The 115,343-nt window shown below is 39.9% G+C and carries 98 protein-coding genes, 1 pseudogene and 1 riboswitch (1 of these 100 running past the window's edge); of the genes and pseudogenes, 36 read left to right on the top strand and 63 right to left on the bottom strand.

Going from position 1 to position 115,343, the window contains the following annotated elements:
* From metX to AACZ73_RS18850, 13 genes are all read right to left on the bottom strand, one after another.
* On the bottom strand, positions 1-516 hold the beginning of the coding sequence (gene metX / locus AACZ73_RS18910) for a homoserine O-acetyltransferase (protein ID WP_339880300.1). The gene continues 528 nt to the left of window position 1, outside the view; the window shows 516 of its 1,044 coding nt (coding positions 1-516); its start codon is at positions 514-516; its stop codon lies beyond the left edge, outside the window.
* 8 nt (positions 517-524) lie between these two features.
* A complete protein-coding gene (locus tag AACZ73_RS18905) occupies positions 525-1,829 on the bottom strand; it encodes an O-acetylhomoserine aminocarboxypropyltransferase/cysteine synthase (protein WP_339880298.1) in 1,305 nt (434 codons plus the stop codon).
* Between the two features lie 164 nt (positions 1,830-1,993).
* A riboswitch (SAM riboswitch) is annotated at positions 1,994-2,102 on the bottom strand.
* 92 nt (positions 2,103-2,194) lie between these two features.
* A complete protein-coding gene (locus tag AACZ73_RS18900; protein ID WP_339880297.1) occupies positions 2,195-2,842 on the bottom strand; it encodes a carbonic anhydrase in 648 nt (215 codons plus the stop codon).
* Positions 2,839-4,380 carry a SulP family inorganic anion transporter gene (locus tag AACZ73_RS18895; protein ID WP_339880295.1) on the bottom strand — a complete coding sequence of 514 codons (1,542 nt, stop codon included), beginning with the start codon at positions 4,378-4,380 and terminating at the stop codon, positions 2,839-2,841. The genes AACZ73_RS18900 and AACZ73_RS18895 overlap by 4 nt, the downstream gene beginning before the upstream one ends.
* Positions 4,381-4,489: 109 nt before the next feature.
* Positions 4,490-5,824, bottom strand: a complete 1,335-nt coding sequence (argH, locus tag AACZ73_RS18890; protein ID WP_339880293.1) for an argininosuccinate lyase — start codon at positions 5,822-5,824, stop codon at positions 4,490-4,492.
* Positions 5,825-5,826: 2 nt separating this feature from the next.
* Positions 5,827-6,897: a M20 family metallo-hydrolase gene (locus AACZ73_RS18885; protein WP_339880291.1), complete on the bottom strand. Its 1,071-nt coding sequence runs from the start codon at positions 6,895-6,897 to the stop codon at positions 5,827-5,829.
* Between the two features lie 21 nt (positions 6,898-6,918).
* Entirely contained in the window at positions 6,919-7,719 is an 801-nt protein-coding gene (argB, locus tag AACZ73_RS18880; protein WP_339864629.1) for an acetylglutamate kinase, read from the bottom strand.
* A 13-nt stretch (positions 7,720-7,732) separates the two neighbouring features.
* On the bottom strand, positions 7,733-8,704 hold the full coding sequence (locus AACZ73_RS18875) for an acetylornithine carbamoyltransferase (RefSeq protein ID WP_339880289.1): 972 nt from the start codon (positions 8,702-8,704) through the stop codon (positions 7,733-7,735).
* A 3-nt stretch (positions 8,705-8,707) separates the two neighbouring features.
* Positions 8,708-9,853: an aminotransferase class III-fold pyridoxal phosphate-dependent enzyme gene (locus AACZ73_RS18870; protein WP_339880287.1), complete on the bottom strand. Its 1,146-nt coding sequence runs from the start codon at positions 9,851-9,853 to the stop codon at positions 8,708-8,710.
* A 155-nt stretch (positions 9,854-10,008) separates the two neighbouring features.
* Positions 10,009-10,977 carry an N-acetyl-gamma-glutamyl-phosphate reductase gene (argC, locus tag AACZ73_RS18865; protein ID WP_339880285.1) on the bottom strand — a complete coding sequence of 323 codons (969 nt, stop codon included), beginning with the start codon at positions 10,975-10,977 and terminating at the stop codon, positions 10,009-10,011.
* A complete protein-coding gene (locus AACZ73_RS18860; protein ID WP_339880284.1) occupies positions 10,970-12,163 on the bottom strand; it encodes an argininosuccinate synthase domain-containing protein in 1,194 nt (397 codons plus the stop codon). Before AACZ73_RS18860 ends, argC begins: the two co-directional genes overlap by 8 nt.
* A gap of 46 nt (positions 12,164-12,209) precedes the next feature.
* Positions 12,210-12,893 carry a GNAT family N-acetyltransferase gene (locus AACZ73_RS18855; protein WP_339880283.1) on the bottom strand — a complete coding sequence of 228 codons (684 nt, stop codon included), beginning with the start codon at positions 12,891-12,893 and terminating at the stop codon, positions 12,210-12,212.
* A 418-nt stretch (positions 12,894-13,311) separates the two neighbouring features.
* Complete coding sequence (locus AACZ73_RS18850; RefSeq protein ID WP_339880281.1) at positions 13,312-14,571, bottom strand: aminotransferase class V-fold PLP-dependent enzyme; 1,260 nt, start codon at positions 14,569-14,571, stop codon at positions 13,312-13,314.
* Between the two features lie 245 nt (positions 14,572-14,816).
* Between AACZ73_RS18850 and AACZ73_RS18845 the strand changes: the two genes are divergently transcribed.
* A complete protein-coding gene (locus tag AACZ73_RS18845) occupies positions 14,817-15,524 on the top strand; it encodes a DsbA family oxidoreductase (protein ID WP_339880279.1) in 708 nt (235 codons plus the stop codon).
* Positions 15,525-15,597: 73 nt separating this feature from the next.
* On the opposite strand, the gene AACZ73_RS18840 is transcribed toward AACZ73_RS18845, so the two are convergent.
* Positions 15,598-16,512: an SMP-30/gluconolactonase/LRE family protein gene (locus AACZ73_RS18840; RefSeq protein ID WP_339880277.1), complete on the bottom strand. Its 915-nt coding sequence runs from the start codon at positions 16,510-16,512 to the stop codon at positions 15,598-15,600.
* A gap of 8 nt (positions 16,513-16,520) precedes the next feature.
* Complete coding sequence (locus AACZ73_RS18835) at positions 16,521-17,399, bottom strand: hypothetical protein (protein WP_339880275.1); 879 nt, start codon at positions 17,397-17,399, stop codon at positions 16,521-16,523.
* Positions 17,400-17,500: 101 nt separating this feature from the next.
* Between AACZ73_RS18835 and AACZ73_RS18830 the strand changes: the two genes are divergently transcribed.
* The 3 genes from AACZ73_RS18830 to AACZ73_RS18820 all read left to right on the top strand — a co-directional run bounded on the left by AACZ73_RS18830 (position 17,501) and on the right by AACZ73_RS18820 (position 19,316).
* Positions 17,501-18,421, top strand: coding sequence for an oxygenase MpaB family protein (locus tag AACZ73_RS18830; protein ID WP_339880273.1), 921 nt, complete (start codon positions 17,501-17,503; stop codon positions 18,419-18,421).
* A 180-nt stretch (positions 18,422-18,601) separates the two neighbouring features.
* A complete protein-coding gene (locus AACZ73_RS18825) occupies positions 18,602-18,943 on the top strand; it encodes a DUF2752 domain-containing protein (RefSeq protein WP_339880271.1) in 342 nt (113 codons plus the stop codon).
* Positions 18,936-19,316 (top strand): TM2 domain-containing protein, encoded by a 381-nt coding sequence (locus AACZ73_RS18820; RefSeq protein ID WP_339880270.1) that lies wholly within the window; start codon positions 18,936-18,938, stop codon positions 19,314-19,316. The genes AACZ73_RS18825 and AACZ73_RS18820 overlap by 8 nt, the downstream gene beginning before the upstream one ends.
* Positions 19,317-19,435: 119 nt before the next feature.
* On the opposite strand, the gene AACZ73_RS18815 is transcribed toward AACZ73_RS18820, so the two are convergent.
* From AACZ73_RS18815 to AACZ73_RS18805, 3 genes are all read right to left on the bottom strand, one after another.
* Complete coding sequence (locus AACZ73_RS18815) at positions 19,436-20,875, bottom strand: alpha-L-fucosidase (RefSeq protein WP_339880269.1); 1,440 nt, start codon at positions 20,873-20,875, stop codon at positions 19,436-19,438.
* A 165-nt stretch (positions 20,876-21,040) separates the two neighbouring features.
* Complete coding sequence (locus AACZ73_RS18810; RefSeq protein ID WP_339880268.1) at positions 21,041-21,433, bottom strand: VanZ family protein; 393 nt, start codon at positions 21,431-21,433, stop codon at positions 21,041-21,043.
* A 201-nt stretch (positions 21,434-21,634) separates the two neighbouring features.
* Positions 21,635-22,165, bottom strand: coding sequence for a hypothetical protein (locus AACZ73_RS18805; RefSeq protein ID WP_339880267.1), 531 nt, complete (start codon positions 22,163-22,165; stop codon positions 21,635-21,637).
* A 230-nt stretch (positions 22,166-22,395) separates the two neighbouring features.
* Between AACZ73_RS18805 and AACZ73_RS18800 the strand changes: the two genes are divergently transcribed.
* The 3 genes from AACZ73_RS18800 to AACZ73_RS18790 all read left to right on the top strand — a co-directional run bounded on the left by AACZ73_RS18800 (position 22,396) and on the right by AACZ73_RS18790 (position 24,531).
* A complete protein-coding gene (locus AACZ73_RS18800) occupies positions 22,396-22,923 on the top strand; it encodes a HEAT repeat domain-containing protein (protein ID WP_339880266.1) in 528 nt (175 codons plus the stop codon).
* A gap of 51 nt (positions 22,924-22,974) precedes the next feature.
* On the top strand, positions 22,975-23,607 hold the full coding sequence (locus tag AACZ73_RS18795) for a hypothetical protein (protein ID WP_339880265.1): 633 nt from the start codon (positions 22,975-22,977) through the stop codon (positions 23,605-23,607).
* Positions 23,608-23,898: 291 nt separating this feature from the next.
* On the top strand, positions 23,899-24,531 hold the full coding sequence (locus AACZ73_RS18790) for a hypothetical protein (RefSeq protein ID WP_339880264.1): 633 nt from the start codon (positions 23,899-23,901) through the stop codon (positions 24,529-24,531).
* A 182-nt stretch (positions 24,532-24,713) separates the two neighbouring features.
* On the opposite strand, the gene hrpB is transcribed toward AACZ73_RS18790, so the two are convergent.
* Positions 24,714-27,200 carry an ATP-dependent helicase HrpB gene (gene hrpB, locus AACZ73_RS18785; RefSeq protein ID WP_339880263.1) on the bottom strand — a complete coding sequence of 829 codons (2,487 nt, stop codon included), beginning with the start codon at positions 27,198-27,200 and terminating at the stop codon, positions 24,714-24,716.
* A 249-nt stretch (positions 27,201-27,449) separates the two neighbouring features.
* On the opposite strand from hrpB, the gene araD1 reads away from it, so the two are divergent.
* Positions 27,450-28,463, top strand: coding sequence for an AraD1 family protein (araD1, locus tag AACZ73_RS18780; RefSeq protein WP_339880262.1), 1,014 nt, complete (start codon positions 27,450-27,452; stop codon positions 28,461-28,463).
* Between the two features lie 161 nt (positions 28,464-28,624).
* Here the strand turns inward: araD1 and AACZ73_RS18775 are convergent, their stop codons facing one another.
* The 4 genes from AACZ73_RS18775 to AACZ73_RS18760 all read right to left on the bottom strand — a co-directional run bounded on the left by AACZ73_RS18775 (position 28,625) and on the right by AACZ73_RS18760 (position 33,016).
* Positions 28,625-29,341, bottom strand: a complete 717-nt coding sequence (locus AACZ73_RS18775) for a spheroidene monooxygenase (protein ID WP_339880261.1) — start codon at positions 29,339-29,341, stop codon at positions 28,625-28,627.
* Between the two features lie 316 nt (positions 29,342-29,657).
* Positions 29,658-30,167: a DUF2911 domain-containing protein gene (locus AACZ73_RS18770; RefSeq protein ID WP_339880260.1), complete on the bottom strand. Its 510-nt coding sequence runs from the start codon at positions 30,165-30,167 to the stop codon at positions 29,658-29,660.
* 249 nt (positions 30,168-30,416) lie between these two features.
* Positions 30,417-31,565, bottom strand: coding sequence for a Gfo/Idh/MocA family oxidoreductase (locus AACZ73_RS18765; protein ID WP_339880259.1), 1,149 nt, complete (start codon positions 31,563-31,565; stop codon positions 30,417-30,419).
* 332 nt (positions 31,566-31,897) lie between these two features.
* Positions 31,898-33,016, bottom strand: a complete 1,119-nt coding sequence (locus AACZ73_RS18760; RefSeq protein WP_339880258.1) for an MBL fold metallo-hydrolase — start codon at positions 33,014-33,016, stop codon at positions 31,898-31,900.
* 334 nt (positions 33,017-33,350) lie between these two features.
* Here AACZ73_RS18760 and AACZ73_RS18755 point away from each other — a divergent pair, with 334 nt between their 5' ends.
* Together AACZ73_RS18755 and AACZ73_RS18750 are read left to right on the top strand one after the other, a co-directional pair.
* Complete coding sequence (locus tag AACZ73_RS18755; RefSeq protein ID WP_339880257.1) at positions 33,351-33,809, top strand: (2Fe-2S)-binding protein; 459 nt, start codon at positions 33,351-33,353, stop codon at positions 33,807-33,809.
* Between the two features lie 2 nt (positions 33,810-33,811).
* Positions 33,812-35,977 (top strand): molybdopterin cofactor-binding domain-containing protein, encoded by a 2,166-nt coding sequence (locus tag AACZ73_RS18750; protein WP_339880256.1) that lies wholly within the window; start codon positions 33,812-33,814, stop codon positions 35,975-35,977.
* Positions 35,978-36,085: 108 nt separating this feature from the next.
* Here AACZ73_RS18750 and AACZ73_RS18745 read toward each other — a convergent pair whose 3' ends face one another.
* Positions 36,086-36,430: a hypothetical protein gene (locus AACZ73_RS18745; protein ID WP_339880255.1), complete on the bottom strand. Its 345-nt coding sequence runs from the start codon at positions 36,428-36,430 to the stop codon at positions 36,086-36,088.
* A 251-nt stretch (positions 36,431-36,681) separates the two neighbouring features.
* Between AACZ73_RS18745 and AACZ73_RS18740 the strand changes: the two genes are divergently transcribed.
* Positions 36,682-37,818: a cysteine desulfurase family protein gene (locus tag AACZ73_RS18740; protein ID WP_339880253.1), complete on the top strand. Its 1,137-nt coding sequence runs from the start codon at positions 36,682-36,684 to the stop codon at positions 37,816-37,818.
* Between the two features lie 69 nt (positions 37,819-37,887).
* On the opposite strand, the gene AACZ73_RS18735 is transcribed toward AACZ73_RS18740, so the two are convergent.
* Complete coding sequence (locus AACZ73_RS18735; RefSeq protein WP_339880251.1) at positions 37,888-38,469, bottom strand: nucleotidyltransferase family protein; 582 nt, start codon at positions 38,467-38,469, stop codon at positions 37,888-37,890.
* 6 nt (positions 38,470-38,475) lie between these two features.
* Complete coding sequence (locus AACZ73_RS18730) at positions 38,476-39,582, bottom strand: XdhC/CoxI family protein (protein ID WP_339880249.1); 1,107 nt, start codon at positions 39,580-39,582, stop codon at positions 38,476-38,478.
* A 345-nt stretch (positions 39,583-39,927) separates the two neighbouring features.
* On the opposite strand from AACZ73_RS18730, the gene AACZ73_RS18725 reads away from it, so the two are divergent.
* From AACZ73_RS18725 to AACZ73_RS18715, 3 genes are all read left to right on the top strand, one after another.
* Positions 39,928-40,404 carry a hypothetical protein gene (locus AACZ73_RS18725; protein WP_339880247.1) on the top strand — a complete coding sequence of 159 codons (477 nt, stop codon included), beginning with the start codon at positions 39,928-39,930 and terminating at the stop codon, positions 40,402-40,404.
* 132 nt (positions 40,405-40,536) lie between these two features.
* Positions 40,537-40,692, top strand: a complete 156-nt coding sequence (locus tag AACZ73_RS18720; RefSeq protein ID WP_339880246.1) for a hypothetical protein — start codon at positions 40,537-40,539, stop codon at positions 40,690-40,692.
* Positions 40,693-40,720: 28 nt separating this feature from the next.
* Positions 40,721-42,253 carry an acetylxylan esterase gene (locus AACZ73_RS18715; RefSeq protein WP_339880244.1) on the top strand — a complete coding sequence of 511 codons (1,533 nt, stop codon included), beginning with the start codon at positions 40,721-40,723 and terminating at the stop codon, positions 42,251-42,253.
* An 11-nt stretch (positions 42,254-42,264) separates the two neighbouring features.
* Here AACZ73_RS18715 and AACZ73_RS18710 read toward each other — a convergent pair whose 3' ends face one another.
* Positions 42,265-43,374 carry an Ig-like domain-containing protein gene (locus AACZ73_RS18710; RefSeq protein ID WP_339880243.1) on the bottom strand — a complete coding sequence of 370 codons (1,110 nt, stop codon included), beginning with the start codon at positions 43,372-43,374 and terminating at the stop codon, positions 42,265-42,267.
* Complete coding sequence (locus AACZ73_RS18705) at positions 43,374-44,495, bottom strand: hypothetical protein (RefSeq protein WP_339880241.1); 1,122 nt, start codon at positions 44,493-44,495, stop codon at positions 43,374-43,376. Before AACZ73_RS18705 ends, AACZ73_RS18710 begins: the two co-directional genes overlap by 1 nt.
* 283 nt (positions 44,496-44,778) lie before the next feature.
* Here AACZ73_RS18705 and AACZ73_RS18700 point away from each other — a divergent pair, with 283 nt between their 5' ends.
* Positions 44,779-45,939: a hypothetical protein gene (locus AACZ73_RS18700; RefSeq protein WP_339880240.1), complete on the top strand. Its 1,161-nt coding sequence runs from the start codon at positions 44,779-44,781 to the stop codon at positions 45,937-45,939.
* Positions 45,939-47,138 (top strand): ChbG/HpnK family deacetylase, encoded by a 1,200-nt coding sequence (locus AACZ73_RS18695; protein WP_339880239.1) that lies wholly within the window; start codon positions 45,939-45,941, stop codon positions 47,136-47,138. The genes AACZ73_RS18700 and AACZ73_RS18695 overlap by 1 nt, the downstream gene beginning before the upstream one ends.
* Positions 47,139-47,228: 90 nt before the next feature.
* Here the strand turns inward: AACZ73_RS18695 and AACZ73_RS18690 are convergent, their stop codons facing one another.
* Complete coding sequence (locus AACZ73_RS18690) at positions 47,229-48,140, bottom strand: oxidoreductase (RefSeq protein WP_339880238.1); 912 nt, start codon at positions 48,138-48,140, stop codon at positions 47,229-47,231.
* A 161-nt stretch (positions 48,141-48,301) separates the two neighbouring features.
* Between AACZ73_RS18690 and AACZ73_RS18685 the strand changes: the two genes are divergently transcribed.
* On the top strand, positions 48,302-50,326 hold the full coding sequence (locus AACZ73_RS18685) for a M13 family metallopeptidase (RefSeq protein WP_339880236.1): 2,025 nt from the start codon (positions 48,302-48,304) through the stop codon (positions 50,324-50,326).
* Between the two features lie 103 nt (positions 50,327-50,429).
* Here AACZ73_RS18685 and AACZ73_RS18680 read toward each other — a convergent pair whose 3' ends face one another.
* On the bottom strand, positions 50,430-51,872 hold the full coding sequence (locus AACZ73_RS18680; protein WP_339880234.1) for a M20 family peptidase: 1,443 nt from the start codon (positions 51,870-51,872) through the stop codon (positions 50,430-50,432).
* Positions 51,873-52,164: 292 nt separating this feature from the next.
* Here AACZ73_RS18680 and AACZ73_RS18675 point away from each other — a divergent pair, with 292 nt between their 5' ends.
* The 4 genes from AACZ73_RS18675 to AACZ73_RS18660 all read left to right on the top strand — a co-directional run bounded on the left by AACZ73_RS18675 (position 52,165) and on the right by AACZ73_RS18660 (position 57,952).
* Complete coding sequence (locus AACZ73_RS18675; protein WP_339880232.1) at positions 52,165-52,425, top strand: hypothetical protein; 261 nt, start codon at positions 52,165-52,167, stop codon at positions 52,423-52,425.
* Between the two features lie 105 nt (positions 52,426-52,530).
* The gene (locus AACZ73_RS18670) at positions 52,531-55,374 is read left to right on the top strand and encodes a pitrilysin family protein (protein ID WP_339880231.1); all 2,844 of its coding nucleotides are present in this window, start codon (positions 52,531-52,533) and stop codon (positions 55,372-55,374) included.
* A 284-nt stretch (positions 55,375-55,658) separates the two neighbouring features.
* Positions 55,659-56,099 carry a hypothetical protein gene (locus AACZ73_RS18665; RefSeq protein WP_339880230.1) on the top strand — a complete coding sequence of 147 codons (441 nt, stop codon included), beginning with the start codon at positions 55,659-55,661 and terminating at the stop codon, positions 56,097-56,099.
* A gap of 26 nt (positions 56,100-56,125) precedes the next feature.
* Entirely contained in the window at positions 56,126-57,952 is a 1,827-nt protein-coding gene (locus tag AACZ73_RS18660) for an adenylate/guanylate cyclase domain-containing protein (protein ID WP_339880228.1), read from the top strand.
* A gap of 117 nt (positions 57,953-58,069) precedes the next feature.
* On the opposite strand, the gene AACZ73_RS18655 is transcribed toward AACZ73_RS18660, so the two are convergent.
* The gene (locus AACZ73_RS18655) at positions 58,070-60,112 is read right to left on the bottom strand and encodes a glutamine--tRNA ligase/YqeY domain fusion protein (protein ID WP_339880226.1); all 2,043 of its coding nucleotides are present in this window, start codon (positions 60,110-60,112) and stop codon (positions 58,070-58,072) included.
* A 203-nt stretch (positions 60,113-60,315) separates the two neighbouring features.
* Between AACZ73_RS18655 and AACZ73_RS18650 the strand changes: the two genes are divergently transcribed.
* Positions 60,316-61,830 carry a GH3 auxin-responsive promoter family protein gene (locus AACZ73_RS18650; RefSeq protein WP_339880224.1) on the top strand — a complete coding sequence of 505 codons (1,515 nt, stop codon included), beginning with the start codon at positions 60,316-60,318 and terminating at the stop codon, positions 61,828-61,830.
* On the opposite strand, the gene AACZ73_RS18645 is transcribed toward AACZ73_RS18650, so the two are convergent.
* Positions 61,820-62,485: a hypothetical protein gene (locus AACZ73_RS18645; RefSeq protein WP_339880222.1), complete on the bottom strand. Its 666-nt coding sequence runs from the start codon at positions 62,483-62,485 to the stop codon at positions 61,820-61,822. The two genes, AACZ73_RS18650 and AACZ73_RS18645, sit on opposite strands and share 11 nt — an antisense overlap.
* Before the next feature lie 386 nt (positions 62,486-62,871).
* Here AACZ73_RS18645 and tssD point away from each other — a divergent pair, with 386 nt between their 5' ends.
* Complete coding sequence (gene tssD, locus AACZ73_RS18640) at positions 62,872-63,348, top strand: type VI secretion system tube protein TssD (RefSeq protein ID WP_339880220.1); 477 nt, start codon at positions 62,872-62,874, stop codon at positions 63,346-63,348.
* Between the two features lie 178 nt (positions 63,349-63,526).
* Here the strand turns inward: tssD and AACZ73_RS18635 are convergent, their stop codons facing one another.
* Positions 63,527-65,101 carry a CHRD domain-containing protein gene (locus tag AACZ73_RS18635; RefSeq protein ID WP_339880218.1) on the bottom strand — a complete coding sequence of 525 codons (1,575 nt, stop codon included), beginning with the start codon at positions 65,099-65,101 and terminating at the stop codon, positions 63,527-63,529.
* Between the two features lie 352 nt (positions 65,102-65,453).
* Between AACZ73_RS18635 and AACZ73_RS18630 the strand changes: the two genes are divergently transcribed.
* Positions 65,454-66,761 (top strand): serine hydrolase, encoded by a 1,308-nt coding sequence (locus tag AACZ73_RS18630; RefSeq protein ID WP_339880216.1) that lies wholly within the window; start codon positions 65,454-65,456, stop codon positions 66,759-66,761.
* Between the two features lie 116 nt (positions 66,762-66,877).
* Here AACZ73_RS18630 and AACZ73_RS18625 read toward each other — a convergent pair whose 3' ends face one another.
* On the bottom strand, positions 66,878-67,633 hold the full coding sequence (locus tag AACZ73_RS18625; RefSeq protein ID WP_339880214.1) for a sulfite exporter TauE/SafE family protein: 756 nt from the start codon (positions 67,631-67,633) through the stop codon (positions 66,878-66,880).
* Positions 67,634-67,961: 328 nt separating this feature from the next.
* Between AACZ73_RS18625 and AACZ73_RS18620 the strand changes: the two genes are divergently transcribed.
* The 3 genes from AACZ73_RS18620 (at position 67,962) to AACZ73_RS18610 (ending at position 71,908) form a co-directional block, all read left to right on the top strand.
* Entirely contained in the window at positions 67,962-69,428 is a 1,467-nt protein-coding gene (locus AACZ73_RS18620; protein WP_339880212.1) for a DASS family sodium-coupled anion symporter, read from the top strand.
* A 391-nt stretch (positions 69,429-69,819) separates the two neighbouring features.
* Complete coding sequence (locus AACZ73_RS18615; RefSeq protein ID WP_339880210.1) at positions 69,820-71,223, top strand: histidine kinase; 1,404 nt, start codon at positions 69,820-69,822, stop codon at positions 71,221-71,223.
* Position 71,224: 1 nt separating this feature from the next.
* Positions 71,225-71,908 (top strand): LytTR family DNA-binding domain-containing protein, encoded by a 684-nt coding sequence (locus AACZ73_RS18610; RefSeq protein WP_339880208.1) that lies wholly within the window; start codon positions 71,225-71,227, stop codon positions 71,906-71,908.
* 96 nt (positions 71,909-72,004) lie between these two features.
* Here the strand turns inward: AACZ73_RS18610 and AACZ73_RS18605 are convergent, their stop codons facing one another.
* A complete protein-coding gene (locus AACZ73_RS18605; RefSeq protein ID WP_339880206.1) occupies positions 72,005-72,877 on the bottom strand; it encodes an AraC family transcriptional regulator in 873 nt (290 codons plus the stop codon).
* Between the two features lie 142 nt (positions 72,878-73,019).
* Between AACZ73_RS18605 and AACZ73_RS18600 the strand changes: the two genes are divergently transcribed.
* The 4 genes from AACZ73_RS18600 to AACZ73_RS18585 all read left to right on the top strand — a co-directional run bounded on the left by AACZ73_RS18600 (position 73,020) and on the right by AACZ73_RS18585 (position 79,216).
* Positions 73,020-76,535, top strand: coding sequence for a PVC-type heme-binding CxxCH protein (locus AACZ73_RS18600; protein WP_339880204.1), 3,516 nt, complete (start codon positions 73,020-73,022; stop codon positions 76,533-76,535).
* 3 nt (positions 76,536-76,538) lie between these two features.
* Positions 76,539-77,399, top strand: coding sequence for a sugar phosphate isomerase/epimerase family protein (locus tag AACZ73_RS18595; RefSeq protein ID WP_339880202.1), 861 nt, complete (start codon positions 76,539-76,541; stop codon positions 77,397-77,399).
* A gap of 171 nt (positions 77,400-77,570) precedes the next feature.
* Positions 77,571-78,689 carry a Gfo/Idh/MocA family oxidoreductase gene (locus tag AACZ73_RS18590; RefSeq protein ID WP_339880200.1) on the top strand — a complete coding sequence of 373 codons (1,119 nt, stop codon included), beginning with the start codon at positions 77,571-77,573 and terminating at the stop codon, positions 78,687-78,689.
* 59 nt (positions 78,690-78,748) lie between these two features.
* Positions 78,749-79,216, top strand: coding sequence for a c-type cytochrome (locus AACZ73_RS18585; RefSeq protein ID WP_339880198.1), 468 nt, complete (start codon positions 78,749-78,751; stop codon positions 79,214-79,216).
* A gap of 182 nt (positions 79,217-79,398) precedes the next feature.
* Here AACZ73_RS18585 and AACZ73_RS18580 read toward each other — a convergent pair whose 3' ends face one another.
* Entirely contained in the window at positions 79,399-79,773 is a 375-nt protein-coding gene (locus AACZ73_RS18580) for a hypothetical protein (protein WP_339880196.1), read from the bottom strand.
* Positions 79,774-80,104: 331 nt separating this feature from the next.
* Between AACZ73_RS18580 and AACZ73_RS18575 the strand changes: the two genes are divergently transcribed.
* From AACZ73_RS18575 to AACZ73_RS18565, 3 genes are all read left to right on the top strand, one after another.
* The gene (locus AACZ73_RS18575) at positions 80,105-80,818 is read left to right on the top strand and encodes an SGNH/GDSL hydrolase family protein (RefSeq protein WP_339880194.1); all 714 of its coding nucleotides are present in this window, start codon (positions 80,105-80,107) and stop codon (positions 80,816-80,818) included.
* A 152-nt stretch (positions 80,819-80,970) separates the two neighbouring features.
* Entirely contained in the window at positions 80,971-81,228 is a 258-nt protein-coding gene (locus AACZ73_RS18570) for a hypothetical protein (protein ID WP_339880192.1), read from the top strand.
* A gap of 291 nt (positions 81,229-81,519) precedes the next feature.
* Entirely contained in the window at positions 81,520-82,812 is a 1,293-nt protein-coding gene (locus AACZ73_RS18565; protein ID WP_339880190.1) for a site-specific integrase, read from the top strand.
* A gap of 109 nt (positions 82,813-82,921) precedes the next feature.
* On the opposite strand, the gene AACZ73_RS18560 is transcribed toward AACZ73_RS18565, so the two are convergent.
* The 12 genes and pseudogenes from AACZ73_RS18560 to AACZ73_RS18505 all read right to left on the bottom strand — a co-directional run bounded on the left by AACZ73_RS18560 (position 82,922) and on the right by AACZ73_RS18505 (position 100,042).
* The gene (locus AACZ73_RS18560; RefSeq protein ID WP_339880188.1) at positions 82,922-83,263 is read right to left on the bottom strand and encodes a helix-turn-helix domain-containing protein; all 342 of its coding nucleotides are present in this window, start codon (positions 83,261-83,263) and stop codon (positions 82,922-82,924) included.
* 148 nt (positions 83,264-83,411) lie between these two features.
* Positions 83,412-83,647, bottom strand: a pseudogene (locus AACZ73_RS18555) (JAB domain-containing protein).
* Positions 83,648-83,733: 86 nt separating this feature from the next.
* A complete protein-coding gene (locus tag AACZ73_RS18550) occupies positions 83,734-85,401 on the bottom strand; it encodes a ribulokinase (RefSeq protein WP_339880186.1) in 1,668 nt (555 codons plus the stop codon).
* 1 nt (position 85,402) lies between these two features.
* Positions 85,403-86,899, bottom strand: coding sequence for a sodium:solute symporter (locus AACZ73_RS18545; protein ID WP_339880184.1), 1,497 nt, complete (start codon positions 86,897-86,899; stop codon positions 85,403-85,405).
* A gap of 75 nt (positions 86,900-86,974) precedes the next feature.
* Positions 86,975-87,904 carry a dihydrodipicolinate synthase family protein gene (locus tag AACZ73_RS18540; RefSeq protein ID WP_339880182.1) on the bottom strand — a complete coding sequence of 310 codons (930 nt, stop codon included), beginning with the start codon at positions 87,902-87,904 and terminating at the stop codon, positions 86,975-86,977.
* Positions 87,905-87,907: 3 nt separating this feature from the next.
* Entirely contained in the window at positions 87,908-89,266 is a 1,359-nt protein-coding gene (locus AACZ73_RS18535; RefSeq protein WP_339880180.1) for a DUF3748 domain-containing protein, read from the bottom strand.
* Positions 89,267-89,386: 120 nt separating this feature from the next.
* Complete coding sequence (locus AACZ73_RS18530; protein WP_339880178.1) at positions 89,387-91,351, bottom strand: VCBS repeat-containing protein; 1,965 nt, start codon at positions 91,349-91,351, stop codon at positions 89,387-89,389.
* A 52-nt stretch (positions 91,352-91,403) separates the two neighbouring features.
* The gene (locus tag AACZ73_RS18525; protein WP_339880176.1) at positions 91,404-92,567 is read right to left on the bottom strand and encodes a sialidase family protein; all 1,164 of its coding nucleotides are present in this window, start codon (positions 92,565-92,567) and stop codon (positions 91,404-91,406) included.
* A 12-nt stretch (positions 92,568-92,579) separates the two neighbouring features.
* Entirely contained in the window at positions 92,580-93,719 is a 1,140-nt protein-coding gene (locus AACZ73_RS18520) for a sialidase family protein (RefSeq protein WP_339880175.1), read from the bottom strand.
* Between the two features lie 24 nt (positions 93,720-93,743).
* Positions 93,744-95,372 carry a RagB/SusD family nutrient uptake outer membrane protein gene (locus tag AACZ73_RS18515; protein WP_339880174.1) on the bottom strand — a complete coding sequence of 543 codons (1,629 nt, stop codon included), beginning with the start codon at positions 95,370-95,372 and terminating at the stop codon, positions 93,744-93,746.
* Positions 95,373-95,404: 32 nt separating this feature from the next.
* A complete protein-coding gene (locus AACZ73_RS18510; protein ID WP_339880173.1) occupies positions 95,405-98,407 on the bottom strand; it encodes a TonB-dependent receptor in 3,003 nt (1,000 codons plus the stop codon).
* 27 nt (positions 98,408-98,434) lie between these two features.
* The gene (locus tag AACZ73_RS18505; RefSeq protein WP_339880172.1) at positions 98,435-100,042 is read right to left on the bottom strand and encodes a fucose isomerase; all 1,608 of its coding nucleotides are present in this window, start codon (positions 100,040-100,042) and stop codon (positions 98,435-98,437) included.
* A 224-nt stretch (positions 100,043-100,266) separates the two neighbouring features.
* Between AACZ73_RS18505 and AACZ73_RS18500 the strand changes: the two genes are divergently transcribed.
* Positions 100,267-101,136, top strand: a complete 870-nt coding sequence (locus tag AACZ73_RS18500; protein WP_339880171.1) for an AraC family transcriptional regulator — start codon at positions 100,267-100,269, stop codon at positions 101,134-101,136.
* Between the two features lie 137 nt (positions 101,137-101,273).
* On the opposite strand, the gene AACZ73_RS18495 is transcribed toward AACZ73_RS18500, so the two are convergent.
* The 15 genes from AACZ73_RS18495 to AACZ73_RS18425 form a co-directional block, all read right to left on the bottom strand.
* A complete protein-coding gene (locus AACZ73_RS18495; protein WP_339880170.1) occupies positions 101,274-101,744 on the bottom strand; it encodes a JAB domain-containing protein in 471 nt (156 codons plus the stop codon).
* A 297-nt stretch (positions 101,745-102,041) separates the two neighbouring features.
* Positions 102,042-102,770 carry a hypothetical protein gene (locus tag AACZ73_RS18490; protein WP_339880168.1) on the bottom strand — a complete coding sequence of 243 codons (729 nt, stop codon included), beginning with the start codon at positions 102,768-102,770 and terminating at the stop codon, positions 102,042-102,044.
* 7 nt (positions 102,771-102,777) lie between these two features.
* Positions 102,778-103,614, bottom strand: coding sequence for a DUF4138 domain-containing protein (locus tag AACZ73_RS18485; RefSeq protein WP_339880167.1), 837 nt, complete (start codon positions 103,612-103,614; stop codon positions 102,778-102,780).
* Positions 103,615-103,639: 25 nt separating this feature from the next.
* The gene (gene traM / locus AACZ73_RS18480; RefSeq protein ID WP_339880165.1) at positions 103,640-104,872 is read right to left on the bottom strand and encodes a conjugative transposon protein TraM; all 1,233 of its coding nucleotides are present in this window, start codon (positions 104,870-104,872) and stop codon (positions 103,640-103,642) included.
* A gap of 78 nt (positions 104,873-104,950) precedes the next feature.
* A complete protein-coding gene (locus AACZ73_RS18475; protein WP_339880164.1) occupies positions 104,951-105,226 on the bottom strand; it encodes a hypothetical protein in 276 nt (91 codons plus the stop codon).
* A gap of 11 nt (positions 105,227-105,237) precedes the next feature.
* The gene (traK, locus tag AACZ73_RS18470) at positions 105,238-105,855 is read right to left on the bottom strand and encodes a conjugative transposon protein TraK (protein ID WP_339880162.1); all 618 of its coding nucleotides are present in this window, start codon (positions 105,853-105,855) and stop codon (positions 105,238-105,240) included.
* A 6-nt stretch (positions 105,856-105,861) separates the two neighbouring features.
* The gene (traJ, locus tag AACZ73_RS18465) at positions 105,862-106,845 is read right to left on the bottom strand and encodes a conjugative transposon protein TraJ (RefSeq protein ID WP_339880161.1); all 984 of its coding nucleotides are present in this window, start codon (positions 106,843-106,845) and stop codon (positions 105,862-105,864) included.
* 138 nt (positions 106,846-106,983) lie between these two features.
* Entirely contained in the window at positions 106,984-107,634 is a 651-nt protein-coding gene (locus tag AACZ73_RS18460) for a TerB family tellurite resistance protein (protein WP_339880159.1), read from the bottom strand.
* A complete protein-coding gene (locus tag AACZ73_RS18455; protein WP_339880157.1) occupies positions 107,621-108,286 on the bottom strand; it encodes a hypothetical protein in 666 nt (221 codons plus the stop codon). Before AACZ73_RS18455 ends, AACZ73_RS18460 begins: the two co-directional genes overlap by 14 nt.
* Positions 108,276-108,971, bottom strand: a complete 696-nt coding sequence (locus AACZ73_RS18450; RefSeq protein WP_339880155.1) for a conjugal transfer protein TraI — start codon at positions 108,969-108,971, stop codon at positions 108,276-108,278. The genes AACZ73_RS18455 and AACZ73_RS18450 overlap by 11 nt, the downstream gene beginning before the upstream one ends.
* Entirely contained in the window at positions 108,968-111,409 is a 2,442-nt protein-coding gene (locus AACZ73_RS18445; RefSeq protein WP_339880154.1) for a TraG family conjugative transposon ATPase, read from the bottom strand. The genes AACZ73_RS18450 and AACZ73_RS18445 overlap by 4 nt, the downstream gene beginning before the upstream one ends.
* The gene (locus AACZ73_RS18440; protein WP_339880152.1) at positions 111,399-111,728 is read right to left on the bottom strand and encodes a DUF4133 domain-containing protein; all 330 of its coding nucleotides are present in this window, start codon (positions 111,726-111,728) and stop codon (positions 111,399-111,401) included. Before AACZ73_RS18440 ends, AACZ73_RS18445 begins: the two co-directional genes overlap by 11 nt.
* A 66-nt stretch (positions 111,729-111,794) precedes the next feature.
* Positions 111,795-112,097 (bottom strand): DUF4134 domain-containing protein, encoded by a 303-nt coding sequence (locus AACZ73_RS18435; protein WP_339880151.1) that lies wholly within the window; start codon positions 112,095-112,097, stop codon positions 111,795-111,797.
* Between the two features lie 28 nt (positions 112,098-112,125).
* A complete protein-coding gene (locus AACZ73_RS18430) occupies positions 112,126-112,593 on the bottom strand; it encodes a hypothetical protein (protein WP_339880149.1) in 468 nt (155 codons plus the stop codon).
* Between the two features lie 83 nt (positions 112,594-112,676).
* Positions 112,677-113,510 (bottom strand): RteC domain-containing protein, encoded by an 834-nt coding sequence (locus AACZ73_RS18425; RefSeq protein ID WP_339880147.1) that lies wholly within the window; start codon positions 113,508-113,510, stop codon positions 112,677-112,679.
* Between the two features lie 408 nt (positions 113,511-113,918).
* Here AACZ73_RS18425 and AACZ73_RS18420 point away from each other — a divergent pair, with 408 nt between their 5' ends.
* Entirely contained in the window at positions 113,919-114,635 is a 717-nt protein-coding gene (locus tag AACZ73_RS18420; protein WP_339880146.1) for a LytTR family DNA-binding domain-containing protein, read from the top strand.
* The last annotated feature ends 708 nt before the right edge of the window (positions 114,636-115,343 follow it).

Raw genomic sequence — 115,343 nt, 5'->3', positions numbered from 1 at the left:
AGTGGATGCAAGGATAACCGCATTTTTAAGTTGTGCTCCAAGGATATAAGCCCATTCCAAGCCAACTTGCCCGCCCAGTGATCCTCCTATCAAACTATGAATGGAATCTATCTCCAAATGAATCCTCAAAAGTTCCAATCCATGAGCAAGGTCTCTGGATGTCATTTGAGGAAAATCGTAATAATAAGGTTCTCCGGTTTTAGGATTTTCACTAAACGGCTGAGTGGAGCCATAGCAAGATCCTAGCAGGTTAGCACAGACAATAAAATGGTTGGTAGGATCGAAGAATTTATCTTCTCCGATCAAACCATTCCACCATTCTGACACATTTGAATCTCCAGTAAGCGCATGAATTACCCAGACTACATTGGATTTGTCTGGATTGAGTTGACCGTAGGTGGTATAGGCGATATCAAATTGGGATAGAATTTCTCCTGATTCCAACGGTAGAGGTTTTTTAGAGTGGAATATTTCCTGGGTCATGGTAATCGAAGCGTACTGACTTTTAAGATTCATTTGTTGAATTAGATTTTATCGAAAGCTTGTTGCAAATCGGCTTTGATATCCTCAATGTGCTCAAGACCACATGAGATTCTTAGCTGAGTTGGTGTGACACCTGCAGCAATTTGTTCCTCCTCAGAAAGTTGCTGATGGGTGGTAGCCGAAGGTTGAATGATCAGTGTTTTAGCATCTCCTACATTTGCAAGGTGAGAGATCAATTCGAGGTTGTTTATTAAATTGGAGGCTTGTTCTTTTTCTCCTTTGAGTTCGAAGCTTAATACACCTCCAAAGCCATTTGTTAAATATTTCTTTGCAAGAGAATGGTAAGGGGAGGATGGAAGTCCTGGATAATTTACTTTTTGAACTAACGGATGGCTTTCAAGCCATTGTGCAAGAGCTAAGGCATTATCCACAGTTTTTTGAACTCTGAGTGATAGGGTTTCAATTCCTTGAAGTAATAAGAAAGAGTTAAATGGACTGATAGCTGGTCCAAAATCTCTTAATCCTTCCACTCTTGCTCTAATTGCAAATGCGATATTGGGAAGTCCAAGAGGATTGTTTTCACCAAATACTTCCCAGAAGTTAAGCCCATGGTATCCTTCTGAAGGCTCAGAAAACTGCTTATACTTCCCATTTCCCCAATTATAATTTCCTCCATCTACTATGATTCCGCCAATAGATGTACCATGACCGCCTATCCACTTGGTAGCTGAGGAAGTTACAATATTGGCTCCGTGAGCAAGGGGCTTGAATAAATAACCGCCTGCGCCAAAAGTATTATCCACTACTAAAGGAAGATCATGCTTTTTGGCAAGCGCCGCTAAAGCTTCAAAATCGGGAATATTGAATTCGGGATTTCCGATTGTCTCTAGGTAAATGGCTTTGGTTTTTGCATCAATCAATTCTTCAAAAGCCTCAGCATCATTACCTTTTGCAAATCGTGCCTCAATACCTATTCTTTTGAATGCAACTTTAAATTGATTATAAGTTCCGCCATATAGAAAAGTAGTGGACACGAAATTATCCCCCGCTTCCATGATGTTGTTTAAAGCCAGAAATTGCGCTGCCTGTCCAGAACTGGTTGCAACAGCTGCCACGCCTCCTTCTAAAGCTGCTATTCTTTTTTCAAAAACATCTGTAGTAGGATTCATGATCCTTGTATAGATGTTACCAAATTCTTTTAGACCAAATAGGTTTGCTCCATGCTCAGCCGAATTGAAAACATATGAGGTGGTTTGATAGATAGGAACAGCGCGAGAGTTGGTTGCTGGATCTGGTTCTTGACCAGCATGAACTTGTAAAGTGTCGAAGTGAAGATTTTTTGACATGATATTATGGATTTATGGTTAGAAAAATAGTGAACACTTAAAAGCCTAAAACGAATCTCTCCATTATAGACTGGCTACAATCAACACGGAAATAAAGCGTGATGCTTTACCAAAATTTCGGTTGAGAATGAAAGGGAAAAGGATCCTGCGTGCATTTTCATTTGAACTTATAGTTCCAAAAGAGAATATCTCTATTGGCAGGAATTGGCACCTTGGACTTTCCAGGTTGCCAGAGGGTCTATGAGCCTGTCTCTCGCCTCTTCTATATAAATCCGAGCACTTAAAAAGTGAAAGGATGTGCAAATAAAGGGTCAGCGAATAAGAAATCAAAATTATTTCCCTTTCGCTGACCGAAAAACTTGAAATTATTTATCCAACTCTTCAGAGTCAAATCTGAAAATAGGGTTAATACTATCTAAATCAGGTTCGATGTTTACTAGTTCTTTTACTAAGCCATCTTTTAGACCATATGCCCATCCATGAATTGTTGGTGCATTTCTGGACTTCCATGCTTTTTGAATGGTAGAAGTTTTGATCAGATCCTGACATTGTTCTATCACATTCAATTCCACAAGTCTGTTAACTTTATCTTCATGAACTTCGATAGCGTCGATTTCCTCCTTATACACATTATAAACTTCCTTGATATTGAGTAGCCATTTATTGATTATTCCATAGCTTTTATTTCCCAAAGCTGCATCAATACCACCACATCCATAATGACCACACACAATAATATGCTCAACTTTTAGCACTACTACAGCATATTCCAACACACTAAGAAGATTGACGTCTGTATGGACAACCATGTTAGCGATGTTACGATGAACGAAAATTTCACCAGGGTCTGTACCTGTAATTTGATTGGCAGGAACTCTACTGTCGGAGCATCCAATCCAAAGAAATTTTGGTGACTGCTGCTTCTCTAATCTTCCAAAGAAATCTGCATCTGCTTGTTTTTGATCAGCTGACCATGCTTTGTTCTGAATCAATAGTTTTTCGTAAGGGCTCATACTTTTTCGTGAATGTTATAATTAAAACCTTCTATTGTTATACTTATCTTTTTATCTGTACTGGAAGCTATAAAATCGTTTAAAACTTCCTGGATGTCGTGGTCAATAAACTGTGCTTTCTGCGCATTGATAATCAAATCAGAATTATCAGGAATTCTCTCCAGATACTTCATTAGCAATGCCTTATTCAAAAAAGAAACATCCTTTTGAAGTTGTAGCAGGTAATTTCCATTCATCTCTGTCAGGGTAACAGCGCGGATGAAATTTGTCTTCACTACGAAAAATAATCCGAATACCATTCCAATGCCTATTCCAACCAAAAGATCTGTAAAAAGAATTGCTACTACTGTTACGATAAACGGAATAAATTGATCCCATCCATTTTTGTAGATATTTAAAAAGATAGCAGGCTTGGCTAGTTTATATCCAACGACAAATAACACTGCGGCCAGACAACTCAAAGGAATCAAATTAAGAGTAGTGGGAATAGTCAGAACCAATATCAATAACAATACTCCATGTAGGATGGCTGATAGTTTCGTTTTTGCTCCGGTGGCAATATTCGCAGAACTCCTTACAATAACAGCTGTGATGGGTAAGCCGCCAATTAGTCCTGAAACAGTATTTCCAACTCCTTGAGCAAATAATTCCTTGCTGGGAGGAGAAGTGCGTTTCATAGGATCTAACTTATCAGCTGCGTCAATGCTTAGGAGAGTTTCAAGGCTGCCTATGATGGCAATAGTCATCGCTACTATCCAAAATGTACTCTCACCAATCATGGAAAAATCCGGGAAGGTCAATAAATTGCTGATTTCACCAATATTTTCCAGCACCGGAATACTTACCAAATGCTCTCCATCAAGTTGCCATTCCGGCTTCCAAATTCCATAGGCGGAATTGATGACTATCCCCGAAATTACTGCCCACAATGCTCCAGGAACGACCCCAAAGATCTTATGATGTTTGAGTTTTGGTCTTTCGAAAGCAATTAAAATTCCCAAGGCGATTAGGACTATCGGAATAGCGCCGAAGCTATAGAATTTAAATGCATACCAAATCTCAGAGAATGTATTATGATTGTCAGTCTGTAAAAACGCCTCATCTCCCATTAAATCTACATCATAGCCAAGTGCATGAGGAATCTGCTTTAATATCAAAATCAAACCAATCGCAGTTAGCATTCCTTTAATTACAGAATGAGGGAAGTAATAGCCAATCACTCCAGCTTTTGCGATACCTAATACAACCTGAATCAAGCCAGCAACCACAAGTGTCCCAAGAAATAGGGGTAAGGTTCCCATACTATTGATAGAATCGAGCACGATCACAGTCAATCCCGCAGCAGGACCACTGACACTTACATTTGAACCAGAAAGACTTCCAATCACTATTCCGCCAACGATCCCAGCAATTAGTCCGGACATAGGAGGAGCTCCACTTGCAACAGCAATCCCAAGACAAAGAGGTAAAGCCACTAAAAAAACTACCAAACTGGCTTTCAAATCATACTTGAGATTACTTCCAAAAAGGTTGTTCATTTAGTGGGTCGGTTCGTTAAGAAAACGAGAATTTTATTCTCCTATTTCTATAAAAATAAATTATTGTATTGGTTCTTTCTACTAAAACATATAAAACATGCTAAATCACTTATCTTAAAAGATCTGCTATGGCTTGCTGGACGATCTTATAATTAAATTGTTCAATTGCTGTTTGCATTTTTTTCTCTATTTCCGGAAGATTCAAATTTCCGATGCTCCCTTCATGCGAGTGATTCAGCTTAGTTTGGTCTGGAGCAAAATTATCAGACTCTATATCCATTCCCACTTGCTTGTAGGCATCTCTAAATGGGGTTCCTTTCAATACCAAGTCATTTACTACCTCTACAGAAAATAAGTGCTTGTAGAAAGGATCTGCAAGAATGTTGTTTTTTACTTCAATAGACTTTAGCATAAAAGTGGTCATGCTCAGACAGGATTTTAGACTTTCCAAAGCAGGGAAAATCTCTTCCTTAAGTAATTGCAAATCTCTGTGATACCCAGTCGTTGTGTTCGTCAAAATCATAGAAACTGCATTCGGAACTGACTGAATTTGATTTGTCTTTGCTCTGATCAACTCAAATACATCCGGATTTTTCTTGTGTGGCATGATACTACTTCCTGTAGTCAAATCATCCGGGAATTTTATGAAGGCAAAATGCTGATTCATGAAAATACACATGTCAGAGGCCATTCTATTGAGCGTTCCTGCCATTCCTGCCATGGCGAAAGACAAGGTACGTTCAGTTTTTCCTCTACTGTTTTGAGCATTTAGTACGTTGTGATGAAGATCAGCAAAACCTAGTAGTTCTGTAGTCATTGTTCTATTCAATGGAAAACTGGAACCATATCCTGCAGCAGAACCCAGCGGGTTTTTATTAGCCAAGTCAAAGGCTGCTTTCATCAAACCCAAATCTTCTGATAATCCCTCGGCAAAAGAACTAAACCAAAGTCCGAAAGAGGAAGGCATTGCAAGTTGCGTATGAGTATAGCCTGGCATCAGATCGCCTTTATGCTTCTCCGCTAGCTTTATCAATAAATCAAATAGCTCAATACTTTCTTGCACTATTCCTTGAATAGCTGCCCGGTAATAGAGTTTTAGATCTACAAGAACCTGATCATTTCGGCTTCTTCCACTATGAAGTTTCTTACCTACATCACCAAATCGCTCAGTAAGTAAAAATTCCACCTGAGAATGCACATCTTCTACGCCTGGTGCTATTTCAAATTGACCTTTTTCTATTTCGAAGTAAATGTCTTTCAGTCCACGCTGCAGAATTTCATTTTCCTCAGCTGTCAAAAGACCAATCGTGGATAGCATCTCGGCATGAGCCATAGATCCAAGAACATCAAAAGGTGCCAAAAGTATATCAAATTCAGGATCGCGGCCAATAGTGAAGGATTCCACTTCCTTTTTGCTTCCTGTTTCTTTTTGCCAAAGTTTCATTTCTAATTAGTTTGAGTAAGCATAGCGGCGTAGGTATCAAGGATCTTGATATAGCCTTCTATGCCTTCTTGAATTTCGTTCAAATAAATATATTCATCTGCAGAATGTGACCTAGCTGAATCGCCAGGGCCGATTTTGACAGACGGATAGGGGATTAAGGCCTGATCCGAAAGAGTAGGACTTCCGTAGGTTTTGAGGCCAAGTTGTTCGCCAACTTTTAGAATCAAATGACCTTCCGGTACATGGGAAGATTGAAGTCTAAGTGAGCGCGGAGTAAGTTGAGCATTGAGAGATTTTTTTAATTCGTCTAATGCTCCTTCCAATGAATAAGCATCTGTGACTCGAACATCCAATACAAATTCGCAAAGATCAGGTACTACATTATGCTGCTGCCCAGAATGAATCACTGTGGCAGATACTTTTGTCTTACCCAGAAACTGGGAAACCTTTTCAAATTCAAAATCTTTAATCTTTTGCAAATCATCCAATGCCAAATAAATAGCATTTACCCCTTCTTCTCTAGCGGCATGCCCTGCTTTCCCATAGACTTTTGCATCAATCACCATTAGGCCTTTTTCGGCAACTGCCATATCCATCAATGTCGGTTCTCCTACGATTGCCAACTCACAAGGAGGAAGTTGATCAATCACTGAAGCGATTCCATTTTTTCCTGAAATCTCCTCTTCAGCGGAAGCAATCATGATTAGGTTAAATGGAATTTCTTGGCCATAGAAATGCGAAAAAGCTGCCATTAAGCTTACTAACGGTCCTCCAGCATCATTACTTCCTAATCCGAATAACTTTCCATCTTCGGTAATTGCCAGAAAGGGGTCCTTAGTATAGCCTGCGTTTGGTTTTACGGTGTCGTGATGGGAATTCAGCCAAATAGTAGGCTTATTCTTATCAAACGGGTTGGCAAAAGCCCAGATGTTATTTCCTGATTTGTGAACTTCAATATCCCTTGCTGTGAAAAATTCTTCAATAACTTCTGCAGTGGAGCTTTCTTCCTTTGAGTAGGAAGGAATCTCTATTAGCTGAGTAAGAAGCTGAACTGCATTGTCATATAATTCCATCCTTACTTTCTAATTATTGTATTAATAGAGGTCATAGCGGCTTCGCTCTATAGTAGTTCCAGAGAGCTTACCTTTTGCTGCCAAATGAAGGTTTTCAGCTTTACCGATCCAAACGTGATTCACGCCTTTCTCTAAAGCTTCAAATGCATTATCCAATTTTGGGATCATACCTGAATGAATCACATTTTCCTTGCGTAGTTCCTCGTAAATATCTTCATTGATCAGCGGAATGATAGAGTTTTCATTCTTTTCGTCAATCAAAACTCCGCTCTTATTGAAGCAGAAATAAAGGTTTACTTGATGCTCTTTGGCCAGGCTCGTTGCTAGGGCTGAGGCAATGCTATCAGCATTTGTATTGAGCAATTGACCTTTTGCATTGTGTGTAATGGCATTAACTACAGGAAGTAAATCACCTGAAAGTAAATGATCAATTAGCTTGGTATTAACTTCCTGAATATCACCTACAAATCCATAATCAATTCCTTTGACAGGACGCTTGATGGATCTGATAATATTTCCATCTGCTCCGCACATTCCAATCGCATTTACTTTTAATGCCTGGAGTTTAGCGACAATGTTTTTGTTGATCAAACCAGCGTAAACCATCGTTACTACATCGAGCGTTTCCTGATCCGTAATTCTTCTTCCGTCTACCATTTCTGGCATTACACCGAGGGATTCGCCAAACCGGGAAGCCATTACTCCGCCTCCATGAACCAATATTTTGTGTCCAGGAAACTTGGCAAAAAGGGCTAAAAATTCATCTAGTTTTTCAGGAAAGTCGATGACATTACCTCCGATTTTAATGATACTTATTTTCATTGGGCGTAAGTCTTTAATTATTTCCTAGCAGATGGCTAATTGCCGCCTGAGCTGCGAAAATTCTATTTTTTGCTTGCTCTTGAACCAAAGATCGTGGTCCATCCAAAATTTCATCTGACAGTTCAAGATTTCTTCTAACAGGAAGGCAATGCATTACTTTAGCATTTTTAGCATTTTCAAAGTGATTTTCGGTAAGCATCCATGAGGAATCAGTAGATAATATCTTGCCGTAATCATTAAAAGATGACCAATTTTTAACATACACAAAATCAGCGTCTTCTAAAGCTTTACTTTGATTATATTCTATAGTTGCGCCTTTAGTGAACTCCTCGTCCAACTCATATCCTGCAGGATGGGTAATTGTCAAATCATGGTCCATGCCGAGCGTCCATTCTGCAAAGGAATTAGCTACTGCGTGTGGAATTGCTTTGATATGTGGACCCCAAGTCAAAACAACCTTTGGTTTGTTTTTTCCTGACCAATTTTCTCTGATCGTAATCTGATCAGCAAGACTTTGAAGTGGGTGACGGGTGGCTGATTCAAGACTGACTACAGGAACTCCAGAATACTTCACAAACTGAGAAAAGGTGAAATCACTCATGTCTTCCTCTTTATTTGTCAAAGAAGGGAAAGCACGAATGGCTAAAATATCAAAATAAGAGCCTAATACTGCTGCTGCATCCTTTATATGCTCCACAGTTCCGCGATTCATTATTGCACCTTCCTGCATCTCCAGCGCCCAACCTTCCTTGTCCATATTCAGCACAATAGGCTCCATACCCAAATTCATAGCTGCTAACTGTGTGGAAACACGTGTTCTCAGAGATGGATTTAAGAAAATACATCCAATGCGTTTTCCTTCACCTTTCGCCTTATCAAGTGTCGGGTTTGCCTTGTATGCTAAAGCTTGCTCAATTAATTGGTTTCCTAACTCGAGGGATTCAAATTTTGTAAAGTGCTGTAGTGGCTGGATATTATTGGCCATTAGTTAACTGGTAGGGGATTGACTTAAGATTTCTTTTAATGCGGATATAAACGAATTTAATTGATTCCACTCGATATTTAAAGGAGGCAGGAGTCTTATCGTATTCTTTCCTGCGGCACTTCCTGTGAACATGTGGTATTTCTTCACTAATTCTGATCGTACTGGTCCAGCTTCACGGTCAAGATCGATACCGATCATCAAGCCTGTACCTCGAATAGCAGTGATTCCAGCAATTCCTTTCAATTCTTCTAAAAGCTTCTCGCCAAGTTCAGAAGCATTTTCCAATAGGTTTTCCTTTTCAATAACTTCCACAACTGCCAATCCAGCTGCACATGCCAGGTGATTGCCTCCAAAAGTGGTTCCAAGAAGTCCGTATGAAGCTTTGAAAGCTGGAGAAATCAAGATCCCACCGATAGGAAAGCCATTTCCCATACCTTTTGCCATGCTGATGATATCGGGACCAATTCCATCTACCAATTGATGTGCAAAGAATTTTCCTGTACGACCAAATCCTGATTGGACTTCGTCCAAAATCAATTTTGCCTCATATTTCTTGGCAAGTGAAGCTAATCCCTGAAGGAATTCTGCACTTGGAACTTGAATTCCATTTACACCTTGTATGCCTTCAATAATAATTCCTGCTATTTCATTTGATTTCAAAGCCTCTTCTACAGCCTCTAAATCTTCCCAAGGAAGGATATGAAAATCTTCGCGTGCATTGCAAGGAGCAACGATTTTTGGATTGTCTGTCAGAGCGACAGCACCAGATGTTCTCCCGTGAAAACTTCCGGAAAAAGCTATAAAGCCAGATTTCCCTGTAGCAAAAGATGCAAGCTTGATTGCATTCTCATTTGCTTCAGCGCCGGAATTACAAAGGAAAAGTTCATAGTCGGGATAACCTGAAAGCTCACCCAATTTTTCAGCATATTGCTTTTGAATTGGAATCTGAACTGAATTTGAGTAAAAGGCGATTTGATCTAACTGATCTTTTATACGCCGCACATAGTGTGGATGCGTGTGGCCAATGGAAATCACAGCGTGACCTCCATAGAGATCTATATATTCTTGTCCGTTTTCGTCCCAAAGTTTTGCTCCATCAGCCTTTGCTATGGTCACCGGGATCAGGGGATAAACATCGAATAATTTCATGAGGATTTACGAATTACGACTTTCGAAGTACGAGGTAAATACTGTACCTCATAGATCTATTTCAAAATTGAAGAATAATGAATGAGAAATGTTAAATACTGAATTTCGAAGTAGCACTTACCAAATCTTAAATCTTGTGTCTAGCTTTAAATATCTTAAAACGCTACACTTTTCAGATTCAAGCCCATCCTCTCCTCGAGTCCAAATGCCAAGTTGTAATTCTGAACTGCCTGCCCTGAAGCTCCTTTGAGCAAGTTGTCAATAGCAGAATAGATCACCAATTGACCTGCTTCTTTCTGCACGTAGACAATCGCTTTATTTGTGTTCACGGCTTGCTTCATGTCAATGTCGATGTCAGAAACATGGGTAAATGCCGCATCCTTATAGAACTCTTTGTAAGCTGCTACAGCTTCTTCCTGAGTTCCTTCGAATGGGAAATAAGCCGTAATCCAAATGCCTCTAGGAAAGTTTCCACGATATGGAACAAATAGAACCTCAGAAGAAAAGCTTGTATTTAGTTGCTTGAAAGTCTGGTTTATTTCCTTTAGATGCTGATGCGTAAAAAGCTTATAGACAGACATATTTGAAGATCTATAGCTGAAATGGGATGTCTCAGCAAGTTTCTTCCCAGCACCAGTGCTTCCAGTGATTCCAGAGATCTGAATTGTGCTTTTCACCCAGCCTTTTGCAATAGCAGGAAGCAACGCCAACTGAATTCCAGTGGCAAAGCAACCTGGATTAGCGATCTTCTTAGCGTTCTTGATTTTTGCAGCATTTACTTCTGGAAGTCCATAAGTAAAGCCATTTGACTCATCACGGAAATCGGTAGATAAATCAATCAAAACTGTCTCAAGGGAAAAGGTGTTTTTCTCCAAGAATCCTTTGGTCTCACCATGAGGTAATCCTAGGAATACAGCGTCAATTCCTGCAGTTTGAACTTCGTCCGTAAAGACCAAATCACAGTCTCCAATGAGATCAGGATGAACCTCAGCTACTTTTTTGCCCTTTTGGCTATTGCTATGTACGTAGACCAGTTCGCAGGCAGGATGATGTACAAGAAGACGAAGTAATTCGCCTCCCGTATATCCTGCCGCGCCTATAATCGCTGTTTTTATTTTAGTCATTGCCTGAGTTTACCTTATGGAAAATAGACGTCTGATTACCCAATATGCGTGTGAAGCCTTTTACATCTTCAGCTGTATAACCTTTGTTCATTTCGCCATAACTACCAAACTTGTTGGACATCAAATCATGGTCAGAAGTGATTCCAAGTAATGTGAATCTGTATGGCTGAAGTAAAACTTTCACCTCGCCAGATACATAAGTCTGAGTGCTTTCCATGAATTCTTCCATGTTTCTCATCACAGGATCAAGGTAATGTCCTTCATGCAGGTGATTACCGTAGAATTCAGCCAATTGATTTTTCCAGAAAAGCTGCCACTTCGTAAGTGTATGTTTCTCGAGCAATTGATGACCTTTGATGATGATCAATGGTGCTGCTGCTTCAAATCCTACGCGGCCTTTGATACCGATGATCGTATCACCAACGTGAATGTCACGTCCGATTCCATAAGGAGCTGCCATGGCCTGAAGAGCTTGGATAGCATCTACTGGATTATCAAAGCTGGTGTTATCTATTCCTTTTAACTCACCTGCCTCAAAAGTCAATTTCACTTCCTTCGGTTGAGTTTCAGTAACCTGAGTTGGCCAGGCATTTTCCGGTAAGTAATCAGAAGATGTCAACGTTTCCTTTCCACCAACTGATGTTCCCCAGATACCTTTATTAATAGAATAAGCAGCTTTTTCGAAGTTCATCGACACGCCATGCTTTTTCAAATAGTCAATTTCTTCAGCACGACTCAATTTCAAGTCACGGATAGGAGTGATGATCTCAATGTCTGGAACGATCGTTTGGAATATCATATCAAAACGAACTTGATCATTCCCTGCACCAGTAGACCCGTGTGCCACAGCCTTTGCACCGATTGATTTCGCATATTCAGCTAGAGATTTTGCCTGAAGAATACGCTCAGCGGATACAGAAAGGGGATAGGTCTGATTTTTCAGTACGTTACCGAAAACCAAATACTTGATCACCTCATTGTAATAAGTATCCATCACGTGAAGTGTCTTGAAAGAAGCTACTCCCAAACCGTTTGCCCTTTCTTCAATATCTTTCAATTCTTCTTCCGAAAATCCGCCAGTGTTTACCAAAACTGCATGCACTTCATATCCTAATTCTTTGGAAAGATGTAGGGCACAAAATGTGGTATCCAGGCCTCCACTATATGCTAAAACTATTTTTTTCATGTGATTAAGGTTTTGCTTCCTATAAGTTAAGTAAGGAAGAATTGATTTATAAAAAGATGCTTGAAATAGTGTCCTTAGACTTATTCAATTTAAGCATCACATATTTCTTTAATCTTACCCAGCGATCAAACAACTTAAGTTCCTTATTGAAATCGTCTCTTAGTGCTAATTCCTGAGTGTGATTTCTCTTTGAATTAGGGTCATATAGCATCGCTGTGCAAAGACAGTTTTGTCTGTTTTTGCTCATTAAGATTTCGTAATTGACGCAACTTTGACAGCCTTTCCAGAACTCATTGTCATCTGTAAGATCTGAGTAGGAAACTGGGATATAGCCGAGCTCCGAGTTTATTTTCATCACTGCAGCTCCCGTAGTTAATCCAAAAATCTTAGAATCAGGATATTTTTTACGGCTGAGTTTAAACACTTCATTTTTGATCTTGCGGGCAAGACCATATTTTCTGTATTCTGGAGAAACGATCAAACCTGAGTTTGCAACGTATTTGCCATGACCCCAAGCCTCAATGTAGCAGAATCCTGCCCATTTACTATCTGAGGTTAATGCGATCACAGCCTTACCTTCATCCATTTTGGTTTCCACATAAGCTGGGCTACGCTTGGCTATACCAGTACCACGGGCCTTTGCAGAGTTTTCCATCTCATCAGTAATCTGAGTGGAATAAACCTTGTGAGTAGGATTGGCTACAATAATCTGAAATGAAATGTTATCCATTAGGGATTGCATGTGTTAATTCCGATTGAATCGGAAAATTGGTAAATAAATCAAAGTGTAAAAGGGCGGGCACGTACTCCACGTAGGAATACAAAAATTCAACATAGGGTTAAACCCTATAGAAAAATCTACACGTCCTTAACGGAGTGGAAAAAGCAATAGCATAACCTTTCACCACTACTTTAGTAGCTGGTGTGAAAGAAGGAGCTATGTGATTTACTTGTGTCATGCGTAATAGGGACGCAAAATTCATTCCTTAGCAAGGAAAATGCAAGAGTTTTAATGAAAAATTTGAAGGAATAGTTGAATTTTTATGGAAATCGAAAAGTCGTGTGCGCTATCTTCCTAAAATAGGACTTTGCAAAATATTATTTGGTGACTGATTGAAGATATAATAATTAAAAATGGCTTAAAATTTTTAAGCATTACCGGACATTTCTTTCAAAGCAGCAACAAATTTATTCATTTCAGCCTCTGATGTATAAACATTTGGGGAAATCCTACAGCCGTTTACACCTCCAGACCCATTTATCGCTACTGTAAAAATTTTGTACTTATCCATAAGTGTCTTGGCCATGTCTGCCGGGGTCATTGCATCCAAACCCACATTTGCTATAGCACAGGAGCGATGCGGATCTTTTGGGGTATTCACATTTATTCCTGGGAGATCTCTTACTTTATCAGACCAGTAGCGCTGAATGTATCTCAGTCGATCTTCCTTTTTCCTGCTTCCCATTTTATTGTGAAAGTTGAGCGCATCGATCACAGATAAATCTGTAGAGACTGGGTGTGTTCCCGTGTGATTAAGATTTAGAAGTGTCTTTTGATCCAGTTCATAAGGAGCTAGAAGCGGTCGGATTTGTGTACTCTTGCCTTTTTTAACATAGAGCATACCGCACCCAAGAGGAACGCTAAGCCATTTGTGAAGGCTAGAACCGTAATAGTCACAATCCAACTCAGAGATATTGAAATCAAAATGACCAACTGCATGAGCTCCATCAAGCATGATTTCAGCCCCGTAACTGTGGGCTATATCAGCAATTTTCCTAACTGGCAAAATATGTCCTGTGATATTTACAATGTGCGGCACCATTAACAACCTCGTATTCTGAGTCATCGCTTTTTCGTAAGCAGCTATTATTTCTTCATCGTTTTCAGGATGCATCGGAATATCTATCTTCTTGACCTTAATTCCATAGCGTCTTTCCGCTAGCTCAAACATATTAAGCAAGCTTTCATAATCCTGATTTGATACGATGGCTTCATCACCCGCTTGCCAAGGATAGCCTGAGATAATTAAATCAATAGACTCAGTTGTATTCCTAGTCAGTACGACTTCTTCCGGAGAGGCTCCAACAAGATCCGCAACCATTGCAGCGCTTTTGGCTTTATTATCCCATTGCACCGTCCTCATATAATTGGAAGCTTGATAATTCACCTCTCGTAGATGCTTGATATAATTTTCTAGAGTGTCTTCGGGCAAAAAGCAGTAATAACCATTTTCAAGATTGATGTAATCAGGTTTGAGCTTATAAGCAGCACGGATTTGATCCCAGAAGTCAGCAGCATTGGGGTCGATTTCTGCAATTGATTTTGCCTGTGCTTTTACTGGAGAAAAAAAAGAACCAGGTCCAATACCTAAAAAGGCTAAAGACTTTAAGAATTTACGTTTGTTCATAGCTGTAGAGGAATTGAAGTTGGATTGGTCAAAGTATATAGCTTATGATCCAAACAATTAATAATATGATCGCAACCCAAGTAATCCAAGGGGATCTCTGAGGGAACTCGAACTTACATATTGGGCAAATCTTTGCTTTGGAATCGATCTCCATAGCGCAGGACGGGCATTCTTTGGTTTTCAAATCGGATGAACTCTTTTGGCTTAATTTCTATTTCATCATAAGTTAATTAAAGAATTTAGCTATGAAAATAGAAATATGGTCAGATGTGGCATGTCCATTTTGTTACATCGGAAAAAGAAAAATAGAAAAGGCAATTGAAAAATTTCCTCAGAAAGATAAAATAGAAATTGAATGGAAAAGTTTTTTGTTAAATCCAGATCAGGTCACCCAACCAAACAAGAGTTCGCAGGAATATCTGTCTGAAGTAAAGGGATGGTCACTGGAACAAACAAAGGAAATCACTGCCAATGTTGCCAATATGGCTGCGCAGGAAGGCTTGGAATTTCATCTGGACAAAACAGTAGTAGCAAACACCAAGAAAGCTCACAGACTTTTGCATCTGGCTAAAACCGTAGGAAAAGGGGATGAGATGAAGGAAAGCTTGCTCAAAGCTTATTTTACTGATTCGATCAATATAGATGATAATACCGCTTTACTAAGCTTAGCAAAAGAATTTGGCTTGGAAGATAATGCTGTCATAGAAGTACTGAATTCAGATAAGTTCGAAAATGAGGTAGATAAGGATATTTATGAATCGCGTCAGCTTGGAGTAAGGGGAGTACCATTCTTTGTATTGGATAGAAAGTTTGGAATCTCGGGTGCACAGCCTGACGAGGTTTTTGACCAGACTTTGGAAAAAGCTTGGAATGAATTTGCAAAGACAAATCCAGTTCTTGAAATGTCGGAAGGCGATGGGGAAGCTTGTGATGTGGATGACAAGAATTGTTAATAATTATATTGACTACTAACAAAAAACGGCTGTATCTCTACAGCCGTTTTTTGTTTTGCAGGAAGACATAATGTTACCAAACCCCTCTATTTTTCATTTTCAAAGTATACACAGCGTCCATAGCGGTAATAAATAAGGTATTTCTCTCCAATGAACCAAAAACAACATTTGCAGTCCAGCCGGCAGGAACTGGAATATGTGCAATTTGTTCTCCTTTGCGATCAAAGACTGTAACTCCGTCACCAGTGAGATATACATTTCCTCGCTCATCTATTGTCATTCCATCTGAACCCATTTCACAAAAAAGCTCCTTGTTGATCAAGTAACCATCATCACGTACCTCATATTTGTAGGTCTTTTTTGCTCCAATATCTGAAACATACAGATATTTACTGTCCGGTGTTCCTACGATTCCATTTGGCTTCACTAAGTCATCTGCAACTTTAAAAAGCTCAGTTTTGTCAGCAGAAAGGAAATATACATCCTGACCGTCCTGCTCAGATTCCTCGCTTCTTCCTTCCCAGTAAGGACGCGGGTATAGCGGGTCGGTGAAATATATTCCACCTTTAGGGCGAACCCATAGATCATTTGGCCCATTTAATTTTTTGCCTTTGAAAGCTGTAATCCATACTTCATGATTGCCTTCGGTATCAAATGCCCAAAGTTCATTTTTATTATCTGCACAAGCTATTAAGGTTCCGTCCAAGGTAAAGTACATTCCGTTTGATCTTCCTGCATCTTCTTTGAATACGCTGACTTCGTTGGATAAAGCATTCCATTTATGTATCCTGTTGTTGGGTTGATCAGTAAAGAATACATCTCCAAAACGATTTACAGCCGGACCTTCAGTAAACTCAAATCCGTCTTGGACTTTTACCAATTCAGCATTTTTTGCTACAATGCCTTTTTTGTCTTCTATTTCTTGAGAGAATCCCTGCACTCCAATAAGTAGCGCAGTCATAAATAAGGTTGATTTAATAGGGTTCATAGTGTGTTTTATTTTCTATTCATTGTGACCACGAGCACATCAAGATCCTCGCTGTAGGCCATTCGGGTAATATTTTCATGTGTGGTGGAATTTACCACTCCAAGTGATTTCCATTCCGGAGATTTGTATTTTCTGATAAATATCTCATTCTCTTTAGCCATCAACAGGTAATTTTTATCCAACCAAATAAAGTCCTGAGAACCCGATATTCCTTCAAAATATGCATCTCGATTACCATTTTCTATATCATAACTTTTAATGACTCCAGCCTGACCTTCTGTAGGCTCAGAAAGATAAGTGATTTCTGAAGTCTTAGGGCGTTTTTTAACGGATCTCGAGATCGCAGTATCAATTTCTATCAGATCGTTTCTGCCTCTCGCATATATCAATTTATTAGGGTTCCCTAACACAAACATAGCAGCTTTATTATCATACCAATCGTAATATCCAACTGGTTCAATGTCATCATAAAGCAATTCTGCAGGCTCAAAACTGGTAGGATATAGCCAGATCCTTTGTTTCTTATCAGTTTCCATGACCACTGCTGCGATATACATTCCACAATCAGTGATACTTGGTGAAAACTCACTCCGGTCGGACGTTTTGGAAAGGTTGGTGAATTTATCCGATTCGAAATTATAGACGATGATATCGTGGTTTCCATTCTCATCCGCAGCTGAGAATACTAACTGATATTCGTTTATAAAACTTGGTTGATTATCATATTCAGGACGATCTGTGAGAGTATGTGCAGTTTCAGTCAATAATTTAAGACTACTTCCTTTTCCGCTGGTATTGATCACCCAAAGGTCAGTTCCGCTTTGGGCGAAACCTGAAAGGCAGGAAATTAAAAAATAAATTAAGGTGAAGTATAAATTCTTTTTCATCTGATTATCAAAATTTATCAACCAAAGTACAAAATCAAGGTTAAAATGATGTGAGCAAATTAAAACTATACAAGAACATTGAATTTGATCAGCTGCGGCTTATGCAAGATCCACTTGCAGATCAGCTGGTTATGGAATTGGTGAAAAAACCAGAATTGATTACAGAAATAAATAGCTGGACTGAGATTCCTCCAAAATTCGAAAATATTTATCCTCAAGAATTTCATGATTTCTTTAATTTTTATCACCTCCAGCAAGATATCCCTGAGGAAATTTTGGTAAAAGGCCAACGACTTTTTAGTGACAAAGGCGATCTATATCTAGCTATGCTCGGCTTTTACTCTCTTCCTTATGCTTACGCATTTGGAGATGGGGCAGAAGTGCTAGTAAGATCCAAGCGTATCCTAAGTGATATAGGTCGCAGGTTAGGAGAAACAGGCAGCTTCATATTGGATATTTTCGAACCGGGCGCATTTCTCACAAAAAAGAAAGCCTTCCTTACTTGTGCCAAAGTACGTTTGATACATGCTTTCAGCCGTTACTTTATTTTACATTATGCCGTGGATTGGGATACAGCATTTGGTAAACCCATAAATCAGGAAGATCTGATAGGAACAAATCTTTCATTTAGCCTAATCGTCATCCGAGGCTGGAAGAAAATGGGATTTAAGGTAAGTGCTGACGAAATATCGCTAATTATGGCATATTGGAAATGGGTTGGAAGATTAATGGGTATTCAGGAAAAGTACTGGCCAGATGACCCAAAGGAGGCATATGCGCTAGAAAAACTTATTCGTAAGCGGCATTTAAAAGCATCGGATGCAGGTCAGCAATTGATTAATGCGTTGATCAGCTACTATAAAATAAGCATTCCAGATGCTTTAATTGGCTCACAAATAAAGCCAATCCTGAATTTTTTTCTGGGGCATGAAGCATCAAAATCTTTGAATATTCAGACTTCAATCCCAGTCAATGGAGATTTGCTTGGGTTAGTTTTCAAATTTTCAGGTTGGAAGAATTAGGAAGTAACAAAGGATATAGCCAGATTGAAAGACAGTTTAGGTTAAATCAATTAGCAATTTTTGGGGAGCCCTTAGCCATCAAATTACCTGAATTGAACCGTTCATAAACGAACACTTTTATGTACGTTTGCATTCACCTCAGTTGATCATAACTCTTAAAATAGGCAAATAGGGCCTGTTATGATCAATGGCACCTTTTTCGTAACTAAGTACAACATGAAGGTAATCACCCAATGGATGTCAAACTTGCCGCTTGAGCTGATCTTTTGGATCGGAAGTATAGTTGCAGTTCTTCTCCTGGATCCTCATGCAAGCAGTCACTTAAGTCTCTGCCCATTGAGTCAGCTGGGATTTGAGTGGTGTCCAGGATGTGGGTTAGGGAGGTCTATGAATCTACTTGCGAGAGGAGAGTTACAAGCTTCCTGGAATATGCATCCGCTTGCTTTATTGGCGTATGTGGTGATAATCTCTCGAATCAGGCAACTAATTAAAAACTTAAAAACAACACACAATTATGGCTAATGTATTAAGACATCTTCCTGAATTGGAAGGAATGGAACTGGGCTACATCCAGGGTTTGATGAAAAACATGGACGAGGATCAAGCTTCTCTTTTCGCACAGGTTTATCGTGCAAGAAGAAAAGATGCCCAAATGATTTTGATTTTAACTCTTCTTGGTTTCTTTGGATTTGCAGGGCTACACAGATTTATTCTAGGACAAATTGGCCTGGGAATTCTTTATATTTTGACCATTGGATTGTGCTTTATAGGTACCATCGTTGATTTGGTCAACTACAAAAGTCTAGCTTATGAATACAACATTAAAGTTGCTCATGAGACTATGAATATGCTAAATGCGAGTTACCCTGGTGATGTTACCAACACCACTATATAATTGCAAATTTGAATAATGCAAAAGCCGGAATTACTTCCGGCTTTTTTGTTATAACCTGAGCTTTCAAGAATCTCAGAAGTTTCATTCTCAACCTTGACAAACCACAGAAAAATCCTTACCTAAATTCCTTTGTAAGAGATCACTATTGCAGGAGTTGATGAAAGCTTCTCTTGTAATTTCTTGGGAATACTAATTACAGTTTTTCCATTCTCTGATTTCCATTTTAAGGGTTGCTTTTCACCCAAAATAAAAAGGTCACTACCTTTTTTTGGTGGGTTTACAGTCCATGTGATTGTCTCTTTGAGCTTTTCATCTTCCTTAAGAGGTATCAGCGCAAACATTTCATCATTCTTTCCCTTTGTGAAAAAGACTTCTCCATCCTGAAAAGATTCTGTTGCTCTTGTATAGTAAATACCTGCTCCATTAACCTCTAGCCATTTCCCAATTTCTTCCAATCTGGAAACCTGCTCAGGTAAGAATACACCATCTGCTGTCGGTCCGACTCCCAATAATAAATTTCCACCTTTTGCTACGATTTCAATCAGCAGATGGATGACTTTTTGGGAAGGCTTGAATTTATCATTTGGCACGTATCCCCAAGCTCCACCCAGTGTGATGCAACTTTCCCATGGATCTGCTGACATTGTCGCTGGAATTCCTTGCTCAGGAGTTCTATAATTCTCAAAGGGACCATGAACTGTGCGATCTACTATCAATATGCCTTCCTGATTTTTTCTTACCATCTCAGCCACTTTCGGCATATTTATCTGCTGGTCAAATTCCGGTATAGGTGCTCCCCAGCTTATTACCTCATCATTTATTGTTGATTTTGGCCTTACCCAGCCACCGTCAAGCCATAGGATATCTATATCACCATAGTTACTTGTGATTTCATTGAGTTGATTATGCGTGAAATCTACATACTGGTTCCACCTCCAAGGATGTTTGCGAATATCGTAATTTACATTGCGGTCGGGAGTAGCGCGGTAGCTCCACCAGTAATACTGTGAATGCCAATCGGGTTTGGAATAATAAGCTCCTATCATCATCTTTTTTTCACGAAATGCCTCGAAGACATGCTTCGCTACATCTGCCTTAGGATTGTCTTTGAAAGCTCCGTCTGTAATTTTATAGTCTGTGAACCGCGTGTCAAACATATTAAAACCATCGTGGTGCTTTGTGGTAAATACCACATATTTCATCCCAGCTTTGGCAGCAGCGTCAGCCCACTGTTTTGGATCAAATGCAGTGGGGTTGAATTTGTCTTTCAAGCCCCAATACCATTCCTTATATTCCTCGTAGGACTGGGTAGTATCTTTTCTATTTATCCAGTCTTCGTTAACAATGCTCCAAGACTCAACAATTCCAGGAACGGCATAAATTCCCCAGTGAATTAATATTCCGAATTTATGATCTCTCCATTTTTCAAGTTTTTCTACAACTTTAGGATCAGAAGGGTATTCATATTCACTTGAAGTGGCATGTAGTGTATTCTGCGCGTTGACTTGGATAGTGATCGCAGATAAACTCACTAGTAGCCAATAGTATTTTTTAGGCATGACAAAGAATAAGGATAAAATAAATGCTTTTTATTTTTTTGGAATAAAGGTAAATGCAAGAGCGAAGGCTTACAAGATGGAAAAATATAAAATTCTTAGGTGGTGCAGCTTTGTAGATACAAGGCTTTGGTTTATCTCAATTTGAATACAAAAGACAGATGAGAATTATGCCCCTAATTTTATCAGTAACTTATCAAACTTCTTTGAGTTGTTTTTGTAGATGTACAAACCTACAATTACCCCTAAAGTATCAGCGATTCCATCGTATAAATCCATATCTCTTTCCGGTACAAATTGCTGCATCACCTCTGTCATTAAGCCGAAAAAAATTCCCCACACGATTATTTCAATAAGTTTTTCATGTTGCTGGTATTTGAAGCAGATGTTGATTGAAAGTAAGAAAAAGAGTCCAAAATGAACAACTTTATCAGCAAATCTGACGGATGATTCACCCACTTCTCCAGGCATCATAGTAGCCACTAATATTAAAATTATGCTAGCAATAAGCCATCGGTTTCTCCTAACATAATTGTCCTCCAAATTCTGTTTTTTATTCATACCGTTTCAGATTATAATAATTTTCTTAGAGATGATTTTGGGAGTGTACTCACGCAATTTCCTTTAGATGTGTGCATTGAAACCAATCTATATTGAGGTGAATTAAAATTTATTCTCTTAAAATACCATTTAAGCCCAGTGTAAATCCTTCTAACTTTTCAGATAGAACTTCATTATTTAAAGATCGAGTTTAATAGAAATTTACCAATCATCCTTATCGTCAGCTTCTGATATAGGGTTATTTGTCAAATTCTCTTCAAATAGCTTTTCCCCAGCTTCAGAAAGAGTCAGATGAATTGCGTTCAATTTTTTATGGATGTCCTTTAAGGTTTCAAAATCAGGTTGCTGAACATGAAAAGGCACACTGAAAAGATTATCTGCATTTTTCGAAAATGGGGTAGGTGTCTCACTTCCGAAGAAATACGGCCAGAGAGTTTTACTGCAACTGATTCCCCACATATCAATCGCAAAGTTCTCTGCATATTGTTGAAGTCGTTGGTTTATCTCATTAAAAAACTGATCAGATTCACCCAGTCTCAATCTTGATCCAGCCCGGGATTTCCCTTTAGTCTTAAGGTATTTGATCTGACTTTTTCCCTGCTTTTGACGAACCATATATGCTCTGAAAACCTTATGATCCATCATTTCGCCATTATGAAAATAACCTGTGACAGCTATTCCTGCCCGGATCATCACCAATGCCAAATGGAAATCATCTTTTATGCTCAGCATTCCAAGCTCATTTGGAAGAGAATTCCAAGGTAATGAGACCCGTGCAAGCCAGGAATCCGAATTGGAAATGACCCATTGATGTCTATTGACTTCAAAATTACTCTGTAAACCATTCCTTTCTGACAGGTTCAGAATAGACAAGTACTTTTCATGACTAATTAACTTTGAGTTACCAGAAATCATTGAGCGCAGGCTTTTCAATTATATTTGTGCAAATAAACCGAATAATCATGGAAGAGGAAATCCAAGGCTTGATCAACCGTATGAGTGATCCTAATGAAAAGGAAGCTTTTTATTTTGCAGAGAAATTGGGAAAAAAGATAGATGAAAATGCAAAGGATGCGGTAATCGAACTGGTGAAAGGTGATAACTGGGAAGTTGCCTATTTGGCTTGCCGAGCTCTCTCGCAATCATCATTTAACGAAGAATCTCTTGATGCAATTTTTGAGGCAATCAATGATAAGAAAAATAGGGCTCATCAGGGTGCGTTTGTACAAATCCTGGAGGAATTTGATCTAAGTCTGCGTTTCGTGGATATTTTTAGAGTTTTTCTTTTTGGCAATTTTAAATCTCAAACTCTTGCCAAGATGTATCTGGACGAAGTGGAATTTGATATGACTCCACGAACATTGAGAAAAGCAGAGAAACACTGGAATCACTATCTCCACAACCCTGAAGACGCCGGAAGTTTGGAATTAAAGAAACTTGAAGTTGAACCTATCCTAGAGGAAATTAGACTATTGCTTTCTGAAGACTAAATTTATTTGCAAGATTTTTGTGTTTTTACACTATAAAAAATGAATGTTGCAATGAAAAAAATGGATGTTGTTGATCTTCACGCGGAATTTTTTGATACATACGGATTTGTATTAAACCAATCTCAATTGTTTTTTGAAAGGGAATTCCTACATGGTAAGCAAGTTATCTTTGTACATTATGTAGAACTCGAAGGGGAAAGCTATATAGAGTACCATCTTGGTATAAGAATCAATGCGATAGAAGAATTGATCCAAAAGTATCTTCCGGCACCCGATACATATGCAAAACATTCGATGACACTTGTCCAATCCCCCAGCAATCTGGGGAGTTTGTCCACAGATAGAGTCAAAGTATCTGGAAGAAATGATTTATCTGAACAAATTATTTCAGTGCAAGATTTCTTTTTAACAATTGGATTTAATTGGCTAAATCAAATGATAGATCCCATCATTCTAGAGCAAGAATTCTTAAATCATAAGGAAAATCCATTTGAAGCATATAATTTGGTTGAGTCAGCGTTTCGCTCGACAGCATTAAGCAAACTCTATAATCCCACAGATTATCCAGTACTTCGTCAAGCATTTTTGGAGAAAATAAATTCTGAAGAAATGACACCATTTTCCATAGCTTCATTTTTACAATTCTTAAATTATTTGGATAATCTCAAATCAGTAGCTGCTTAACTAGTTCTTCGTTATAAAATTCAATAAGATTATTCACACAATTAATATGTGGCTAATGTATTATCGAATTCATGATTGACGACATGTTTAATTCTCCATTATATAAGTTATTTATCAATCCAGCTTTCATATTGAAAGATCGATTTTATAGTTAATAGAGGTTTATAGTTTAAATATTGTGACTAATTTTAGTTTAAAAAGACAGATTTGATATACATCAAAATCTTCGAAAAAGATTTTTAAAGTGCGTCATTATTGTACTTCTGCTTACTACTAAAGAGTAGAATTTACATGAACATAAAGAAAGAAATAATTAAGTATTCCAAGTTTTTTGAAGAGCATGGATTTAAGCTAAATACCTCCCTATTACGTTTTGAAAAGGTTTTTCCTCATGGAAAACAGGTTATTTATGCAAATATTACAGATGGAGATAATGGAAAATCAATAGAATATCACCTAGGAATTCGAATAAATACTGTGGAAGAATTGATCATTAAACAAGTCCCAATGGTCAGTTTTAACCCTGAACAATCAATCACTTTTAGTCAATCGTTAAACAAATTGAGGGATTCTTCCACAAAAAAAATCAAGTCTTTATTAAAAATGAATGATCCTACAAACATTCATTCAAAAAAAGATTTTTTTTTAAATGAGGGTTTCAAATGGCTTGACCAAATGATAAATCCCTCCAGACTACAGCAAGAAATCTCCAAGCTAAAAGAGGATTCTTTTGAATCTCATAATTTAGTAGAGAAGGCATTTAAGGTTACCGCATTGAGCAAACTATATAATCCAAATTATTATCCCATACTACGTCAGTCATTTCTTGAGAAAATTAATTGTAATGAAATGACCCCATTTACTATTGCTTCATTTCTTCAATTCCTGAATTATTTGGATAACCTAAAATCAGAAGCCGCTTAGAATGAAGATTTAAACTTAAACAACAACCTTATCTATTTACCTCGTAGGATTAATTTTTTTCTACTATAAAAACTATAAAAAGCATTTATTAGAGAGAGCTAGATTATAGAAAAGTCACTTATTAATCTCATGTCTAGTATAAAAGTGTAAAACCTCTCACGAACTAAGAGCATAATTTTAATTTAAAATTTACGTTTCACTCCTCTTACTGCCTCTGCAGAAATTGGATCCTCGGGCCATTCGTGTTTTGGATAGCGACGTTTCAATTCTTTTTTTACTTCGAAATATCCGTTTTGCCAAAAGCTTTTCAAATCCTGGGTGAGTTGCACTGGTTTGTAGCCGGGAGAGAGTAACTCAATCAGCACACTGACTTTGCCGTTGTTAACTTTGGGAGTTTCTAGCAAGCCAAACAGTTCCTGAAGTCTTACAGCCAATAAAGGAATATCATCCTTCCTGTATTCCAATTTAATTTTGCTCCCAGAAGGAACTTCTATACTGTTAGGAGCAAGTCTTTCCAATTCCTTTTGCTGCTCAAAATCAAGAGAATGCAAAAGAATCTGACTTAGGTTTAATTTTTTAAAATCATCATTTTTTTGAATTCCCTGTAGATAAGGCGCTATCCAAGTTTCCGGTTTTTCGCAAAGTTCAGCCACAGACCAATTTGGCCAAGATTGCTCAGGGTACCAACTTTGCAAATTTTGAATTCTAAAAATCAATTGCTCTACATCTTCGTTGAAATCAAGCAAATATTCCCCATCCTCACGAATTGCATCTAATAGTGCTTCTGTCACGTCTGAATCAGAATACTTTCCCAAAGGCCGTGTGCCAAGGATAATCGATCCAATCCGAATCTCAGAATGCGCCTGCAAGCCACCTTTTTTTCTATCCCATTTCAAAATTTCCTTTGTCTTCAGCATTGGAGCCAAATCCTTAGGATTAATAGGAGCAGCCATCCAGATTTTTCCCATGCCTTCACGTGCATCTACATGCGCTACGGCAAGCCATGATTCATGGGCAAGATCATCCTTATGCCCAATCTGGGCTATCTTCCCATTGGCTAACTGGAACTGCGCATTATTTCCAGGACGCGCTGCAGCAATACGTTCTGGATAAGCATAGGCGAGTAGTAGACCCGTTTGCCATGGATCAACAGGACTATTATCTGGCTGTATGGAAAACATTCGACGGTAAGAAGCCGCCATCTTTTCAATCTTTTTTATTCGGGGAATGCTCACATCATGTTTTCTATACCGGCGAAGGGCTTCAATTCTCAGATTTAAATCAACTCCTGCATCAGGACCTAGTGGATCTCTTTCATCCAAAATCGCAGCAATATCTGTAGCCAAACCCAGCTGATCAATCTCATCTGCATTGATCAGCATGTGGGCGATTCGCGGGTGAGTAGGTAGCTTGTGAATTTCCTTTCCATGTGGGGTAAGTTCTCCGTCTACGATTGCTTCTATGGATTCTAAGGTTTTTTCTGCCAAAGACAAAGTGCCAGCTGGAGGCGGAGTAAGCCACGTCATGGATCGAATATCTTGTTTTCCCCAAGCTTTCATATCCAGCACAAGTCCAGTCAAGTCAGCTTCCATCAATTCGGGCGTTCGGTATTTGTTGAGCTGATTCTGAATGGCTTTTGTCCAAAGTCTATAGCTATGACCTGCGGTCAAACGACCTGCTCGGCCAGACCGCTGATCTGCGGAGTCCTGGCTGATTCTATGTAAAACTAATCTCGATAAGCCGGACCTTGCATCAAATCTGGACGATTTGGTAAAGCCTGAGTCAACCACCACTTTCACTCCTTCTATGGTCAGGGAAGTCTCCGCAATGTCTGTGGAAAGCACAATCTTTCGTTTGCCGGAAGGATTAGGCATTATCGCTCTATTTTGATCTGCTGGTGAAAGCTGTCCATAAAGCGGCAAGATTAAATCCTCAGGCAGTGCTTTTCTCAGAATTTCCTGGGCCTTTCGGATTTCCCCTTGTCCAGGTAGAAAAACCAAAAAATTACCTTCGTGAACCTTTGTAAGCGGAATAATCTGCCTAGCTGTATCTTCACCAATGGCATATTCGTCCAACTCATTCATGTAATTCACTTCTACAGGATACTGTCGGCCTTTGCTTTCTATCACCGTAGACTTGAGCATTTCTGAAAGTACCTTTGCGTCAATCGTTGCAGACATCAGCAAAATCCTTAGGTCGGGCCGCAGCACCTGCTGCACCTCGCGGATCAGGGCCAGCGCAACTTCAGAATGAAGATTCCGCTCGTGAAACTCATCAAAGATGACTAATCCCACATCTTCCAGTGCATTGTCAGAATGAAGCATTCGGGTCAATATTCCCTCTGTAATCACTTCCAGCCTGGTCTTGGCAGAAATAGCAGATTCAAATCTAATTCTATAGCCTATCAAGTCGCCCAACTTAGTATCCGTCATGGATGCCATACGCTGAGCAATCGTCTTCGTTGCCAATCGCCTGGGCTCCAGCATTATAATCTTTTTGCCGGCAAGCCAAGGTTCATCCAGCAAAGTCAAGGGAAGGAGGGTACTCTTTCCTGCTCCAGGAGGAGCTTGAATGATCAGAGAATTTGACTTGGAAAGCTGGGATTTGACTTGCGAAATAATATCCGATACAGGGAGGTCGAAGGAAGAAGGATTAAAATTTTCGAGCATGAGGTGCAAAAATAGGGGATTCTTGATAGAAGATTAATTCTATCGAATCATTTCGATCAGTATGGAGGAGAAATCTAATTTAAATACTGAAAGATTATTAAGATCTAACTACGAATTAACTAATTCGGATCCAGGGGAATTCCTTTCATCTAAAAAAAGATTTAACCTTTGCTCTGTTGACTTTCTGCAAGTTTATAGGAAATTTAATAGCCACTATTACTAATACTTCAAACATAGAATTACCCTCTCATGATAAATACGATAAGACTTGTTCAGCTTTTTCACCCGACCTATGGCCGTAGTATTGCTCAAGTTCAGGAACCTGATTTAGTATTTTTGAAAGGATTTGGCTCTATCTACGAACTAGCCTTAGCTGCTTTGGTCTCAGGTAATAAATTATCTAGGTTAATTTCTGAAGCAGCCACAGACGAAAAATTAGTTTACGATTCGGTGTATGAAGGAAACAGTGAATGGAAATTGTTACCATCTTTTGACCATCCAGAAAGCCCATTTCACTGCATGGTATCCGGCACAGGTCTTACTCACCACAACAGTGCACTAAATAGACAGATTATGCATGGTGACCAAGAAGAAAAACCGACAGATAGTTTGAAAATGTATGAAATGGGAGTCAATGGAGGAAACCCTTCATTAGGTGAGATTGGTGTTCAGCCGGAGTGGTTTTATAAGGGGAATGGGGGAGTATTGAAAGCTCATGGAGAAATACTGACAGTACCTTATTTTGGTGAGGATGGCGGAGAAGAGCCAGAAATAGCGGGTGCTTATATTATTGACCGAGAAGGAAAGCCTTGGAGAATTGGATTTACTACAGGAAATGAATTTTCCGATCATGTCATGGAAAAAATAAATTACCTCTATCTGGCTCCGTCCAAAATCAGAACGTGTTCCATTGGCCCTGAACTGGTAATTGACGCTGATTTTGATAGCTACTCAGGAGAAGTACAAATCTCTCGGAATGGTTTACCGATTTGGAAATCTGAGATCAATACTGGCCAAAAGAATATGTGTCACAATCTGGCAAATCTGGAATTTCATCATTTCAAATATGATTCTCACCGTATTCCTCTTCAGGCCCATGTGCATTTTTTCGGAGCAGATGCATTTAGCTTTGGCAATAAAATTATCCTAGAAGATGGCGATAAAATGTCTGTGGAATGGAAAGGCATGGGGAGAGCCTTATTCAATTATTTAAAAGTAGCAAAAGGCAAACCTTATGAATTCCCCGAAGTTGGAGAATTATAAGAGAGTCCTTAATCTCAAAAGTTAGTTAGATATTGCTTATCAATATTACTGTAAGGCTTGAAAGCTTTCAGCATTAATTATTTTATTCATACCTAATCACACGGACAGGTTGTGAAACAAAACAAGAATTGGGGGAATGCATCAATTTTGGTTTTATAGCACTATAATTTTTTGTCCAAGTGCATGTGGAGATTTCTCCAAGTTCCCTCAGTTCTATAGGGGATAAAATTTGCAAATAATTCTTCTGCATACCATCCCAATTCCCGCGTCTTCTTGATCACGTCCATATGAAGTGGACTTTCATAAGCATATTTATGCATGGCTTCATAAGTTTCCCATATACTGAAAGTAGCCTGCATGAACCATGGATATTCTCCAATTCCAATAGAATAGATTGATCCATTTACCTCATCCACTTTTTTTCCCAAAGAGGGTACTTTCCTCCAGAATTTTGGAAGAAACTTCAATTTAATTCTTGCTCTGGTGATCACTGCTACAGGTCCCGATGGAGTTAAGTTTTGGGTTTCGTAAGGATTTGCGCCGGACCAACGACCATGAGCTCTAATGGCGTTCATATAGACCGTGTAAAATTCGATTGTTCTATTTTTAAATTCTGAAAAGACAGAAGATTTTTCAAAAAAGGCATCTGCAAATTCTTCCGATTCCCACACACAATGAAGCGCATAAACGTTGACATTCAGCATTTTGGAAAAACCATTCTTACCACCGCTACCCATTAATCTTACGAAGTTAAGTCCGGGAACTTTAGCTAGTTTTTTCGGGCTTTTTTGCATCTGTGCAAAAATCCAAAAGGTATTTAATCCTTGAAATCTCAATAAAGTCACCGTACTTACTTGAGATACTATTTGATTTCTCATCATTTATGGGTTACTTATACCTATTTTAAAAAGAATGAAAACTATTTTTCGCTTAACGATTAACATAAAAAGACATGCCGAAAAAGTAATATGCTTTTATCTTAAAGCAACCAGATGCCGGAGTAATTACGAATACTCTACTTTCATATCATAGGTCAAATTCATTTTTGCCTATAATTGTTTTAAAAAATAATGAAATGCTCTTCATATATATAGTTATTGCCATTAAACTAGAAGGGAAAATATTACACTATACAAACTAAAAAGCCACAAGGATTAATTCCCTATGGCTTTTAAATTGTTCTTTTCTAAAGTGTTAATTACTTAAGGTAGCTGATGCTTTTCCGTATTCCCATCTGATCTCAAAGCTTGAAGGCTTCACTTCATATACAAGACGCTCTTCCATGGTAGAATTTTCTCCTGAGGGAACATCTACTCTTAAGAAATCTTCCTTGGAATCATAATCAAAAGCTCCCCATTGCTTAGCAACTTTGTTGAAAATGAAGGTGGATTGACCTGATTCACTAGGAATTATAAAAAATCCATAAGTTCCGGCAGGCAGTTTTTTGCCCTGTACCATAATATCTTTCGTCGTAGTGAAAGTCGTGGCTTCGTTTGCACCGGCTCTCCATACTTCATTAAAAGGAACCAGGTCCCCCCAAATCGTACGACCCTTTACTGCAGGGCTACTATAATTGATAGTGATTTTGGCATCACCTACCATTCCTTCAGCAGTCTTGGCAGGACTGGCTTTTTCTTGAGCAAATGCGGCAAGTCCGATAAAGGCCATTACTGCAGTGGCTAGTAAACTTTTTTTGAAATTCATTGTCTTCGGTTTTTATTGTTACATAGGAAAAATAAAGAAATTAATTAATTCCTCTAGTCACCAAACTGACATTTCTGCCAAAAGGTTACTGTATTTGAAGAATAGGTGAAGTGGATGCCGGGTGATGGATATTTTATTAAATCACTTTGGAAATTTGAAACATTATCTACGGAAGATAACTCTTACTCCCAACTACTTAACTCGATAGCTTAGGATAAACGCAACATCCAGCACCCGGCACCTAACTATTTAAATCTTCACCCAAGCTTCTTTCTCGTTACTTTCTACGATCGCATCACCGATGATCAACTCTCTCAAGCCGTCCGCGAATGTTGGGTAAGCAGGAGATTCAGGCTGCTTTCCTTCTCTTACAGCAGCATAAACTTCCTTGAAAAGTTGCTTGGAAGTATCTGGGAAACCTTCCTGGTGACCTCCTGGGAAACTTACCAAAGAGCGAGCACCTTCATCTATCAATCCAGGATCTTTCATCAAAATAGAGTTCGCAGTCTCTCTTTTACCAATCCAAAGTTCGTTTGGCTTTTCAGCATTGAATTCGAAACTTGACTTAGAACCAGAAATTTCAATATTCAAACGGTTTTTGCGTCCAGCATTAATCTGACTTACCGTGATAGAACCTGTATTGCCATTGTCAAAGCGAAGAAGAATGGTAGCATAATCTTCCGAAGTCACATCATATTCTTGATAATCCGAAGGATCCAACTCTTTTCCTGAGAATGATTCTACCGCTTTTAGAGGTTTCAAACGCTTTGGATGCACGGTGGAGAAATCAGCCATTACTGCAGTGATTTTCAAACCTGTCACATATTCTGTCATGTCAAGTAGGTGAGAGCCAATATCAGCTACCGCTCTTGAACCACCGGATTGCTTTGGATCTAGTCTCCAGCTGTAGTCAGTCTTGAAGAAAAGCCAATCCTGTAGGTAAGATCCCATTACAGAATAGACTTCTCCCAATTCACCTTTCTCACGCATCACTTTCATCTGGCGAACCATAGGATAGTAGCGAAGATTGAAATGAACAGCATTGATCAATCCTTTTTCTTTTGCAAAGTCAACAAGTTCTTGTGCCTCTTCAACAGTCATTGAAAGTGGTTTCTCGCAGACAACATGCTTTCCAGCTTCCATACATGCTTTGGACTGTGGAAAATGAAGGAAATTAGGAGTACATATATGTACTACATCAATGCTGTCGTCCTTCAGCATATTTTCAAAAGTGTAAGCATTTGGAATACCAAGCTCTGAAGCTTTGGCGTCCGCCACTTCCTGATTTACTTCTACAAGGCCAATCACCTCGATGTTTGGAATTCTTCTAAGGGCTTCTAAATGTGCCGGACCTATAAATCCGGTACCCACGATAGCTGCTTTGATAGTCTGAGCCATAGGTCTTTTAGGTTGTTTATAATTTGTTCAAAATGATTATTGGTAGTATTTATTCACAAAATCTCCACTGAGCACTGATCTAGACCGACAAAAATGCTGGTACAGGTAGCCACAGATAGGCTTAGCCTTATGCCAATGTTTTGAATATCTCAGTTGGGATTTCTCAATACTAAAGGAAAAGTGAATATCCGTTGATTTTCAAACCTCAAATTAGGAAAAATGCCTTAAAACATTTCCATTCCCAAAAGTTGATTTTAGCAGAACCTGCCGCTAAAAAACAATTAGTAATGTCTTAATTACAGAAAATTATAGCTCTAATGTTTGGAAATCATCTAGTTAGACAGAGAAGATGATTGGATCCACCATTGACGTGTGGTGATAAGATTTTTATCCAATTCAATAAATTCTCCAATTTCCGGGACGTAGATCGGCTGATTTATTTCCTTTGCCTTAGCCAAAACCCGTTCAACAGGATCTGTCCAGGAATGCATGGCAAGTGTAAAAGCAGCCCAATGTATAGGCATAAAAATTTTTGCTTTGACGTCCTGCGCCGCTTGGGCGGTCTCTTCAGGCACCATATGAATATCTGTCCAGCGCTCATTATACTGGCCGCATTCCATCATGGCAAAATTGAATGGCCCATATTTCTCACCTATCTGCTTAAAGTGTGGGCCATAACCACTGTCTCCACTAAAGAATATATTGTCAGATTGCCCTTGAATCACCCAAGATCCCCAGAGGGTGGAGAAACGGTTATTTAAGCCACGACCTGAAAAATGTCTTGCCGGAGTGAGAGCCAAGAGCAACCCATCTGCTTGAATTTCATCCCACCATCCTAGTTCATGAATTTTCGAAGAATCAACTCCCCAATCCTCGAAATGGGCTCCCATTCCCAAAGGCATGTAGAAAGACCTGGTTTTATCCTTCAGTTTTAAAATGGACCCATAATCCAAGTGGTCGTAGTGATCATGAGACATAATAATCATGTCAATCTGTGGCAGTTTCTCAACTTCAATAGGAAGCTCTTTACTATATCTCTTTTTCCCCAATAGCGGATTAGGAGCTGGGACTTCACCAAACATAGGATCGATTAGAATAGTCTTTCCATCAATTTGAAGTAGAAATGATGAGTGTCCAAACCAAACAAGCCGCGTAGGATGATTCTTGTCCACCAATTCAAGAGAATCCCTATGTTCAATTGGTAATTCGAAATCAGGTCTTCGTGAAGGGTCGTTTTTAAAAAATTCCGGAAGCATTTTGATAGCTTCAGTAAAGTCCATATCCATATTCGTGGGCATGAGGTTACTGAATTTTCCATCCTCGAAATAGTCCAATTTCTCATACTGGAGAACCTTTTCCCTCGATGGATTAGCTCCGAATTGTGGACTAAGATTGACAAAAAGAAAAACTAGAATGGCAAATAATACTATGATAGAAATGATTGTAATCATCAGATATTTTAATGTATTAAGGAAAAACTTAAGCATAGGAAGCTTTAAATCGGGTAACTATTGGATATAACTGAAAAGTCTTTGAAAAGATGCAATATCAGGACTATTTTCTATTTGATTATTCCTTGACTCATTGCAAAGTTTTTTTTGTTGATGCAAATCTAACCTCAAAAGTCTCGAAAGGGGTTAAAGGAGTGATTTATCGCCAAATTATAATACCACTATTCGCCATAGGAGTAGATAACATTTGGAAAATGATTCAAATTTTGATAGTCGGTTTCTATACTATTCTGATTTTCTTTAACTTAATCACGCAAAACTTAATTAACAACCCATGGCAGTTATAAACATTAAAATCAACGGAAAGGCTCATTCGGTTGATGTAGAAGAAGATACCCCACTTCTCTGGGTTCTTCGTGATCATCTTGGATTAGTAGGTACAAAATATTCCTGCGGCATAGCACAATGCGGCGCATGTACAGTCCATAGAAATGGAGAAGCAATGTTTTCCTGTGTCACACCAGCAGCAAGTTTGACAGAAGATGAAATCACTACAATAGAAGGACTGTCTAAAGATGGTGATCATCCAGTTCAAAAGGCCTGGGCAGAAGTCGACGTAGCCCAATGTGGTTATTGCCAAGCTGGTCAGATAATGAATGCTTCCGCTTTTCTCAAAAAGAACCCAACTCCATCAATGGATGAAATAGATGAAGCTATGAACAGAAACATCTGTAGATGTGGTACTTATCATAAAATCAGGGAAGCCGTTGCAATGGCTGCTAAATCCGAATAATCATGGCTACACTAACAAAAACTAACAGAAGAGACTTTCTGAAAATAGCCGGAACTACGGCAGGAGGCTTGTTTATTGGCTTCAACTGGATGAGCTGTGATTCGCCAAAGATGGAAGTGCTCAGCAATGAAGAAGTACTGGCAAATGCCAAGAATTTCAATGCATTTTTAAGTATAGCACCCTCTGGAGATATTGTGATTTATTCCCCTAATCCTGAATTAGGACAGAATATTAAAACATCATTTCCGATGGTCGTTGCAGAAGAACTGGATGCTGATTGGAGCAAAGTTCGAGTTCTTCAGGCTAATCTTGACACAGAGAAATTTGAAAGACAGTTGACTGGTGGATCTGGCGCCATGCCTCACTCTTGGGAGCGGCTTCGCAAAGCCGGAGCAACAGCTAAATATCTACTGGTCGCAGCTGCTGCAAAGAAATGGGAAGTTTCTGCCGATGAGTTGAATACATCTCAAGGAATAATTTACCACAAAGCCAGTGGTAAGAAAATTGGTTATGAGGAAGTGGCAAATGATGCAGCTTTGTTGACAGCTCCTGAAGAAATAACCTTAAAGGACAAGAAGGATTTTAAAATTATTGGAACTCCAGTTAAAAACGTTGAGAATAATTCGATTTTCACTGGTGAGCCACTTTTTGGATTGGACTTCTATAGAGAAGGTATGCTTCATGCGATGATTCAGCGGGCGCCATTTGGAATGAAAATCAAATCAATAGATGATTCTGCTACAAGAAAAGTCGCTGGGGTAAAAGATGTCGTCACCTTTGAAAATTCTGTAGCAGTAGTAGGGACTTCCACTTGGCCTCTGATAAAAGCTAAAAAGCTGCTAAAAGTCGAATACGAACTAGATGGAAAAGTGGAGAGCTCTGCTGATCACAATCAGATTTTCAAGGACTTATTGGCTAATGGCAAACCAGAAATTAAGCGGGAAGATGGCAATGTCAATGCGGCTTTCAAAAACGCCGCCCAAGTAGTAACAGCAGAATACCAATGTCCGTTTCTTTCACATTCCCCAATGGAACCTATGAATTTCTTTGCTCATGTCAAGGAAGGTTCAGTAGAATTAATTGGTCCAACACAGACTCCGGAAAGGGCAAGAAGTACAGCAGCAGAGGTTACTGGAGTTGCCCCTGAAAATATATCAGTGGAAATTACAAGATTGGGAGGAGGTTTCGGAAGAAGGCTTAGTGCTGATTATGTGGCTGAGGCAGTTCACGTTTCCAAAATGATGAATGCTCCAGTAAAACTGACCTGGAGTAGGGAAGATGATCTAACCGGAGGTGCTTATCGACCTGCAGTCAGATACAAATTTGAAGCAGCCCTTGATGCGGATGGCAATATGACTGGTTATAAACTTCGAGGCGTAGGTATGAATGCTGGAAACAGTACAAGGGAAAATAATTTTCCAGCTGGCGCCGTTGACAATCTACTTATTGAAAATGTAAACTACGAGTCTTCGATTACTACCAACGCTTGGCGTGCTCCCATTACTAATTTTCTTGCGTATGCAGAACAATCCTTTTTGGATGAGGTAGCTTTTGCCGCCAAAAAAGATCCAATTGACTTTAGATTGGAATTATTTGAAAAAGCCAAATCAAATCCCGTAGGAGGAGAGCTTCAGTATGATGTGGATAGAATGATTGGAGTAACGAAAATGGCTGCTGAAAAGTCGAATTGGAATAAGAATCCAAATGTAAAACAAGGATTTTCCGTCTATTTCTCTCATAGGACTTACGTAGCACAAGTTGCTGATATTGAGATGGAAAACGGCACACCATCTCTTAAAAAGATTCATGTAATTACTGACTGCGGAATGGTCGTAAACCCAACTGGTGCAAACCACCAAGTCCGTGGTGGAGTAGTGGACGGAATGGGTCACGCCATGTATGGAAATCTAACTTTCGAGGGAGGACTTCCTACACAAACCAACTTCGATAAATATCGTCTGATCCGGATGAAGGAAGTGCCAGCCGTAGATACATATTATGTGGATAGCGGTTTTGACCCAACTGGGCTAGGTGAGCCATGCTTGCCACCGACTGGAGGTGCAATAGCAAATGCAATTTTCAGTGCTACAGATAGAAGGTTAAGAAGCCAGCCTTTCATTGAGCAAAATGAATTTTCTGATCTGAATTTAGGTATAAAACGAGCGTGATTTAGACGTTAGATTTTTATAAATAAGAATCAAGGAAACAGATTCGAGAACCAAAAAAGCACTTCCACCTATTTATGGAAGTGCTTTTTCTGTAATTAATACTAACGTTTAAATTTCATCCATTTCTCTTTCCGGCCAATAAGGACCTTTGAGTGTAAGTTCTGATCCTTCAATGAGAAATGTTATCTTCATTTGATCTCGCTTTTGCTCATTAATAGCAAGACAAGCATTAAAATGAATAAGATCAAACTCAAGGGTAAATTCGCCAGAACTTTGATCCTTAAAATGAATCTCGGAACCTAAATTAACTTTCTCTGCTAGAGCACCTTCTTTCTTAAAATAGTAGGAGAGGAAGATCCCCAATTCCTTTTGTTTTTCAGCTAAAAGCACTTTTAGCTCATCTATAGTAGGTTTGTTGGAGTGGGGAAGGCTGAATGTCCAAGTTTCTTGCATGGTTGAATTTAAAGTAATCTTTTCAGACTTCTTTATAGATGGATTTGAAAGATTCGATAAAGCCCGGTCAGTCCTGTTGAACTCGAAATCCAATTGCATGAAGCTAAATATGTTATGATTTAAGTTCGCGGAAACTTATCTGATTAAACTAATATTTAATTATTCAAATTTAAACTTTCTATGTTTTTGGAAACTATCACTCATTTCAAATAAGTAATTCCTCTACATAGAATTTTTCTTATTTTGCATCTATGAATTACCCAATTTACCTCGATTACAACGCCACTTCGCCTTGCGCCAAAGAAGTAATTGAAGCAATGATTCCCTGGTTTGGAGAGCACTTTGGTAATGCCGCCAGCAATTCACACGCCTTCGGATGGATAGCTGAAAATGCGGTGGAGATTGCAAGAGAGCAAATTGCAAATTTGATAGGAGCACAATCCAAAGAAATCATTTTTACTTCGGGAGCTACTGAAGCAATCAACTTAGGGATAAAAGGAACTTTTGATTTGTATCAGGAAGAAAAACAACACTACATCACTTGCCAGACCGAGCATAAAGCTGTTTTGGATCTCATGAAATTTCTTGAGGAAAGTGGTGCAGAGGTGACCTATTTACCTGTTGATAATGAGGGACATATCAGTATTGAAGAGCTAAAATCGAGCATTCTTCCATATACCAAAATGATTTGCCTGATGTGGGCAAATAATGAGACTGGAATTATCCATCCTATAGAAGAAATTACAGCGATAGCAGAAGAGAATAATATCATCTTTTTCTGTGATGCCGTACAGGCAGCGGGAAAAATCCCTGTCTCTGTCTCTGGAATTCATTTAATGGCCGTCTCAGCTCATAAATTCTATGGCCCAAAAGGAATAGCAGCGCTGTACATTCGTCATAATCATACTCTTCCCAAACCTCTCGCTCAAATTCATGGCGGTGGTCACGAAAAAGGTTTCCGCAGTGGGACACTGAATGTGCCGGCAATAGTAGGTTTTGGAAAAGCTGCCGAAATGAGGATCGAAGAAATGGAAAGCGAATCAAAGCGATTGGGAGAGCTTCGCGATTTACTGGAAACCAATATTTTAAAATTGCCCGGCACTTTTTTGAATGGAAGTCAGAATCGCCTTTCCCATGTCACTAATATTTCTTTTGCAGGAGTGGAAGGAGAAGATCTGGTACCAAAGGTTTGTCAGAAAGTGGCTGTAAGTTCCGGATCTGCTTGCACGAGCATTTCCCCAAAGCCTTCCCATGTACTCCAAGCAATGGGCTTGGACTCGGACCTTGGAAGAGCTTCAATCCGTTTTAGCTTAGGAAGGAATACTGAAGAACAAGATGTATTAGATGCTGTGGCCTGGGTGGAGACAGTTGTGGAGGAGTTGAGGTAAAAAAATGTTGAGCGGGAACTTAAACTATTTCCGAATAATCTTCGAATTTTAAACTTACAACGGAGAACCTCAAAGGTTCAAGTCTCTCAGATCCTCCTCAGTATCTATATCTACTTTACCCTTCGGGAAAGCGACAGTCGCTAGGTCATCCTCATGGGCTAAGACAATATTTTTTGCACCTTCATCGCCAGTGAGCGCCATCAATTCTTTGAAATAAGCACTGCCAAAAAGTATAGGTACACCTACAGTCTTTGAATACGAGCAGGCGATAATTCCCTTTGATTCTTTCTTCTGAGTAGCAATCAACTTATTAAGAATCTTCGCATCAACGAAGGGCTGATCACACAGCATAATAATCACCTGATCAGGTTTATCGATTTTGAGCATGTATTCCAATCCAACTTTTATACTGGAAGACATGCCTTTTTGGTAGTGTGGATTAGGAATATTTGGTATGCTAGCTCCAAGAAAAGTCTTCTTGATTTCGTCACGGTTAGCACCCAATACCAAAACTCGCTTATCCACGTTGGCATCATTTGCAGAATCTATAGCAAGTTGAAGCAGAGTCTTTTCTTTGTATTTTGCTATTTGTTTTGGGTATCCAAGTCTACTTGATTCTCCTGCTGCAAGTATGATTATTCCTGTCTTCATTTCTTTTTAATGTATGGGGCCTGTTTTATTTCGGAGAAAGGTACCTTGTTTTTTTGCCAATACCGCTTTCACCTCTGCCAAAATGGACAATGCAATCTCTTCCGATCCTTCAGCGCCTATATCCAAACCCATTGGGGAATAGATAGTAGATTGATTGACAGCTATTCCCTTCTTAGCCAATCTCTCCATTAATTTTTCCGACTTTTTCTTGGGTCCCAATATACCCAAGTAAGGCAAATCCAGCTTTAGTAAACCTTCCAAAGCCAAAGCCTCATATTCAAAATTGTGGGTCATCATAAGAGCCGCAGTGTTTCTATCGGTTTCCAATTGATTCACTACTTCATTACCTGCACCAGTGATAATTTTTATAGCTGTTGGAAATCGTTGAGCAGTAGCAAGATTCTTCCTGCCATCGATCAGTATTAATTCTAAGCCTAAAATATTGGCCATTTTTGCCAAAGGTATCGTGTCATTTCCAGCTCCAAAAAGCAAAATTCTGATCACAGGTTTTATTGATTCTATAAATACCTGTGCATCATCAAATTCTTCGTATTTTTTGATGATGTGCTGGTTTGGATCAGCTTTAATTAATTCGCCCTGAATCTGTTTCCAAAATGATTCTTCAATCTTTTCTTTATCTCCAAACACTTTGTTTTCCTTTACCAGAACCCTTGTTCCAATCTGCTCCTGTTTAGAATATTTTACGGAAAATACCGTAATCAATTGGCAAAAAATCCTTTCACTTAAAGCGATTTTAAGCAGTTCAATTGGATTTATAGTTTTTTGATAATCAATTGGTTCTATCAATACATGAATAATTCCATTGCAGCCTAATCCTACGCCGAATTTCTGATCGTCTTCGTCGGTAGTATCGTAAGTGACCAGCATTGATTTTTGCTGGAAAATCACCGTTTGGGCTTTGCGTAGCGCATCACCTTCCAGGCATCCTCCTGATATAGCACCAGTCAATTCTCCATCTTCGGAAACCAACATTCTAGCCCCCGGCCTTCGGTAAGCTGATCCGTCTACCTGAACGACTGTTGCCAAAGCAGTTCTTTTGTCGGACTCTTTGAATTGCTCATAAGCCTTAATAATGGCTTGAAATTCCTTCATAAATGAAAATCTGAAAGCTTTAAATTAAGCTACTGAATTTTCAATATCAATAGAATAAATATGAACGGGAGCAAAGGTTTGATAATTGTAAGAAATTAGTTGGGAAAACACCTATTCAAAGTATTCTCCCTAGGTATTTCTCTTTCGGGATTTACTTTTCACCAATCTAGAATTGACCTTTCGTTTTATTAGAAGATGTAAGTGGACTAATCAATAACTGGTGAATGAAGCAGAAAATGTATCAATAGGATATTTTTAGAATATACTATCTTTCTGCTGAGCTTCTAACGTGAGCTTTGTGCAATAAGCTTTTAATCCAAAACATTCTTTTAATCTCATTTATTAATGAAAATCCCAAGTCTAACCCAACTCAAAAAAGAACTCAGCTATCTCAATGAGAAGGAACTGATCGCACTGGTGGCAGATCTTAGCAAATTCAGTAGGGACAACAAGTCTTATTTATTTTTTAAGCTTAACGAAAAAGATCAACCACAACTCTATGTTGAAATGGTTCAGGAAGAGCTGGAAATTGGTTTTCAAACTGCGAGAGGTGACCATTCCTACTATGCGAAAAAGTCAGCTCAAAAGCTTCGCAGAAAAATGAATAAATTACTTAAACTGAGTAAAGTAAAAACAGATCAAATAGAAGTTTTGCTGTTTTTCTGTGAGAAACTCAAGGAGTATGGTTTTTTACGGCATAGAAATCAGGTGTTGGATAATATCTATCAAATGCAGTTAGCAAAAGCTGTTAAACTGATCTCAGGCTTGCACGAGGATTTGCAATTTGACTATGAAGGCAGAGTTGAAGAGTTGACCATTTGATAGATTTTCTCTCGATGAATTTAAAATTGTTTCTTTCGAAAAAGATTTTATCAAATATGATTATCCGCAATGACGCCAGTCACCTTAGATTCTTTGCTTATCAGGTTGGAAGACCGATGACCGAAGACCGAAGTGGCCTTTCTATTTCACGGAGTAGGAGGCGAGCACAATCTCAATGTTTCTCTTGAGGCGCACCAGCAATTACTGGATTACTTAGCTGAAAATAAAGATATTATCTGGATAACAACGATGGTTGATCCAGCCCAGCATGTGAAAACCCAACAATAATAAAACTCTCGATTAACCCAAACCTATGATGAAGAAGACGCTTTTAATTTCGTTAATGCTGGGAATTGGAAGCATTGCGATTGCCCAAACTTCCAAAATAGACACTAGTAAATATCCAAAACCAGTCACTTTCACAAACGAGCAGGACCATGCAAATATGCAGGAGCAACTGGGAATCAAAGTTCTTAGACCTGGCCCAAGTGGAAATGAATCTGCTCCAAATGCTGCAAATTATGATGAATCCAAAGCTAATCCCTGTCCAGAACTGCCAGACATCCTAACAACTAATGCTGGGCAAAAGATCACTTCGGAAGAAATGTGGTGGACAACCAGAAGACCGGAATTAGTTGAAGCTTTGGAGCGTGAGGTATATGGTAAGTTGCCAGATAATATTCCGGATGTAAATTGGGAAGTGAAGATCACTGATCGGGAATTCGTTGCCAGAACTCCCGTGATAGCAAAGCAAATCATTGGTCACGTGGACAATAGTGAATATCCTTTAATCACTGTGGATATTAACATGATCCTAGTAGTTCCTGCAAATGCTAAAGGACCTGTCCCTGTTTTAATGATGTTTGGTCGACCTTCTTTTCCGGCACCAGCCCAACCAAATGGAGAAGATATGGAGACCTTGAATAATTCTTTTAAAGAGATGATGATCAAAAATGACACCTCCTTAAAAGCTCTTTTTGATAAATACCCGGCTTATACTCCTGTAACCCGACTTCCTGCCCCGAATTTCTTTGCCCCGCCAACGAATGGAGATTCCCCTTCCACAGAACAACTTTTGGATGCAGGCTGGGGATATGTAACCATTGATCCAAGCAGTATTCAGGCTGATAATCATGCTGGAATCACTAGAGGAATAATCGGCTTGGTGAACAAGGGGCAACCCCGGTCTCCTCAAGATTGGGGAGCACTTCGGGCATGGGCTTGGGGCGCTGCCAGAGCTTTGGATTTCTTGGAAACCGATTCCTTGGTAGATGCAAAAAAAGTGGGTATCGAAGGTGTTTCCAGATACGGTAAAGCAGCTTTAGTAACTATGGCTTTTGAACCTCGATTTGCCACGGCGCTGATCGGATCTTCCGGAAAAGGAGGAACTACTTTACACAGACGTGTATTTGGCGAAGCAGTGGAAAGCCTCACAGGTGGTGAAAACTATTGGATGGCAGGTAACTACATGAAGTATGGTGCTGAGGAATCTGAATTTGGTAGAATGGATGGCTGTGACCTCAGTGTAGACTCCCACGATATGTTGGCGCTTTGTGCACCACGACCTGTTTTTGTGAGTTATGGAATTCCAGAAAAAGGCGATGCAAAATGGCTGGACCAGAAAGGAAGTTATATGGCGGTGATTGCTGCCGGAGTGGCTTATAAACTTTTGGGAGCAAAAGATCTCGGCGTGTCTAATGACTACATGAAAGAAGAAATGCCTCCCTACAACACGGATATGCTGGAAGGAGATTTGGCTTGGAGACAGCATGATGGCGGGCATACAGACGGACCGAATATGCAACACTTTATTTCTTGGGCTAATCGAGTTCTGGAATTTGAAAAGTAAGCTAAATGCTTTTAATCTATGGAGAATGTAATGTAGCTGTAAACTTCAGGTTCAGTTCGGGATGAACTTGAATTGGAGATAATATCAGTTTCGAATAATCGATTGATATTATTTCCTGCTAAATCTTCCAGCCTATTTTCTATTTGTAGTTGGTAAATCCCTTTTTCCCAGGCTAATTCGGAAGAAAACTTTATGCTTTTTTCAAAGTCACCAACCTGCCATTTTCCGGAAACCTCCTTTCCCAGACTATCCTTGATTTCAAATACCTCACCTAACAAACTATAATCGAGCTCTTCTGAAAAATCTATATAAAGAAAATCTTTTGTCTGTGCTTCTGGTGTGGTGACAGACCAATTTTCGGGTCTGGGGGAAATACTGTCTCTATTGATTACGTAAAAGCTTTTGATGACTGAACTAGATAGATTGATTCCATTTTGATCCTTCCAATTATCTGAAATAATAAGGCTGTATTGCTCAAATTGATCAAGTGGGGCGCCCATTTCCAAGTTGGGAATCAAGTCACGTTTGATTCTTCCTGGGTCAAGCCACACAGTTAGCATCGTTTGATCTTCGTTCCAAAGCTCGGGTTGAAGATCCAGAAACACTGAAGAAATTGTGTCATTTTCTCCTTTCACCAAAGTAAAATGCTCAATAGATTTTCCAGAGCGCATGGGCTTGGAGAATTTCAAAAACAGCTTCAATAAGTTTTCTGGTACGGTATCCTGCGTTGGGTAGATTTTAAGTAGGGAAGGAGCTTCTTCTTTGGAATAAGGAATGATAACCTCACCAATTTTTTGCTCACTTTCAAAAATTTCATATCTCAAACCTTGCGTTAACGGAATTAAAGGTTTAAAAATCAAATAATCATGCTCAGTAATAAACTCTCCAAGAATTGCCGTTAAATCATCCTCACCAGTTAAGCTAACGATTATGTGACTTTCATAGTCACCACTTTCATTTAGCAAATCCAGAGGTATAGAGATTCCAATGGCACGATCATTTTCCCAAATGACTGAGATCTCTTCATTCGTTTTTTTACTGCAGGAGAAAATCAGAATTAAAAAGCAAAAAATAGGACCATACGATATGTACAGCCCTTTTCTATAAGCGAATGAATTCATTATCTAGGCAAATAAGCTGCTTCTTTAGTTGACCATAGATCTAAAGAACCATTGGATTTTCTCTGAAGCATTACCATTTTTCCATCTTCCATTTTATCCAACTGCTGAACATTGGTCAGGGGCATGGAAACGAAATCTACTCCTTCGGTAGCATAACTTTCTGTCACTGGTTCGGTTAGCGACCCTTCAAAATTTTCGATATCCTGATAGTCTACCAAAAAAACCGGGCGATTGGAGTTAGACATTACCAAGTATGATTTACCATCCTTTTCCATACTAACCAGATCCAATGGTTGATTTCCGCTGCCCATTTCTGCAATTGTTCTTCCTTTTATATGTTTTCCTGACTTCAATTCATCCAGCGGAAAAAGCACAAGCGGAGTACACGTATAGCTGGCGATTAGATACTCTTGACCGTTAATTTCCGCTGTAGTAAAAGTTTTAATCGGAGATGTGGTTTCGTATCTACCATGTGCAGCATGGAATATTTCTAATGATGCTTGATCTTGAGTTTTTGTAAAAGGGAAAGGAATACTTCTAAATGTTGAACTGAATTCCTGATTGGAAAGGCCGCTTACAAACAACTTTCCATCTGAATATCCCAAATCTGAAATTGAAGATATCCGCAATGAACGACCTCTGTTATCCTTAGCATCTTCAGCTGGAGAATTGTTCAATAAAACAGTTGAATACCCAACATCCTTCAAAGAAACAGGAGATATTTTATCTCCCACAATCGATAATAGTACAGGTGAACCATCTGCAGCTTCGACGGAAAGATAAACTTTCTTGGAAACAGGATTGACAGCAAGATCCAAAATTGAAATATTCTCGGTAGTAGTACCCAACATGGAAGCTAGTTTGATATCTATTCCTTCTATGTTTATTTCAGCGGCTTCGGATGTTGATTCATTGTCTTTTGTATTTACTGCGAAAACTGAAGCGCTTTTCGAATCACCAATAAATAAAATTCCCTCTGGGCCAAACGCAAGAGAAGTTATAGACTTAATCTCTGGAGTTCCCACTTTGAGATTGTAGAGTTGCTCATCATTTCTAAAAGTCCAGGCGGCAACGATTACCATCAAAAGACTTATACTAACTAGTAAAATGGACTTTTTCATTATATGTACAGGTTTATGGATTTATCTTATTGTAAGTAAGGAATTTATAAAATTTAAAACAGGATTCAAAACGTACTTTTTTGAATGGTATTGATTTAAATTATTAATGACTCAACCTTTTTTCTCAAAAGAGTTAATTCTAAAACAATAACTAATTAACCTTCTATTTTCAATGTAATAATGTTGAAAAACAATTAGTTATATGGTATTTGTTTTGGAAAGAATTAAATTGAAAATGCTTTGTTTATAATACTTTTTCCTAAAATTTTTAATACAACCTTCTATGACAGGCTTAGCAGTTTTAGACGTTTTTATCAGTCTAGTTTTCCTTTATCTTCTGTATAGTCTTTTTGCTATGACTATCATTGAGACGATTACTTCATATTTCGGTTCCAGATCCAAAAACCTGATTACTGGAATTGATAGACTTTTGGCAGACGACCAGCAGTCGAATTATTTGAATCACACTATCCTCAATCTTTTTTGGGTAAAAACCATCAATCCTCTTACAAAGGCCTTTTATAGACACCCTTCCATCAAATATCTCGGCAGTAAGGGCATCAATTCAAAACCTTCCTACATCGCTAAAGATAGGTTTGGAAGCACGCTAATTGATTTATTGAGAAAGGGAGCTTACCTGGATGATATTCATAATATATCCGCGACACTTGGGATAATTCCAGAATATGATTCCAGCAAACTGGCTTCTGAAATACGAAATTTAGAATTGGAATTGAATGAACTCACCCAAGCTACAGAATCAGAAAATGAAGAGGTGGAGAGATTGACCGAAAAGCTGGATTTTTTAAAGCAGGAACTTTTTCAAAGAACCAATAAGGAACATCCTTGGGAGATTCAGGGGCTTTCTATAGGTACTGAGACAAAATATCAACTAAAAAACCTATGGCAACAGGCTGCAAATGACAAGGAGAAATTCAAAACTCTTATCGAAAACTGGTATGATGATCAGATGGATAGAATTGCAGGTTGGTATAAGAGAAAACTGACATTCCTGACATTTATCATTGGGTTTATTATAGCTGGACTTTTTAATGTTGATTCAATTGGTTTGACTACAGAACTGGTGAAAAATGAAGAAATGAGAAATATGCTAGTGGAAGGAGGCAAAACCTTTATGTCGGATAATGTTGACGGACTTACAAATACTTCTTTTAGTGTGCAGAAGGCTTATATAGATTCATTGAATTCAGAAATGGATCAGTATAACTACGTATTGGGAGTAAGCAAAGAAGCCAAATTTACTCCTTGGACTTTGCTAGGTTGGTTGATTACTGCCTTCGCTATTTCCCTTGGAGCTCCATTCTGGTTTGATCTGCTAAACAAAATGATGCAGGTACGCAATACGGTTAGGATTCCAATTTCCTCCGGAAAATCAACAGATCCATCAGGTCAAGTAGAAACCAATACTAAAGCTGTTGGGTGATGGAAACTTTCAAGGGAATAGTAAGTCTGTATGTCAACGTGAGGATGGATAGCCCATCTGTAAATGCTCCAAAATCAAAAGTGCTTTTGCCTGGCTCGGAAGTGGAAATATCTCATGCAATAGTTGGAGAAGAATACTTAGATTCCAATATCTGGTATGTACTGACCAACCATTGTTTTGTTTGGAGTAAGGCGATTTATACTACTTCAGAAGTACCGGTGATCGATAAAAAAATCTTGGTGACTGCAGATGATATTGGCATCGTGGATGAGATAGATTACGGAGCTCAAATAGCACTTAGAGAAGGTTGGATAAATTCAATAGCTGTGCTTGTCAATCGTCCGGATGATAAAGAAGAGGAATATTTAAAGAATTTTTGTCAAAAGCTAAAGGATTACCCAAACCCACATGCTGAGAATTCTCTGTACAAAACCACACACATCGGCCTTCATTTCACCATTACTTCCGGCCAACCTCTATCGGATTGGTCTAGAGTTTGGCTTCTGGTAGACTCGCAACATAACTTTCTGGATTTCAGAAAATTTGATAGAAATTTTGAAAAGCCAGACTACGTAGAACAAGTTAAGATGGAATTTTTGGCGCAATATGAAAAGTTTAAGCGGGTGTTTGGAAGGGAACCTGACCACTTGACTTCGCATCATGATGTGCTGACCTTCAATCATCCGCTGTTTAGTTTTATGCAGAATTGGTCTCGGGAAAAGGGAATACCACTCCGCAACCATCGTTTTTTACCAAGCTCGAAGAGATTCTGGTACGATACTATTGCGCTCATGAATGTAGATCTTCCTTCCATTAAGAAAATGAATAGTTGGGAGAGTAGCTTTGGTCCTTTTACTTCAGAAGGAGCAGAACATACGATAGTGGATCATTATGGGCCTATACCACCGTTTGGAATTACATGCTATGAAGAGATCGTTTCCAAAAAACAAAAATCTCTGAATGAATGGCTGAAAGATTTTTTAATAAGCAAAGACTCAAGAAGGGAGATCGTTATTCACCTCATAAAATCAGGCTTTAGAAGCCAAAGGGATTTTGTACAAGCCTATAAACCTCTGAAAGAAACTTACCCAGGAATTGAAATCAAATACTTTGATGGGAGAGTAGCCGAGTATCTTTCATTACAAAAAAAGACATTTTGGAATTCTGATCCATGGCTGAGCTTGCAAAATAGATGCTAAAAACGACTTCTAAATTTAGGAAGAAAGTAATGTTTACTATCAGCAGGTCTAAAAACATCGAATTCTTTAACAGTCTGGAAATATTTGAAATTAAATATCAAACTTCTTTCCAGTCAAATCTTCGGAGACAGACCAAAGTCTAGCAGCGACACTAAGATCATGGGACCTACTGCTGGAATTTACTAGGATTGGATCTCCTTTAAATTCCTTAAATCCTGACGGTCCGAAGTATTCTCCACCTTTGACAGCAGGGTCCAAAGCTGCACGTAAAATTGGAAGGGCTCCAGCTTTAGCTCCTTGACCCATTATCGAAGTAAGAGGTGAAAATAATGCTCTGCCAATAGCTGGTAAGAATGTGCCAAGATTCGTGCTCGAGAAACCAGGATGAGCTGAAACGGCTTTGGCATCAATTCCTGCTGATTCAATACGTCGTTGAAGTTCGTAGGCGAACATCAGACAGGCAAGTTTACTTTGTGCGTAGAAATCCAATTTGGAATACCCTTTTGATCCATCCAGGTTTTTGAAATCAATTTTTCCGTTTAGATGGGCTAGACTACTGAGCGTTACAATCCTAGCATTAGGTGTATTCTTGATAATAGGAAAAAGCAGATTGGTTAAGTGAAAATGAGCTAGATAGTTTACACCAAACTGGCTTTCAAAACCATCTTTAGTCTTCGTCAATGGAGGCATCATAATGCCTGCGTTTTCTATTAATAGATCCAATCGGTCGTATTTCCTGGAAAATTCTTGCACAAAGGATTCTACAGATTTAAGGCTATTTAAATCGACTGTTAGGACTTCAACATGAGCATTAGGAACCTGCTGCAAAATTTGATTCATAGCATCATTGGCTTTTTGCAGATTCCTGGAAGCCAAGATCACCTTAGCACCCTTTTTTGCTAAAGCGAGGGATGTTTCATAACCTATACCTGAATTTGCCCCAGTGATTATAGCTACTTTATTTTTTTGAGAAGGGGAGGATTCCATTGAAAACTTTTTCATAATAGTACTTACGTTAAAAATCAAAGAACTACCCAATAAAAAATATGATAAAGCAGTTGCACAGATTACTTAATTGGCCGATAAAGTTATTGACTGCTTACATAAATGGTATTTGAGAAAATTGAAATTTGATCTACCTTTTTACAAAATATCCACCACCTATGAAAAACCTAATTTTTGCTTTTTTAGTCCTTTTGATCTCGTGTAGCCAACAAAAGGAAGCTGAAAAGGAAGTACCTAAAAGAAATTTTGTAGAAGTGTCCCAGATTGACACCTCTATAAAGCCAGGCGACAATTTCTTCATGTATGTAAATGGAATCTGGTACGACACGGCCAAGATCGCAGATGATCAGTCTGGAGTAGGATCGTATTCGTTTTTGAATATTCCTCAAAAAATGCTCTTGCAGGATATTCTCGAAGAAGTCTCTGGAGAACAACACACTGCAGGATCCATCGAACAGAAAGTAGGAGATTTCTATGCTTCTGGTATGGACACTTCAGCCATTAATGCACGTGGCTATGATCCTATAAAACCTATTTTGGCTCAGATCGAGGAGATCAATGATCTAGCTGGCTTAATGAGTTTTGTCACTGAAGGGTTGAAAACTGATAATCAATCCATAGTCAGCTTGGGAATCTCCCCTGATCCTGAAAATAGCAGTATCAATATCGCGCATTACAGTCAAACTGGATTAGGATTGCCTGACAGGGATTATTACTTCAAAACTGATTCTTCGACCTTAGCAATTCAGCAGGCATATTTGGATTATTTAACCACACTTTTTGAGTTGACAGGTACTGAATCTGCCGCTGCCAAAAGTAATGCTGCAAAAGTATATGCTATGGAGAAAAAGATGGCTGAATCTCACAAGACCCGCATTGAACGTAGAGTGGTGAAGGAAAATTACCATAAAATGGCGGTAGCAGAATTAGATAGCAAAGAGCCAAATATTGGGTGGTCAGCTTCACTTACCCAACTCGGAATAAATACAGATTCTGTGGATATTCGCCAACCGGCTTACTATGAAACGCTGGACAAAATGCTAAAATCTGTTTCTCTTTCAGATTGGAAGACATATGTGAAAGCGCATACTTTAACTTCATTCGCAGAGGCATTGAGTAAGCCTTTCGAAGATGCTTCTTTCGCCTATGAGAAAGTGATTTCAGGTCAATCCACCCAATTAACACGACAGCAGCAAATGGCCCAGAAAGTGGACCGTCAGCTAGGTTTTGCTTTGGGACAATTGTATGTGAAGCGCTACTTTAATGAGGATGCGAAAAAACGTGTTCTCGATTTGGTGAATAACCTTCAGAAAGCATTTGAGAGCAGAATAAACAAACTCGACTGGATGAGTGACAGTACCAAGGCTCAAGCCAAGGAAAAACTATATGCCATCACTAAGAAAATAGGCTATCCAGATGAATGGAGAGAATACAATGTGACTATTGATCGTGGCAATTACTTCGAAAATGTTCTCGCCCTGAGAAAAGATCAAAACCAGTATCAGCTGGACAAGTTCGGTAAAGAACCTAATAAGCAGGAGTGGGGGACTACACCATCCACAGTGACGGCTTATTATAATCCTTCTTTGAATGAAATTGTTTTCCCTGCTGGAATATTACAATACCCTTACTTCGATTTGTATGCAGATGATGCCATTAATTATGGTGGAATCGGAATGGTGATTGGTCATGAATTGACCCATGCATTTGATGATCAGGGAGCTCAATATGACAAAGATGGTAACGTGAAAAATTGGTGGACATCCGAAGATTACGAGAAGTTCAAAGGGAAAACCCAGCAACTGATTGATCGCTATGATAGCTTCACTGTGTTGGATTCAGTTCATGTAAAAGGTGCTATGACAATCGGTGAAAACAGCGCTGACAACGGAGCTTTATACATAGCTTATGAGGCATTCAAACTAACCGAGCAAGGTCAGGACACCACCAAAATTGATGGTTTCACCCCAGATCAACGCTTCTGCTTGTCAATTGCCAGAATTTGGAGAGTGAAAACCCGCGATGAGTTTATGCGAGCGTATGTGAACACAAATTCGCATTCCCCTGCTGTTTGGAGGGTGAATGGACCTTTAATGAATTTTGATCCTTTTTATACAGCCTTCAATATTCAGCCTGGGGATGTAAATTATAAATCAGAGGAGGAAAGAATAAGAATCTGGTAAAAAAGAGTAGGGAGACTAAAGTGTGGCCATGATCAGTCTTACTATCCATGGAAGTAGCACAAATCGTAAGTATCTACCTTCAGTCTTCCTACTAACCAATATATCACCGCTCATTGAAATTTTTCATCAACTGATAGGTGAAATGGATGATCTCCAAGTAGTTGTGTTTTGATATTTTTTCATCTATTCCATGAAAGCGGGTCATGCCTTCTGGAGAAATCCGAATAGGATAATAACGATAAACATCATCTGAAATACCATAAAAATACCTTCCATCTGTACCTCCGCCAATTAAACCGGGTACTACAACTGATTCTGGAAATACCGATCGCACGGTAGATTCCAATAATTTATAGGAATCAGAATCTATGCTTGATGAAGGCGAAGGATTTGTAAGAAACCCGACTTGCTCTACACGGATTTTGTCACTAATGGTACTTTCTATATGAGCCTGAACGCTCTCAATACTCTCTCCCGGCAATATTCTAAAGTTGATAGTCGCTTCAGCTACGGTAGGGATTACATTGTTCTTTACACCACCACCTATTATGGTGGGAGCCGTGGTGGTATGTGAGTTAAGAGCCTTCAGAATAGGTCCTTTCAAAAGCCATAAATTGGCAAATGCAATTTTTTGGGCGAACGGCATCTCAGGGCCTAAGTATTCAATCTGATATCTGACAGCGTCTACCAGTCTGTAGGGAAGCTGGTTATTTTCCAAGTCAACTATCGCCTGAGCCAGCATTCCTATAGTGTTTTCACGGAGAGGCGCTGAACTATGCCCACCTTTTGTTTCTACAATTAATCTAAATGAGGCAAATCCCTTCTCAGCAACATTGATCATAGAAATGGGCTTATCAATTCCTGGTACCATTCCCTCTGCAATCATTCCTCCTTCATCCAGCGTAAAGGCTGCACGTACCCCTTGTTTCTCAAGGTAATCTGCTATGGCTCCTGCGCCATTTTTACCACCGACTTCCTCATCATGTCCAAAAGCAAAATAGATGGTCTGGTTGGGAACAAAACCTTCTCTCAACAGCATTTCAGCACTTTCAAGTAAAGCCATCAAAGAACTTTTGTCATCCAAAGTACCCCTGCCAATAATATGATCCTCCGTGATTTTTCCCTCAAATGGACCTGCTTCCCACATTGCAAGGGTTGGCTTATCAACTGGCACCACATCTTGGTGAGACATTAAAATAATGGGCTTCGCAGCAGGATCAGAACCCTTCCAACTGTAAAGGAGACTATAATCATTTATTTTAGTGAGAGTCATATTCTCATGGACCAAAGGAAAAGTTTGAGCTAAGAACTTATGAAATCCATTGAAAACTGCTGAATCAGGAATCGCATCCTCATTAAAAGAAATAGTTTGATGCTGAATGGCTTCGGAAAGGTGAAGAAAAACATCGTCACCAATCTCTATAGGATCAAGTGCAACAGGTTTCACTTGCTTAGAACTCATCCGAAGTGTGTTGAATAAAACGATTGCTGCCAGTATTAGTAATAAAGCGAGCAATGCCAAAAAGAGAGCACGAATCTTTTTCATAGAATGGTGAGGTAAATAGGTTTAGAAGATGGTTTAGTGAATATAAAGAAGCAGGAGGAAATACAGTTAACATAACCCTATTCTAAATAAAAATGTAATGAAAAATTGGTTGGGGCTGTAACCTAAGATCAGTAATTAAAAATTTTAAGGCAAAAAATGGATTTTCAAGTATAATATTTACTCAATAATTTGAAAGTTACTTTATACATGTCAGGTTTTTGACTTTTATTTAAATTCTGCATTCAATTCAAAAAGTATAATATTTGATAACAAAAATTAATAAAGCAGCTCTATGTTTGAAGGACCTGATTATCCCGGCTCTATCACCGAAGAAGTTTTTGAAACCTGGCTAGTAGAAGGCCGGGAAAGTGTAATCAGTTATCACTTTTTACTGATCGTATGGAATGTATATGATGAGAAATACAATCCAGTTTACGTGGAAAGCCGTGAAGAAATAGACAACTATGAGCTCTACCCAAATGCAAAAGGCTCGGAAGCACTCATAGCTGTTTATGATTTATATTCTGAAAGCAGAGTGAGTTTGGGTGTGTGATTGACAAGTCGATAGGCAGCAGGAGCCATTCATGCCGCCCAACCAATAATCTGTTGATTCCTATAAATATTTCTATTATTTAGAAGGTAGAAAACCTATACCCAAATGTTAAAAAAAATCACCCCCTTTATTATACTGTTTTTTCTTACAGCAGCATGTAGTAAAAACAAAGAGAATGCCCCACAGGAATTTAATGTAGACTTCGAAAAATTTAAACTTGACAACGGTCTTGAAGTGATTTTTCATATTGATCGTTCGGATCCTGTCGTGGCAGTGTCGCTCACTGCTCATGTAGGTTCCGCCCGTGAAAAAGAAGGTAGAACTGGCTTTGCACATCTATTCGAACATTTATTATTTCTCGAATCAGAAAACCTAGGAAAAGGTGGCTTGGATAAAATGACAGCCAGAATCGGGGGTTCAGGTGCCAACGGTTCCACCAATAGGGACCGAACTAATTACCTACAAACTGTTCCCAATGATGCGCTGGAAAAAATGATTTGGGCAGAAGCTGACAAACTTGGGTGGTTTATTAATACGGTCACAGACCCTGTTTTAGCAAAGGAAAAGCAGGTGGTAAAAAATGAAAAGCGTCAGGGGGTAGATAATCAGCCTTATGGTCATACTTCTTACGTCATAGATAAGAACCTTTATCCTGAGGACCATCCTTACAATTGGCAGGTAATAGGTTCTCTGGAGGATCTGCAAAATGCCACACTTGCCGACGTTAAAGAGTTTTTCAGACGGTGGTATGTTCCAAACAATGTGACACTTACTATCGCGGGTGATTTTGACGCTGAGCAAGCCAAAGAATGGGTCAAGAAGTATTTTGACGAAATAGCATCTGGTGATCCTATAGAGCCACTCACACCCAGACCTGGTAAAGTAGATGCTATCAAGAAGTTATACCATGAAGATAACTTTGCTCGATTGCCTGAACTCACTATGACTTGGCCGGCTGTAGAACAATATCATCCAGATTCATATGCCCTTGATGTTCTCACAGATTACCTTTCCAATGGTAAGCAAGCTCCATTGAATGTTGTATTGATTGATGATAAAAAGCTTACTTCCAATATCCGGATGTATAACAGAACTTCAGAATTAGCAGGTCAGGTTCAGCTATCCGTTCGGGCTAATGAGGATAAGGATTTGGACGAAGTTGCAACAGCAATAGAGGAAGCTTTTGCAAAATTTGCACAGGAAGGAATCTCCGACCAAGATCTTGCACGCATCAAAGCAGGTCAGGAAACACGCTTTTACAACACGCTTTCAAGTGTATTGGGAAAAGGAGTTCAACTGACACAGTATAATATTTTTGCCCATGATCCAGGCTTTATCAATCAAGATATCCAAAATGTCCTGGCCGTAAGCCCTGAAGATGTAATGCGGGTTTTCAACCAATACATATATGGGAAAAATTACATCGCAACCAGCTTTGTACCAAAGGGCAATCTGATGGCTGCGCTAGAGGGATCTGAAAAAGCCGAGGTCGTGGAAGAGCAGATTGTGCAGGGAGCAGAGGAGACTTTTGATGCCTCGATTCAGGCAAGCTATGAAAAAGCTCCTTCTAGCTTTGACCGGTCGGTGGAGCCACCCTATGGGGAATCTCCTGAAGTGACTATCCCTGCAGTTTGGAAGGATTCCCTTCCTAATGGATTACAAGTATATGGAATAGAGAATCATGAAGTGCCTATCGTGCAATTCAACATGGTAATTGATGGTGGACAACTGCTGGATGACCCAAGGAAGGTAGGAGTAGCAAATCTTATGGCGCAACTCATGACCAAAGGCACCAAAAACAAAACCACTGCCGAATTGGAGGATGCTATCGAGCAATTAGGAGCTTCTATAAATGTATATGCTACCACTGAAAGTACCATTATAGCTGTCAATACCTTAAGCAGAAATTATGAAAAGGTAATGGCGCTGGTCAAAGAAATTATTCTGGAACCACGATGGGACTCAGTAGAGTTTGATTTAGCCAAACAATCTACCATCAGTCGTATTAGGCAGATGGAAGGAAGTCCAAATATGGTGGCTCAAAACGAATTCAATAAGTTGCTCTATGGAGAGGGAAATATCCGTTCTCAGAATATCATGGGCAGTATTGAATCAGTGGAAGCGATTACCCTTGATGAACTGAAAACATACTACGACAGGTATATCTCCCCATCCATCACCCGAATGCATGTGGTAGGTGATCTGGGAAAAGTAAATATTATCGGATCCTTGCAGAATTTAATTACAGAATGGAAAAGTAAAGATGTAAGCATTCCTGTGTTTGATGCACCTTCAAGACCAGAAACTGCAAAAGTTTACTTTTATGATATACCAGACTCGAAGCAATCTATGTTACAATTTGGCTATCCGGCGCTCGCTTCTTCAAACCCTGATTACTATTCTGCTGTGGTGATGAACTATATCTTAGGCGGCGGAGGTTTTGCATCACGTCTTACTCAGGAACTAAGAGAGGGGAAAGGGTACACGTATGGAATCCGATCTTCTTTCGAAGGCGGCAAAGTCGCTGGCCCGTTTAGTATAAGTAGCGGAGTAAGAAGTAATGTCACCTACGAATCAGCTCAGCTGGTGAAGGATATACTTTCTGATTACGCCTCCACATATTCTCCTCAGGATCTAGAAACTACACAAAGCTTCATGATAAAAAGTAACGCACGAGCTTTTGAGACAGCTGGGGCAAAACTGAATATGCTGCAGAATATAAGTGAATTTGGATGGGAACCGGATTATGTGAAAGACAGGGAGAAAATTGTAAATGAGATGACTCTGGAGCGGATAAAGGAATTATCCAGCAATTATCTGAATCCTAATAACATGATTTGGCTGGTAGTCGGCGATGCCAAAACCCAAATGGCAGGCCTCGAAAAGTTAGGATTTGGAAAACCTGTACTGATCAATCAGGAAAAGGTCTCTATGGATGTTACTAAATAGCCCAGTATAGTGCTAACCAAAATCTCTCGGTTGACCTGTCAATCGAGCGATTTTTTATTTCTGAAATGTGATAAGAACATAAAGTAGGAACAGTTTGAGGAAATCTAATAGTAAATTAAAACTCTAACATTTCTAATATAAGCAGCTGATTTATTGGATTTTGCTGAGGATATTTTTAATTTGATATACCTCTTCTGATTTTTTGAATAGGCATTTTATCTCACAATTGAGAAAAACCAAGCTTCTCGATTCTTCTTAGATTTTTAACTTTAATTCAGAAAGCCATGTCAAAAATGAAAGACACTATCATCACATTGTATGTCGACACTCAGGAAATAATCAAATGCAGCTCTAAAAAAAAGAACAGAGAAAAAATTCTAAAGTATATTTTGCTTTGTGACAACCATTATGATCATCCAAGCAAAGTTGAGTTTACCAGTAATATTCATCCAAATTCAAAAATAGCGTGGGTCGGTGCGGCAAAGCATATTGAACAAAGTCCAGAAGATTTTGTGATCATCAAAAAGATAAAGCCGACAAAAAATAATTCCATCCTGAAATTTTACGATTCTAAACTCAGCTCCGGAACAACGCACATTGATGGACATGTTGGGAAAGTTAAAAAGGGATCTACTCCGGAGGAAAGCTATTCTATAAAATTCTTAGTTAATGCCAGTGGGGAGGAGAAGGTCTTTCAAATCGACCCCAAACTTAGAGTCATCTAGATTATTTCACCTATATAATTTTTGATTTGAAGATTTGGCTAACCTTATGTGCACTAATCTTTGGACTGAACTTTAGCTATGCTCAATCCAACGATGACGCAGCAAAGCATCAACGTTTTCTTGATAGCTTGAAAAATGCCTATTATCAGACCAAAGAAAGAAATTTAGATCTCCTGGTTTCTGTGCTTCAGGAAGATCCAAATCCTGACAGTATGCTCAAGTATGGAAAGATTCTTCTTGAGAGATCTTTAGAGGACTCAGCCAGCCTATTTACTTTTCAAGCGTTTTTGCATCTAGGAAACGGTCATGTCTTCAAAGGAGAACTTTCTCAAGGTTTGGAGAAATACTTTGAAGGGATGAAATACGCCGAAAAGGCAAATTACGAGGATGGTAGGGGAAAACTTTTTATCGCGATAGCCAATACATACTCTCAAAGCGAGAATAATCAAAACGCGGCTGTGTATTACGGTAGAAGTATAGAGATTTTAAGAAATGGAAATGACTCTCTGGCTTTAGCAAGCAGCATTTTTAATGCGGGAGACGAATACCTAAAGCTCGCGAAACTCGATTCGGCACTGATTTACACAAAGGAAGCACAGCTCATTTTCGATAAGGTGAATTATCCCATAGGTGAAGCATATTGCTTTGGAAATCTAGGAATGATCTATGCCAAAAATGGCAATAATGCGGTGGCTGAAGAAAATATCAATCAGGCAATTGAGATTCTGGAAAAGTATAATGATTACTATCCGATCTCATTTTATCTGGAATTCATGTCTTCTATTTACCTGGAAAATTCCGACTTGATCCGGGCGATGAATTATGCAGAAAGAAGTCTTGAACTGGCTACACAGTACGGAATCAAGGATCAAATAAGCCAATCAAATCTTACACTTTCCAAAATCTATGAACAGGAAGGAAACTTTCTCAAAGCTTTTCAATTTTATAAAAACCATATTCTGTATCGGGATAGCGTAAATAATATTGCAACGGTTCAGCAGATGGCAAACCAACGGACGGATTATGAAGTCTCCCAAAAGCAAATTGAGGTAGATCTGCTGGAGAAGGAATCGATAATTAAAGACCTTCAGGCCACCCGTCAGCAATTTGTCATTTACCTAGCGCTGCTTTTATTGGCATTAGTTGGCTTGCTTGCGTTCGCCACATACCGTCGATACCGGTATGAAAAGGAAACAAAGCAGCTAATCGAAAAAGAGAAAAACCGCTCTGATGAACTTCTTTTGAATATTCTTCCTGCCGAAACTGCTGAGGAATTAAAGGAATACGGAGCAGTGAAAGCTTTACGTATGGAATCAGTGACCGTTCTCTTTACTGATTTCAAAAACTTTTCGGCAGTGTCTGAGCATATTTCTCCTGAGCAACTTGTAAAAAGTATTGATTATTATTTCAAAGAATTTGATCTGATCAGCACACGATTTAATCTGGAGAAAATTAAAACTATTGGAGATTCTTACATGTGTGCGGGAGGACTTCCTAAGGAAAACAATACGCACGCCAGAGATATCATAGGAGCCGCACAGGCGATGATGGCATTTGTAAATCAAAAAGTGGAGAATGGGCTCACTTCATTTGAAATGAGGATAGGAATTCATAGTGGACCAATAGTAGCGGGAATCGTAGGAATCAAAAAATGGCAATACGATATCTGGGGAGATACTGTAAATATCGCTTCCAGAATGGAATCTAATTCAGTTCCAGGCAAAATCAACCTTTCAGAGACTACATATAATCTTATTAAAGATGAATATGAGTGCGAATACCGCGGAAGTATTGATGTGAAAAACCGTGGGATTTGGAAGATGTATTTTCTGAGCGCGAAGCTTAGTTCCTGATGATAAATGAGCTTAAGAGCTAAATCTTAGGTTTTTCTATGTTAGACTTTTTAGCAAAAAAATATCACTCGCTGAAAAACTCCAACGAGCGATAATTTCAATCTTAAAAATCTAATTTTAGATTTTAGCGGCTTCCCCAGCCAACTCCTCATTCTCATCAGCAAGACCAGAAGCGATGAACGCATCAATCTCAGGGTTTCTCTCCACACCTTTATTCAATAAGACTCCTAAAGTGATCATCACACCGATTCGAGTACCTACTTTTTTGGCTGCTGTATTGAGTAGCGGTTCTATATCTTCATAGGTGACTTCATCTGCCAGTTTCGCTATATCAGTTCTTGCAGCAATTAGTTTTTCGCCAGAAAGGTTGGTGTACTTCTTGGCGATCTTCTGAATTTCATTGATTGCAGAACGTTGACCCTGTGATTGTCCAGCAGCTTGATTTTGTGGTTTAGCTTGGTGAACAGACGGAGTTGGGGCAGGTTGCTGCTTCGCCCAGGAATCACGCAATCCAACGGTCTTATTAAAAACCAGATGATCTGAGGTAGAATCCTTGTCCAAGGTGAAGTATCCCAATCTTTGGAACTGGAATTTATCACCAATTGACGCGTCCTTCAAGAAGGGCTCCAAATAGGCTTCCTTAATCACTTTCAGAGAATCAGGATTTATAAACTCCATGAAGTTTCTGTCCTCATGACTATCGGGAGCCTCATCCAAGAATAGTCTGTCGTATTCACGAATTTCAGCTTTAATCGCATGCTGAATGGATACCCAATGAAGTGTTCCTTTTACTTTTCTAGTACTTGCCTCAGTACCGCTTCCGGATTTCGAATCCAAGTCAGCTGTACAGTGAATCTCTATTATATTTCCGGAGTCGTCTTTTATTACTGATTCCCCCTTTATGATATAGGCGCTTTTTAACCGAACCTCATTTCCTAAAGTCAAGCGGAAAAACTTGTTTCCGGCTTCCTCTTTAAAGTCCTCTCTTTCTATATACAATTCACCACTGAACGGTAAATCATGTGAGCCGGAGTTAGGATCTTCAGGATTATTTTCTGCGGAAAGAATTTCTGTTTTCCCAGCTGGATAGTTGGTGATAACCAGCTTAACTGGATCCAAAACACCCATCACGCGGGTAGCTGTTTTGTTAAGATCTTCGCGAATGCAGTATTCCAATAAAGATACATCTGTGACAGAATCACGTTTGGAGATTCCTGATAAATCAGAGAATTTCCTGATAGATTCAGGAGTATAGCCTCTTCTTCTTAAACCAGAAATCGTAGGCATACGTGGATCATCCCATCCAGTTACAGTTTTGCTCTGAACCAGTTCCAAAAGCTTTCGCTTGCTCATCACAGTATAGGAAAGATTTCTTCTTGCAAATTCCCGCTGCTTAGGTCTCAACCTGGCTGGGTCATAGATCTGATCCAAAAACCAATCGTAAAGCTCTCTGTGCATTTTGAACTCCAGTGTACAAAGGGAATGAGACACCTCTTCTATATAATCTGACTCACCATGAGCCCAATCGTACATAGGATAGATACACCAATCAGTTCCTGTTCGGTGATGTGCCTTCCGTACAATTCTATACAATAGAGGATCACGCATCAGCATATTCGGAGAAGCCATATCAATCTTGGCGCGTAGGACATAGCTGCCTTGTTCAAATTCCCCATCTTTCATCCGCTCAAACAATTCAAGATTTTCTTCTACCGAGCGATTCCGATATGGACTTGCCACACCAGGCACGGTAGGAGTACCTTTTTGCTCTGCCATAGCTGCAGCTGATTGCTCATCTACATAGGCTTTTCCCTCTTTGATCAGCTGAACAGCCCAATCGTACATTTGCTGAAAATAGTCTGAAGAATAACATTCCTGAGCCCATTTGAAACCCATCCATTGTATATCATGCTTGATGGCGTCTACGTATTCTTGTTCTTCCTTACTAGGGTTAGTATCGTCAAAACGTAGATTGACAGGAGCATTGTGCTGCTCTCCCAAACCGAAATTAAGGCAGATAGAAGCTGCATGACCAATATGTAAATACCCATTTGGCTCGGGCGGAAATCTGAATCGAAGTTTTTTCGGGTCAAATCCTGCGGCCAAATCGTCTGCAATGATTTGTTCAATAAAATTAAGAGATGCGGATTCTTCAGTCATAGATCAAAATTGAAAATCAAAATTAAGGCAATTGGCTTGAAATGCAATTAGAGATGAATTATTGGAAAATTCTATGATTGAAAATACTTGACCCAAAAGCTCGAAAAATTTACTTCAATTCACTTTCGCTAAATATTATGTCAGACTTAACAATCGTAGGGGCTCGGCACAGCCTTTGACTACTTCCCACAAACACACGACATATGGCGATAATAGGAAAGCTAATCAAGGCAGGTTTGGACATCACCGCAAAACTTCAGTTTGCTGAGGAAAATCCAAAGGTTGCTCAAGAAAACCAGCTTAAAGAACTTTTAAATCAAGCTAAAAATACAGCTTTTGGAAAATATCATGGATTTGAAGAAATCTTAAAATCCGAGGACCCAATTTCCGCCTACAGAAAAGAAGTTCCTATTTCGAATTACGAGCAGATGCATTCCCAATGGTGGATAAAGCAGGAAAGTTATAAAGATATTACTTGGCCGGGGAAACCTGATTTCTTTGCCAGAAGCAGCGGAACCACAGGAAAAAGCAGCAAGAGAATCCCTATTACCAATGAGTTTTTGGGAACTATGAAATCTGTGGGGACTTCCATGATCAACTCACTTCATGATTTTGATTTCCCTGAATCACTTTTCGAATCGGAGGTTCTTATGCTTAGCAGTTCGGCTAATCTTGATGAAAACGAACTAGGATTCAGAGAGGGAGAGATTTCCGGTATCAATGTGAGCAATTTCCCCGATTGGTACGACATATTCTACAGACCGGGAAAGGATATAGCCGCGATTAATGATTGGGACGAACGTGTAAATGCAATCGCAGAGGAGGCTCCCGAATGGAATATTGGCGCCATAGCCGGAATTCCTTCTTGGGTGCTACTTATGCTTCAGCGGATCATTACAAAGCATAACCTTAAAAATATTCACGAGATCTGGCCAAATTTCAGAGTCTATGCCTCCGGAGGAGTCGCATTTGAGACGTATCGTGAGGATTTTGATGCTATATGTGGAACCCCAATTACGGTATTGGACACCTATTTGGCATCAGAGGGTTTTATCGCTTACAGTTATTCGCCTGATTCCATGGCTATGAAATTGGCGTTGAGTCATGGATATTTTTTCGAATTTATACCATTTGATTACCGGGGAGTGGATTCTACAGGAGAGCTGAAAAGTGAACCTTTAGTATTGGGAATTGACGAAGTAGAAGTAGGAGGGGAATACGTGCTTATTTTGTCTTCATGTGCTGGTGCCTGGCGCTACGTAATAGGGGATGTGATTCGTTTTGAATCCCTGAATCCACCTCAAATTAAAATTACCGGACGTACTAAATTTTTTCTCAATGTAGTGGGCTCCCAGCTTTCCGAGGAAAAAATGGATAAGGCGATTTTGGAGTTAGCCGAAGAGAATGGATCCACAATTAACGAGTACATGGTAGCTGCGGTGAAAAATGAATCAGGAGAATATATTCATCAATGGGTTCTTGTTACTGAATTGAAATCAGATGGGTTAGCAGAAAGACTTGATGAACTCCTAAAATCCGCAAATAAAAACTATGCTGTAGCAAGATCAAAAGCACTTAAAGGTATAGCAGTAAAAGTAATCTCGAAGGATCAATACACAGCTTTTCTCGGAAATACGAATAAAAAAGGTGGCCAAACCAAAACCCCTAAAGTGATGAAGGAGGAAAAAATGAAAGCCTTATTGGAGTTTATAGCTTAATCTTGGGCAGAACAGGTATGCGCTCGTCCGGGCACAGTTCTGCCCCATTAATGGTCATGTAATACTTCCTAATTTGAGCCTGATAAGCTGGGGAGATGAAATCGTTCTCCAGAATATACTTCTTTGCAGCAATCACATCAGCTCGAAAGCCATGTCGGATTGCTATGCTGTCCGCCTCATGCTCACGCTCGCGTTTAAATTTATCAGATAACACATAGCGAATTCCGTAAGTAATCATCCCAAAATTGGAATGATTTTCATAATCGACAATATGGCCAAGCTCATGTGCGAACCATCCTCTTAAAACATTTTCCGGTAAATCCGCGATGTATAGATCTCCGGAATCCATGACTTTTTCTGCCACATCCAGTTTGTATCGCCTGTTTTTACCAAAAATATCGGTGAGCTCTATCACAGGCTGTGCCTGCATAGTAGAAGAACTCAACTTGCTCCTTATCACATCAAATCCATAATTATGTAATTCTTTATACTCCTGCCAAACGTCCAAAAAGGAATTTCGGATGTTGGCATGTATACCGGGGGAAAAAGAGGGTGATTCTGAAGGAAGGTCTGGCGTCTGGAGGGATTTGAAAGTGATCACTCCCAAAACTACTAGTGCTACTGCCCCCGCTAAAACTTTGTGTTTATGTTGCATTGCTACTGTTTTAATCAAAGAACATACCAGAGGACGTTTGTCTGTCGGCATGGCAGGTAGGGGATATCTGGGAAATCAGATTTGGATGATAACCATCTTTTTATTTACCCATGTTACTCTAGAGCATATTGCTTGCTTACTAGGATGAATAGATGTTTTATAAGAATTGAGCTGGGATTCTTTAATCTTTTTATGTACCGCAAACGATGATATTCGGCAAAAATAATTTGTGTGAGGGAATACTAATTAGTTGACATTAACCCTCCAATTTTATCTTTCAAATCATGCTTTCTTAGAGGACTCATTTAACGCTAAGCTACTGGTTACAAGTTAACTATTCCTCAGCCAAAGACTTTTTATTATATTATCTCATAAATCCAAAAGCTATGTCACAATTTATTCTTTTAACATTGGCAAGTTCACGTCAAGGGAACATTGCCGGCTCAGTAGTGAAAGCTGGTTTTGAAGGACTTATTGAAGTTTTTTCAACCAGCCATGAAATAGCCATAGAGTCATCGTCGTCGTCAATTCGCTCCAGATTCAGGACAAAACATGATGTCTTTGCAATAACAAAAGGAATTGATAAAGCTACAGTGCTGTTGTACGATAGCTTAATTAGAAGTGAAAGGTTTTCAGAAATGAGACTGGATTGCTATAGCACTGGCGAGGACGGGTCGCTATCCAGATTTTATTCTGTGGAGTTAAAAGATGCCCGCATTGCTTCTATTAAACAGCAATTGGCGGATCCTTCGCTTTCACCTATTTCAGAACTTGAAGTTGTTTCTTTTACTTATGGGACCATTACATGGCTATTTGCGGATGGAAGTTTGGAAGCTTCCGGCAATGCTACTTTGCTTAATTAGGAGGGTGTATTTATAAGATAGTTGTCATCTAATGCCCAGATGTATATGAAGTTGACTTAAAAAAAAATACGAAACCCTTCGTAAATGTCAGATTCTATTTTTGTATTTCAAGGCAACCTATACAAAAAAGCCCAAGTATATGATACTTGGGCTTTTCAACATTTAACCAATAAAACTATTAATCCGCATTGCTACCAATATTTCCTTGTGCCACGACCACCCCAAGTTCTGCTGGAGAAAGGTGCACATTGATATACCCATTATAAGTCAATAACTGCTCGTATGTGATCGCCGTCATATCATCCAAAGCCGAAATGTTAGTCATACTCATGCCTGTAGTACCATCTACTGGAGTGAAGGTAATCTTAATTCCACCGCCAACTTCCGCTGAATTTTCATGAATATGTGCAGGATGAGTGCTGTTAGGTATGGTGTTATCCACTTCCAAAATAGCCAACGTAGTTCCGTTCGCTCTTTCATATAATGTAGCTGTACCCGAGATTCCCGGTACATCCTTTTCACCTAGTTCATAAGAGATTGATTCTCCCGTCAATTCATTTTGTCCTATATCGCCTTGAGCTACTATAGTTCCAAGATCTTCAGCAGAAAGATGCACATTGATGTATCCATCAAATTCCAATACATCATCAAAAATAAAGGCAGTTTCATCGTCCAGCATGGAAACGTTAGTTTGGCTCATACCAGTCGATCCATCTACTGGATTAAATGTAAATACAATTCCACCTCCCTGAAGAGCAGTATTGGAATGTATATGTGCAGGGTGCATTCCTTCCTCCGGCGTATTCATCAATTCAAGAACTGCCAATGCTTCGCCATTTTTTCTCTGCTTAAACGTCGCTGTGCCACTGATTCCCGCCACTGCTTTTTCTGACAGCTCATATATTTTTTCAGTTCCGGTTAATTCATTTTGACCTATATCTCCTTGAGCCACCAATGTTCCCAAATCATCAGCTGAAAGGTGAACATTGATATACCCATCAAAATCCATCAATTCTTCATAAGTAATAGCCGTCTCATCATCCAGCATAGCCACATTAGTTGCACTCATGCCCGTAGTACCATTGATAGGATTAAAACTTACAGCAATAGCACCGCCTTCGGCTGCAGTATTAAAGTGAATATGACTTGGGTGCATTCCGCCATCCGGAGTTCCATCCAGCATGATTTTAACTAAAGTTTCATCGTTTCTTCGTCTTGTGAATGTAGCTGTTCCGCTGATACCGGCTACAGCCTTAGTTTCAAGGGTATAAGTTTTTACATCACCTGTTAATGCATTTTGACCTATATCACCTTGTGCTACCAAAGTTCCTAGATCAGAAGAGGAAAGGTGTACATTGATATACCCATCGAAATCCATCAATTCGGAATAGGTGATGGGGGTGCCGTCATCCAACGTACTCACTGTGATGCTGCTCGTTCCCGAACCACCCATTACTGTTCCTAGTGTAAGGGCAATATCTCCACCTTCTGCAGCGGTATTGAAATGAATATGAGCTGGATGCATACCTCCGGCAGGAGTTCCTGAAAGCGTTAAATTGATTGTTGTAGTGTTATTGTCATTTTCGATAAATTGAGCGGTACCGGATATTGAAGGATCAGCAACTGATGCTAAATCAAATGTTTCCATATTCCCTGTAGGAATTGGAATTGGCTCTACGATGTCGTTACAACTGACGAGAATAAGGGATAATAGAAGTAATATTCCTCCCGAGAAATGCTTTGAGTAATTCATGATATTTTGGGTTAGTTAGTAATAAATAAAAAGCTTCCAATGAAAATGGATATATTCTTAACTACGAGGAGATTCCAATTGTTGGATAGAAAAATCATTTCTCTTGGATAAAGTGGCAAATTGATGATAAAATGAACGATAGTTGTAAACAAAATAGGAAGTGTAGCACATCGCTCAAACCAAAAATTCCTTTTGGAAACTCCGTTTAGTTTATGCTGTTGGAAATGATTCTTAATGAAATATTACCGCCTTATAAAGGGAATTGATAACAAATCAAGTAATGCGACCGCTAAAATTATCCCCAGATATTTAGAAAAACATTTCTGCATATTTAGGAACAAAATTTATCCAAATGAAAAAATTAGTCTTTTCGTTTATCTTCTTTACTTCATTGCTCCAAATTGGATTTGCTCAACGCGAACTGATCCATGCCTCAGCTGCGACATTAGGATTTGATGAAAATTTCATCAACCACCAAGTGGATTCTATCATGCAAATGGGAATCGACAGTTTAGCTTTTCCAGGCGCACAGATTTTAATAGCCAAGAACGACACGGTTATTTTTCACAAAGCCTATGGTTATCATACCTATGACAAAAATCAGGTTGTAGCATTAAATGACTTATATGATTTAGCTTCGGTGACGAAGATAGCTGGGCCACTTCCAGCTTTGATGAAGTTGGTGGACGAGGGAAAGCTTGATTTGGATGCACCTTTTAGTAATTATTGGAAACCTTGGAGAAACCGAAAAGATAAAAAAGAGCTTACACTAAGGGAGATTTTGGCACATCAGGCAGGATTGGTTCCCTATATAGTGTTCTTGGAAAAAGTGGTTCGGGATAATGGCAAAGTCAAAAGAAGGTTTGTTCATACTGCATCCGGTAAGCGATTTCAGGGACAAGTATATGAAGGTATTTACATCAACAATCGTTTCGAAAGGAAAATGAACAGAATCATTAACCGCTCCGAAGTCTCAGACGAGAAGAAGTACCTATACTCGGGACTTACTTTTTTGATTTTCCCTAAGCTGATCGAGCAACTGACTGGAAGCGACTATCAAACCTATCTTAAAGAGAATTTCTATCAACCAATAGGTGCTAATACTTTGGGATATCTACCTGAGCAGAAAAATTATGCAAATGATATTGTTCCCACCGAAGTGGACTCCCTCTTTAGAAAATCGGTGGTGAAAGGATGGGTACACGATGAAAACGCAGCTCTTAAAGGAGGTGTTTCGGGCAACGCTGGTTTGTTTGCGACCGCGGATGACCTGGCTAAACTGATGCTATTTTATCAAAACTACGGAAATGTAGATGGGGAACAGCTTATTTCAGCCGAAACCGTGAAAGAGTTTGCCGAGGTACAATTTCGTGAAAACGATAATCGACGCGGTTTGGGATTTGACAAACCATACTTTAATAATACTGAACTTCCCTTGGCAGAAGCATATCCTTCGCCTTTGGCAAGTCCTGCAAGTTTTGGCCACTCTGGGTTTACTGGAACCTTTGTATGGGCGGATCCTGAAAAAAAGCTCACTTATATATTTCTATCCAATCGGGTTTATCCATCGAGAGACCACCAGAAATTATATAGTCTGAATATTCGGACAGCTTTACAAGATGTTTTTTACCGGGCAGAGTGGAATATGAATCCTAAGTAACTGTCATCTAACCATATAAATCCAACATGATTCATTCTCACATTAGAGTAGGGGATTCATACGTGAAGAATTTACACAATGGAGTATTTAATAGAATGGCATAGTTGGAGATAATCCTATTTAAATAGAATAATAATAGCTCCTAAAGCAGTCAGGACCAATATCATTTTTCTAAATAAGACTTCATTGATCAGTTTTACCAGCTTGATTCCCAATACAAAACCTAGGATAATTCCCGGAATGAATTTCAGATCAAGTAATAGAGTCTCTTTGGAAATAGTCTCCCAAATGAAATAATGAAAGGGTAATTTGAAAACATTAATAATTAGAAAAAGCCATGCAGCGGTGCCAATAAATTGATTTTTGGGCAGTCTCATAGCTAAAAAATAGATATTCGAAATAGGCCCAGCTAGGTTACCAACCATGGTCGTAAAGCCAGCCAAAGTTCCAACTCCGCTGGCAAAAGCCAAATGAGTTGGAACCTTGGTCACCTTTTTTTGATCCCACCAAACAATAATGGCCAAGACCAGAAAGATAATTATGGCCATGCAAATTTTAAATGTTTGCTCTGGCAGATCCATTCCAAACCAACTACCAAGTAAAATCCCAAAAATCATCCAGGGAAGAAATTTTATCACGTATTTCCATTGAGTGTGCCTGGTGTAATAAATTACAGCAAACACATCTGCCACCACTAATAAAGGTAAAACTATACCTGTAGATTGCCTAGCTTCAAAGGCTATAGCCATAAAAGTCACATTGATAATTGCAATTCCTTTGATTCCGGCTTTGGACAAACCGATCACAAAAGCTGCTAAAAAACTAAGAATCCATGAAGTAATACTAATCTCTGAGGCAATAGATAAAAACATAGGTTGGGTTCAAAAGCACAGGGCCAACACGTTTGATTTCCCAAACATATAAAAATCAGTTTCCATATACGACACTTTCATAGGATTGCTACAAATGAAATGGAATCAAATTTAAGCGTTACTAAAAATTATTAGTTTTTGATCCTTTCAGAATAAAATAGCTTAAAGAGACTAGTTGTGGATGATTATCGGCTCAGAGTCTAAAGAAGCCTGAATGCATTTGTTACATAATTTATATTATGTTAAATAGAAAAATCATTACTACTCCATTTCCTATTTATTTTTAACTTGAGGCTTTGGATGCTCTTATACCCCGACAAATAGTTTTATGAACAGTCAGCTTCCCCGCTTGGGGCTTTTCTTAGGACCTATATCCTTTTTGCTAATTTATTTTTTGGTAGACTCTCCTGGATTAAATCCAGAGGCTCTGGCTATGCTGGCACTGGCTGCATGGATGGCAATCTGGTGGATATTTGAAGCGATCCCTATCGCGGCTACTGCTTTTCTTCCGCTGATCTTTATGCCTATGCTCGGAATTTTGCCTATAGGAAATGTTTCCAGCAATTACATGCATCCTACAGTCCTCTTATATTTTGGTGGGTTTCTACTGGCTAAGGGAATTGAAAAATGGGGATTGCATCGCAGGATTGCACTTAACATAATAAACTTATTGGGCACTGATCTCCGTCGTATTGTATTAGGATTTATTCTTGCAACGGGAATTCTTTCCATGTGGATCTCCAATTCCGCCACATCCCTAATGATGCTGCCGATTGGTCTTGCGGTCATTACGCAGTTCAAAACACAGTTGGGCGAGTCTAATCACAACATCACCGACAGTTTAGGCAAAAATATCATGTTGGGCATAGCTTATAGCGCTTCCATCGGAGGTTTAGCCACGTTAATTGGCACTCCTACTAATACCATTCTGGCTGCGGTGGTGAAAGACCTCTACGGTTACGCTATAGGATTCAATGAGTGGATGATTTTCGGGCTCCCCTTGTCGGCATTGATGCTAATTCTGTGCTGGTATTATCTGGTAAACAAGGCTAATCCACTTCCAAAAAAATTCAGTTTGAGCAACGGGAAAAGCATTATAGCGGTGCAGCTAAAAGAGTTAGGCAAGATCAGTATTGAAGAAAAAACTGTAATGATTGTTTTTGGTTTAGTTTGTCTGGCCTGGATTACAAGAAGCTTTCTTCTCGTACAATTTCTTCCAGGAATCGACGATACCATTATTGTAATGACGGGAGTATTATTACTTTTTGCCCTTCCCTCATCTTCTAAGGAAGAACGGATTTTGGACTGGAAAACAGCAGAAAGTATTCCTTGGGGTGTATTAATCCTTTTTGGAGGTGGACTGGCATTAGCAGCTGGTTTTCAGAGCACTGGGCTTGCAGAATGGATTGGTCAAAAGTTTACTTTACTCGAAGGAATCAGTTTCTTCCTCCTTCTTTTGGTAATCATTGCATCAGTAAATTTCCTCACAGAAGTTACTTCCAATGTAGCAACTGCTTCCATGTTGCTTCCAATTTTGGCTTCTGTTGCTTTGAAATTGGATTTGCATCCTTTTGGACTAATGATCGGTGCTACTTTGGCCGCCAGCTGTGCTTTTATGCTTCCAGTAGCCACCCCACCGAATGCGGTGGTTTTTGGTTCTGGCTATCTGCAGATGAAGGACATGGTGAGCGCAGGTTTCTGGCTGAATATCATTTCAATTGTGCTGGTGACTCTTATGGTATATTTTGTTCTACCTGTGATGTGGGGAATTGACTTAATGGATAATCCATTCTAACACACTTTTACTTTGACATTTTGTATTCTATTTAAAAGGCCATCTAGATTCTTGTTTAAACATTGTTGGAAATCCTAGCATCGCAGAAAATAACATCCATAGAAATTCATATTTCCTTACTTACCAATTCCGTCCCTATAACTACTCATTTCATCACATTCTTTTGCGCACCATATCAGGGTCAATTATTCTTGTCTTATCAATTAGGAAGAGAATTAATGAACACCAAGAAAGTCTTTTATTTGCTGATCCTATTAGCGCTTATATATAATATCATCCTTATGTTTTCGGATAAAAAGGAAGCGCATTCGGAGAGGGAAAAGACCACCTTGAACATTGAGACAAATCTAATTGAATCAAGATAATTCAACACGTTATTAATTAGTGATTTATGAAATCAAAAAGATTGGTATTCAGAGATGTAGAATGGTGGATTATTACCTTCGTATTTTTGATAATCGTATTGACAAACATTGTTATTGCGATGTCTTCTTACAGCTATCCTATGGAAAAATTCTTTGGGATTGTAGTACTTCCTATAATTCTGTATATAGGTTTTTATGTGATGCATCTGATCATAATTCCCAAATACTTAAAGGATAAAAATGTAACGCAACTCATTCTATATAGCCTGCTTACTACCGCTGTGATGGGGGGATTATCAGGAGCTTGTGCTGCGATAAATGACGGAGATGCCGAATCGTTTTTTAGATTTTATTTTAGCGTTATTCTACTTTATGTTGTCTATTTAGTAATAGCAAATCTGTTAAGGAAAATCTTTTTACCTCCGGTCTTCAAGGATTTCCAGCTTTACAATTGGATGCGTCTTTTCATGATTTTTCTATTTGTGACCATATTCTTAATCGTCTCCAGACTTTTTGTGAATGAAGCGATTTTGGTTATTCTCCTCACAATTATTCCCGGCATTTCTTTCTTTGTATTATATAATTACTACCTGCTATACAGAAACAAACTGAAGGGAAACATCAAAACTTATCGCTGGTTTCTATGGGGTTTGATGACAATAATTTTTCTTGTGTTTGTCATCATTTCTGCTGAAAACAATGTCCCTGAAATCATGTTACTGGGGCTTGGAATGATAGCCACACTTATTTTTATAGTGTTTCCCATATCCAATATAGTTTTTGGAAAGTATGAGGATTACATCGGAAAAATCGATGTACTTTCCCTCCAGGTCAACCAGAGTTCGGCTAACCTCAGCTTTCTCCGATCGCAGATCAATCCACACTTTTTGTTCAATGCTTTGAACACGCTTTACGGAGCAGCTCTGATGGAAAATGCGGAGAAGACATCCGACGGCATCCAGAAACTCGGAGATATGATGCGATTTATGCTTCATGAAAATCAGATGGATAAGATCCCATTGACTAGAGAAGTAGATTACCTTAGAAACTACCTGGATCTACAGATGCTTCGATTTAAAAATGAATCAAACCTAAACGTAGAGATTAAGATTTCGGACCAAATTTGCGAAGGAAGCATCGCTCCTATGCTGTTGATCCCTTTTGTAGAAAATGCTTTCAAACACGGAATAAGTACCAAAAGTAAATCCTGGATAAAGATTAACCTAAGGTGTCTTCAAGGATCTGTGCACTTGGATGTGGTCAATAGCATTCATCCCAAAAAGCAAACCGAAGATCCTCGAGACGAATCCGGAATCGGTCTGGAAAACGTCAAGAGTAGATTGGCTCATTTTTATCCACAAAAGCATAACTTGACCATTGTAGCGAATGACACCGAGCATTTTGTTCATTTGTCAGTCCAACTATCCTAATATGATTCAAGCAATAGCTATAGACGATGAAAATATGGCTTTGGAAGTCATCAAAGCGCACGCTTCCAAAGTCCCTTTTTTAGATCTCGTGGCAGTATTTACTGATGGAGTTCAAGGTTTGGAATTCCTAAAAAAATCCAATGAGATAAATCTGGTATTTCTGGACATCAATATGCCGGATATTTCTGGAGTAGAACTTGCAGCCCTTCTGCCAAAGGAAACCATGGTCGTGTTTACCACCGCTTATTCAGATTATGCTGTACAGGGATTTGAGCTCGATGCCCTTGATTATTTATTGAAGCCTTTTAATTTGATGCGGTTTCTCAAGGCCTGTCAAAAAGCTCAGGAATGGCTAGAACTTCAGCCTAATAATGAACCGAAATATCTCTATGTAAAAACTAACGAGGGTCAGTTAAAAGTAAAATTTGATGAGTTAATGTGCTGCGAAGCCACTGGAAACTATGTCACTTTTCATCTGAAAAGCGAAAAAATTATTAGCAGACTGACATTGGCAGAAATAGAGAAGTCACTTCCCTCCTTTTTCATACGCACGCATCGATCCTACATTGTAAATATGAAACAGGTGGATAAGGCAGAGCGTCATCAATTGTTGATCGACATGCATTGTTTTCCTGTAAGCAGCACTTATATGGAGCTAGTGATGGAAAAGTTTGGGAACAGTTGAATAGTTTTCCCGCAATTTGATTCTTAGTTGAAAATTTACGGATATTCCGCTATGTGATTTCCGAAAGTCAGCGGAAAAGTCTTTATCTATTTAATCTTAAAAAGGCTCCATATACTCCTTTTTATAGTTAAGCGGAGTCTTTCCAATTCGATCTTTGAATTGCTTATTGAAATTGGAGAGCGTAGGAAAGCCGCTTTCGTAACAAACCTGACTGATATTCAAATCCTCATCATGAAGTAATTTTCTGGCATTGCTTATTCGCACATCTCCCAAAAAATCTGAAAAGGATTTATTGACTCTGTTTTTGAAATACCTGCTAAATGCACTTTCTGACATGTTTGCGATAGATGCCACGTCCTGAAGTGTTATTTTTTCCTTAAAGTTTTGTAGTACGTATTCCAGTATTTCCGAGATTTTATCTTTTTCATGTGCTTTATAATTAGTCTTATAATCAATATGAGTGATAGGTTCTAGCTCGGTAGAATGGGATAAAACTTCCAAAATCTCCAAAAGACCAATGATACTTCCCGCACCCTTCCTATGAACTAAATCCTTCATCATTTTTACTACTTTTCTGTTGGTTTGACCGGTGATCTCCAATCCCCTATCTGCTCTGGCGAGCAACTTGCCGATGTCTTCAAACTCTTCTTTGAGCAAGGCATCTTTTCCAAGAAAACTCTCTGGAAAATAGATTACTATATCGTGCGTCTCCAATCCATTTTCCGGATCAAAGTAGGCATTGTCACTGCGCCAGACATGAGGAAGATTAGGCCCGGTAAGTACGAGGTCACCTTCTTTGAAAGGTTTCATGTGATCACCTATGTAGCGGGTACCCCTACCCTTCAATATGACATTCAATTGGTACTCCTCATGCGAATGCCAATATTTATCCAAATATGATTCCCGTAATTCCTTGATAACAAAAACCTTATTATTCGGAATCTTCGATTTTTGTAAGGGTTTTTTCATTGTTTCTATCTGATTTATCCTAAATTACTTGGTCTTTGAAGTCGTAATTAATCATAATTCAGTCATTTTTCAAGCGTAAACAGGGAGAAATGATGGGAATATTGCTTGTAATTAGTAAACTGTAAAATATCTTAAACTTAATATGAATTTTAAAACCCCAAAATTACCGTGGTCACCCTTCGTAGGTCTGGTGATTGTAGTAGTAGCTTTGCTCGCAGGATGCGGAGGCAAAGGCAACAAAAATTTTCTTTCATCCTCAGATCCTCGGCGAGTAGAGATTCTAGTTCTAGGGCATGAAAGTGAACATCACAATTCTGAAAAATTGATGATGTACCTGGAAACTCCTCTTTTCCAGAAAGGAATAAATCTTACATACACCACGGATGTGAATGATTTGAATTCCGAGACTCTCAATAACTACGATGGCTTAATGATCTATGCGAATCATGATCAGATCACGCCAGAGCAGGAATCAGCTTTGAAGTCTTATATAGAAGGAGGCAAAGCGCTTATTCCTATTCATAGTGCTTCTTTCTGCTTCCAGAATTCTCCTTGGTTCATAGAAGCTGTCGGTGGTCAGTTTAGCACACATGGTACTGGAGATTTCACAGCTACCATCGTGGATGCCGATCATCCTGTGATGAAGGGTATTTCTGAGTTTGAAACTTGGGATGAAACTTACGTTCACAGTCAACTCAATCCAGAAATGCATGTGCTGATGGAACGAGTAGACGATAAAGGGAAAGAGCCTTATACTTGGGTTCGTGAGCAGGGTAATGGCAGAGTATTCTATACTGCTTATGGCCACAATGAGAAAACCTGGGAAAAAGAACAGTTTCAAAACCTTATTGCTAACGGTATACTTTGGGCTGTAGGTGATGACGTCAATAAACTACTGACTGAGTATAATATTCCTACTCCGCAGTTTGAAGATGCAGATATCCCTAATTACGAGAACAGAGATCCTGCGCCTCGTTATCAGTTACCGCTTTCTCCGGAAGAATCAATGAAGCTAGTACAAGTACCAGTAGGTTTTGAACTAGAGCTATTCGCTTCCGAACCGATGATCATCAATCCTATAGCATTTGCTTGGGATGAGAGAGGGAGACTTTTTGTAATTGAAACAACCGACTATCCTAATGAGATTCGCAAAGAAGGTGGCGATGACAAAATCAAGATTTTGGAAGATACCGATGGAGATGGTAAAGCAGATAAAGTAACTGTTTTCGCAGAAGGTTTGAATATTCCAACTTCAATCATGGCTGTTAATGGTGGTATGCTAATATCCATGGCGCCTGATTTTGTTTTTCTCAAGGATACTGACGGAGATGATGTAGCGGATGTGCAGGAAGTGGTGATGACTGGCTGGGGTAAATTCGATACTCACGCTGGTCCATCCAACTTGAAATATGGTTTTGATAATAAGATTTGGGGAGTATTAGGTTACTCAGGATTTGACGGAGAAGTAAGCGGTAAGAAATTTAATTTCAGCCAAGGTGTTTACAGATTTACTCCTACATGGGAAAATATGGAATTCTTAGGACGTACAAGTAATAATACTTGGGGCTTAGGATTCTCGGAAGATTTCGAAACATTCATTTCTACTGCAAACGGACAGCACTCTGTTTATTTGGCTATGGAAACCAAATATGCTAAGAGAACTGTATATAAAGGAACTCCAAACACCGCAACAGGAATTGATACGCATTTCGATATGCCTCACCTGACTCCATTCTTAAGACAGGTAGATTGGCATGGAAGCTATACAGCTGCTGCAGGTCACAACTTATATACTGCTAGAAATTTCCCTAAAGAATATTGGAATCAAATGGCATTTGTAGCTGAGCCTACTGGACGGGTACTCCACAATGCGCGCATAGTAGAAGAAGGGTCTGGATACAAAGAGAAAAATGCATTCAACATTCTAGCGAGTTCCGACGAATGGTTTAGCCCAGTACATGCTGAGGTTGGACCTGATGGTTCTCTTTGGGTTGCTGACTGGTACAATTTCATCATACAGCATAACCCTACCCCACGTGGTTTTGACAATGGAGAAGGAAATGCTTACATCAATCCACTGAGAGATAGACAACACGGTAGAATCTACCGCCTGACTTATAAAGGCAATGAATCATCTAAAATCTTCAACTTGAAAGATGCTGAATCTGATGAATTATTAGCAGCAATTCAAAGTGAGAATATGTTCTGGAGATTGACAGCTCAGCGATTGATAGTAGAAACAAAAAACATGGACGTTATTGAGGGATTATACGACGTCATTAACAATCAAAAGGTAGATGAAATTGGATTGAATGCTCCGGCAATCAATGCACTATGGGCACTTCATGGATTAGGTGTGCTGGATGGAAATAATGCTGAGGCACAGAAAGTGGTAGAAAAAGCGCTTACCCATCCTTCAGCGGCTGTTCGTAAAAATGCCGTGAGAGTAATTCCAAAAAATCAAGCTGCATTGGATGCTATTTTAGCAGCTAATCTGATGGAAGATGACAATCTTCAGACAAGAAAAAATGCAATCGTAGCAGTATCTGAAATGCCAGCTTCAGCGGATGTTTCTAATAGATTATTGGCTATCTCTGAAAACGAAGATAATGCAAAGGATGAATACTTACCACAGGCAATATTTGCCGCGGCTCTAACTCACCCTTCTGCTTTTGAAGGTAGAGAAGTAGCTCCTAAATCAGAAGCAGATTCGTTATTAGGAATCGCAGATAGAATTTCTAAAAGTTTAGTAACTGAGTCATATACTTTGAGCCAGCGAAATGCATTGTTGTTCCCTCCTGATCCTACAGGAAAAGAGATGACCATTGAGATGGAAGTGGCTCCAGGAAGAGAAGATCTTGACGGAGTATTGGTGGCCCAGGGCAACGGTACAAATGGATATAGTTTGTATGTTTATAAAGATGCAATGCATTTTGCTATCGCTCAGGAAGGTGATGTAAAAATAATCAGCTCACGTAAAAACTTACCTACCGAACGTTTCTTGGTCAATGCAACACTCACAGAAGACGGAAGCATGAGCTTGATGATCGACGGAAAAGAAGTTGCTAAGGGAAAGACAAAGGGATTGTTTACAGGTCCATTGTCCCCGGAAAATGTCCGTGTAGGTCAGTTTGACTCTAACAATAAAGTAGGTGATTACGAAGGCAACTGGAGATTCTCCGGAAGAATTGGCAATAATTCAAGCCTTGATCTGAAGAAACCTGCCTCAAACCAAGAAAATAAAGCCGTATCCTCAACTGAAACATCAGTTGAGGTCATTAAGGATGGATTGGTCACACTTAACGCCATTCCTCATGAGATGTCATTTGACAAATCATCTTTTATCGTAAATGCGGGCACCAAACTAGTGGTAGATTTTAATAATCCTGACTTCGTCCAGCATAATCTAGTTATTGGAGCAATTGGCTCTTTGGAAAAAATAGGTAAGGCTGTAGATAAAATGGCTCAGAATCTAACGGGAATGGACAGAAGCTTTGTACCAGCTATATCTGAGGTATTGGCATCCACCAATTTGGTTTTTCCAAACACCACCGAATCCATTATCATGACAGTGCCGACTCAGAAAGGTGATTATCCTTTTGTATGCACTCTTCCAAACCACTGGAAGCAAATGAACGGTATAATGAAAGTAATATAAAGGATGCCAATTAACGTAAAATTCGGTGTAAGCACCTGGTTGTGGACCTCTCCATTTAGTTCTGAAACACTAAGTCTTTTGCCAAAAATCAAAAGTTTTGGATACGATGTAGTGGAGATCCCAGTAGAGGATCCCGCCCTGATCAATATACCTGAAGTAAAACAAGCACTTAACGATAACGGTCTTGAGGCCGTTATCTGCGGAGCTTTCGGCACAAGCCGGGATTTCACAAATGAAGATCCTTCATTTCATAAAACCAGTTTTGATTACTTAGATCAGTGCTTTGAGATAGCAGCTGGATTAGATTCCAAGTTTGTTGCAGGACCAATGTACTCTGCAGTAGGTAAAGCAAGATTGGTTTCTCCTGAGCAGAAGAAAGTGGAATGGGATCGGGCAGTGACTAACTTGCGTATTGTTTGTCAAACAGCCAGAAAATTCGGTTTGGATATCGCATTGGAAACACTCAATCGATTTGAAACAGATCTGATCAATACCTGCGAAGAATTGATGCGATTAATAGCTGACATCAATGAACCTGAAGCAAAGGTGATCTTGGATGGTTTTCATATGAATATTGAGGAACCAAATCCTGAAGCTGCTATTAAATTGGCAGGCGAAAAATTGATTCACTTTCAGGTTTCTGAAAACTATCGGGGAACACCAGGAACGGGAATTACTCCTTGGGATGCATACAAGCGAGGTCTTGAAGCCATCAATTACCAAGGAGTGGTATCGATAGAGAGTTTCACTCCAGACGTAAAAGAACTTGCTGGAGCAGTTTGTATTTGGAAGCCTTTGGTTCCTTCTCAGGATGGCTTCGCCAAAGAAGGCTTGGAATTTCTGAAAAGCTGGGCAGCAAAATAATCTACGATTTAAAAAACATGGAATGAATCAGGTAAACTTTCTATGTAACTAATATCTGGAAGGAGTGCTTCCTAAGCTTCCCTTCCTTTTCAATTTTACCTGACCTAAAAACCTATAAAATTCTCAAACCTATTTTACCTATTAATTTAAAAAAACCATACTTACACTTACATGAGTAATAGACCCTTTAATATCGCGATCATTGGACTTGGCTTTGGAGCAGAATTTATTCCTATCTACCAAAAGCATAAACTGTCGAATATGTACGCCATCTGCCAAAGAAATAAAGAAAAGGCAGAGGAAATCGGAAAAGCTTTTGGAATAGAAAAAGTATATACTGACTACGACGAACTATTAAAAGATCCAGAAGTCGATGCAGTACATATTAATACTCCAATTCAGAATCACGCAGAGCAATCTTTAAAAGCACTTAGAGCTGGTAAGCATGTAGCTTGCACCGTTCCAATGGCCACTTCTGTGGAAGATTGTAAAAAAATCGTTGAGGAAGTCCAAAGAACTGGATTGACATATATGATGATGGAGACCGTTATTTATAGCCGTGAATTTCTATTCGTTAAAGAAATGTATGATAAAGGTGAGCTAGGAAAAATTCAGTTTCTAAGAGCATCTCATCAGCAGGAAATGGCTGGCTGGCCAGGATACTGGGAAGGCCTCCCTCCTATGCATTATGCGACACATTGCGTGGGGCCTGTATTGGCTTTGCCTAAGGCACAAGCAGAATATGTTTCCTGCCTTGGATCGGGTAGAATTGATGAAAACTTGATACCAAAATACGGTTCCCCATTTGCCATCGAAACTTGTCATATAAAATTCAAAGATTCTGATTTGGCTGCTGAAGTCACTAGATCTCTTTTCAACACAGCTAGACAATACCGGGAGAGTTTTGACGTGTATGGTTCAAAGAAATCTTTTGAGTGGACGTTGATTGAACATGAAGATTCAGTGATTCATACAGGTGAAAGCCCAGAGAAAGTGAAGATTCCTGATTATGGACATTTGCTTCCTGAGGAAATTGCTGGATTCACTACTGCTGGAGTCTATGATGGTGATGACAATCAGCATTTATCTTTTATTCAGGGATCCGGCCATGGAGGATCTCACCCGCATTTGGTCAATGAATTCTTAAATGCACTTGCAGAAGAAAGAGCTCCTTATCCAAATGCTAGAGAATCAGCAAATATCACTTGCGTAGGGATTTTAGCTCATGAATCAGCAATGGATGGCGGAACAATCAAACACCTTCCAGAGTTTACTCTAAACAGTCATTAACCGGCCTAAGAAAAAATAATTATTCAAATTTGGCCATTGAATATTAATAGTTTATCAGAATGAAAATTAAAACCATATCAAAGTCGGCAGCCGTAGTGTTCGCTGTACTTTTGTTTGCATGCGGAGGTGGAGAAACCACTTCGGAAAAATCATCGCCAGCAGTAACAGCTCCCGTTGTAGAGTCTGCTGAACCAACTCCTCCCATAGTAGAAGAGCCGATTGTAGAGGAAGAAAAGGTAGAAGAAATAATCGATGAAAGTAGTAGTGTCGGTCTTACTGGCGAAGCTAAAATTGGTAATTCGGATTGCCTTTCCTGTCATTTGGTAGAAAGAAAGGTTGTAGGCCCTTCTTTCAAAGAGATAGCTGCTGAGTATAAACCTTCAGATGAAAATATCACCAAACTGGCTAATAAAATAATAAAAGGTGGCGCAGGCGTCTGGGGTGAAGCTGCTATGTCTCCACATCCGACATTAAGCGAAGAGGATGCAAAGGATATGGTTAGATATATTTTAAGCCTTTACGAATAATCAATTTTATATCAATTATAGGATATAGAAGAGTAATGAGATGTCGATAGCGACTTCAACAGTTAAATAGATTGGGTTACAAGACTAAAAAAGGTGACAGAACGTTCTGCCACCTTTTTTCATTTTACTTATAGATAGATTGGGTTAATTTTAATTTTTTAAAGTTCTTAAAGTAATAGGAATTACTTTACCCGCGTGCCTTCAGCATCAAACATTCCCAAGAGGTCACCTTTTGCGTTATCATCATCCACCTTTTTCAGGGAAAGCGTAACATCGTAGCCTGAAATGTTGAATGCAGTGCTAATCACATCTCCATTAATAACGGCAGAGCTCATTTTTTTCTCCTCCTCAACTCCCTCTTCCTTAAAATAACCGGTAGTCTTTCCATCCTTTGTTTCGAATCTTACCGGTATAGTAGCGTCACCGTGTGGAGTTCCTTTCACAAGTACATTCCATTTGCCCTCAAAATACTTCTCATCAAGGTTAGTGAGTGCAAATGCAAAGCTTATGGTCACCAAAAGCACCAAGCTGCTTAAGATTGTAATTTTACTTTTCATAGATTTGGGTTTAATGTTTTATTTTGATACAATAAATAAAAAATACATGAACACTCAAATTTTGCGACCAGATTATTTTAGCCAAATCATTGATTTCAAGTTCACTAATAAGATGTAATTAATTAGCCGAAGCAAAATCACCAAATTTGACCTGTATCAGCTTAAATTTTAATATTTCAAAGTATGCCGTCAGTATTCATTAAGCTTTTATACAGAAGTATTTTCGGCTTTAATTAGTCTGGCAAATTGTCCAAATAAATGGTGGACATTGATAAGAAAACGGATAACTATGCCATATAAAGCTTTATTGCATCTATTAAATACCTAACAAATGAGAAGAAGTAAATATTGTGCGATTATTATATTTATGCTATTGCATATGGGAGTCTTTGCACAAGAGTCTGATCTAAGTATAAAAAACTCCTTTAATTATGGTAAATCAGTTGCTGTTTTAGGGGGCTCAGTATCTGTAATACCATCTAGTGAAAAGGCAAAAATAATGTGGAAAGAGCGTCTAGGTATGAGTATCACTAATTATGGAGTTGGGGGAGCGGGTTTTTCATCCTTACAGGGGAAATCTCTGCAACAGCAAGTTGATGAAGCTGGAGCCTTTGATATCTATATTCTTTGGGCTTCTACAAATGATTATACAAACAACCGGGACGTTGGGGAATACACCGATTATTCTGAATTTGATGATTTTGATGAAAGTAAACTTGTCACACAGGCAGGTGGGATCAATTACTGCATTAAAAAGATTTATGAGCTAAATCCGAATGCACAGATATATTTTTTTACTTCAAGCAAAGCGTTCAACGATAGAGGTGCTTATGATCCATTCGAAGAAAACGGAATGGTTCGCTATGTCAATATGCAAAAGAAAATTTGTGAATTCCATGGCATTCCCTACTTGGACCAGTTCACATTAGGAGGTTACAGTATTTACAATAAAGATCTATACTATACTGATCCAATACACATGAATGAGGAAGGCTATAAAAAACTGGGAGAGTTGCAGGTATCTTTTCTTGCATTCCCAAATTGACACTATTTCCTTCCAGCTATTCCATGATAATTTTCCCTAAGGGATTGATTTCTAAATATTAAATAGTAAATTATTTATCATAGGAATTTTACACTTGCTTTGGTTTTCGAATAAGTAGGTAGAATGTCCTCTAACTTTAGACCCAAAGTATCATGAAAAGTAAAAGAAATTATGTTGCCTCAAAATTAAGAATCAATGCCAAATATCATCCGGCAATCTCCGTTAGTGCTAAAATCGCGAAAGCAGTTGCATTGGTAATCTTTTTAACACCCTTTTTTATGAGGATTTATAAAGATGCCACCATCACTTCATTCTTCATTTCCTTCTTTAGCTGTTTGGGGATTTCAATCTTCTTAATGATGGCTGCTGAAATATCTGAGGCAGCCATTGATCAGGAAGTTCAGGTATAACCTTATATGTTCTCTGAACTTCCGGGCAGACATAAATGCCTAAAATACAAAAAGAGAAGCATCTCTGCTTCTCTTTTTGAGCCTCCTATCGGGATCGAACCAATGACCTACTGATTACAAGTTCGAAAATGCAGTATTTTTTTACTACTCAGATATTACCATAATCTATTGATTAATAGGTGTAAATGAGCTTTACTTTATGTTTTTGTTTACGTATATTTACATATGTTATGACAATTTTTTGTGCAAATGGTGTGCACATGAAATCAATCCTTGAAGTAAATCTCAGCCATGATTCGAAAAAAGAACAAAGCCAAAGACCCTGTAACTGTAAACTTATATCTGGATACTAGGAGAAAAAAAGAGAATGGTAATTATCCAGTGAAAATTCGTGTTTACGATGGTATAACTAAAAAAGTCCGACTCTTTACAACAGACTTTGATTTAACGGAGACGGATTATGATAGAATATTATTTCCTGAAAAAGGACAGCGATTTAGAAAAGAAGAAATTGAAATCCGAGATGATTTGAATGCTTTAAAAGCAAAATACACTGAAAAAGTAAAGTCGTTAAAAACATTCAGTTTAGAAGCATTCGAAGATTCAATACAAATAAAGACAGCTGACTTGTTGAATGCATTTTATCATTACGATGCATATCTTAAAGAACTTAGGGAATATAAAAGAATTTCTACCGCATCTAGTTATGAGCTAAGCATGAAATCTTTAAAGGCTTTTCTTAAGTTCAAAACTCACAAAGAACCTAAATGTCTTTTTTTCCATGATATCACCGTCAAGTTTCTCAATCAATATGAGATTTATATGACTGAAAAGATGGGGAAATCTTTGACTACTGTCGGGATTTATCTCAGAGGACTTCGAGTTATATTTAATAGGGCTATCGAGTTGAAAAGTATTGATGCTAGCGTTTATCCTTTTGGATCTAAACGATATCAAATACCAGCTTCATCAAATACCAAAAAGGCGCTAGACTCAAATCAATTACAAATCTTATTTCAAGCTAAAGCAGAAACTATAGAACAGGAAAAGGCGAGGGATTTTTGGTTCTTCTCTTTCGCATGCAATGGAATGAATATGAAAGATATTCTTCACCTAAAGTGGAAAAATTTGAATATTGAACAAATCGAATTTGTAAGGGAGAAAACCAAAAGAACCAGGAAGGGAAATATTAAACCTATCCAAGTTCCCTTGACAGGCTTTGCAAAAAATATAATTGAAAAATACGGAACTGACGATCAAAATCCCAATAGTTTTATATTCCCTATCCTAAATGAAAGTATGACGCCTGAAAAACTTCATTTAGCAAAATTGAACTTTATTCGATTTGTCAATCAACACATTAAAAAGCTAGCTAAGGCAAATAATTTGAATCAAAATATTTCGACCTATTGGGCAAGACATTCTTTTGCCACTTCTGCGGTTAGGAAAAATGCGAGTTTAGAATTTGTAAGTGAAGCACTTGGACATTCCGATATGAAGACTACCCAAAATTATTTTGCAGGCTTTGAGGACAAGACAAAAAAGGAGATTCTAGAAGATATTACTTCTTTCATGAGAAACTAGAGAAAAAGATTTTCAAAATCTTCTTCTCCAACTTCATTGTTTAGCTATAAGTATTTTCCACTTTAGGTTTCAATAACTAAAAATCAAGAATTTTAAACAAAGGACTTAGTCAATGTTTATTTAACTTCCTATCTATATACTTTCTTTCTAACCTAAACAAAGGTCGATCGGCTATTCTTTTTTTGGTTTCAGTTTTGATCCATGCTAAAATTTCCTTTCTGAAAAAATAAAGCTTGCCCCCCTTTTTATGGTAAGGGATCTGATTTTTAGATACGTAGCTATAGATGGTTTGTCTTTTCAGATCCAGCAACTCACATATTCCTGTCAAGGTAAGTACCTCTTCATCGTTCTCTTTTGGAAAATTAACTTCTTGCATCAATTTTAAAATCAGTTTATTCTGTTCAATTAATTGAGATACGGCGTCAGGCAAGTCTTCAAATTTCAGTTCCATGGTAAGTTCTGTTTAATTAGTATTTGAGCTAAGTTGATTTATGCTTAAAATCCAACTTTTAAATTAAGCAGTAACTAAATGACATTATCACATCGAATACCGAAGTCTGAACTAATTTTAGTCAAATAAAAAAAAAGGAAATTCCCTTTTAAAGCTCCCCTTCATCTGCAAAGGAATAATATCCTTCCACTGTGACAATTACATGATCCAAGACAGGTAGATCCAAAGCCTTCCTATTTCCACCAATCTTCGGGGCAAACGCTTATCCTGTTCTGAAGATATCAGGTTTCCAGAAGGATGGTTATGCGAAACTATGATGGACAGTGCACATGCTTTAAATGCTGTAGTGAACACCAGTTTTGGATCAGAGAATTTAGAAGAAATTTATACTTCTATGTTTGAGGATAAAAGTATAATTAATTCTAAAATCATTATCCTCATTACCAAGAATTTAAACTTCTTCAATAGTGTTATTGCTTAAATGAAAATTTTTCTGCTACTCCCCCAAGCTTTCGGTAATATTCGTATTTTTTTTGATACTGATGAACATTAGTATAGTTGGGTTTATAAACTTGATCATAGCCTGGAGCCATTGATTTGATAGCCAACTCCATATTCTTGAATAAACCCGAGGCAACCGCTGCATATATTCCAGCTCCTAAAGCGGGAGTTTGAGTAGATGCCGAAATCTTAATGTTTCTTCCCAGTACATCAGCCATTGTCTGCATCACCAAATGAGATTTATTAGCTACTCCACCAATTGCGATTACTTCATCAATCCTTAAGCCCTCTTCTTCAAATCGATCAATTATGCACTTGGAACCAAAACAAAGCGACTCTACTAAACTTCTGAAAATATGCGCAGATGAAGTGCCCATATTAAGACCCATAATCGCCCCTTCCAAAGATTCATCTACATTGGGAGAGCGCCTTCCATTTATCCAATCCAATGAAATCAATTTACAATCCTCTATAGATAATTTGCTTGCTTCTTCAGACAAATTAATCAGTATATCATCCTTCATTTGCTGAGTCAAATTGTCTTTGGTTTGAGCATCCAACAAATCAGTACTTTCAATTAGCTTAATGGAAGGAGTTAAAAGTAGTTTGCTAAACCAAGCTAATACATCTCCGAAACCTGCCTGACCTGCTTCTAACCCAATGCAACCTGGTAAAACAGAGCCATCCACTTGTCCACATATGCCTTTGATCAGATTTTCACCAATTTCATTCGTGGCAGCTACCAAAATGTCACAGGTTGATGTACCGACCACTTTCACTAAGGAATGCTCGACAATTCCTGCCCCAACCGCCCCAGCATGCGCGTCGATTGTACCTACTGCAATCAGCGTGTCATCTGAAAGTCCAAGCTTTATGGCCCATTGCTTACTTATTCTCCCTGCTACCTCATTGGAGGTATAAGAATCTGTAAATAGGTTTTTGCGAATGCTACCCAATGTGCTGTCGAATTTATTTAAAAAACTCTCAGGAGGAAGGCCACCCCAGTCTTGATGCCACAATGCCTTATGCCCTGCTGCACATCTGCTTCTTTTCAGCTTCAAAGGATCAATTCCTGTAAGGACACCCGTGATGTAATCACAATGCTCCATCCATGAAAATGCCGCACTTGCTACAGCTTTATCTTTTCTGTGAATTGAAAGGATTTTAGACCAGAACCATTCTGAAGAATAAATTCCGCCAGAATATTTTGTAAAGTCTTCCCCTCCCCATGTTCTTGACAACTCTGTGATTTCAGCTGCTTCTTTGATTGCTGTATGATCCTTCCAGAGCACCATCATAGCATTAGGATTTTCTTCAAATCCAGGCTTCATGGCTAGAGATTCACCTCTTTCATCAACGGCCATGGGGGATGATCCCGTCGTATCAACACAAATTCCTTTGATCTGATTCTTAGTTATACCTGACTTTCGCACTATTTCAGTTATTACTTTTTCCAATCCTTCTACGTGATCCAACGGGTGCTGTCTGAACTGATTCTTTGCCGGATCGCAAAATAGACCCTTCGCCCATCTTGGATAGGCAAATACAGAACTCGCAACAACATCTCCATTTTTGGTATTTATTAATAATGCACGAACTGAGTCGGTTCCGTAGTCCAAACCTATTACATATGCCATATTATTTTCCTGTATTTTGGTTTGCAAAAAGACCTGTAAGTAGAAAGCCTACAATAAAAATTGTTAGCGTTCCCATCACTATTGTCAGGTTTGTATGCAGCGTATTTTTAAAACCTTCAATAGGAGTTCCCATCAACAAGACAGGCGAAAGACTCATCCAGCCGATCACCACTACCCCACATAGCACACCGATTGAAGCCGCTTTATTTGAAGCTTTTTTAACTACAAATCCGAGCAAAAACAACCCGAGGATTCCGCCACTGAAGATGGATGAGAGTGCCCACCATGCTTCTAAAGCACTGGTAACACCGTTGAAAGCCAAACCAACTGCAATACTCAATCCTCCCATAATGAAAGAAGTGATTAAAAGCACGCGCATGGATTGCTTTTCTGTAGTGTTTTTATTGATATACTTCCGATAGTGATCAGAGAGAAAAACAGTCGCAGAGCTATTGATACTGGTGGAAACTGTACTCATGCCTGCCGCAAAAATGGAGGCTATCAATAATCCTGTAACTCCTGTCGGAAGTCCTGAAACGATAAAATATGGAAATACCTTATCCGCATTCTCTGCCAAACGCAACTCCTCCGGTAACAAGTCAGGAAACACATGATAATAGGAAAACAAAGCTGTTCCGATGAAAAAGAACAAAAGTGAAACCGGTACATACAACAGACTACCAAACCAGGTAGATCGCTTGGCTTCTTTCTCATTCCTTGCCGTAATGTAACGTTGGATATAGCTTTGGTCAATACCGAAATTTTGAAGGTTAATAAATAGTCCATAAACTAAAATCATCCAAAAAGTAGATTCGACAAAATTGAACTCAAAACTCCCCAGGCTGAACTTATCAGCCCCCGCGGCGATGGTAAATACTTCTCCGGGCCCGTTTGGCATTGAAAACATAATAACTAAAAGACAAACCAATGCACCGCCTATCAATACAATTCCCTGTATCGCATCTGTCCAAATCACCGCTTCAATCCCTCCAAGCATAGCATATATGACAACACTTATTCCTGTACATATGATAATCAATGGAATACTCCATCCAAAGAGCGCATTCATTGGCAAAGCAAGTAGATACATAATTGCTCCCATTCTAGCCAGTTGCGTCAGCAAATAACAGATAGAAGCATATGTTCTTGCCCAAGCGCCAAAACGTGTTTCGAGATAGTAATAAGCTGATTCACTTTTCAAATTTCTATAAAGAGGCACAAAATACCTGACCGCTATCCATGCTGCCAAAGGAATAGATAAGCTAAAGACAAATCCATTCCAATTTGACAAATATGCATTTCCGGGAAGTGCCAGAAAGCTAATACTACTTACAAAGGTAGCAAAGATAGACATGCCTATGGCCCAACTAGGAAGTCGGCCTCCACCAGTGGTATATTCCAACGCTGTCCTTTTCCGAAATGAAAATGAAATTCCGAAAAGCACGATTGCCCCCATGTAAACAAGAAAAACTATTAAATCAATTAAAGGTAAATCCATTAATTATTGGCTATTTTGGGTTGTGGAGAATTTAGTTTCTCCTAAAGAAAATGTATTCTATTCCGACTCAGAATGTTAAGATAGATTAGTAACTATTGTATCAAATCGGGATCTAAGCTCTTCGATTTCTGAGTCAGAAAAAGGATAAAGAGGAGAAGCAAACTGTGACTGGCAAAGTCCTAAAAATGACATAGAGGTTTTCAAACCTTTCATGTAACTGGACTTATATTGACCTATCTGGTAAATGTTTCTGCTGATCTCCATAACAGATTCTTGATAGTGTTTTATTTTTTCAAAATCCTTATTCACAGCAGCTTCATAAAGTGCTACATATAACTCTGGAAAAAGATTGGCACCGCCACATACTCCTCCAAATCCTCCCATTAGTACGGTTTCTGCCATCATTTCCTCAGGACCTACCATCAGTACAAAGTCTGGATCATTTCTGAAGGCATGGCATAAAGCTTGAAAATATACCGCGTGTGCTGAACTATCCTTCAAGCCAATAATACGCTCATGAGCTGATAGTTCTATTACGGTATCTACTTCAATTACGAGTTTGGTATGTGACGGCATATTGTACAGGAACATCGGAAGTGAAATCGCGTCCGCCAGTTGAAGGTAATAATGCGTCAATTCTTTTTGATCGATATTATTGTAAAAAGGCGGTGCCACCACTATGGCATAGGCTCCAGCATTTACTGAAAATTCTGCCAAGGCTATACTTTCTTCGATGGACACATCTGTAACTCCTACCAACACCGGCACTCTATCGCCAACCTGATTACAGGTTTGGGTGATCAAATCTCTACGAGTTTGATAACTCAAACCAGAAAACTCACCTGTGGTACCCAGTATAAAAATGCCATGGACGCCTCCTGAAATCAAATGCTCAATTAGCTTTTCCACACTTTCTGAATCCAGAGATCCATCCATAAGTAGTGGCGTAATCATAGGAGGGACTATTCCTCTTAAAGGTTCTTTTGAATTAGTAAGTAATGTCATAAGTTATTTGTTAACTATGCTTGATAGGTTAATTGTAAAAATTTGGAAACAAAACAGACCTGCTAAATCTACTTTTCTATTGTAGGCTAAAATATGTCCTGTATTGGACCAGTTAATATTGCTAAGGTTGGTGCTTGAATTTTCCGGAGCAGCTAAAACTTCCTGAGTTATACCATCATTCACTCCAGTAATATAAACACCCTCTTTCGCCCCAAAGGCAAGGTATTTTCCATCAGAACTCAAACTGAAATTGGTATCAGGGGAAAATGTATTTTTGGTAATCACTTTAATCTCTCCCCCATTTGGCGAGACTGTAGCAATCTGCACTATTCCTGCATTATCTTTTTGATAGAAATAAATGGAATTTCCATCAGGTGAAGAGCGCAACCATTGTCTGGGTCCTTGCACACCTGGGAATTTCTGGTCAGATGTAAAAGTCAACCTGCGTTGGTTGACTCCCGATGGGATAGCAGGCAAAGAAGTAAGGCTTCCCGCATCAACAGAAGAGATAAGTTCTGAAATATTGGGAGGAAGGTCAGAAATAAAAACTTCTGTAACCTTTTCTCCAGTTTCAGATATTACATCCCCCAAAAAAGCCAAAGCCTTATTTTGCTGAGAACCATTTAATTTGGTATAGCCTGCATTCCCTACCCAGCATTCCTCATAGGCTTTGTTAATCTCATCAGATCCTGGCTTAGGATCCGCATTTACTTCTGCTAACAGCACGGCAAAACTCGTCCCATCAAAGTTTTCATCATCTACTTTTCCATTAATAGTAACCTGCTCTCCCAGAATAAAAGCCCCTACTGTTCGCATGTCTTTGATTTTGGAATTTGCTATTGATTCACGCTCCAGAACTTGGTCGTTATAAGTAAAGCTAACAAACCGCCCATCTGAGCTGTAGGAATAAGCATGTGAACCGCCACGCAGTGCGCCTTTAGTGAAGGGAATCTGCACATCCCGAGCTTCCATAGCTTCAGATTTATTCGATTCGTCCAAATTAACTTGCTTTGCAACCCTAGCCGTAAATCCATAGGGCTGCTCCTGGGAAGCGTTCATCAAACCGTGAATAAAAACCACTTCATTCCTAGTGGGATGAAAACTTGCGGCACCTGTTCCAGGACCGAAGACGGTTTGATTTTCCAACTTGTAAATTGTTTCAACCTTCTGTGTTTCCACATCCACCAATTGAATAGAAGCATTTTCCCCAATCTTGGAATCATCATTTCTATTGTCAAACACAAGAAATTTATCATCTGGAGAAAATGCCTGACGTTGATTTAAAAAATGCCCTGAAGGATCACTTGTAAGCTGAATTTCCACAAGTTCTGTTGTATCAGAAGATTCGTTTTTGTTATTCACGTTTGAGTTTCTGGGATTACATTGTACCATTGAAAAACATAGCGCATTCAGCAATAGAAAGCCGGATGCCTTAAAAGACAACTTATACTCTTTTGTTTTATCAGACATTTCCATTATAAATCATCTCTGAAAATGATAGAAATGGCCGTCTTCAGCACCCACCAAAATCTCCCAGACTCCGTCCTTGTCCCAATCGACAAACGTCGGACTGGTGGTATGTCCAGCCAATACTTTTTCTGATAGTGGACCTTTGTGGCTGAAGATTACTTTGTCAGATTCTTGACTGATATTTTCAAATAGAGTCACATTCACACTATTTATTAAAAGATCCAGATCACCGTCGTTATCCCAGTCCACGAAAGAAATTTTTCGTCTCCCACTTCCTCCAGCTTCGGCATTGTTCAGACGTAGCGGGCCACCTTCTTCATTTTCAGCTTTGTCTTTATTAGTATAGACAGAAACTTTGTCTCCGTAGAATATGCGCTGACCAGGAAGAATAGCCTGCTGACCATTTTCATTTATCCCTTTGAAAAATGCCAGATATCCTTCAAAATCTAACATTACTAAATCCATCAAACCATCCTTGTCCCAGTCTATAGCATACGGAGTCGTCCTCCACTGAGTAACCAATTTATCTTGCGGTGATTTCCACCAGTTCCAGGCTGGAGAAGTAGCTACTTCGTTTCCCCGGTTGACTTGGATAGGTTTGGGCGCTTCTAATCCAGAACCTGTATTTCTGATCCATTCTATCTTACCCCAAATGGAATTAAAAATAATATCCTTGTTCCCATCACCATCCCAGTCTGCAACTGACAGCGTAGTATAACCCCATTTGGCTTCGGCCGGACCCTGGATAGACCCATTTTCATCCGCCTGAATACGTATAGGCTTCCCTCCCACTTCCAGAAGTTTGGGCTCATTCCAACTTGGATTCTCTCCTCCGCCTATGTTCTCAATAAAAGCAAAATAACCTGCTGAATTTCCTGTAATGATATCCTCATCCCCGTCACTGTCCCAGTCCACACTTACTGGCGTAGCCAAAGCTCCAAACTTCAGGTTATCGGATTGCTGGCGAAAGTATCTTGGAGATTCAAATTGAGGCACATTTCCAATTAGTTTTCCTGTATTCCTCACCAGAGCTACACGTCCATCTTCATCTCCAACGACCAGATCTACATGACTATCCTTATCCCAATCCACGGCAACAGGAATAATCATTTCAAGATCCATTTTAATAAGGCCAGCATCATTTTTTAGAAAAATGCCTTCTTTGTGGACAGGCTTCTGCCTCGTGCCGGTATTTTCGAAGTAAGTCATCCGGTCCAAAAATTCCCCGCAGATCAGATCCAGATCCCCGTCACCGTCAAAATCAGCAAAATTCGGAGAGGGTGCTCCATACACATCAATCATCTTCCCCCCAGCTTCAATTCTTCCTCTATTTAAATATTTCCCCTCTATATTTTCCAGTAGAAAGACAAAACCATGAAGTGGCCCATTAGTCCAGACGCCTTGGTCATTGAAGGCATTGTCCCAGCCATAATCAGCCCAGTCATCTATTCCTACCACCACATCCAGATCACCATCCCCATCGTAATCGACCATTTTCCATTGGTTGAAACGAACCTTCTCAAAGCCCTTTTTCAATTCCTCCGCATCGAATAATGCTTTTTCCTCACTAGCCAGCTTGATCTTGAAATCCACCAATTCAGCTCCTGGGATAGTGACTCTCATTCCTTCATCTGTATGGGAAATCTGCACATTTTTGATAGCATCCCCTAGACGTACCGGAGGAGCAAAATGAGGAAAGTCTTCTCCTGAAGTATTTTCAAAAAAGTATAACCCATTGAATGGCTTATCAGGACAGGAAACCAACATGTCCATATCACCATCTCCATCGTAATCCATGGGAAGTGGCCAAGCCCAAAGTCCCACTCCCAAAAATGAAGTCGTGTTCGGGTTATTGTACTTGACGATTTCGAAGTCAGTGATAACTTGGGCATTGGTAGAATTCCAAAGTAAAATACCACTTAAAATAAGTGCAAACAGATTAATTTGAAATGAATTTGTCTTGGAAATCAACTGCATTCTAGATCGTCAGTTAAAGTAGGTATTAGGAAGGAGATAAATTGTGCTTATTTTATTTCCAATCTTCTGGATCAAAAATGGTAGCTGCAATGTATCTATATGGCTTAGATCCTTTTTGATTAGCATTATTCCAATAATAGACCATCACCAATTTACCATCCTCTCTCTGAATCATCCGAGGATATCCTACATCTCTGCTTGCCCCATCTCCACTTCTTAAAATAATCTCATCTCCCCAAGATTCTCCATTATTCGCACTGAAACGGACATGAACTCTAGAGCCAAATTCGCTTCTATGGATATAGCCCAACGCCAATCTACCATCCTTCAATTTGACCAATGCTGGAGGTGATCCGCCCCGGCCTGTATCTGATGCAGGATCTACTAATCTTTTCCACGAGTTTCCGTTATTATTTGAAATATAACTGGAAATCAAATTTTGACCATTTTCGTACCTCGTTCTGATAGTGGTTAGCCAGGTATTTTCTGATAATTTGATAGAGGAAGGCATGATGTCGAATCCTCCATGTTCAGCGGTAACCCATGAAACTAAATCCCAATTAAGTCCTCCGTCAGTAGTTCTTACAAATGCTACTCTTCCCTCTTTAGAATTAGATTTGGCGGTGGTTACAAAAGCACTCATTATTTGCTTTCCCTCAACATGATAATCAGTCCTATTGGCTAAACCTGGAGTACCCATATTTGGAAACACATAAGGCCCTTCCCAATGGGCACCTTTATCCTCAGAATAATAAAAGTGGCTAGGTCCATCGTGATTATTATGTCTTAAAAAGGTCAATAGGAAATCCTCAGATGTAAAATCCGGCATAGACTCCTGTAAGACTGTAGGCTTATCAGCTCTATCAGTACTTATATTATTATCATGTCCCCAAGCTGTCTGTCCCATAGAATAGGCATCCTTGATCTCCCAGGTCTCTCCTCCATCAAAACTTCTGGCATACTGGTTTTCTGCTGATTTAGGATCGTACGTGTGTAAGCCTGGCTGCGTCTGTTTGTAGGATGCTTTTACAAAGCCAACCAGAATCTCATTTCCCCAGCCCCATATACCATGGTTTGCTGGCCATCCAGCGTATTGGCCATCTTCCTGAAAAACAACATTATGTTCTATAAACTTATCGGTTTGCGCTAGCGCGGGTGTTATCACCACAACTAGTGAAAAAAAAGTAAGTGTTACTATTCCTACTAAATATCGCATTGTCATTTCTGGTTAATTTCTAATTGAAAAATTTCTTGGATCGACTACTGCATACTTTATAGACCTCCTGTTGTATGTATAAGTGATATGGACCAACCCGTCTGATGCCTGAATGATCGCAGGATAGGCATATCCATCTTCCACAGGAATATTCTCCAATGTCATTACTGGCTTCCAGTCTATGCCATTTTCTGATAGAGCAAGGTTCAGAATATTTCTACCTTTTGGCTCATCACCGTCTTTGGTGGAGTGGTTGTAAACCAATAGCTGTCTCCCATCTGTCAAGGTAACTGCGTCGGTGCCAGAATTGGGATTTGGTAAATCCAGTGCAGTCATTTCCCCCCAGGTTTCTCCTTCATCATCAGACCAAATCTGGGAAAGCACATTTTGTTTAGTCCTCGAAATCGCCTGAATCCGCCCATCAGGATAAGTTAAAATGCTAGGCTGGATCGCATCAAAGTTTACCCCGTCATTTACAGGACCAACCATTTTCCATGTATCTCCACCATCATCACTAATTTCAAAATAAACCTTCCAGTCTTGCTCCCTTCCATTTATTATATATTCAAGACTTGTAGGGTTAATGATCCGCCCAGAAGCGAGCTGCACGGGCTTATTTTTTACTGGACCTATAATGTGTCCAATGATGGGATCTTCACCGAGTTTCTTCGGTGCAGACCAAGTCTTACCATTATCTTCAGAAGTGGTGAGCATCCCCCACCAGGTGGTGGGACTTGGACCAACTTTGTAAAAAAGCATCAGTGGCTTTCCTTCAGGTTGAAATAAAACTGGATTCCAGCAGGGATATCGAAGGGTATCATTCTGTACACCATTCACTATTTCTTCGGGCCAGCTCCACTCTCCATTTATCAATCGAGATACTCTAATTCCTACATCAGGATTATTTTCATGAGTGCCCCCAAAAAAAGCTGAAACAATTCCTTCTGGAGTTTCTATTAAAGTTGATGCGTGTACTTGAGGGGTAGGTTTATTATCAAGTTCGTATATCAACTCAGACTTAATCAAGGCTCCTTCTCCAGGTTTAGCCAAAGGTGGTAAATAATATTTACCAGTGTAATCATTGGGAATTTGCTGTGCTGATCCCAATACAGGGATCAACATAACAAATAAGCATATTATTGAATTGCGCATATTAGAAATCATAACTTAAATAGATTAATAGCCTGGGTTTTGTTCCAAATCTGCACCTAGGTTAGCATCTATTGCTACCTGAGGAATTGGCCAAAGACCATTGTGATCCTGGATGGTATTACGCGAGCTCTCCAAAAGCCCATATTTCCGTACTCTCTCTACCAGTTTACCCATTCTGATTAGGGTACGCCTTCTAGGTTCTTCAAACAATAATTCCCGGGCTCTTTCATCCAAAATAAAGTCTAAGGACAAATCGTTTTCGGATATTAGTCTAGCTTTAGAACGACTTCTTAAAGCATTTATATCTTCAGCAGCTTTGCTGGCATCACCTTTTCTTAAGTAAGCTTCAGCTCTAAGTAAATATGTCTCGGCAAGTCTGTATACATACACATCTTTAGAAGTTCGGCCTGATGTATTATTTAAATTCCAGGGTTCCCCTTCTATTTTACGAGGGTAGGAATACATACTTCTTAGGGTATCTTCTGCGGCGGTTCTTTGTGGGACTAATTGTCCAAAATACTGGGATTTCGGGTTATTGAAATAAAAATCCCTACGCATGTTAAATACCGAATTCCTAATATCATTTTCATCATTCCAAATTTCATACAGGCTATAAATAGTACCCCGAACTCGACCTACACCTCTACCCATTTCATTTGTCGGTACATTCGGAATTCCATTTGGATCAGTAATTTTGACGAAAAATGGCCCAAAATTTCTTACAGCCTGATTGCCATCCCGGGTCCCGCCTCCGCCGGCTGTGAAACTCTCAAATTGCCAAACATATAATGATTCCAGATTGCCTGAACTTCTATTATAGTTACCATCCTTAAATAAGTCAGAGAATACATCCCCGGGTTCATCCTGATTCGTTCCGAATCGAGAAGTCATCAACTGATATTCCCCTGAATCAATCACTCGAGAAGCACTTTCGATGGCCTTATCAAATTGCTCTAAACTAATATAAACCTCTGTAAGTAAATGATCCGCAACACCTTTACTAATCCTTCCTGGCTTAGTTTGGTCAGCTGACGGCAACCAGTTGGCAGCAAACTCTAAATCTTTTCTTGCAAATTCATATACCTTTTGGCGCTCTTCTCTTACATAGTCATATTTGGGAGCATTAAGAATAGTATCTACTATAGGAACATCCCCATATAGGTTAGCCAGAAAGTTATGTGCATAAGCTCTGTAAAATTTAGCTTCTGCTATAAATGCATTTTTCTGAGCTTCATTTTCCCAAATACCGTTATTCTCTTCTTTATTGGCGTATACTATGACCGTATTTGCTTGTGGTAAGATAGTTCCGTAAGCCCAGTTCCAATTTCTGTTAACCTCAGGGGTTACAGAAGACAAATAAGATATCCAATTTCTATAAGTGAAGTATTCTGCTCCTGCATCCTCTCCTACATCAGTTCCGGGAAAATTGGTAATGAAAAAGGTATTATCATCCTGAGAATATTCTTCTCTGGCTGCCCAAGACAATCCAGTCATGTAGGTTTCAAATCCAGCCACGGACACCAAGGTATTATCTGCACTTAAGGAAGAAAGTGGTTCTTCAGATAAGAAGTCATCGTTACAGGATAAAAGTAAGGTCAGGAAAGATATACCCAAGAACTTTATTCCGTTACTATTGCTATTAAATATTTTCATTTGTCTATTCATTAAGGATTAAGAAGAAAGAATTAGAATGAGACATTCAATCCAATCAAAAATGTTTTCGGCATCGGATAAAGATTATCGCTACCCTGCTCGCTGGTATAAGCACCTCCGTTTTCTGGATCTGTGCCCAACCAATCTGTAATGGTTCCTAAATTCTTGCCTGTCATGTAGACTTTCAAACCCTTTAGTTTCAATTTATCAAGCGTGGATTGACTGAAATCATAGGAGAAAGTCACATCTCTAAGTCGTATAAAATCTCTACTGGCATACCAATTTGTTTGGAGTGGATTAGAGTACACTAAAGATGGTCTTGTATTAGATTGATTTTCAGCTGTCCACCATCCTGCATCATATTGTCCCAAACTGCGTCCCGGTACTAAAGGGTTGATTAAATTGAATGGTGCAATCCATCCTTGCATTGCATTAACAAAAACTGAAAGAGAGAAATTATTATAACTAAAGTTGTTTCTAAAACCGAACTGGTACTTTGGAATATTCCCTGATCCAACTACTGTTCGATCATCGGTATTGATCTTACCATCGCCATTTAAATCTTTTACTCTAACAAAACCCGGTTGCGAACCTGCAGGAATATCATCATCTCCATCTTGATAGATACCATCAAATTCATAATCATAATATGAATTGATAGGCTTACCAATAAACCAGCTATTTGCGATATTATCATCTTCTCTACCATCTTCATCTAAGTCAGTTTTGAACAGATGGACTATCTTATTTTGATTATGGGAAAAGGTAAAATTAGTGCTCCACTGGAACTGTTCATTTCTTATGTTATCTGTAGATAAGGATATCTCAATACCTCTATTGTTAACTTCACCCACATTGGTTAAAATACTGGTATAGCCATTCATAACCGGGATATTACGTCTAACCAACAGGTTTTCTGTATTGCTATTATAGTACTCTATGGTGCCAGCAATTCTTCGTTGGAAAAGTTCAAAATCTACCGCAAAATTTGCTGTTTTGGTGGTTTCCCAAGTAAGATCATCATTACCTAAGGTAGAAGTAACCACCCCCAAACTACTACTTCCACCATCCCCAAATACATATCGATTAGTTGAAGAAAGCGTAAGAGACTGATAGGGTTCAATTGCCTGGTTACCCACAGCCCCGTAAGAAGCCCTCAATTTCAGCATATCAAAAACTTCCAGATTTCTCATGAACCCTTCATCGGTAACTATCCAAGCCAAGGAACCAGATGGGAAAGTTGCATACTTGTTATTAACAGAGAAAACAGAGCTGCCATCCTTTCGGGCTGTAAGTGTCAATAAATAACGCCCTTTAAACTGGTAATTAACTCGCGCCATATAGGAGACCATATCCACGGCGTAGGCTGAAGAACTTATACGCTGTATTTCTCCTAGTCCCAGGTTATTATAGCCTAAAACATCCACATTAAACTGTTCTCCCGAAGCGAGTGTCGTTTCCGCTTCCACGTGATTTCTCCCAAACAACAGGGTTAAATCAAAATTATGATCCTCACCAATACTCTTATTATATGTTACTATGTTTTCTAGTACCCAATTGTATTGTCTTTCATTAAGCTTTCTTGCAGATGTGTTGTTGAATGAAACATTTTTATCCTGATGCATAAAATTGTAAGCATGATTCCACTGGAAACTAGGAGAAAAATTCACACGGTATGAAAGACCATTTAGGAAGGGAGCATCCACCTGGGCAAAAAAATTGCTAAACAGGTTTTCCCGTTTTTCGTCATCATCAGAAAGTAAAGAAGTTCGCATAGGGTTGGCAGCTGCTTGCTCATCCGGAACTGGAAATTGGGTAGGTGAACCATCCTCATAATACATAGTACCAAGCGGGCTGATCCGATAGGCGTCTCGGATACTTGCACTCACTCCAGAAAGATCCCTGTGTGAAAACATGGTATTCGTACCTATTTGAAGCCAAGGTTTTATCGTACTGGTGATATTAGCCCGGAATGTGCTCCTCTTTTGATTATCATCATAAATTAATCCTTTATCATCACTCATTGAAGCTGATATAAAATAGTTCGTGACCTTAGTTCTACCGGATATGTTCAGATCAATAGAGCTAGTCCTTCCTTGTTGGGAAATTTCTTTCCATGGGTCTATTGACTTCCCATTTTGCAAATTTTCAGCTTCAGTAGTTGATAGGTAATTGGAAATCGAATTAGGGTCAGCCGGTAATCCAGATTGGGCTCTCCAATCAAGTCTTCTTTGAATATACCTTTCCGGACTTAGTAACTTAAGTTCAGAAGCCCACTCAGAAATGCCGGTATAACTAGTAAGACTGATGGAAGGAGTCTCCGTAGATCCTCCTTTGGAAGTTATTAAAATGACACCATTGGCTGCTCTTGAACCATAAATGGCTGTTGAGCTCGCATCCTTCAAAATTTCCATGGATTTAATATCCCTTGGACTAATATCATTCAGGTTCCCACTAAAAATTATACCATCCAAAACGATCAATGGGCTATTGGATCCACTAAGGGAGTTTTGTCCTCGTATTAATAAATTCCCAACTTGTCCAGGCCTTCCCGTTTCATTGAACTGGACTCCTGGCACGCCTACCATTGCTTCGGTGATAGATACATCATCGCTGTTTCTAGACAAGTCAGCAGAGGTTATTGAACCGGTAATATTTCTTTTAACCTGTGTACCATAGCCAACTACCACCACTTCTTCTAGTCCTGCGATATCTTCCTCCATCACCAAATTGATTTCGGATCTATTTCCTATTTGCTCCTCCTTAGATTCAAATCCAATCATTGAAAAAACTAATGCGCCTCCATTTTGTGGGATCATAATAGAATATTTGCCATCTATATCCGTGACAGCGCCAATTGTTGTTCCTTTCAGCAATACATTCACTCCCGGTAGTCCATTCGGATCATCACCTGTCGTAACTGTTCCTTGAACAGTCCGGTCTTGCGCATAGGAAGCATTCGATACAAGCAAAGCTCCAAAGAGCAGAAGCATGATCAATGAAAACCTCCTAAGAAAAGGTAGTCTTACATTCATATTATTAGGGTTTTTGGGTTATGTTAATTAGTTAAAATCTCCACATATAAAGGTTTTAATGCCTAGGGAATTAAAAACTGTGGCTTTAAGCTTTGCAGCACTATTTGCTGACTCTAAAGAGTCTGCATAGACCACTTGAATATGGTTGGCTTTGTGTCTGGCCATCATCTGATTCTTGGAAATTCCGGGCAGTACAGCATGCATTATTGGCCAGGAAGAAGTTGTATTATCCCACCTTCTCTGAGTTTCTTCCTCAGGCAGACCAACCACCTCACCGATTCCCATATCACAGGATAGTTGGTCGTTTTCGATATAGATCCTGCTCCATACGATATGACCGGGTTTACTGATACCTTTAAGGCTTCCACCACCTTTCTTAAAATACATTGGAGGTTGACGCTCACTACTTGCTCCTGTGTATCCTCCAATAAAATGTGCAGGAGGTGCTGCTCCGGATATTAAAAACACCCAAACAAATTCGGGTTTTCCGTTAATGAGGTACTCTTCTCCCCATCTGATATCATGGAGAGTAGTTTCCGGGTTTAATCCCAGTTTCAACCAAAGCCTTGTGGTGATAAGTGCGTCTATTCCAGCGCATTCATCCACTTCATTGAAGTGGGGTAACAGGCTATTTGGATATAGCTCTTTACCAGCTGTATCAAATACAGGAGGGCGGTCCATGTTATTCAATAATCCTTCAGCTAAATCACTTGCAGCCACCAAATCTTTTAAGCCTTGCTGATATTGTATTCCTATAGTATCGCATCCATATTGAGAAGAAATTCTCAAAGCAGCGATATACATGCTACACTGCTCAAGCGTTTGGTCTTTGGTAAGTTCCAAGGCTGGATTAGTCCCCCAGTTGAATTTCATACCTTTGTCGAGCAGCCAATTCAACACGGATTGAGCTTCTGATTGATCAACGCTTAACATTTCAGCGTAAAGTTCAGACTGACTTAATCTTTCTTTAAAGATCCCCAGTTTATTCAAGAGTTTATCTGGTACAATGGCGTTGAACATTCCCATACAACCCTCATCAAAGACACCCATTATAGCTTTGCTTTTTAAAAATTCTTGAGTGAAATTGTCCGATGAAATTCTAATGAAATCTGGGATTTCTATTGCATCATAATACTGCACATGTGAGTCATCATGTTGAATTTCACCTGTATTAAGCCATTGAGCTAATTTCTCCTTAAAAAATTCATCTTGAAAATCTCTACTCCATAGTGTACTATAAGACACCTCTGCTTTTGTCAATGATCCATTCAGATTCAGCAAACCTACTAATCCTGAAGACATACCTTCCCAGTTTGCCAGAGTCAAAATCGGACCCTTATGCGTCATTAACCCGGGCAATACATGATGTGAATACTGCCAGACACTTTCTGCAACTATAATAGGTAAAGTAGGATCTAGATTTTTAAATACCTCCATTCCCATCTTTTGAGAATCAATAAAACCATGCAGTTTTGTTGAATTATAGCTGTGCGCACGTAGAACTTGGCACCCGAATTCATAAAGTGTAGTTTCAAGCTGTTGTTCCATTTTTTCTTGGAACTTCCAACCTACCTGGTTGGCATCTAAACGTAAATCTCCACTTGATACTAACAGTATTTTTTCTCGCTTGTACATCTGTTTACTCTTGGGTTTATTGAATGAACAGAACAAATATGAGAGAAATGTCAGGTGCCTAATTATCACATTTTGCCAAAAAATTATACTATATTATCATACTTCGCCGTCGAAATTGATTTTTATATCGATTGCGCCCAAAATAATATTCTAAATCCTATAATTTCGAGTGTGTACGATGAATCCAGTATTCACCATCTTCCATCATTGATTGAAAAAGGCACATGAAACCACATTTTCATAAAGTCCCAATTGCTTCGGAAAACTCATTTAGTATCAGACATGACACTAAGCCAAATTTTGGAACTCTGTGGCATTTCCATCCCGAGTTGGAATTGCACTATATAGTCAAGGGACATGGCACACAGTATATAGGAGATACAGTCAGTAGTTTCTCTGATGGTGACCTAATTTTATTAGGAGAGAATTTGCCCCATACTTGGAGATGCACTGATGAATATTTCCAGGGTAAACCTGAAGTTGAAGTGGAAGCTTATGTTTTACAATTTTTACCAACTTGTTTCGGAAAAGACTTTCTTGGAATACCGGAAACCCACTCTATATCTACACTTTTCGAAACAGCAAAAAAAGGAATGATAATCTATGGGGAAACAAAAGCAAAGCTTTCTGAGATTTTACATGAAATAGTAAAATCTAATCAGTTAGAAAGGGTAATCAATCTATTAAAAATCCTCCAAATACTAGGATCCAGTTCAGAATATCAAACTATCTCTCCGGGCTATGCAAATAGTCACTTAAATAATATTTCAGAAATGAAACGATTGGAAAAAATCTATACCTATGTGCTTGCCCATTATAGAGAGGAAATTAGCCTGGAAACTATCTCAAGTATTGCTAACCTCAGTGTTTCTAGTTTCTGCAGGTATTTCAAAACCATGACTAAAAAAACATTCTTTGAATTTTTGATTGAGATAAGAATATCTAATGTTTGTCGGGCCCTAGTTGAAGACAAATTGCCTATAGAAGTGATTTGCTATGAATGCGGTTTTAACAACATTTCAAATTTCTATCGACACTTCAAGAAAATTACTGGAATGACTCCTTATACGTATAAAAAACAATATTTATCCTAGTTTCAGCTTTTTCATATATGCCCTTTGCTGTTAGGGAAATGACCTATTTATTTTCTAATCGCTCCAAAGCACTCTTAACGCCACGGAGGAAAAAGTATAGGTAAGAAGCAAATTTGGTTCGAATAAAAAAGGAAGCTCTAAAGCTCCCCTTCATCTGCAAAGGAATAATATCCTTCCACTGTGACAATTACATGATCCAATACAGGTAGATCCAAAGCTTTTCCTATTTCCACCAATCTCCGTGTCAAACGCTTATCCTGTTCTGAAGGCATCAGGTTTCCAGAAGGGTGGTTATGCGAAACTATGATGGACTGTGCACATGCCTTAAGTGCTGTAGCGAATACCAGTTTGGGATCTACCACGGTACCAGCTGTCCCGCCTTTGGATATGGTACAGATTCCAAGCACCTTATTGGCCCTGCTTAGAAGCATCACCTGAAAATGCTCCGCTAGTTCAAGTGTAGCTTTATCCCAAAATCCATATAATACATCATATACCTGTCGGGAACATTCCACTTTGGGACGTTGGGATGACTTTACCCTTGGTTGGTAGCCCAGCGTAATTTCCGCTACTTCGTTTAGATTGATGAATTGATTTACAGCTTCCATAATAAATACAGTTAAGTTTGAAATTATTTAGGTTGCTATTCACAGGCAGTTCTGGAGCAAGGAAGCAGGAAACGGAATAAAAAGCGCCGCAAAGCAAGCGGCTTTATGCCGTAGTCTGCTGATCGCCCCGACAGAACCTGCCTAACTTTGTACCGAAATAATAAAAACCAAAAAATATCCCACTCCTCCCAAAACAGGTAACTGTTCAGGCTCAATAAATTTTGCCCTAAAAACAAAAAACCCGGCTGTTACACCGGGTTTTCATTAAAAAATTTCACTACCACACTATTAAAAAACTTACACCTTCACTCCTTTTGAGCTGCTCTTCTCCTGGATATTCTTTTTTGCTTCCCCATTTGCCTTCTCCTGGGTTTCCTTCAAAACACTGGGTTTGATCCGATTCCCATCCAAATCATAGACATTCATTGTTTTATACTTTGGATTAGCCTCCACTAGAAACGTTGAATCACTCCCTATAACACCCACCTCGTGGCGGTTTCCTTTCTTCAGACTATAAATTAACAGGCTAAGCATGTCTGGTGACCCCAGTTCTTGTAAAGGAAGCTTCTGTACCGCATTCTCCAGCTTAAACCCATAATTCTGATGGTATTGGGTAACCGGATGCTGTCCCTTCTCGTCCTTGCTCCCCAAATCCAGCTGAATCCAGGCATTGTACCGTTCTCCATCCTTATTGAACATACTCTTAAAAACTGCTCTTCCTTCCAACAGGTTTAAGGCTTCTTTGGCTGATATTCCCTGGTTGTTGTAAAAACGCTGGGATTGCTCCCTGCCTTCCGGAGAAGTCAACTTCGCATCAAAGCCATTGTAATAATACTTACCCTCATCGGATCTTCTAAAGTGTAAACCGTATTCAAGCTTTTTATCCCCTACATCCTTGCTCATGTTCAGTTCAAAATTGTCCTTCTTGGCCTTGATCTGTTTTTCCAGTTCCTTATGCAGCGTATCTCCAAAACCCGAATATTTCAGCCGGTCCTGCAGCTCGTATATATTTTCTTTGATTGTCATGATTGGATTAGTTATGGTTTGAAATTAGTATGGGCTTCACCTGAAGCAGTTGCTTCCCTGATAGTGTCAGGAACGGATTTCGGTCACCATTGCTTTCAAAAACCTGGATGGAAAGTTCTTTTGCATCAGATATGGTAAACCGGGGAAATGCAAAAACAGCCACACCTCCGGACTTTCCTGCTACCCCTTCAAACGTCCTGAATGCTACCGGCTCCTTGTTGACCTGTCTGATCGCCGTACGTTTACCCTGCTTTTTATCCTGAACGGTAAACACCCAGTTTTCCGGCAGGTAATCCACCCAGCTTTCATTTTCAACTGCCAGCTGAATGAAGAGCAGCCCGTCCTTTTCAACCAGTTCTCCCAGTCCCAACCGGATCATCCCCCGTTTTTTACCCCAGGATAATCTATCGGGAGTCCGGAGTAACAGGTCCTCCATCACGGCAGAAATATCAGCTGCGTTCATTTTGGACCCTTCCAACAGGGCATCGGCATACTCGACTTCCTCCTGCTTTCCCATATTTATAGGTCTTTCATCGGGATGCTCTGTAAACCCGACGGTGAAAGGATACAACTTCCCTGCTGCGGTTATCACATACATGCTGGTAGGAACAAAGTCTCGCACCCCAGCCTTAAGTTTCAGCACATTGGGGGCAGCTTTATCCTTTTGGGACAGTATGGCAGGACTTCCGAAGTCCGCACTTATTACCTCATAAGGAAAAACCAGTACCGTGGTTTTGTCCCAGCCAATCTGGATGGGATAGGTTTGTACCTGAGCCTCCTTTACAAACTGGGCACAGCAAATCCGGGATAGCGCAAAGGCTATCAATACCATTGGAATTCTCATAATGTTGTTTTTAGAAAGTGATTACTTACTTGTTTGACATATCCGTCAACAGAAGTGGATGTCCTGCTTTGACGGTGACCCTGACCAGTTTTGCTTTTTTGGACAGTATACCTTTGACAGTTTCCATTCCCGCCATGGATGCCTGTGCCTCCCAGGAGGAAGACATGCCCATCATTCCCAGGGATTCCACTCCATCACCGGCCCCTTCTTTAATGGCATCCCTTGTAATAGCATCGGGTATTTTAATTCCAGGAAGCGCATCCAGATCTGTTGCTTCAAGACTAACCGGAATTATCAGGTTTCCGGAACGTAATGCCTGTACATTAATGTTGAGCCGATCTCCCCTTAAAGCACACACTCCGGTTACCCTTGTACCCTTGGGAAACTCAATTCCCTCAATGAAAACAGGCTGTGTGAGCTCCATTTCAATGGAAGCCCCCGATACCACCTCCTGGTCCCGGGTGACCTGCGCTGAGATCGCAGGATGAATGGAGGAAAAGGATTTCCGGGTTTCATTCTCCAACGTATAAAAGCCATTACGCTCCGTTGGGACAATACCCATCCCTACCTCCTCCTGTAGGGCAGCACCATTCGGCTCAGGGCTGACAGCAAAAGCTGCCTGCAGTTCAAGCTTTCTGGCCTCAGACAACCGTTGTTCCACACGCTGGGGATGCTGGACATCAAGCAATTTATCCAACAGGTTATCAATTCGTTGCATTTCAGGATCTTCCATCCCAGGTTCAACTACAGCAGCCATCATGGACTCCAGTCTTTTGAGATCCTGATCTACAAGGTCCGAATCCTGGCCTTTATCGATGGGCGAGGATAATTGGGGGGAAGAATAAGGATCCTTTTTAACGGGAGGGTTGGACACTAAGTTCTGCAGGTCAGCCAACTTTTCCTGTAAAGCATCCTCCGTCTTACTAAGCCTGCTACTTTCCTGCAAATTCCCGGGCTTTGCCGGCACAGTATCCTGGGTTAACCTGTTGGCAAAGGGATCCATACGTAATTGTTCCCTTAGCTGCGAAGCCTTTCGTTCAGCCTCTTCGTAGGATTTCATTTTATCCATTGACCCAACTTCAATATACGCTTCAGGTAGCCCCATATTAAGTCCTTTCTCCGATGCAGTTTCAAATTCCTCCACGTGTTTTCCTCCTCCCAATGCCCAAAATGCCAGGCACAGAAACGGCAGGGTCAATACAGGTAATACAAGCAGGAATTTCCGGTCCTTTTTTTGTTTTTCGGTCAGCTGTTTCATTTTATCTATTGTTTTGATTCAGTGGTTCTAATGTGTTTGTTCGGGTAAGCAACTGTCTTTTTCCCAGAAGCTTTCCCCCTACTCGAATTCATGGAACTGCCCGGTCATTGCATCATGCAGAACAGAGTCATAATAAACAAGCGGCGGTTTCCAATCCTGAAGTTGCAAGCCTGCGGAATGTCCCCTGGTAATTCCCTGGATTAACATGCCCGTACACAGGGTTACAGTAAGCAGAATAAATCCAAGAAGGAGTTGCTTTTTTTCCCGGTCGGCCAGTCTGTTCAGCCGGATAGAAACCCTGCTGCACCATTCCTGAAGCATAGTGGGTATAGGAAATTTGACGTGAACTGACATGCCCATTACCTTCATCGTCTCTTCACATTGAGATTTTCATTGGATAGGGTTTCCCAGTTTTCAATCAAAAAACCATGTGGGTTCTGATCGGTCCTGTCGATGTGACGCAGCCTTCCTGATGTGATCAGGCTGCGGGTGACGACCGAAGTGGTCCGGATGATCTTTTGCTTTCCGTAAAACCTGAATTCGAAAGGATAGGATTCGGTCGAAACAACCACACTATCAGTTTCGAGAGTCTGATTCATATTTGCTGATACTATTTCTGAGTAATACCCCCTTTCCCTCAGGTTGTCATAGACTTTTTTGGCAGAAGCGTCGGCTAGGTAAAGACTTTTGGTTATCTGTTCCCTGATAAAGTTTTCATCCGGGCTCAGGGAGAAGAAATAATGATGGAACATGGTTACGTGATCCCTTGCCTCTACCGGAATATTCTCTTTTTTAGTTGCCGAAAATGCTTCCAGCGCCTTTCCTTCCGCCAGGATATAAATCCTCTCCTGTGCAGCCCGGGTTGCCTGGATAGCCTTCATTCCCAAATATCCTGAAAGACAGAGTGAACCCAGGATGGCCACGAAGGAAAGGTATTTTACATGGCGGAAAGCCGTATCCAGATTTTTTAAATTTTCAAACATAGGAGCTTATTTGATGACTTGTTGAATAACACGGGTTCCACCCAGAGCACCGGACTTTGCTGCTGCGGTGGTTTTACTGAGCAGCCCGTCCCTACCTCCTGGCTGTACGATAAACCCAGCCACGTTCGGAACTGTCATATACCCGATAATGGCAATGACCATAAAGACCAGGTATCCTACAGAAGAGGTAAAATCCCCATCCAACACCATCATGTTGAGTTGGATTTTTGCGATAATGGCACCAAAGATATTGGCAACAGGAAGCCACATGGAAATATTGATATAGCGGGCAAACCAGGCGGCCAACGTATGCTGAAATCCGTCAAAGACAGACAGGCCGAAAACAATCGGTCCTAGAATCGAAAGCACAACCAGTTGAAAGGTGCGGATGGTGTTGATGCATAACGCAGCTGCAAAAAACAGCATCTGCAAAAACTCTGAAATCAATTTGCTGATTACTGCTTTTAAGTTGAACACAAAAATCTCGTTTGCCATCCGCTCAAAAAAATCCATATCCTTCAGGTTTTCAGGGTATTTCTGTCCATCACCTTCAGCAATAGGATTAATATAGGGCTCAAGTTGCTCCGCTTCCATTTCATAGATGTGGTTTGCAATGGCCAGGTTGGTTCCCTCCACCATATCTGAGGTAGCCCTGATGATTGGGTTCATTATTCCGTTCATCAGCGCCAGTACCTGGGGAAAAAGCAATATTGCCAAACCAATAGCAAAAGGGCGAAGCAAGGGATACATATCAATGGGTTCCGAGCGCGCAATATGACCCCATACCCGCATGCTGATATACCAGATGGATGCAAATCCCGCCAACCCTCTAGCAACAGTGATCAACCCGTTGGCAAGCGGAATCATCTCATCGTAAAGTTGATCCAATACCCCATGCAGCCCCTCGACACTTCCCGAAATAGTCTGCGCATGGACAGATCCGGTAAGTATTACCAGTATGCCCATCAGTAGAATGGCTTGTTTTTTCATCTTCTTTTCATTTGTCTTCTATGGACTGCCCGCTGAACCGGGGCAGGTTATGAAATCCCTCGCAGTGATCCCGGGATATCAAAGCATCCCTCTATGTGTTGTTTTCCACCTGGCAGTCTGCCTTAGTCAGGTCCGGTTTCATGGGTCTACTCCGTTTAACTCCAGGATTTTTCTACGTTCATCGGCCCTTCTGCTTCTTTGAAGGTCAAGCGCATTTATCTCCCTGTTAATTTCCCGCAAAGAGAGCAGCAGACCGGATATTTCCCCATGCAGTCGGTCAATGGCTTCCAACCGTTCGAATTCAGACATCCGCAACTCCCCTGCCGTGAGGATCAGTACCAGCTCATCAAGGTTTCGTAGGGATGCCTGAAACAGCCCTTCATACATTTCAGCCAGAAATGCCAGCTCGGCAACAGAAAAGGATTCCCCTTTCCTGACCTTTCGGTAAGTGGCTTTATACTCATCCAAAATCCGCTGCTGATACTGGATGATTTCGCCTACCTGGTAATATTTTCTCACTTCAGGACTCACCTTCAGGAGTTCGTTCAGAAAAGCCTCGTGTAGCCTGAAATTTCCTTCGGCTATTCCTTTGACTGTATTGTACCCTTTGTCCAATATGGTATATCCTTTATACATATTGTCAAGTATTTCTTCCAGCTGGATAAGCTTCTCATAATTGAGAACAAGCTGTGTAATCTCATGTGCCTGACTGATCCCGGGAACAGGATTCAGAAACGCCACCAGCATCATCCCCAGGCAAAGACAATGTTTGGTTTTACCTGACATCATGGAATCCGTTTACCTGTTGGCGTTGCATTTCTATTCTTTTCCGGTACACTTCCAATAATCGGATTCGTGAATTGTATGCCTTTATGGCCTGAAAAAGCTCCTGAATTCCCATATAAATTCCGTCTATCGCAGCAAGCCGTTCACCATCCTCCATTTCATGGACGTTGGGGCTGGTGAGTCCCCTGAGTTCATCCATGACCAGGTCTGACTGCGACTGGATTTTCCTGTTGAACCTTCGGCCAACGAGGACTTCCTCCCCATCCAACAGCATTTGATTGTCCAGAAAACTATTCATCCAGGCCACCTCCCTGTTAATCTGTCTGTACACTTTCTGTATTTCCATTGCTACAGGATATTCCCGGACCATTGGATGTATGGCAGACAGGGATCCAAAATAATCTGTGTGAAGTGAGAATTCTCCATCCTGGATATCCCCCACCATCCTCCATCCTACCCTGGCTACTTCATATCCTTTTTTTGCCACCTCCAGATAAGCGGATAGCGCAGCTATCTGATTAACTTTATAGCTGGTCTGCAGCTTTTTTTGCTTGGTCCATTCCGCCAGGGTCTGTGCCTGTAGGCCAAACCCGAGGCACATCAAGACAGGCAGAAGATATATCCTGCCTATTCTACAGTTTTTGTTACTGTTCATGCAGATCATAATTCTGTTTTAGGTTGTTGAGTGGCAATTGTTCACGGGATTGGATCAGGCGCATATTCCGTGAATTGACCGACCGTAATTCCCACAGATTTTTGCGGATTCTATCCTCTGCCAGATGAAGTGAAGCCAGTCGGTCAGCATCATTCATCTGGGTGGTAAATGATGTCATCAGCCCTGTCAGATGGCTTAAATTCTGAAGGGACTCCTCCAAAATTCCTTGGTATATTTCACTGATCACCCTTTTTTCCTCCCATCCCAAAACCCCGGAATTGCTGACCACCCCCCAGGTATCCTGATATTCCCTGACCAGCTGTTGTTGCATATCGGCAATATCCCGTACCCGTTGGAACTGTGCGATTATCCGCTTGACTTGCCAGAGTTCGCCAAAGAGCTCATCGTATTGCATACGCTGTTTTTCAGTCCATTCGGAAATCTCCCCGAGCTTGAGTTTGCTCAGTTTGTTCTCCAGCACCTTCTGGGCATTCTGAAGCCAGATGGTCTGGTTCTGAAGGCGCTGGATCTTCAGATCAATGGCCTGGATCACCTTTTTGACACCTGCCTTTATCACCTCAAGAATTACAGTGATCGGAATCGCATTGGCAGGTTGTTCCGGCAAAACAGTGAAGCCCATCGTGAGTGATATACCCATCGCAATCATTCTTTTTTTGAATTTCATGGCTGTTTGTTTCTAAGTTCTTCCGCCAGGATCTGAATGGCCTTTTTCCTGTTTCCATATTTTGAGGTGTATTCCTCCACCTTCATTTTTTCCCGCTCCTCGGTGGTATAGGTGAGGTATTCTTCCTGGCTTACTTCCACCCGGTAAACCTTTTTGTTAATGCTGATGTAAACTTCCTTGTAGTTCCGGCCGGGCTCCCTGGCTTTATTCATTGAGAGTATAACCGCCTTCTCCTGATCGGTAAGTCCCAGCAATTCCTGTATATCCTTAAACTTGTTTTGGTATTTACCCTGATCAAGCAGGATCTTTACGTCGGCATTGTTGATGATCGCATTTTTGATTATGGGACTTGAGATGATATCCTCCACCTCCTGGGTCACAACGATGGCTTCCCCAAAGAACTTCCTTACTGTCTTAAAGAGGTATTTTATGTACTCGGCCATGCCTTCCTTCGCTATTGCCTTCCATGCTTCTTCGATCAGGATAATCTTCCTGACACCTTTTAACCTGCGCATTTTGGTAATAAAGATCTCCATGATCATCAAGGTCACAACAGGGAACAGAATCGGATGATCCTTGATGTTGTCCAGTTCAAAAACGATAAACCGTTGCTCCAGCAAATCAAGATCCTTGCGGGCATTCAGCAGGTAATCGAATTCCCCTCCCTTGTAGTATGGACGCAGTACATACATGAAATTGTCCACATCGAAATCATGCTCCCTTACTTTGTCCGCTTTCAATACTTCCCTGAATTGTTTATCCAGGTATTCATAAAAAGTATCAAAGCAGGGAAAGATCCCGGGGTTCCTTTCCAGGAGCCCAAAATACCCGGACAACGCATTGGAAATGGCCACATACTCCGAGCGCCTGAATACCTCGTCCTCCTTTTTCCACAGGGCAATGAGCAGGGTTTTCAGACTTTCCTTCTTTTCGGTTTCCGGCTGCTTTCGGCCTTCCACATGAAAGGGGTTGAAGCGTATCGGATTGTCCTGTTCGTAGGTGAAATAATATCCCCCCACCAGCTCACAGAGTCCACGGTAGGAATGACCTACATCGACCAGTACCACATGGGTACCCTGTTCATAGTAGGAACGCATCAGGTGATTGGTAAGAAATGATTTCCCTGATCCGGATGGCCCCAGCACAAACTTGTTCCTGTTGGTGATCAAGCCCTGCTTCATCGGTTCATCTGAAATATCCACATGCACGGGATACCCGGTGATCCTGTCCCCGAGTCTGATCCCTACAGGACTGCGGGAACTTCTGTAATGTGTCTCCACATTAAAAAAGCAGGTGGCTTGCCCGATGAATGTATCGAAGGTTTCATTCACCGGGAATGCGGCCTGGTTGCCGGGAAGACCCGCCCAGAAAATCTGGGGAGCACCCACGGTTTCCTGCTTGGGAATTACATTCATTTTGGCCAGTGCACCAGCTGTCAGGTTTCTCAGCGTCCCAACCTCCTCGGATCTGTCTGTCCAGCACATGACATTGAAATGTGCCTTAACGGCTTTTCTCCCCGTGGAAATAGCCTCATTAAGAAATTCAGCGGTTGCATCCCTTGCAATGGCATTCTCCCTGGAATAATTGGACAGGGACTCCAACCGTTGCCTCTTGGATTCGAGTTCCTTTAACTTTTTCCTGTGGTCTTCAACAAAAAGGAACTGGTTGTATATATGGTTACAGGGGAGCAGCGCACAGACTGGCGTCGCAAACCCGATCGGGAATTCGCTCCTGTCACTTCCGTAGGGTTCATACCTTCCATGGGGACTTACTGAGGAAGGCAGATTCTCCACTTCCCCCAAACTATAAAGCTGTACATACCTGCTTCCTATCTTCCATTCCGGTTTAAACTGAATATCGGAAAGCACACCTATCTGACCGAGAGTCAGGTATTCTTCCATGACCCCCGGTTTCCACGGGGTTCCGGCCAGTTGAGCCGCATTGAGCCGCTTCAGGACTATTCCTGCGTCACCCAGGATCTGGACCAGTTGTCCCAGGACATTCCGGAATTCTTCCATTGCATTATCCTTAAGCATTTCTATCGGCACCAGGGACTTTCTCAACAAATTGGATACAGCCGAACTGCCCAGTTTATTTCCCCTGGGTCTTTTGGTGACATAAAGACGGCAACGGTGATCCAGGTGGGCACGACCGGCAAAGAAGCGCTCACTGGCCATGGAATGGAAGGAATGGCTTTCCCCCTCATACTTTCCCTGATAATTGCCGTCAACAAACCAGTCCTGTTTATGCAGCACCGTATTGCCGGGTAACACCCCTGCTGCCTTGTTCCATGCTTGGTGTACCGCTTCGAATCCCACTCCACCCAGTGAGAATACTTCAGGCAAATGAACCTCAAAGCCTGCGGTCATATCCCCCTGACGGGAAAGGATCAATCCATGCTCCACCTTGTATATAGGAAACATTCGCTCAAGTTCCATGGTCTGTTTTTACCAGGTTATAAAAGATTTTTCTGCTTCGGATTATTACTGAATCGGGCACTTGGTTCCGGGCCAGTTTCTTCATCAGGCCGTGCTCTCCATAGGTAGCGCTGAGGTGGAAGACCAACGCAAAATCCGCCGTAGTTAGCAGTACAGCCATGCTGAGGCATAGGTACATGGACATCCCCGTGATATATCCGATTGCGAATGCAATCAGTGCCAGTCCCAAACCGGCAGCCAGATATCCGATGTACTGAGCCTTCAGTCCTTTGAACTCCATGGGTTTATTGATTCCCCTGTTGATACTGTACTTGATCATACATTTAATTGAATTAGGTTCAGAAACCCTCCGGGATAAATTATCCCTTGCGTATACCGAAATACTCTAGACGCCAAAGAAACTCTGGAGTACTGTAGCCACCACCACCAGGAAAACACAGGAACCAAACCAGGCAGCGGCAACCTTTCCGGTATCCGGCTCCCCGTTGTTCCATTTGTTGAAAACCTTGACTGCCCCTATGAGTCCTACAATGGCACCTATGGCATACATCAATCCGGTTCCCGACTGAAAGTATCCCCTAACCTGTTGGGTAGCCTCATTGATACCCGCGTTTCCGTCCTGGGCTTTAAGTTCCCCGATTAGTAACAAGAGATACAAGGCGCTGATCCATTTGGTAATTCTTTTCATTTTTTGTGAGTTTAGATAGTTTGAGTAATCAGTTGTGCAGGTTGTTGAACAGGGTCAGAAGATCCCCTTCCCTGAGGTCCACCTTTGCTGCCTTGGCGACAAGGAGCAGGTGGTTCATTACTATTTTTCGTGATGCGTTGGAATCAGGCAGACGGTAGTGACCTACTTTCCTACCAAGGAGTTGGATCAATTCGGCCTTGGTTCCTGCATTGGCCATAAGCTCCATGTCAATTTCAGCCAGCAATGCCGATAAATTATCCAGGGAGGGTTTCTGTTTACTTCCGTGCATGCCCCACTTACCAGTCCTTTCAGTAATACCAGCCATTTCCCCCATACCAGCCACCCCGGTATTCCCATCGGTTTCCCCTCTTTTTCGGTTTAGTAGGAAACCGGAAACCTCAGAGCGGAAATAACGGATAACCACGATCCCGTAATAGCAGGTGAGAACAATTCCAAGCAGCTGAAGAAACTTTCCCCATGAAATATTTTCGAGCATAATTGTCTGATCTTGTTGTTGCAAACTTCAGACGGAATCCAAAAAAAAGTCCACACCGAAATCAGAAGGTGGATTAAAAAAATTCAGTCTTCCCCCCTGCTGTTCAGGTCGGTATTGTCCATCCAGCGTTCCAGTTTTTCCTTCATTCGGTCCAGAAAAGTAGTACGGCTGTTTTTGCGGATACGGATTTCCTGAAATGTGCGGTAGAACTGGGAAAGATCCTGATGAAATGCCCGCTCCAGATGTGTGGCAATATCCCGGATTGACGCATTGCCGTTATTGATGGCACCCGTAGCTTTCAGGGCATAGGCAAGTTCCACCAATGCTGCTTTGGTGGCAGTCCAGCGGAGAGCAGAACTCCCTTTATCCTCCCTGTTTTTAAGTCGGGAAATTTCCTTTTCCAGAAAACCATGCAGCTCATGATAGGCACGGAACCTGGCAAATGCCTTTCCTGCCGGAGTGGCATGAAGATCCCCCATGGGTAAAGGGCAAGTCAACATTAAGGTAATGTTCTTATCTGAACGGACAAACAGATCCAGGTCAAATCCGGACTTACCCAGGCGCCAGTACTCATGGAGTAACTGATACCTCCCACAGTAAATCCTTATTGGTGGATACTGTTTTAACAAAAAGCGAATGGCATCCCTTCTTCTTTCAGGCAGGCAGGAAAGGATATAGTAGAGCTCCCCAAAATAAATCAGTTCGGCCTCAAATCCCGGTCTGATCTTTTTATAAAATTCCACTTCCTGCTCTGATGATTCAAATTTGGATGCTGCCTTTACCTTCCCACAGTAGTCACTTACCAGAAGGTAGGATTCCTGTGCTATGCGCAGACGGTTGGAGGAAGCTGATGCAATAGCTGCCACCTCTCCCTTCATCTGAAGGAAAAGCTCTTTAAACTGTTCATTGTAATTCATGATCTGACAATTTTAATTGGGGATATCCCCGGTTAAAACTGCCCGCGGGCCGAATATAAATAAGACGAAGTACCGCAAAGGGTACATCACAAACATAGCCTTAGCAGCTAAAAAAAAGTAAAAAACCCCCTTTCTGAAAACCTCAATCAGGTGAATTCCGGTATGAAGCGGCATAAAACAGCCGTGAAAACCCCGGGTATCACGGATTTATCGAATAGTTTATTAACTTAATTACCTATATTATCCGTTTTCAATCCCCCAAAATTACCTCGATCCCAACTTAGATCCGGGTGACCGGCAGCAAATGACTGTGTTTTGGATAAAAATAAATTACCAGTACGATACAATGACCAAGTCCTGCGGATACTGCTATGTATAGTCGCCGCATTCCTGGTGGCCATGTATGGTATGGGGGCACGCTTTCTGGACACACTAAATGGAAGATCTTTTTATGTGAAGCTGTTGGCGGCCTTCCTAATTGCAGGCTTCTTTATTGAGTTTGTGCATTTGGTAACGGTCAGGTTGGACAGGGTCTATGACTGGAAGGAAAAGCCTCTTATGCGCCTGGCCCTGCAGTTTCTGCTGGGCATGCTGCTTCCTGGCATAATTGACTACCTGTTTCTTTCCATCTACCAGTGGTATTTTGGACTGGCCATTACCCATGAAAACCCAAATGCCCAAAGTTCCTTTCCCATGATGACGTTACCGGTTTTCCTGTTCAACATCTATTACCTGTTCTATTACCACATCCTACGAAATCAGGAGTCCAAAGCACCCGGACAATCCCATCCTGAAATCCTGTTGATACAGCAGGGAACCAAAACCATCCCGCTCCCCCTTCAACATATCCGCTACATATATCACCGGGACAGAATAAATTTCCTGATCACCGTTGACCAAACCAGCTACTATCTCAATGAAACCCTCGATGAACTGGAGCGAAAACTGCCCGCTAATGACTTTTTCCGAGTCAACAGAAGAATGATCATCCATTACCAGGCATGCCTGCATTTCCGGTCCAACGGGCATGGAAAACTTCTTCTGAAACTTTCCCCCTCCTACCCAGACGAAATAACGGTAAGCCAGAATAAAGCAGGAAAATTCAAAGAATGGATCAAGCGGTGAAGATAATGTTGATTTTAACCTTCCCGGATTTTCAGGAAGTTTCTAATAGTTCCGGTGTTGATAGGATAGCTGTTATTAACATATTACTTATCCTGATTCCTATAAATGAAGCAAACACTCACAAACTAGCCAAGTAATTCCCATAAAAAAGTCACCTTCCTATTTGATCCATTCCCGGTTTATTCCCATTGAAAACGTTCATGCCGATTGGGCTGCATTGGATATATCAAGCATGGTCACCGTTGCCAATGGTTTACATCGGTGACTCCGGACGCTATCCTCAAAATTTATCGCGTAACACTCAGGAATCCTTTATAACTAGGCGTTCTTTTTAATTAGGTATTGTAAACAATAGACGACAGATCATGGAACTTAAAAACAGAAACAAACATGGAGAATACTTTTGCATCAAGACTAACTTCCCAAAGCAAATCTAGTTTTTGTTTGATTTTGTAAATGATCTAAAAACCTAACACATTAAAAAACAAATGGTTATATCTATTTTTTACGCTGAAATTTAAATTAATAAATGATTACCTCAATTCTTATTTAGATTAATTATAATTAAATTCTATTTTTGTGCCTGCTAACCCATAGACAACGCATGAAACTAGCTTTAACCACTGTAATTTTTTTTTCCTGCTTTTTGATCACAGCATCTGTTTTCTCCCAGACGGGAAATCTTTCAGGAACTTTGACTTTCGAAAA

It is taken from the genome of uncultured Algoriphagus sp., assembly GCF_963974835.1.
Lineage (GTDB): Bacteria > Bacteroidota > Bacteroidia > Cytophagales > Cyclobacteriaceae > Algoriphagus.
This window is presented reverse-complemented; position numbering and strand designations above follow the sequence as displayed.

What these genes read in the sequence shown, in the direction of transcription:
- AACZ73_RS18650 (WP_339880224.1), top strand. Translation starts at nt 60,316, where the DNA reads ATGGCGATAATAGGAAAGCTAATCAAGGCAGGTTTGGACATCACCGCA.
- AACZ73_RS18485 (WP_339880167.1), bottom strand. Translation starts at nt 103,614, where the DNA reads ATGAGAATTCCAATGGTATTGATAGCCTTTGCGCTATCCCGGATTTGC.
- AACZ73_RS18600 (WP_339880204.1), top strand. Translation starts at nt 73,020, where the DNA reads ATGAATTTTAAAACCCCAAAATTACCGTGGTCACCCTTCGTAGGTCTG.
- traM (WP_339880165.1), bottom strand. Translation starts at nt 104,872, where the DNA reads ATGAAACAGCTGACCGAAAAACAAAAAAAGGACCGGAAATTCCTGCTT.
- AACZ73_RS18900 (WP_339880297.1), bottom strand. Translation starts at nt 2,842, where the DNA reads ATGAGCCCTTACGAAAAACTATTGATTCAGAACAAAGCATGGTCAGCT.
- AACZ73_RS18695 (WP_339880239.1), top strand. Translation starts at nt 45,939, where the DNA reads ATGGAAACTTTCAAGGGAATAGTAAGTCTGTATGTCAACGTGAGGATG.
- AACZ73_RS18855 (WP_339880283.1), bottom strand. Translation starts at nt 12,893, where the DNA reads ATGGATAACATTTCATTTCAGATTATTGTAGCCAATCCTACTCACAAG.
- AACZ73_RS18615 (WP_339880210.1), top strand. Translation starts at nt 69,820, where the DNA reads ATGAAATCAAAAAGATTGGTATTCAGAGATGTAGAATGGTGGATTATT.
- AACZ73_RS18710 (WP_339880243.1), bottom strand. Translation starts at nt 43,374, where the DNA reads ATGAATTCATTCGCTTATAGAAAAGGGCTGTACATATCGTATGGTCCT.
- AACZ73_RS18835 (WP_339880275.1), bottom strand. Translation starts at nt 17,399, where the DNA reads ATGAAAAAGAATTTATACTTCACCTTAATTTATTTTTTAATTTCCTGC.
- AACZ73_RS18670 (WP_339880231.1), top strand. Translation starts at nt 52,531, where the DNA reads ATGTTAAAAAAAATCACCCCCTTTATTATACTGTTTTTTCTTACAGCA.
- AACZ73_RS18585 (WP_339880198.1), top strand. Translation starts at nt 78,749, where the DNA reads ATGAAAATTAAAACCATATCAAAGTCGGCAGCCGTAGTGTTCGCTGTA.
- AACZ73_RS18875 (WP_339880289.1), bottom strand. Translation starts at nt 8,704, where the DNA reads ATGGCCAATAATATCCAGCCACTACAGCACTTTACAAAATTTGAATCC.
- AACZ73_RS18610 (WP_339880208.1), top strand. Translation starts at nt 71,225, where the DNA reads ATGATTCAAGCAATAGCTATAGACGATGAAAATATGGCTTTGGAAGTC.
- AACZ73_RS18905 (WP_339880298.1), bottom strand. Translation starts at nt 1,829, where the DNA reads ATGTCAAAAAATCTTCACTTCGACACTTTACAAGTTCATGCTGGTCAA.
- AACZ73_RS18870 (WP_339880287.1), bottom strand. Translation starts at nt 9,853, where the DNA reads ATGAAATTATTCGATGTTTATCCCCTGATCCCGGTGACCATAGCAAAG.
- AACZ73_RS18850 (WP_339880281.1), bottom strand. Translation starts at nt 14,571, where the DNA reads ATGAACAAACGTAAATTCTTAAAGTCTTTAGCCTTTTTAGGTATTGGA.
- AACZ73_RS18740 (WP_339880253.1), top strand. Translation starts at nt 36,682, where the DNA reads ATGAATTACCCAATTTACCTCGATTACAACGCCACTTCGCCTTGCGCC.
- AACZ73_RS18775 (WP_339880261.1), bottom strand. Translation starts at nt 29,341, where the DNA reads ATGAGAAATCAAATAGTATCTCAAGTAAGTACGGTGACTTTATTGAGA.
- AACZ73_RS18810 (WP_339880268.1), bottom strand. Translation starts at nt 21,433, where the DNA reads ATGAATAAAAAACAGAATTTGGAGGACAATTATGTTAGGAGAAACCGA.
- AACZ73_RS18655 (WP_339880226.1), bottom strand. Translation starts at nt 60,112, where the DNA reads ATGACTGAAGAATCCGCATCTCTTAATTTTATTGAACAAATCATTGCA.
- AACZ73_RS18445 (WP_339880154.1), bottom strand. Translation starts at nt 111,409, where the DNA reads ATGGAACTTGAGCGAATGTTTCCTATATACAAGGTGGAGCATGGATTG.
- AACZ73_RS18815 (WP_339880269.1), bottom strand. Translation starts at nt 20,875, where the DNA reads ATGCCTAAAAAATACTATTGGCTACTAGTGAGTTTATCTGCGATCACT.
- AACZ73_RS18860 (WP_339880284.1), bottom strand. Translation starts at nt 12,163, where the DNA reads ATGAAAAAAATAGTTTTAGCATATAGTGGAGGCCTGGATACCACATTT.
- AACZ73_RS18825 (WP_339880271.1), top strand. Translation starts at nt 18,602, where the DNA reads ATGATCAATGGCACCTTTTTCGTAACTAAGTACAACATGAAGGTAATC.
- AACZ73_RS18755 (WP_339880257.1), top strand. Translation starts at nt 33,351, where the DNA reads ATGGCAGTTATAAACATTAAAATCAACGGAAAGGCTCATTCGGTTGAT.
- AACZ73_RS18565 (WP_339880190.1), top strand. Translation starts at nt 81,520, where the DNA reads ATGATTCGAAAAAAGAACAAAGCCAAAGACCCTGTAACTGTAAACTTA.
- AACZ73_RS18475 (WP_339880164.1), bottom strand. Translation starts at nt 105,226, where the DNA reads ATGTCAGTTCACGTCAAATTTCCTATACCCACTATGCTTCAGGAATGG.
- AACZ73_RS18760 (WP_339880258.1), bottom strand. Translation starts at nt 33,016, where the DNA reads ATGATTACAATCATTTCTATCATAGTATTATTTGCCATTCTAGTTTTT.
- AACZ73_RS18635 (WP_339880218.1), bottom strand. Translation starts at nt 65,101, where the DNA reads ATGAATTACTCAAAGCATTTCTCGGGAGGAATATTACTTCTATTATCC.
- AACZ73_RS18595 (WP_339880202.1), top strand. Translation starts at nt 76,539, where the DNA reads ATGCCAATTAACGTAAAATTCGGTGTAAGCACCTGGTTGTGGACCTCT.
- AACZ73_RS18795 (WP_339880265.1), top strand. Translation starts at nt 22,975, where the DNA reads ATGAAAAAAATGGATGTTGTTGATCTTCACGCGGAATTTTTTGATACA.
- traJ (WP_339880161.1), bottom strand. Translation starts at nt 106,845, where the DNA reads ATGAAAAAACAAGCCATTCTACTGATGGGCATACTGGTAATACTTACC.
- AACZ73_RS18420 (WP_339880146.1), top strand. Translation starts at nt 113,919, where the DNA reads ATGGGGGCACGCTTTCTGGACACACTAAATGGAAGATCTTTTTATGTG.
- AACZ73_RS18580 (WP_339880196.1), bottom strand. Translation starts at nt 79,773, where the DNA reads ATGAAAAGTAAAATTACAATCTTAAGCAGCTTGGTGCTTTTGGTGACC.
- AACZ73_RS18685 (WP_339880236.1), top strand. Translation starts at nt 48,302, where the DNA reads ATGAAAAACCTAATTTTTGCTTTTTTAGTCCTTTTGATCTCGTGTAGC.
- araD1 (WP_339880262.1), top strand. Translation starts at nt 27,450, where the DNA reads ATGATAAATACGATAAGACTTGTTCAGCTTTTTCACCCGACCTATGGC.
- AACZ73_RS18800 (WP_339880266.1), top strand. Translation starts at nt 22,396, where the DNA reads ATGGAAGAGGAAATCCAAGGCTTGATCAACCGTATGAGTGATCCTAAT.
- AACZ73_RS18430 (WP_339880149.1), bottom strand. Translation starts at nt 112,593, where the DNA reads ATGCTCGAAAATATTTCATGGGGAAAGTTTCTTCAGCTGCTTGGAATT.
- AACZ73_RS18675 (WP_339880232.1), top strand. Translation starts at nt 52,165, where the DNA reads ATGTTTGAAGGACCTGATTATCCCGGCTCTATCACCGAAGAAGTTTTT.
- AACZ73_RS18830 (WP_339880273.1), top strand. Translation starts at nt 17,501, where the DNA reads ATGCAAGATCCACTTGCAGATCAGCTGGTTATGGAATTGGTGAAAAAA.
- AACZ73_RS18590 (WP_339880200.1), top strand. Translation starts at nt 77,571, where the DNA reads ATGAGTAATAGACCCTTTAATATCGCGATCATTGGACTTGGCTTTGGA.
- AACZ73_RS18505 (WP_339880172.1), bottom strand. Translation starts at nt 100,042, where the DNA reads ATGTACAAGCGAGAAAAAATACTGTTAGTATCAAGTGGAGATTTACGT.
- AACZ73_RS18725 (WP_339880247.1), top strand. Translation starts at nt 39,928, where the DNA reads ATGAAAATCCCAAGTCTAACCCAACTCAAAAAAGAACTCAGCTATCTC.
- AACZ73_RS18700 (WP_339880240.1), top strand. Translation starts at nt 44,779, where the DNA reads ATGACAGGCTTAGCAGTTTTAGACGTTTTTATCAGTCTAGTTTTCCTT.
- AACZ73_RS18540 (WP_339880182.1), bottom strand. Translation starts at nt 87,904, where the DNA reads ATGACATTACTTACTAATTCAAAAGAACCTTTAAGAGGAATAGTCCCT.
- AACZ73_RS18895 (WP_339880295.1), bottom strand. Translation starts at nt 4,380, where the DNA reads ATGAACAACCTTTTTGGAAGTAATCTCAAGTATGATTTGAAAGCCAGT.
- AACZ73_RS18435 (WP_339880151.1), bottom strand. Translation starts at nt 112,097, where the DNA reads ATGAAAAGAATTACCAAATGGATCAGCGCCTTGTATCTCTTGTTACTA.
- AACZ73_RS18440 (WP_339880152.1), bottom strand. Translation starts at nt 111,728, where the DNA reads ATGATCAAGTACAGTATCAACAGGGGAATCAATAAACCCATGGAGTTC.
- AACZ73_RS18520 (WP_339880175.1), bottom strand. Translation starts at nt 93,719, where the DNA reads ATGCGCAATTCAATAATATGCTTATTTGTTATGTTGATCCCTGTATTG.
- AACZ73_RS18885 (WP_339880291.1), bottom strand. Translation starts at nt 6,897, where the DNA reads ATGGAATTATATGACAATGCAGTTCAGCTTCTTACTCAGCTAATAGAG.
- AACZ73_RS18665 (WP_339880230.1), top strand. Translation starts at nt 55,659, where the DNA reads ATGTCAAAAATGAAAGACACTATCATCACATTGTATGTCGACACTCAG.
- AACZ73_RS18715 (WP_339880244.1), top strand. Translation starts at nt 40,721, where the DNA reads ATGAAGAAGACGCTTTTAATTTCGTTAATGCTGGGAATTGGAAGCATT.
- AACZ73_RS18455 (WP_339880157.1), bottom strand. Translation starts at nt 108,286, where the DNA reads ATGAACAGTAACAAAAACTGTAGAATAGGCAGGATATATCTTCTGCCT.
- AACZ73_RS18495 (WP_339880170.1), bottom strand. Translation starts at nt 101,744, where the DNA reads ATGGAAGCTGTAAATCAATTCATCAATCTAAACGAAGTAGCGGAAATT.
- AACZ73_RS18560 (WP_339880188.1), bottom strand. Translation starts at nt 83,263, where the DNA reads ATGGAACTGAAATTTGAAGACTTGCCTGACGCCGTATCTCAATTAATT.
- AACZ73_RS18550 (WP_339880186.1), bottom strand. Translation starts at nt 85,401, where the DNA reads ATGGCATATGTAATAGGTTTGGACTACGGAACCGACTCAGTTCGTGCA.
- AACZ73_RS18770 (WP_339880260.1), bottom strand. Translation starts at nt 30,167, where the DNA reads ATGAATTTCAAAAAAAGTTTACTAGCCACTGCAGTAATGGCCTTTATC.
- AACZ73_RS18605 (WP_339880206.1), bottom strand. Translation starts at nt 72,877, where the DNA reads ATGAAAAAACCCTTACAAAAATCGAAGATTCCGAATAATAAGGTTTTT.
- AACZ73_RS18630 (WP_339880216.1), top strand. Translation starts at nt 65,454, where the DNA reads ATGAAAAAATTAGTCTTTTCGTTTATCTTCTTTACTTCATTGCTCCAA.
- AACZ73_RS18575 (WP_339880194.1), top strand. Translation starts at nt 80,105, where the DNA reads ATGAGAAGAAGTAAATATTGTGCGATTATTATATTTATGCTATTGCAT.
- AACZ73_RS18490 (WP_339880168.1), bottom strand. Translation starts at nt 102,770, where the DNA reads ATGACAATCAAAGAAAATATATACGAGCTGCAGGACCGGCTGAAATAT.
- AACZ73_RS18730 (WP_339880249.1), bottom strand. Translation starts at nt 39,582, where the DNA reads ATGAAGGAATTTCAAGCCATTATTAAGGCTTATGAGCAATTCAAAGAG.
- argC (WP_339880285.1), bottom strand. Translation starts at nt 10,977, where the DNA reads ATGACTAAAATAAAAACAGCGATTATAGGCGCGGCAGGATATACGGGA.
- AACZ73_RS18745 (WP_339880255.1), bottom strand. Translation starts at nt 36,430, where the DNA reads ATGCAAGAAACTTGGACATTCAGCCTTCCCCACTCCAACAAACCTACT.
- AACZ73_RS18545 (WP_339880184.1), bottom strand. Translation starts at nt 86,899, where the DNA reads ATGGATTTACCTTTAATTGATTTAATAGTTTTTCTTGTTTACATGGGG.
- traK (WP_339880162.1), bottom strand. Translation starts at nt 105,855, where the DNA reads ATGTTTGAAAATTTAAAAAATCTGGATACGGCTTTCCGCCATGTAAAA.
- AACZ73_RS18425 (WP_339880147.1), bottom strand. Translation starts at nt 113,510, where the DNA reads ATGAATTACAATGAACAGTTTAAAGAGCTTTTCCTTCAGATGAAGGGA.
- AACZ73_RS18460 (WP_339880159.1), bottom strand. Translation starts at nt 107,634, where the DNA reads ATGATGTCAGGTAAAACCAAACATTGTCTTTGCCTGGGGATGATGCTG.
- argH (WP_339880293.1), bottom strand. Translation starts at nt 5,824, where the DNA reads ATGAAACTTTGGCAAAAAGAAACAGGAAGCAAAAAGGAAGTGGAATCC.
- tssD (WP_339880220.1), top strand. Translation starts at nt 62,872, where the DNA reads ATGTCACAATTTATTCTTTTAACATTGGCAAGTTCACGTCAAGGGAAC.
- AACZ73_RS18620 (WP_339880212.1), top strand. Translation starts at nt 67,962, where the DNA reads ATGAACAGTCAGCTTCCCCGCTTGGGGCTTTTCTTAGGACCTATATCC.
- AACZ73_RS18525 (WP_339880176.1), bottom strand. Translation starts at nt 92,567, where the DNA reads ATGCGATATTTAGTAGGAATAGTAACACTTACTTTTTTTTCACTAGTT.
- AACZ73_RS18735 (WP_339880251.1), bottom strand. Translation starts at nt 38,469, where the DNA reads ATGAAGACAGGAATAATCATACTTGCAGCAGGAGAATCAAGTAGACTT.
- AACZ73_RS18765 (WP_339880259.1), bottom strand. Translation starts at nt 31,565, where the DNA reads ATGGCTCAGACTATCAAAGCAGCTATCGTGGGTACCGGATTTATAGGT.
- hrpB (WP_339880263.1), bottom strand. Translation starts at nt 27,200, where the DNA reads ATGCTCGAAAATTTTAATCCTTCTTCCTTCGACCTCCCTGTATCGGAT.
- AACZ73_RS18845 (WP_339880279.1), top strand. Translation starts at nt 14,817, where the DNA reads ATGAAAATAGAAATATGGTCAGATGTGGCATGTCCATTTTGTTACATC.
- AACZ73_RS18645 (WP_339880222.1), bottom strand. Translation starts at nt 62,485, where the DNA reads ATGCAACATAAACACAAAGTTTTAGCGGGGGCAGTAGCACTAGTAGTT.
- AACZ73_RS18750 (WP_339880256.1), top strand. Translation starts at nt 33,812, where the DNA reads ATGGCTACACTAACAAAAACTAACAGAAGAGACTTTCTGAAAATAGCC.
- AACZ73_RS18690 (WP_339880238.1), bottom strand. Translation starts at nt 48,140, where the DNA reads ATGAAAAAGTTTTCAATGGAATCCTCCCCTTCTCAAAAAAATAAAGTA.
- AACZ73_RS18530 (WP_339880178.1), bottom strand. Translation starts at nt 91,351, where the DNA reads ATGCAGTTGATTTCCAAGACAAATTCATTTCAAATTAATCTGTTTGCA.
- AACZ73_RS18805 (WP_339880267.1), bottom strand. Translation starts at nt 22,165, where the DNA reads ATGCTGAGCATAAAAGATGATTTCCATTTGGCATTGGTGATGATCCGG.
- argB (WP_339864629.1), bottom strand. Translation starts at nt 7,719, where the DNA reads ATGAAAATAAGTATCATTAAAATCGGAGGTAATGTCATCGACTTTCCT.
- AACZ73_RS18570 (WP_339880192.1), top strand. Translation starts at nt 80,971, where the DNA reads ATGAAAAGTAAAAGAAATTATGTTGCCTCAAAATTAAGAATCAATGCC.
- AACZ73_RS18515 (WP_339880174.1), bottom strand. Translation starts at nt 95,372, where the DNA reads ATGAAAATATTTAATAGCAATAGTAACGGAATAAAGTTCTTGGGTATA.
- AACZ73_RS18500 (WP_339880171.1), top strand. Translation starts at nt 100,267, where the DNA reads ATGAAACCACATTTTCATAAAGTCCCAATTGCTTCGGAAAACTCATTT.
- AACZ73_RS18840 (WP_339880277.1), bottom strand. Translation starts at nt 16,512, where the DNA reads ATGAACCCTATTAAATCAACCTTATTTATGACTGCGCTACTTATTGGA.
- AACZ73_RS18510 (WP_339880173.1), bottom strand. Translation starts at nt 98,407, where the DNA reads ATGAATGTAAGACTACCTTTTCTTAGGAGGTTTTCATTGATCATGCTT.
- AACZ73_RS18790 (WP_339880264.1), top strand. Translation starts at nt 23,899, where the DNA reads ATGAACATAAAGAAAGAAATAATTAAGTATTCCAAGTTTTTTGAAGAG.
- AACZ73_RS18680 (WP_339880234.1), bottom strand. Translation starts at nt 51,872, where the DNA reads ATGAAAAAGATTCGTGCTCTCTTTTTGGCATTGCTCGCTTTATTACTA.
- AACZ73_RS18450 (WP_339880155.1), bottom strand. Translation starts at nt 108,971, where the DNA reads ATGAAATTCAAAAAAAGAATGATTGCGATGGGTATATCACTCACGATG.
- AACZ73_RS18820 (WP_339880270.1), top strand. Translation starts at nt 18,936, where the DNA reads ATGGCTAATGTATTAAGACATCTTCCTGAATTGGAAGGAATGGAACTG.
- AACZ73_RS18705 (WP_339880241.1), bottom strand. Translation starts at nt 44,495, where the DNA reads ATGAAAAAGTCCATTTTACTAGTTAGTATAAGTCTTTTGATGGTAATC.
- AACZ73_RS18625 (WP_339880214.1), bottom strand. Translation starts at nt 67,633, where the DNA reads ATGTTTTTATCTATTGCCTCAGAGATTAGTATTACTTCATGGATTCTT.